Raw genomic sequence first — 109,411 nt, 5'->3', positions numbered from 1 at the left:
CCCGACCGGTAGGGAATGGCGCGACCCTGACGCGTTCGGGCTCGGACGTCCAGACCCGGGCGGCGCCCGCGCCCACCCCGGCTGCCGCAAGGCGCGGCCGGCCGAGGGCCGCCGGCGCCTTTGGTATATTCCGACTTTTCCGACATTTCTGAAATTGCTATATATGCCGGGTCGCACCCTGAGCCGGAGGCCCGACGTGCTCGCCAACCTCGATCCCCTGATCCTCGCCCGCATGCAGTTCGGGTTCACGGTGGCCTTCCACATCGTGTTCCCGGCCTTCTCGATCGGCCTCGCGAGCTTCCTAGCGGTGCTGGAGGGGCTCTGGCTGGCCACCGGCCGCCAGGTCTTCATGGACCTGTTCAAGTACTGGATTAAGATCTTCGCGATCGCCTTCGCGATGGGCGTCGTGTCCGGGCTGGTGATGTCCTACCAGTTCGGCACGAACTGGTCGGTCTTCTCGGACAAGACCGGCCCGGTGCTGGGGCCGATGATGGCCTACGAGGTGCTCTCGGCCTTCTTCCTGGAGGCCGGCTTCCTCGGCGTCATGCTCTTCGGCATGACGAAGGTCGGGCCGCGGCTGCATTTCGCGGCGACGCTGATGGTGGCGTTTGGGACCTTCTTCTCGGCGTTCTGGATCCTGGCGGTGAATTCCTGGATGCAGACGCCGGCGGGCTACGGCACGAACGCCGAGGGCCAGTTCGTGCCGCTGGACTGGTGGGCGATCGTGTTCAACCCGTCCTTCCCGTTCCGCCTCGTGCACATGGTGCTGGCTGCCTACCTCACCACCGCGCTGGTCGTGGGCGCGGTCGGCGCGTGGCACCTGCTGCGCGACCGGGCCAACCCGGCGGCCCGGACGATGTTCTCGATGGCGATGTGGATGGCCGCCCTGGTCGCGCCCGTCCAGATCCTCGCCGGCGACGCGCACGGCCTCAACACCCTGGAGCACCAGCCCGCCAAGGTCATGGCCATGGAGGGCCACTTCCAGAGCCACCCGGACGGCGCGCCGCTGGTGCTGTTCGGCCTGCCCGACCAGGAGGCCGGCACCGTGCGCTACGCGGTCGAGATCCCGAAGCTGTCCTCGCTGGTGCTGAAGCACGCCCTCGATGCGCCCCTGAAGGGGCTCGACAGCCTGCCGCGGGCGGAGTGGCCGCCGGTGCCGATCGTGTTCTGGTCGTTCCGCATCATGGTCGGCCTCGGGATGCTGATGCTGCTCCTGGGCGGCGTGAGCCTCGTGGCCCGCTGGCGCGGGGCGCTCTACGCGTGGCGCCCGCTGCACCGCTTCGCGGTGGCGATGGGCCCGGCGGGCTTCGTGGCGGTGCTAGCCGGCTGGATCACCACCGAGGTCGGGCGCCAGCCCTACACGGTCTACGGCCTGCTGCGCACAGCGCAATCAGCCTCGCCGCTGCACGCGCCGGCGGTGGCGGCCTCGCTCACCGCCTTCGTGGCGATCTACTTCGCGGTCTTCGCCATGGGCACGAGCTACATCCTGCGCTTGATGGGCAAGCCCCCGCATGCCGGCGAGAGCGGGATCGAGCCCGGCGCGCCCATCCGGACGGCGGGCATCACGCCCGCCCCGGCGATCGATCCCGACCGCCACCTCCAGCCGGCCGAGTGAGGGACCCATGGCCTACAGCTTCGATCTCACGGTGGTCTGGGCGCTCGTGATCGCCTTCGCGGTCTTCGCCTACATCGTCATGGACGGCTTCGATCTCGGCATCGGCCTCCTGTTCCCCGTCCTGAGGCCCGGCGCGGAGCGCGACACCGCCATGAACTCGGTCGCCCCGGTCTGGGACGGCAACGAGACCTGGCTGGTGCTCGGCGGCGGCGGCCTGTTCGCCGTCTTCCCCCTGGCCTACGCGGTGATCCTGCCGGCGCTCTACGCGCCGATCATCGCGATGCTGCTCGGGCTGATCTTCCGCGGCGTCGCCTTCGAGTTCCGCTGGCGCGACCCCCGCCACCGCGCCGCCTGGGACGTGGCCTTCGCGGGCGGCTCGCTGGTGGCGGCCCTCGCCCAGGGCATCACGCTGGGCGCGCTGCTGCAGGGCATCGCGGTCGAGGGGCGGGCCTATGCCGGTGGCTGGTGGGACTGGCTCACGCCCTTCAGCCTCCTCGTCGGCGCGAGCCTGGTCGTCGGCTACTCGCTCCTCGGCGCGACGTGGCTGGTGATGCGCACCGAGGGCCTGCTCCAACTGCGGGCCCGGCGCTACGCTCTGCGCCTCACCGCGGCGACGGTCGCGGCCATCGCCCTCGTCAGCGCGGTGACGCCGTTCCTCCAGGGCCGCTACTACGAGCGCTGGCTGGCGATGCCGAACGTGCTCGTGACCGCGCAGGTGCCGCTGCTCGTGGCGCTCGCGGCCTACGCCCTGTGGCGCACCCTGCGGGGCGGTGCCGAGCGGGCGCCCTTCCTGATCGCGCTGGGCCTGTTCGCCCTGACCTTCCTGGGACTGGGCATCAGCATCTTCCCCGACGTCGTGCCGGGCCGGATCACGATCTGGCAGGCGGCCGCCCCCGAGGCGAGCCAGATCTTCCTGCTTGCCGGCGCGTCGGTTTTGATCCCGATCATACTGTCCTACACCGCGTACTCGTACTGGGTCTTCCGCGGCAAGGTCGACGCGCACGGATATCACTGATGGCACCCGCAGCAGCACAGCCCCTCTGGAAGCGCCTCGCGTGGTTCGCGGGGCTCTGGGCCTCCAGCATCGTCGGCCTCGGCTTCGTCGCGACGGTCCTCCGGTATTGGCTCAGGAGCTGATAGACCGGGGGGCGCCCACCTGACACCTCCCAGCGTCGGATTCCTGCCGTGCAGCTGCCACCGCTTGTCCAGACCTTCGTGCTGCATTTCGGCGAGATGGGCTCGCGCTGGGGCATCAACCGGACCGTGGGGCAGATCTACGCCCTGCTGTTCGTGGCCGAGCGGCCGCTCAACGCCGACGAAATCGTCGAGCGGCTCGGGGTGTCGCGCTCCAACGTCAGCATGGGCCTGAAGGAGCTCCAGGCCTGGAACCTCGTCCGGCTCCAGCACAGGCCCGGCGACCGGCGCGACTACTTCACGACGCCCGAGGATATCTGGCAGATCGTCCGCACGCTGGTCGAGGAGCGCAAGAAGCGCGAGGTCGACCCGACGCTGACCCTCCTGCGCGAACTCCTGATGCAGGAGGCCGGGACCGAGGAGGAGCGGCACGCGCAGGCACGCCTCCGGGAGATGCACGACCTCTTCGAGCTGTTCGCCGGCTGGTACGCCGACGTGCGCCGCCTCGACACCGAGCGCCTCGTCCAGCTCCTCACCCTGGGCTCGAAGGTCCAGAAGGTCCTGGAGATGAAGGACCGCCTGACCCGGTTGCCGGGCCGGATCGGCGGCCGGCCGGCCAAGCCGGACTGACCCGGTCGCGCGGGGGGGGGCCTCCCCTCACGCCTCGACGAGCGCGCCCCGATAGAGGGCGATGAGCGAGGCGCCGATATGCTCGATATGGTGCCGCAGGCAGGCGGCCGCCTCGTCGGACTTGCCGGCCTCGCACAGGGCCAGGATCTGCGCGTGCTCCCTGACCGCGCGGGTCGCATCCTCGGAGGTCGAGATCTGCAGCCGCGTTGGCCGCTCGCAATCCTGCAGGAGGCCGGACACGATCGCCAGGGAGCGCGGCCGGCCGGCGTGCCGGATCAGGTCGAGGTGGAAGCGGCTGTTCAGGTCGCCCCAGCGGAGGACCTGGCCGGTCTCCAGCGCCGCGCCGTACTCCTTCGAGAGGGCGTCGAGATCGCGGATATCGTCGGGGGTCAGGTGCGGGGCCGACAGCAGGAGCAGTTGCGGCTCGAGCTGAAGGCGCAGCTGGAAGATGTCTTCGACCTCCTGGAGCGACAGGCCCGTCACGACCGCCCCGCGATGCGGCATGATCCGCACGAGCTTGCTGGCCTCCAGCTGCAGCAGGGCTTCGCGAACCGGGATGCGGCTGATCCCGAATTCCTCCGCCAGGGCGTCCTGGCGCAGCTGCACCCCCGGCGGCAGATCCCCGTTCAGGATCTGCTCGCGCAGCGAATCCGCGACGGCTGCCGCCACGGTCTTGTGCCGCAGCCGGTCGGGTGCGGGACGTCCAGGGCCCATGGGGGACATCAACGCCTCAGAAAAACGGTATACATGTATACACGGCATCGTCATGCCCGGAAAACGCGCGCCTGTCCAATGCCAGATTGTCCTGAACAAACTTGAGGTTAGTGCGCCCGACGAATTGCACGGGGGCCGCGAACCGCGGATGTCGGCCTGGACACCGAGCAGCAAGGACCACGCCGCGGTTCGGACTCGTGCGACTCGCCGATAGCGCAGGCGCACGGGTTCGACACTGATCCAGGTGAATGAAGCGCCCGGATCCGGGCCGGAAGCGGCGCAGGCGCCGGCGCGCGGCTTACTGGTCCGCCGGGTCGCGCCGCGGCTGCGGAGTGGCCCAGGGCGCTTGGCCGAGGGTCTGGCCGAGATGGGCGATCAGCGCCGTCACCCGCGCCGGCCTCGGGCCGCCCGGGGGCGTGACGAGGTGCAGGGCGATCGGCGGCGGCGACCAAGCCGGCAGCACCCGCTCGAGCCGCCCCGATTCGAGATCGTCCCAGATCATGAAATCGGGCTGCAGGGCGAGGCCGAGGCCGGCCCGCAGCGCCGGCGCCAGCGCCTCGGCGTTGTTCGCCCGGAGCTGGCCCGCCGGCACCACGACGGCCTCGGCACCGCTCCCGTCCACGAAGCGCCAGCGGTCGGGCGTCGGCAGGTAGGCGTAGCCGAGGCAGGTGTGGCGGACGAGGTCGTCCGGGTGCTCGGGCCGGCCGTGCCGGTCGAGATAGGCGGGGGTGGCGACCAGCGAGCGGCGGATCGCGCAGAGCCTCCGGGCGCGCAGGGAGGAATCGGGCAGGGCCGCGATGCGTAACCCGATGTCGAACCCGCCGCCGACGAGGTCGACGACCGCGTCCGACAGGTGGAGGTCCACCGAGACGAAGGGGTAGTCCCGGAGGAAGGCCGGCAGGAGCGGGGCGACGTGCATCACCCCGAAGGTCATCGGCGCGGCGAGCCGCACCAGCCCGCGCGGCTCGGCGGCGCACGCCGTGGCGAGGGCCTCGGCCGCCTCGCCCTCGGCCAGGATGCGTGCGGCGCCGTCCTTGGCGGCATGCCCGGCCTCCGTCAGGGCGAGCTTCCGGGACGTGCGATTGAAGAGGCGGGCGCCGATCCTGATTTCGAGCCGGCTCACCGCCTTCGAGACCGTCGCCTTCGACAGACCGAGTTCCGTTGCGGCCCGCCCGAAGGAGCCGGTCTCCACCACCTTGGCGAACACCGCCCAGGCCTCCAAATCAGGCAATCTCATCGGTCAAACTCGGAAACGATAGGTTTCCATCGTTTCTATTTTCGACAGGCATGGCAAGGGGCACATTCCCGTCATCGAAACGCGCCGCCCCTTGCAGCGGCCTGTCGGGAGACATCGCCATGGTTCAGACCGGCCTCCACCACGTCACGGCCTTTTCCGGCCCGGCCCTGCGCAACCTCGATTTCCACACCCGAATCCTCGGATTGCGGCTGGTGAAGAAGACCGTGAACTTTGACGATCCGGGCACCTATCACCTGTATTACGGCGATGCGGCCGGTCAGCCCGGCACGATCCTGACCTTCTTTCCCATCGAGCACGCCGCGCCGGGCCGCGCCGGGATCGGCGAGACCCAGGAGACGGCCTTCCGGGTGCCCCGTGCCTCCATCGGCTGGTGGACCCACCGGCTCATCGAGAAGGGCGTCGCCCACGAGCCGCTGGTCCAGGTCTTCGGCGCGCCGACGCTGCGCTTCCGCGACCCGGACGGTATGATGCTCGCATTGGTGGGCGTCGATATCGGCGACGCGGCGGGCTGGGCGTCGAGCGAGGTGCCCGCCGAGCATGCGATCCGCGGCCTGCACGGGGTGACGCTCCTCCTCGACAAGGCGGAGCCGACCGCCGCGATCCTCACGGAGGTGCTCGGGCTTCAGGAGGTCGGTCGCGAGGGCAGCCTGATCCGCTTCGCGGGCAGCGCCGAACTCGGCGGTCTCGTCACCCTGCGGGCTGTCGGCGGGTTCCTGCCTGGCCGCGCGGGGGCGGGCTCGGTCCACCACATCGCGTTCCGGGCGGCCGACGACGCCGCGCAGGCCGCGATGGGCCGGGCGCTCGAGGCGCGGGGGCTCCACGTCACCGAGCAGCGTGACCGGCAGTACTTCCGCTCGATCTACTTCCGCGAGCCCGGCGGCGTGCTGTTCGAGATCGCCACAGACGCGCCCGGCTTCGCGGTTGACGAGCCGGTCGAGGCCCTCGGCCAAGCCCTCAAGCTCCCGGCCGCCCTGGAACCGCACCGGGCCGAGATCGAGGCCGTCCTGCCGAAGGTCGCCTGAGCCACAACGCCGTCATGCCCGCCCCGCGCCAATGCGGGGCGGGACCCCTTCCCAACACCCTCGAGGCCATCATGACCCAGGATACCCTCGGCTTCATCCACCGCTTCGAGCCCGGTCCCGACACCACGCGTCCCCTGCTCCTCCTGCACGGGACCGGTGGCGACGAGCACGATCTCCTGCCCCTCGGCCGCATGGTTGCGCCGGAGGCCGCCCTGCTCGCGCCGCGCGGCGCCGTCAGCGAGAACGGCATGCCGCGCTTCTTCCGGCGCTTGGCGGAGGGCGTCTTCGACGAGGCGGATCTCCGGCGCCGCACCGTCGACCTCGCCGCCTTCGTGGCAGCCGCCCGGGCGCAGTACGGAATCGGGGCGCCCGTGGCCCTGGGCTTCTCGAACGGCGCCAACATTGCCGCGTCGTTGCTGCTGCTCCGGCCGGAATCCCTGGCGGGCGCGGTTCTGATCCGCCCGATGGTGCCGTTCGCCGAGCCCCCGGTGGCGGATCTCGCCGGCCGGCCGGTCCTGATCCTCTCCGGGGCGACGGACCCGATCGTGCCCGTGGAGAACGCCCGGCGCCTCGCGCAGCAGCTCACCGCGGCCGGAGGGCGTGTCGAGCACCGGATCCTGCCGGTGGGCCACGGTCTATCGCAAGCCGATATCGGCTTGGCGCTGAATTGGCTTCGCAGCCTCGCAATTCCCGAAGCGGCCTGAACCCGCCGCACACGACAGGACGGAGCGTTTGATGATGTCCCCGATCTCCTCCCCCGGTGCGATCGCCCTGCTGCCGGTGACCGGCCGGGTTCTGATGAGTGCCATCTTCCTCGTAAGCGGCGCCGGCAAGCTCGCCACCCCCGCGGCGACGCTCGCCACCATTGAGGCCGCCCATCTTCCGCTGCCGCCGGTCGCCTACGCCGCAGCGACTTTCGTGGAGCTCGTCGGCGGGCTGCTGCTCATCGTCGGCTACCGCACCCGACTGGTCGCCCTGGTTCTGGCGCTCTTCGCGGTGGCAACCGCGGTGACCTTCCACACGGCCCTCGGCGACCAGAACCAGATGTTCCACTTCCTGAAGAATCTCGCCATGGCCGGCGGCCTGCTCCAGATCGTTGCCTTCGGGGCCGGTCTGTTCAGCCTGGACGCGCGGCAGGGCCGGGCCTGACCGGTCCTTCAACCCTTGCGAGAGACCACCCTGCGCTCCGTCACCATGCAGGACGGCAGGGGCTTTCATGCAGAGGCTGGGGTGCCGAAGCTTGCGAGAGACGTTCGAGTGGTGCCGATCGGCGCGGGCCGCCCAACGCGTGCCGAAGGAAGATCCCGGCGCTCCGCATGGCCTGGTCGCGACGCACGCGCACGGGCTCGATGCCGATCTGCTCGCCTTCATCCAAGGTTGAACGGTTCGGTCTTTCCCGCGTCGGTCCGGACCCCTAAAGCCGCTGACGGGTCGCCAGCGTGGCCCGTCAGACGCGGACCTTCATAAGGACCCTTGCATGCCGACCTCCGACGCACCGCTCGCCCTCGGAATCATCGGCGCGGGCATCATGGGTGAGCGCCTGCTCGGCGCGATCCACGGGGCAGTGGATTCGCCCGTGCGAGCCGCGGCGATCTGGGACCCGGCCCCGGAGGCCCTGGACCGGATCGGCGCGGCCTTCCCGGCGGTGCCGCGAGTGGCCGATTCCGCCGCCGTCGTGGCGGCGAGCGACTGCGTCTACGTCGCCTCGCCGCCCGCCTCGCATCTCGGCTACGCCCGCGCCGCCCTGGCGGCCGGCCGGAGCGTCTTCTGCGAGAAGCCGCTGGCCATCGATCGCGGCGACGCCCGCGCCTTCGTGGCGGAGGCCGGGGGCGCGGGCGCGGTCAATTTCCCGTTCGCCTCGTCGCCGGGCGTGGCGGCGCTCGAGCGCTGGATCGCGGCCGGCGCGGTCGGCACGCCCCGGGCGCTCACCGTCGCGGTGGAATTCGCCCGCTGGCCCCGCCCGTGGCAGGCCGACGCCGCCCGCTGGCTCGACGCGCGCGGCGAGGGCGGCTTCACCCGCGAGGTGGTCTCGCACTTCCTGTTCCTGGCCCGCCGCCAGCTTGGCCCGCTCCAGGGGCTCGCCGGTCGGATCGCCTTCCCGGAGCCGGGCCGGTCAGAGCGCGCGATCGACGTGACGCTCACGGCGGGCGGAATCCCCGTCACCCTGACCGGCCGGGTCGGGGGCGTCGAGGCCGACGACCACAACACGTGGACTCTGGAGGGCGACGCGGGCGCCGTCCGGCTGCGCGACTGGGCCATCGCCGAGCGTCGGGGCGCCGACGGGCGCTTCGAGCCGGAGCCTGACGCGATCCCGAACGAGCGGCTGCGGCCGATCACCCTGCGGCGCCAGCTCGAGGGCGTCGTCCGCATGGCGCGCGGCGAGCCCCACCACCTCGCGACCTTCGCGGAGGCGCTCGACGTGCAAGAGGTCGTCGAGTCGATCCTGACCTTGTAAGAGCGGGCGCCCGCGCGTCCTGGGTGCGGGATGACGGCCGCGATGACGTCCCGGACCTGAGCGATCCGGGCCGGGACGGGGTCAGGCGTCCAGAAGGTCGATCAGGAACGGGATCAGCGGCGCGTCCGCGGGCGGCATCGCGAGATCACGCAGGGCCTTGGGGCGCACCCATCTGAGCGCCTGCCCCTCCATCGACCGCGGCGTCCCCGTCCACCGCCGGCAGATGTAGAGCGGCATCAGCAGATGGAAGTCCGGGTAGGCGTGGCTCGCGAAGGTCAGCGGTGCGAGGCAGGGCTCCTCGACCCGAATGCCGAGCTCCTCGGCTAGTTCGCGGATCAGCGTCTGCTCTGGGCGCTCGCCGGGCTCGACCTTGCCGCCGGGGAACTCCCACAGGCCGGCGAGCTGCTTGCCCGCCGGGCGCTCGCTCACCAGGACGCGGCCGTCGACGTCGACGAGGGCGACGGCGACCACGAGGAGCAGGCGCAAGGGCGCACTCTCGGGAGCGCCTCCGGACGCACTCATTGCGTCACCGCGAAGATGGCCGAGACCTCGGAAGATATTTGGATCGAGCCCGCCTCCAGGGGCACCCGTCGTCCCTTGGCGGCCATCGGTGCCGGGCGGGCTATCTCCAGCCCCGGGCGGTACGGCGTGCCGGCCGTGGTGCTCAGCGTGCAGAGCGGGCCGAGCTTGGCGCCGACCGCCTCGGCAAGGGCTTCGGCCCGGCTCCGGGCGTCCCGGGTCGCCGTTACCTGAAGGGCCGCCTCACTCTTGTCCGGGTCGCGCAGTCCGAAGCTCACGCCGTCGATGCGGTTGGCGCCGGACGCGAGTGCCTGCCGGAGCAGGTCGCCGAGGCGATCCATGTCGGCGAGCCGGACCGTGACGAGGTTGCTGGCGCGGTATCCGTCGGGCTCCTCGGTGACGGCGCCCCCTGGCCGGGCGACGGTGCGGGTCGCTGTCTGCAGGGTGACGGCGGCCGTGCCGAGATCGGCCGGCGGAACCCCCAGGACGCGGGCCTGCGCCGAGACCTCGGTCACCGCCTTTGAGGCCGCGTCGAGGGCGGCCGCCGCGGTCGCCCCGCGCGCCTCGATGCCGACGGTCACCTCGGCGAAGTCCGGCGCTCGCGTCTCGGACGCGTGCCCGACGACGCTGATGTGGCGCTTGCACCCCGCGTCGTCGGCCCGCGCCGACGTCTCCAGGCTCATGACGAGGAGGGCGCCTAACAGGACGGCCCTCACGAACGGTAGTCCCCGTTGATCTCGACGTAGGCCTTTGTCAGGTCGCAGGTCCAGACGCGGGCGGTGCCGTCGCCCAGGCCGAGATCGACCCGGACCGTGATCTCCGGCTCGCGCATCACGGCGCTCGCCGCCGCCTCGCTGTAATCGGGGTCCCGGGCGCCCTGGACGGCCACCCGCACGTCACCGAACCAGATCGCGAGCCTGTCGCGGTCGGCGGGCTCGCCGGCCTTGCCCACGGCCATCACCACGCGGCCCCAGTTGGCGTCCTCGCCGGCCACCGCAGTCTTCACCAGAGGCGAGTTGGCGATCGACATCGCGATGCGGTGCGCGGACGCGTCGCTCTCGGCGCCGGTGACCCGGACGGTGACGAACTTACGCGCGCCCTCACCGTCCTTTGCGACGAGCTGGGCCAACTCGACCAGCAGGCCGTCGAGCGCCTCCCGGAAGCCGGCGAGCCGCTTGTCGGCGGGATCGGTGATCGCCGGATTGCCGGCCTTGGCGGTGGCGAACAGCATGAGCGTGTCGGAGGTGGAGGTGTCGCCGTCCACGGTCACGCAGTTGAAGCTGGTCTTCGCGCCCGCGGACAGGAGCGCCTGCAGCACGTCCTGCGGGATGGCCGCGTCGGTGAAGACGAAGGACAGCATCGTCGCCATGTCGGGGGCGATCATGCCGGCGCCTTTGGCGATGCCGTTGATCGTCACGCGCGCCCCGTCGATCTCGGCCGTGCGGGTGGCGAGCTTCGGGAAGGTATCGGTGGTCATGATCGCGCGGGCCGCCGCGGTCCAGGCGTCCGGTCCATCCTCGGCCCGGGCCGCGCAATCCGCGAGCACGCCCGCGAATCGCTCCGCCGGGAGCGGCTCGCCGATCACGCCGGTGGAGGCGACGTAGACCTCGCGCGCGCCACATCCCGCCGCCGCCGCCGCGATCTCGACGGTGCGCGCCACCGCGTCACGTCCGAGCCGGCCCGTGAAGGCATTGGCGTTGCCGGAATTGACCACGAGCACCCGCGCCGATCCGTCCGCCAGTGCGTCCCGGCACCAGTCCACCGGCGCCGAGGGGCATTTCGACCGGGTGAACACCCCTGCCGCCCGGGTCCCCGTCTCGAGGGCGACATAGAGCACGTCGGTGCGGCCACTGTAGCGGATCCCCGCCTGCGCGGTGGCGATTCGCACGCCCGGCAGGGGCGGCAAGTCGGGCATCGCGGTGGGCGCCAGCGGTGAGACGGGAGGGGCTTTCGCGGACGACATCGGCTCGGGCTCCAGCAGCGCGCGGCTGAGGTTCCGCGGCGGCCCGGTGTTGCCCGCGCGACCCCGCCGGCGTCAACTCCGTGCCCAGCCTATGGTCAGGCTGCCGGGGTGCATCGGCTTTGTGCAACGGCGGCGCCGAATGCGGCGCCATCACGGCGTCGGGCTTGCGTGTGGATTGCATCCCAGCTTAGCATGCTGCATCGCAAAGCCAGCGCGAAGTCGAGTGCGGAATGCCCCCAGCCGACGTCGAGACTGCCTCCAGCACGCTCCCTCAGGGCGGATGCTACCGGATCCAGGTTCTCGTGGTCGGCCGGCATAAGCGCTGGCGCGACGAGGTCGCCGCACAGGTTCGCCTGCTGGGCTATCAGGTGACGACGTGCGACCGCGGAGTCGATGCCATGACGGTTCTGGCTCTCGGCCTGCCCGTTGATGTGATGGTGGTGGATTCAGCACTCCAGGGCAGCCTGTGCTGCGCGCGGCTTGCGGTGGAGGCGCGGGTTCTGCGACCGGCCCTCCGCATCATCCTTGCCAGTGATGCGGCCGGCGCCATGGAGCCGGAGGCTGCGGCCCACGTGCCTGATGCCCTGCTCGTGCCCCGCGACCAGCTCCAGAATGGGATGGTCGCAACGACGATGCGCGAGGCGCTGGCAAGCCGCGCCGCCTGAAGCGTGCGGCAAACATTGTCCTGAAGGCGCAGCTCCATTCCCAGCGGTTGTGCGGGGTCGCACGGATTTCGGTGCGTCTGCGTCCAAGAATCGGGAGGAATGCGCTTCGATGTGCGGCGCGCCGCCCCATCGGACGCGTCCTAGGCCGGAATTGGGGCAGGATCCATCCGTGCTCCGCGACCCGTTCCGGACGCATGATCGGACGAGTGTTCTCTGATCCCTCAGGATGCGGTTCAGAGGAGCGCTGTGGCCAATAACGGATGCCGCCGGACAGACCGACGGTCCGGGCACGTTGAGATTGCGACATCTTCTATCCGGTCGCTGCACACACGAACGATTTCATTCGTTGACTCAATATGCGCGGCCGGAGGTATTGGATATTGCGCTTAAACGAAGCTTTAGGCGCCGAAAAATTTAATATATCAACAATATAGCTCGATTAAAAACAATAAAACCTGAGGTATTAATGTCGTATTATACATATTTATGTCACCGATGTCATATTTTGTTCCATGGCGCATCGTTTCGGCGTGCGCTTTGGGAGTTACCGTTATGACTATCGGAATTCGATCGCGCTTGTACGCGGGATTTATTCTTCTTGTCTTGACTGCCGGAGTTATTGGCGCGTACGCGATTTATCAGCAGGATAGGCTGAACGAAGATTACGAGACCCGCAGCCGTCTTTATCAAAGTGCACAGGCGATTCTTGCAGCCGATGGTCTCGCCGCCCGTCTCAGGGGTTTCGCCGAGACGTACCAGCTAATGCCGGAGCCTGAGCGAATCGCGGACATGGAGACGGTGCGCCGCGCCATCGAGGCGAGTTGCGATACGGGGGCCGTGAGCGCCCTGACGGATGTTGGGCGCAAGCTCTTCACGCAGATGACTGAGGATGCCCGGGCACTGAAGCCGGAACTAGAGCGTCTCGCTGCGGCCGGTAAGGCTCTCATCGCTGCCAAGACAAGGATGTTCGAGGTCGGCAACAATCTTACCCAGGTCATGCAGCAGCTACTCGCGGACGTGCATGCGCGCGCCGACGACGACGCGGCGCTCGGCCGTGCGCGAGCCATCGAGAACGTCGTTCTTAAGGCTCGTCTGGCATCCGCGCGGTACGCGATCAAGCGCGATCCGCGGGACCTCGAAACCTATAAGAGGCGGATGGAAGAAGCGCGGTCTGCCGTTGAGGCGTTCACGGCGATCCCAGGAGGCGCGCCGTTCAGACCGCAGACCGGTGCGGTTCGTGAGGCACTCGAGAGCGCCTCCAGCAGCTCTCAAGCCCATGAGCAGGCGGTGAAGGCGGCAAAGGCGGTGTTTGAAACCGGGATCAAGCCGCATGTCGAGGCCATCGACCAAGTCGGTGGCGATCTGCGGGGCAGGATCCTGATCGGTGTCGCGCGGAGAACCGCCGAAGCCGCCGAGATCGTCGCCACCGTCAGGCGCGTTGAAATCGGCCTGATCGGCCTGGCGCTGGTTCTCGGCGGCCTGCTCGCCTTCGCACTCGCCCGCAGCGTGAGCCGACCGATCGCCACCATGACCGAGGCGATGACACGCCTGGCCGAGGGCGATAGCCGGATCCTGGTGCCGTTTCGTGACGCCACGGACGAGATGGGCGCCATGGCCCGGGCCGTCGACATCTTCCGTCAGAATGCCGTCGCTCGAGCCGAGCTTGAGGCGTCGCAGGCTGCCGAGCAGGCCACCCGCCTGCGCCGAGCCGAGCGGGTCGACAAACTCGTTGACGCCTTCCAGCGGAAGATCGCCGCCTCACTCGACATCGTTACGGCGGCAACCAGTGAACTCGACGCGACCGCGCGGGCGATGACCCGCGTGGCCGACGACACCAACGGCCAGGCTGTGACCTCGAGCACGGCCGCCGAGCAGACGTCCGCCAACGTCCAAACGGTGGCAGCGGCGGCCGAAGAGATGGTCTCCTCGCTTCAGGAGATCGAGCGGCAGGTCGTGCGCTCCAACGAGGTGGCCGGTCACGCTGCCCACGAGGCGGAGGCGACCAACGCCGCCATGGCGAGCCTGCGCGCCGCCGCCGAGCAAATCGGTGAGGCCGTGAGCATGATCTCCGGGATCGCGAACCAGACCAATCTGCTGGCGCTCAACGCCACGATCGAGGCGGCCCGGGCCGGTGAGGCGGGGCGGGGCTTCGCCGTCGTGGCGTCCGAGGTGAAGGAACTCGCCGCGCAGACGGCGCGGGCCACGGAGGCGATCGGCGGGCAGATTGCCGCGATCCAGGCGGCCTCTGGCCAGGCCGCGGAAGCGATGGCGCAGATCGCGCGCACGATCATGACCGTCAACGAGATCAGCGGTGCCATCGCGGCGACCGTGGTGCAGCAGACGGCAGCCACGGGAGAGATTTCGCGCAATGCCGGCGAGGCGGCGCGGGGCACGGAGGACGTCTCGGCCAACGTGGCGCGCGTGTTAAACGCAGCCCGCGAAACCGGCAGCGCCGCCGCGCAGGTTCAGAGTGCGGCGTCCGAGCTGGCGACGCAGTCCCTGACGGTCAAGCGCGAGGTCGACAGCTTCCTGAGCGACATTCAGGCGGCGTGAGACCACGGCCTAGATGGCGGCGGCGGGATCGCTCTCGTCGCCGTCCCGTCCCCGTCGATCGCGCGGACGCCGTTCCAGAAACGAGCGGCCGAGGGCGCGCAGCGGCGCCGTCAGCCGGCGGACATCCTCAGCCCGCTCCATGATGCGCTCGCCGTTGCGGATCTCCTTGTCGAGCCGCGCCATTGTCCGGGCCAGGGCCGGATCGTCGTCATCGAGCCAGACCTGGGTCACGCGGGCGAAGGCAATGACCACGCCCTGCAGCTTGAGCTGGCCGAGCGGGCCCTCGGTGTCGATCCCGGCCGCCGCCAGCATGTAGCGGTGCGAGTTCAGCATGACGCCGTTCATCGCCAGCATCGAGAGCGGCTCGCCGCGGAGCGCGTAGGCGATCCGGCGCAGGGCCGGCTTGTAGGGCTCCATGGCGTCGAGACGACGCATCAGCACGTCGAACAGCCGCTCGCGGGTCGGCTCCTCCTCAAGGCCCGCAAGGTCGCCCTCCAAGACCTTGCGGTCGATGATCCGTGTCAGGCCGCCCAGCACGGCGCCCTTCGAAGGGAACAGGTCGCGCAGCTCGGCGAGCGTCAGGCCCGCCTCACGGGCGATGTCGCTGACCTCGATGTCGTTCCAGGGCTGCTCGGCGGCGAGGCGCATCAGGGCCTCGACGGCGGCTTCCCGGGGCGACAGCTTCGGTTCGCCGTCCTTCGACGCCGCATCGATGCTCTGTACCGCCTCGTCGTGGGCAGAGGCCGCGGGCGCGACGCTCTCGTGGGCGCTGCTCGCCTTGGCGGGAGTTGCGCCCTTGCGGGGACGCTTGGAGGAGGCTCTGCTGTCGGTCATGGATCGGTCGCCCGGTCTGTCGGTCGTGTCACCTCATGTAGGCGGGTTGGCGGCGATGAGCAGGGCCGTCGCGCGGCCATGCCGCACGGACGCGGTCCGATGTCAGCCGGAGAGTTCCCCCGCCCGTTGACGGGCCGCGGCCACCGCCTCTCGCATCAGCGCGCCGAGGCCGTCCGGCCGCATCAGCACGTCGAGGGCCGCCGCCGTGGTGCCGCCGGGTGACGTGACGTTGCGGCGCAACTCCGCTGTCTCGGATGGGCTCGCATCGAGGAGCGCGCCGGCCCCCGCCACGGTCGCCCGCGCGAGGCGGCGGGCCACGTCGGGTTCCAGACCAGCCGCGATGCCGGCCTCCGCCAGGGTCTCGGCAAGCAGGAACACGTAGGCTGGCCCGGAGCCCGAGACCGCCGTCACCGCGTCGATCTGCGCCTCGTCGGTGAGCCATGCCATCGTGCCGCTCGCCGCGAACAGCGCCTCGGCGGCCGCCCGCTGCTCGGGCGAGACCTCGGAACTCGCGCAGGCGCCGGTGGCGCCCCGGCCGATGCTCGCCGGCAGGTTGGGCATCGCCCGAACGATCGCGCGCGCCCGCGGAAGGCGGGCGCGGAGATCCGCGATGGTCTTGCCCGCCAGGATCGAGACGAGGAGCGTGTCGCGCCCGATCAGCCGGTCGAGCCCGGAGGCGGCCGCCTCCAGACCTTGCGGCTTGATGCCGAGGACCAGGACGGCGCCGGGCTCCGGGGCCGGCGGGTTCAAGGCGATACTCCGATCGGCGCAGAGATCCACAATCGCGCGTGCAGGTACCGGGTCGATGATCGTCGTGCGGCGCGGGTCTAGGCCGGCTTCCAGCCAGCCCGCCAGCATCGCGCCGCCCATCTTGCCGGCCCCGGCCAGGACCAGCGAGGCCGGCATCCGCATCGGGAAGGTCACGCCTCGCCTTCGGTTTCGAACAGGACAGCGTCCAGCGCCTCGCGGGCGCTCTTGCCGGCCCAGAGCACGAACTGGAACGCCTGGAAGTAGCGCTCGCAAGTATCGACCGCGGTCTTCATCATGGTCGCGCATTGCGGGTGGGTCGGCACCGCGCCGCCCGTCAGCAGGAGCGCGTGCCGGAACATCACCACGCTGTCGGTGGTCCAGAGGTCGAAATGACCGACCCAGAGTTGTTCGTTGATCATCGCGATCAGGCGCATCACCTCGGTGCGCTGCCGCTCCGGCACCTTCAGGTCGAAGGCGCAGGCAACGTGCAGCGCCTCCACGTCCTCGATCCAGGTGAAGGCGACGTTGTAGTCGGTCCAGCGGCCGGGGCTCGTGACCGACATCTCGTCGGTCTCGGCCCGGTCGAAGATCCAGTCGCGCAGGGACGCAAGCCGCTCGACGACGTCGAGCGGATGCTCGTTCCGGTCCGGGTCGTGGAAGTCGACGTTGAGAAGCGGCATGACGATCCAAAAGGACGGCCCGGACGAGATCCGGCCCGACGTGGCGGTGACGCGAAACCGGAGCGTGAGAACACTCCGAGAACTGGAACGACCGGCAGATCTAGGCCGGCGGTGATGCGATCGACTGTCGAAGCTCTGCGGACATCGCCTCGCAGCCCCCGAATCACCCTATGCCCGACTATAGACCGGCCGTGACTCGCGACACAAAGTGCAGGTCACATTCAGTGAACAGGAAAGCGGATCGTCGACGCCGCTTCCTGTGTAAAAGCCCGCGCCGTTGCCGCGGAGACTCAGATCACCTCGCTCAGGCCCGCAGCGCCTGTTCCGGCGCCGCCGGATTTCGCCTCCAGGGCCGTAACCCGGGCCGACAAAGCCTCGTTCTGCGCCTGGAGCTGAGTCACGAGGTCGCGGAGCACGTCGAGTTCCTCGCGCGAGGCGATGTCGAGGTCGCGGACGACGCGTTCGAGCTGGGCGCGGACCACGGTCTCGGCCTCGCGGCGGACGCCCTGGGCGGCGCCGGCCGCGTCGGTCATCAGGCGGGCGAGGTCGTCGAACAGTCGGTTGGAGGGGGGCATCCTGGTCTCCCGGATCGGCCGGCTGCCGCGACGGCCGCCTGACTGCGCGATTCGAGTGGACGAGATAGGAATCTTCGGAGGTGGGAGCAACGCCCGGTCCGGCCGGCACGGCGGAGCGGGGCCCGACGACCCCGCTTCGCCGCACGATCACATTAAGATCACATACGGTGCATGCGGCGATGCATGCGGTGATGCATCATCCGGCGCTCCATCCGGCGGTGCATCATGCGATGCTCCATGCGCCGGTGCATCACCCGCCGCTCCATCGGGGTCATGCGGACATGGGTCACCGCGTCGGGAGCCGCGACAGCGCCGGGCATAGCAGGGGCCGCCGAGGCCGGCTGGACGAGGGCGGCGCCGCCGAGGGAGGCCAGCACGGCGAAGGCGAAGGTCAGTTTCCTCACGAGGAGACTCCAATTCTCTGATGGCCGGGTATGGCGCCCGGTTCATCCTCCCGGACGGGAGGTGCGGAGAGTCGTCTCGTGCCGGGGGACGGCACGGCGGGTCTGCGAGGACCCGCCGCCATCAACTTCTGGGTCAGAGATTCGTTTCCTCGAACGCCTTCACCCACTCGGCGCAGATCCCGGACCGGACGATGTCGTTGCGGGTGAACTCAACCACCGGGATCGGCATCATCCGGCTCTTGATCAGGTGCATCACGGTGCGCAGGCCCGAGGTCTCACGCAGGTCGGTCTGGGAGACGTCGCCGTTGATGATGACCTGACAATCGTCGCCGATCCGGGTCAGGAACATCTTGATCTCGTTGATCGTGGTGTTCTGGGCCTCGTCGAGGATCACGAGGCAGTTCTTGAAGGTCCGGCCGCGCATCACCTCGAAGGGGACGATCTCGATGTCGCCGGTCTTGAGGGCGATCTCGAAGGCGGCGGCGCCCATGCGCTCCTTCATGGCCTCGGTGAGCGGGGCGACCCAGGGGGCGATCTTCTCTTCCAAGGTTCCGGGGAAGAAGCCGAGCGACCGGCCCGAGGGCACGTTCGGGCGGGTGATGACCACCTTGGAGATCCGGCGCTGGCGGAGCTGGTCGGCGGCGCGGGTGCCGGCGATGAAGGTCTTGCCGGTGCCGGCGGGTCCCAGGACGATGACCTGCGGCGAGCGGGCGAGGGCCTCGAGATACTCGGCTTGCCGTTCGGTGAGCGGTTGGATGGGAGCGAGATTGCGTTCTTCGTCGAAGCGCGTGCGATGAATGCGGGACGTGCGGTCTTCAACCAGTTCAAGTCGTGCGCGGCGTCTCTTCATGGATGTACACTCCAACGGGACTAGCCAACCTGGATCTGTATCGGAACTGCCGTTTACCTGCTTGCTCCCGGTTCTACTCGCTTGCGGAACTAAATACCGGCCCCAGGCCGAAGGTTCCGCCCCGCGCTCGTCCGCCTGTGGAGAGCGTCACGACGTTCCGTGCGCGGCCGAATACACGATGCAACTGTCGCACCAGCGCGATTCGCGCCCGACGATTGCGCGAAGGGTGTGACCAAGGGGTGACGGTTGATGGAGGGGCTTCCAAAAAGCCGCGCGGCTGGCGCGGATGCATCAGGGTCGGGATGGGGGAGGCGCGGCAACGCGGCATCCGGCACGATCACGATCCTCCGCGCCCGCCGGGGCGAAGCCGGCCGATCCTACCGCCCTGAAACGTCGGGGCTTGATCGGCGGGACGCGCCTCACCCGGCCTGGATGAAGCTGTCGAGGACCATCTTCCGGCCGGCCTTGTCGAAGTCAACGGTCAGCTTGTTGCCGTCGACGCCCGCGACCGTCCCGGGGCCAAACTTGGTGTGGAAGACCCGCTGGCCGGCCTGGAACGCCGAGGGCGCGCCCGAAGACTTGGCGATCAGCTCGCCCTCGATCTGACGGGGGCCGCCCGCATAGCCGCCGGAGCGGCCACCCGGCGCCGACCCGAAGCCGCGGCCCCCCCGGTCGCCGGCCCGGCTGCCGTTCTGGGCGGTGTTGGCCTGCGCCCGCTGCCAGCCGGGCGTGCCGTAGCTCGATCCGAACGGCGTCGGGTTGCGGTCGAACCGCGAGGCGCCGGCCGAGAAATGCGCAGGGGCCTCGACCACGTCGACGGCCGTCTCCGGCAATTCGTCGATGAACCGGGACGGGATGGTCGAGGACCACAGGCCGTGGATGCGCCGGTTCACCGCGAAGGAGAGCTTGGCCCGCTTGCGCGCCCGGGTGAGGCCGACATGGGCGAGGCGCCGCTCCTCCTCGAGCCCGGCCCGGCCGCTCTCGTCCAGCGCCCGCTGGCTGGGGAACAGGCCGTCCTCCCAGCCGGGCAGGAACACGGTGTCGAATTCCAGCCCCTTGGCGGCGTGGAGCGTCATCAGCGAGACGCGCTCGGCGCCCTCGGTCTCGGAGGCCTCCATCACCAGGGAGACGTGCTCCAGGAAGGCCCCCATGTCGGGGAACTCCTCCATCGAGCGGACGAATTCCTTCAGGTTCTCCAGGCGCCCGGCCGCATCCGCCGAGCGGTCCTTCTGCCACATCTCGGTGTAGCCGGATTCCTCCAGGATGATCTGGGCGACCTCGCTGTGCGGCTGCGACTCCACGAGCCGCGCCCACCGCGAAAAACTCTGGGTGAGCGCCCGCAGGGTGGAGCGGACCCGGGGCTTCAGCTCGTCGGTCTCGCACAGGCGCTCGGCGGCGATCCGCAAGGGCAGGCGGTTCGCCCGGCCGTAGGTGTGGAGCTGCTGGAGCGTGGCGTCGCCCAGGCCGCGCTTCGGCGTGTTGACGATCCGCTCGAAGGCGAGGTCGTCGCTGACATTCATGGTGGCACGGAGATAGGCCAGGGCGTCGCGGATCTCGGCGCGCTCGTAGAAGCGTGGGCCGCCGATCACCCGATAGGGGAGCCCGAGCTGGACGAACCGGTCTTCGATCTCGCGCATCTGCGCCGAGATCCGCACCAGCACGGCGATCTCCGAGAGGGGGTGCTGCTTGGCCTGGAGGGATTCGATCGATTCGGCGAGCATCCGCGCCTCCTCCTCGGAATCCCAGGCGCCCGTCACGGTGACGCGCTCGCCCGGCTCGTCGTCGGTGCGCAGGGTCTTGCCGAGCCGGCTCTCGTTCTTGGCGATCAGCCCCGAAGCGGCGGCCAGGATGTGGCCGGTGGAGCGGTAGTTGCGCTCCAGCCGCACCACCACGGCGCCGGGGAAGTCGTGCTCGAAGCGCAGGATGTTGTCGACCTCGGCGCCGCGCCAGCCGTAGATCGACTGGTCGTCGTCGCCCACGCAGGCGATGTTCTTGCGGTTCTGCGCCAGCAGGCGCAGCCACAGGTACTGGGCGACGTTGGTGTCCTGGTACTCGTCCACCAGTATGTAGCGGAACCGGTCCTGGTAATTGGCCAGGACGTCCGGGTTCTCCCGCCAGAGCTTGAGGCAGAGCAGCAGGAGATCGCCGAAATCGACGGCGTTCAGCGTTGCGAGCCGGGCCTGATAGGCGGTGTAGAGGGCGCCGCCCTTGCCGAAGGCGAAGGAGGCGGCCTCGCCCGGGGGGACCTGCTCGGGACCGAGGCCGCGGTTCTTCCAGCCGTCGATGGCGTGGGACAGGGCCCGGGCCGGCCAGCGCTTCTCGTCGACGTTCTGGTCGGCGATCACCTGCTTCATCAGCCGGAGCTGGTCGTCGGTGCCGAGAATGGTGAAGTCGGATTTCAGGCCGACCAGCTCTGCGTGGCGGCGCAGGACCTTGGTGCCGATGGCGTGGAAGGTCCCGAGCCAGGGCATGCCCTCGCCGGCCGGGCCGATCAGCGCACCGATCCGGTGCTTCATCTCCCGGGCGGCCTTGTTGGTGAAGGTCACCGCCAGGATGTCGAAGGGGCGCGCCCGGTTGGTGGCGATCAGGTGGGCGATGCGGGTGGTGAGCACCCGTGTCTTGCCGGTGCCGGCGCCGGCCAGCACGAGGACGGGCCCCTCCGTGGTCTCGACGGCGCGGCGCTGCTCGGGGTTCAGCCCGTCGAGGTAGCCGGCGGCGTCGCGGCGGAGCGCGCCCATGGCGCGGGCGGCGATGGAAGAGGCGGGAGCGCCGTCCCCGGCGGGCTGCGCATGCGGGTTATTCTGCATCCCGCATCCCTGGACCAAATCGCGAACGGCGTCGAGGTGGTTCGCGCGCGAAGCGACCGGAGCGTGCGGGATGGGACGGCGGATCGGCCCTGTCCGCGGCCCCTGCGCGGCGCGGCATGTGAAGGGAGTCGCACGCGGCAGCGCCGCCGTTCGAACGGCCGCATCCGTGCCATGTCAGCCGTGCCGGCAGCCGTGGACGCTTCCCGAAAGCGTCCATGCGTCGGCCGTCCGGCAGGTTCGGCGCCGAGGCGAGCGGTCGCCCCCCTTCCTGCACCTGAGGCCGAGCTTAGCCTCTGCCCACATGCTTGCAGAAGTTGTCGAGAATGGCTGCCCATCCGCTACGCTGCTGCTCGATGGGGAACTGGTTCTCGGGATCGAAGGAGACCTTCACGATCGTTCGGTTGCCGGCCGGAGAAAACTCGATCACCGCATGACGGTCACCGAACGCATACTCGATCCGCTCGTTTGGGATGATTTTGGTGTAAGTGCCGTCAAAATCGAAGCCCATGCTGCCGTCCTTGGCCTCCATGCGCGAAGTGAACTTTCCGCCTTCTCGAAGGTCCACGCTTGCAGCCGGGCAATGCCAGTCGTCGGAGGCGAAGTTCCACTGCGTCACATGCTCGGGCGACGTATAGGCTTTCCAGACGACATCGAGAGGTGCGGGAGCCGTTGCTTCCACGATGATCCGTTCCTGCGCCATATCCGGTCCACATCCAGTCAAATGCCGGGCCTTCGAGGGAGCATCTCACATCAGGATGCGTCAGGCAGCAAGCTCTGACCTGGCGTGTGAGGCGAGCGCGGCGTGAGCGGGCGTGGCCACGACAATTGCTCTTGCGCATGGCCGCCTGGAAGAGGCCGGACAAACGCCTCAGGATCTCATCGGGATTTATCGTGCGTTCACTTATAAACTCAGATACGGCTTCGTTTTTGTGACGATCTTATCGACTGGTGATAAATTCTCGCGCCACAAAGCCGCGTCGCGTTGTGCCGTCGTCAGATCTGAAACCAGTTCTTTCATTCTATCGGTCGGAAAAGGCGGGTTTGGGCAAAAATACGGCGTCAGAGGCTTGTTCGCATAGTAGTTGAAAAACAACGCTCTCCGATTTCGCCCTGTGGCGGGCTTGCCTCTGTGGAAATATTTGGATGTATCGCAAAGTATCACACTCCCGAGGGGACCCGTAAAGGATGTGATTTCGAATTTGATCTTATCTTCATTCTGAAGGTCGATCAACTTTTGGTGCCTGAAACCTCGTAGCTTGTCAAAATCGGGGGAGGTGCGCTGTAAATGAAGGATTTCCAGCGGGCCGTCGTTTTCGCCGACATCATTGAGATAGACAGCAACCTTTATCATCGGGTGGTCTTCACTGTCTTTATGCCAAGTTCTTGCGCCTCGTTCCACGCCGTCGGCAACAGTGAAGAATATATCTACGCCTCCATAGCCAACGGGAAGCTGAAGATAATGTTCGATGATCCTCAGGAGTTTGATATCCAAACCGGCCCGAAAAACGGTTTCGAACTGACCCAGCAGGCGAGGTTCGGCGTCGAGAAGCTTTATGATGTTAATTGTTCTCCCAGTCTCAAGATAGGTCTTTTCCATAAAATCATAGATTTCGCCGGCGGCTATCCGAAATTTCTCCGATCTGAAGGCTTCGAAGAAATCGGAGTTGACTTTGCAAAATCCTCGCTCCTTCAAGGCGTGGGCGAGTGGAGTCTCTTCAGTCGTTAACGGCGTTAGATCTTGGCTGTGAGCGCGAATGGAATGAATTCGATTCTGCGTGATTTTCTTTCTGATCGGACCAATGGAATAGATTGCGTGGATAGTTTTAGACGGCCACTGTAAAATTCGATGGATAATTTTTTGTGTAATGACTATGATCTTGCGAATAACTTTCATGGAGCACCCAAGTTCCTGTATATCCGGGATCATGTATGAGTGCAGAGCCATCGCAAATTTCTTGCCACTGACAAATATCTATCATCTAGTCACGCCAAAATTCTATCTCGCTACGAATTGCTCATAGAATCTGAAGATATTTGAATTCGAACCCAAATTCAAGGCCGAACCAGTAGCTATGTATTAATTCTAGGTCTAGCCGGCGTGACCTCGGACATATCCCAAATGGATCAGAGCACGATCAATCTTCCGCGCTCTGGGGTAGGCTGCCCGAATAGTCAAACTCCATCTCCTGCGATCGGGCCGCCGCCCGAGCTGGTGAAGGGAACCGCGGTTCTTGGGCACGTCTTCCCGAGTACTGAGGGGCGTTCAGGGTCGAGAGCAGGCGGGACGGCGACGTCCGCTCGGATGCGTTCACCGCTCGGAAGCAGGCCGTCGAAGATTCACCCGACTGCGACGTCGGGGGCAAACGCATTCGCGTCGCCGGCCGCGGCCGGGAGCGGCCCGTCCGCATGTGAACAACGGTTGCTGTGATGCGGACAGGGCCGGTTCGTCCGACTCGCCCGTCGCGCGTTTCGATCCAGGCCTGTCAGCCACCCACCGGCTCAGGCGGAGAGCGAGGTTCCCCCGAGGGCGTAGCGGTTCGCCGGCCGCGGGAGGCCGAGATGGTCGCGCAGGGTCGCGCCCGCGTAGTCGCGCCTGAACAGGCCGCGCCGCTGCAGGAGCGGCACCACCGCGTCCACGAAGGTCTCAAGGCCGTCCGGCAACACGTCCGGCATCAGGTTGAAGCCGTCCGCGGCGCCGGCTCGGAACCACGCCTCGATGTCGTCGGCGATCGCCTCCGGGGTGCCCGCGACGATGCGGTGGCCGACGCCGCCGCCCAGCGCCCGCAGGAGCTGGCGCACCGTCAGCCCCTCGCGCCGGGCGAGCGCGACCGTGCCCAGGAACATCGTGTGGTTGGCATCCGGCGGCAGCGGCAGCGGGTCCGGCAGCGGCTTGTCGAGGTCCAGCTGCGCGGGATCGATCCGCAGCGTCCCGGCGAGCCGGGCGAGGCTGTACGACTCCGGCACGAGATCCCAGAGTTCGTCCTGGCGCCGCCGCGCCTCGGCCTCCGTGGAGCCGATCACGGTGGCGAGGCCGGGCAGGATGACCAGCGCGTCCGGCGCGCGCCCGTAGCGCGCCGCCCGTGCGCGCAGCTCCCGGGCGTAGGCCGCGCCGTCCTCGATGGTCTGAGCCAGGGAGAACACCGCCTCGGCGGTCGCGGCGGCGAGTTCGCGGCCATCCTCCGAGCCGCCGGCCTGGAAGGTCACCGGGTGTCCCTGCGGGCTGCGGGGCACCGTGAGCGGACCGGCAGCCGAGAAATGCGCGCCGCGGTGGTTCACCGCGTGAACCTTGCCGGTGTCGATGAAGCGGCCGCTCGCCTTGTCGCCGAGAACCGCGTCGTCCTCCCAGCTGTCCCAAAGGGCATGGACCAGCTCGGTGAATTCGCGCGCCCGGGCGTAGCGTGCGCCGTGCTCGGACGCGCCCGCGAAGCCGAAATTGCGGCCCGCGGCGGCGTCGGCCGTGGTCACCACGTTCCAGCCGGCCCGGCCGCGGCTCACGAGGTCGAGGCTCGCGAAGCGCCGGGCGAGGTTATAGGGCTCGTTGTAGGTCGTCGAGGCGGTGGCGACGAGGCCGACATGGCTGGTCGCCGCCGCGACGCTCGCCAGCACCACCGTGGGTTCGAGGGCATTGAACGGCCGGTCGTCGATCCGGTCGTTGATCGCCGGCGTGTCGGCCAGGAAGATCGCGTCGAGCTTGCCCCGCTCCGCGACGCGGGCGATGCGCACGAAGTGGTCGATGTCCATGAAGGCGTCCGGACGGCTGTCCGGCAGCCGCCACGCGGACGGGTAGACGCCGGAATGCAGCAGGTTGACGTTGAGGTGCAGCGTGCGGGCGCGCATCGAGGGTCTCCGGGTCAGCGGACGCGGGGCAGGACCTGCTCGGCGAAGCGGTGCATCTCCGCCTCGAATGGCTGGAACTGCAGCATGAACAGGTCGATTCCGGCCGCGTGGAACGCCCGGATCCGCTCCGCCACGGTGGCGTAGCTGCCCACCAGCCCGGCGGCGGTGCCGCCGTTGGTCCCGACCTGGCGGGAGGCGGCCGCGTCGGTCTTGGCGAACATCACGCTCGCCTCGTCGGTGCGGGCGCGGGTCTCGGCGCGCAAGCCCGCGTCGCGCCGGGCCAGGGCGAGGAGCCGCGCGTGCTCGTCTTCCGCCTCCGCGTCGGTCGCCCGGGCGATCACGAAGGCCGAGAGGCCGTAGCGCAGCGGGCCGTTGGCCGCGGGCCGCCGGGCGACGTCGGCGATCAGGGACGCGACGTCGGCCAGCGGCTGGCCGTTGATGAACCAGACATCCGCGTGGTCGGCGGCCAGCGCCCGGGCGGGCTCCGACTCGCCGCCGAGATAGATGGTCGGCCGCGGCCGGAAGGTGCCGGCGGGGCGCAGCTGATAGTCCTCCACCCGGAACTGCGCGCCCGCGAACGTGACGCGCTCGCCCCGCATCAGCCGGTCCACGAGGCCGATCCACTCGCGGCCGTAGGCGTAGCGGTCGTCATGCGCGGGGAATGGCAGGCCGGCCCGCTCGAACTCGGCCCGGTTCCAGGCATTCACGAGGTTCAGCGCGAAGCGGCCGCCGCTGATATGCTCGATCTGGAGCGCCATCTTGGCGAGCACCACGGGGTGGTAGAGACCCGGCTTGATCGCCGCGATGATCTCGATGCGCCGGGTGAGGGCCGCGAGCGCCGCCGCGGACGTCCAGGCCTCGAGCTGGTCGCGCTCCCCGTCGTAGGGGTTCATCGTGTGCTGGGCGACCAGCACGGAATCGAAGCCCAGGGCCTCCGCCTCCAGGACCAGGGCGCGGTTGCGGTCCCAACTGGCATCGTCCGGCTCGTCGGGGTCGTGGTGGGACGCCCGGGAGCCATGCACGGCCGCCCAGATGCCGAAGCGGGGCGTATCGGTCGATCCGGCCATCGCCTCAGCCCCGGCCCACGGGCGCCTGCCAGATCGGCACGTCCGTGGCGTCGATCCGGCGGGGGATGAGCTTGGCCTCGTAGAACACGTCGGCGATGGCCTGCTGCTCGCCGAGCTGAGCGCGGTCCACGGGCTCGACCGCGTAGGTGCGGCGGCTGTTGGCGGCGGCCACCACGGAAGTCGGGAGGTCGCCCCAGATCGGGGCCAGCAGCGCCACGGCCTCCTGCGGGTTCGCCCGCATCCAGGCGCCGGCCTCGACCAGCGCCCGGTAGATCGTGGCGACGACCTCGGGCTGCGCGGCGACGAAGCTGTCGTTGACGAGATAGTAGCGGTGATAGCTCGTCAGGCCGGTGGCGTCGGCGACGACCCGCACCGGCCGCTTGGCCTGCGCGAAGGCGAGGAACGGGTCCCAGATCGACCACGCATCGAGGCTGCCCTGCTCGAACGCCGCCGCGCCCTCCGGCGCCTGAAGGTATGCCGGCTTGATGTCGGCAAAGCTCAGGCCCGCCCGCTTCAGCGCGGCGGCCAGCACGTAGTGGCTGCCCGAACCCCGCGACACGCCCACCGTGCGGCCCTTGAGATCCGCCACCGTGCGGATCGGCGAGTCCGCGGGCACGATGATCGCCTCGGCGGACGGCGCGCCGCGCTCGCGGGCGTAGAAGGTCAGCGGCGCCTTGGCCGATTGCGTGAAGATCGGCACCGCGTCGGCGACGTCGGCGTGGATGTCGACGGCGCCCGCCGTCATCGGCTCGATCACGCTGGTGAACAGGTGCCAGCTCGGGGTGAAGCCGAGGGGCGCGAGGCGCTCGGCCAGCGTCCCCTTCACCTTCAGCACGGTGAACAGCACCGAGGAGCGCTGCATGCTGATCTTCACCTCGCGAGGCGCCGCGCGCACCGCCGGAGCCCCGAGCGCCAGGGCAGCCGCTCCGCCGAGCCCGCCGCGCAGCAGCGTGCGGCGGGAGGGGCCGAACCGGCCCGTCGTGTCGTCGGTCATCGAGCGCTCGCGGATCATGGATCTTTCGGGACGGGCGGTCGGAGGCGCGGCGACGGCACCGGGCCGGCGCAGCGCAACCGGCTTTATTGAAGACTTGCGTCGCGATCGGGATCAATGAAACAGTATTTTGATCTCGGTGCGTAATGTAGAAGTAGATCCTTCGTTCAGCCACAGCGGCAGCGATGCTGTTCCTGTGTCGGATGCGATGAATCCGAACGGGCGGCATCCTGGCGGCCTGACGGATGCCGGTTCCGGCTGATCGCCTCGGCAGCATCGTGCTTGCGCGCCGCGAAGCAATCCAGCTGCGCCACGCTTGTCGAGGTCGCGTCCCCGGTTCACCTCGCTTAGCTCGTGACGACCGAGCGATTCACGAAGGCTTCCGCCGGGATCCTTATGCGGTTCTTGACCGCTGCCGAAGCCTGGAACAGCCCCGCCGGCAGTACCGCACGCGGTAGAGGGATCTTTCCCGAACATCCGGCCGGTTAGAGAAATGTAATTCCGCTGCCGGTTCTGGGAAACGACCTTTCCAAAGCGTCGAAGGATCATCGCTCCTCTCTTGAGATCGAAGGCCAATTCCGCGATTTCTCGGGCGCCCATCCGGGTCGGGTTTGGAATCGGGAAATCGAAGCCATGTCGCAGACGGAAGCGGGCTGGGGCGCGGGTCCGAGCGCGCGTTACGAGACGCTGGCCGACCGGTTCCGACCGGTCTTCGCCGAGATCCGCGCCACCGCGGTGGACCGGGACCGCACCCGCGGCCTGCCCCATGCCGAGATCGGCTGGCTGCGGGAGGCGAAGTTCACCACCCTGCGGCTCGCACCCGAGGAGGGCGGCCACGGCGCCAGTCTGCCCGAGCTGTTCGCGCTCCTGATCGAGCTGTCCCAGGCGGATTCGAACGTCACCAATGCGCTGCGGGCGCATTTCGGCTTCACCGAGGACGCGCTCTGCGCCGCCTCCGCCGAGTGGCGTGCCGCCTGGATCGCCCGGATCGGCGCCGGTCAGACCATCGGCAGCGGGGTCTCGGAGACCGGCCCGGCCAAGGTCGGCGCGTTCGACACGGTGGTCCGGCGCCGGGATGACGGATTCGTGGTCGACGGCCGGAAGTTCTACACCACGGGCTCGCTGTTTGCGGATTACATCCACCTCTCGGCGGAGGACGAGACGGGCGGCGCCGTGACCGCGGCGGTGCCGGTCCGGGCGCCGGGGGTGACCATCGTCGACGATTGGGACGGGTTCGGGCAGGGGCTGACGGCCAGCGGCACCGCGACCTTCGAGGGGGTCGCGCTCGATCCGGACCTGATCAAGCCCGATCCGGCCCGCTTCCCCTACGCGATGGCGTTCTTCCAGCTGGTGCATCTGGCGACGCTCGCCGGCATCGGCCGGGCGGCGGCCGAGGACGTGGCGCGGCTCGTGGCCGAGCGCACCCGGGTCTACAGCCACGGCAATGCCGGGCGCACCGCGGAAGATCCGCAGATCCAGGCGGTGGTGGGCCGCGTCCGCGCCAACGCCTACGCGGCCGGGGCCGTGGTGCTGAAGAGCGCCGAGGCGCTAGAGCGCGCCTACGCGGCGCATCAGGCCGGGGACGGGCCCGCGGCGGACCAGGCGACCACGCTCGCCGATGTCGAGGTCAACCAGGCAGTGAGCGTGGTCACCGACCTCGTGCTGCAGGCGACGACGACGCTGTTCGACGCGCTCGGCGCCTCGGCGGTGAAGGCTGGCCTCGGCCTCGATCGCTACTGGCGCAACGCCCGCACCATTGCGTCCCACAACCCGCGGATCTACCGGGACCGCATCGTCGGGGCCTTCGCGATCACCGGCGCCACGCCCCCGCGGCAGTACCGCGTCGGATCGGCCTGAGGCGCCGGTGCCGCGCCGCCGCGACCGCCTGCGCCTCGGCATTGATGTGGCTTTTGCCGTTCTTTCGGCGTGGCGGTTTGCGTGATCGCTCGTCCAGCCGACGAGCCCCCGGAGCATTCGGTACCGGCCCAGCGTATCGTTGGCCGGTCGTGCTTTTGCTCATCCAAGGCGAAGAATCGTGACTGGTGGCGGCCGGGATCCGTGCGTTCATTCTCCTGCGACGATGAATCCCCGTTCGCATACGACCCATGCCGGCCGCGGGCCATCCTCGATCAAAGGGCCGTGAAGCTGGCGCTACAGGGGGCTCTGAAAGTTCGCATGCAGCCCCTCGCGGACCGGTGCCGAGCGTCAGCGTGCGGACACTCAACAATGGGCTCGATCCGCTTCTGAAAGCGTTGCATCCCCGGCACCAACCCTTGTCCGCCGCGGTCTGTGCGTACACGGCCCGCCGTCAGAGCTTCGCCGAGCTCTCGGGGGCGTGTGCCCTTCGCCTTTCGCTCAGCCAGGATGGAAGGTCCTCGGCCACCCCCCACGCCTGCGTCCTCGGCCGTCGCGAGCGGCTCACCGCGCTCGCCGCGTCCGTGTTGTTCCTATCCGGTGCCCTGCCTCAAGCCTGGGCACCGGGCTGATTTATCGATCAATCTCCACAATCCCGAGGCCAATAGCTACCTTCACGCTATATTAAGCCTCCGATTAACCATTTTCGTGCAGGTCTCGCTGCCGGCAGCCTCATGAATGTTCCGCTGAATGGCTGCCTTCGAGGTCCGTCGTGCAGCTTCACTCTCTGTCCATACGCAGCAAGCTGATTGCTGCCTTCGCAGTGCTCCTACTGTTTCTCGGCGGCCTGAGCATGATCGGGCTTCGAAGCGCATCAACGCTCAACGGCCTGCTGATCGATGTCGAGACGAATTGGCTTCCCAGCGTGCGCGCCGCGAGCCAAATCGATTCTCTGACAGGTCGCTACACAACCAGCCTGCTCCGCCATATCCTGACGGAAGAACCTCAGATGCTGGCGAGTGTCGATAACGATCTCGTCGACCGTGCGAAGAAAATTGAAGCGGCGTCCAAATTCTATGAGGGGCTGATCAGCTCTCCTGAAGAGCGCGCGCTCTACGAGTCGTTCAATCGGGAATGGCGCGCACTTGCGACTGCTGTCGAGCCGATCCTGGTGCTATCCCGCAAGGGTGAGAAGGCGCAGGCCCTCAGCCTCTACGAAGCCAAGGTGGTGACGCCGCGTCGAAGCGCTTCGGTCGCGCTCGACAAGATCATCAAGCTCAACCAGGACGGCGCCGAGAAGGCCGCGCGCGACAGTCAAGCGACATACGCTCAGACGCAGTCCGTGCTCATCGGCGCTGGTCTTGTCGCCGTATTACTTGCAATTGTGCTGGCCGCCTCGATTATCCTGAGCATCTCGCGCGGCATCAACTCTGTCGTGGAACCGATGCAGGCGCTGGCCAACGGCGACCTCGCCGTCACCATCCCCAATCAGGGCCAGAAGACGGAGATCGGAGCGATCGCGAACGCCGTGCAGGTGTTCAAGAACGGTCTGGTTCGCATGAAGGCGCTGGAAGACGAGACCGCACAAGCGCGACTGGCAGCCGAGGAGCAGCGGAAGGCCGGCATGCGGCAGATGGCCGACGGGTTCGAGGCCGCGGTCGGCGGCATCATCGGCATGGTTTCGTCGTCGGCGACCGAGCTGCAGGCCACCGCCCAGACCATGACGGCCACGGCGACTGAAACCGCCAGCCAGTCGACCACTGTGGCTGCTGCGGCCGAGGAGGCCGCGTCCAACGTGAACACCGTCGCGGCGGCAGCGGAGGAACTGGGCTCGTCGGTTCAAGAGATCGGCCGCCAAGTCGCGGGCTCGGCCGAACTGGCCCAGCGTGCCGTGCACGAGGCCGACCAGACCGGCACCTTGGTGCAGGAGCTGAGCGTGGCCGTGTCCCGGATCGGCGACGTCGTCGGGCTGATCTCGAACATTGCCGGCCAGACCAACCTGCTGGCGCTCAATGCCACCATCGAGGCGGCCCGGGCCGGTGCGGCCGGCAAGGGTTTCGCGGTCGTCGCCTCCGAGGTGAAGGCGCTGGCCGAGCAGACCGCGAAGGCGACGAATGAGATCTCTGCGCAGATTGCGCAGATCCAGGCCTCGACGGGCCAGGCAGTGACATCGATCAGCGGCATCACGGGCCGGATCCGCGAGATCAGCGGAGTCGCGACGTCGATCGCGGCTGCCGTCGAAGAGCAGGGCGCGGCCACCCAGGAGATCGTCCGCAACGTCGCTCAGGCAGCCATGGGCACCGGCGAGGTGACGAGCAACATCTCCGGTGTGGCTGGCGCGGCCGAGGAGACAGGCGCCGCGGCCAGCCAAGTGCTGGGCGCGGCCTCCGAGCTGTCGCGTCAGTCCGAGCATCTGACGGCTGAGGTCGGGCGCTTCTTGGCCACGGTGCGAGCTGCCTGACCTCGGGTCGGCGGCCCGCAGCACGCGCGACCGCGCTCGATTGCACGCGAACGTCCGCTTCCCGCTTGACCAGGCGCGGAAGCGGACGGGCAGACAACCATCCTCCGCGGCCCTCCGCAGTCCCGCGTGGGTTCGGAAACCCACCCGGGCTCGCCCACCGCCTTCGCGCATGCGCCCGAGCAGGTTCGCGCATGCGCCCGAGCAGGGAGGCCGGTGCAAACGCGATCCGTTCCGGGACCGGTGGAGCGGAGCGCAACGGATCCGAACCCGGCACGGAGCGCGCGGCAAAGCGCGGTCCTCAGGCCCGAGGTTCAACGCTGGCGCCCTCGGCACCGTATCGTGCTATGGCCCTGGCGACTGACTCGCGGGGGCACGCGGGGCACGGCGGCACGGTGATGGCGCGGCCTCGCGGAGAGATGGTGCGGAACAGGACCATTGCGTGATCTTCTGACCGCGCTGGCGTGCGCCGTCATCCTGGTTCTCGTGGCGGCGCTCGCCGTTCCGCCCTTCGTCGATTGGCAGGCCCATCGCGCGCTCGTCGACCGGGCGCTCGCCCGGTCCCTCGGCGTGCCCGTCCGGACCGACGGACGGATCGAGGTCCGCCTGCTGCCCTCGCCGCGGCTGCGCGTCGACCGTCTGCATCTCGGCAGCGATCCCGAGCGCCCGAGCCTGGACGCCCGGTTCGTCAAGGCTGAGATCGCCCTCGCGCCGCTCCTGAAGGGCGAGGTCCGCTTCACCGAGACCCGGATCGGCCGGGCCGAGATCAAGCTGCCCGTCGCCGGCCCCGACGCCCTCAAGCTGCCGCCCGATTTCGGCGGCGCCCTGCGCGACCGCGATCTCGCCATCGAGAACCTGCAGATCCAGCAGTTCCTCATCACCACGCAGGTCCCCGCCACCGGGCGGACCGACCAGCTCTACGTCCAGGACCTGCGCCTGCAGGCCCCGGCCCTGGTGGGGCCCTGGCGGATCGAGGGGACGAGCGGCGGTATCCCGTTCCGGGCGGTCAGCGGCACACCCGGACCGGACGGGCGGCTCGCCGCCAAGATCTCGGGCGGCGGCGACGCGTCGCCGCGCTTCGAGGCGGATGCCCGGTTCGGCTTCGTGCCGGCCGAATCCGGCGGCGGTTCCCTCGTCGAGGCCGAGGGCTCCGCGCGGCTCGTCGTCGGGCCGCCGACCCAGGCCGCCGGCGCCTACCTGCCGTTCTCGCTGGCCGGCACCTTCAAGGCCCGGGGCACACAGGTGCGGTTCGAGGGCGTCGACCTCGCCGTCGATCCGGGCGGCCGGGCCCTGCGGCTCGGCGGCACCGGCCGGCTCGACCTGCGCCAGTGGCGCGGCGGCCTGACCCTCGAGGCCCGCCGCCTCGACCTCGACGCCTTCCTGGCCTCGGCGGAGGGGCAGTCCCTGATCGCCCGCGGCCTGCCGCGCACGGCCGGCAGCCTGCCGGCGATGCTTGACCTCGACCTCACGGTTGGCAGCACCGTGCTCGGCGGCGAGGAATGGTCGAACCTCGCCCTCACCGGCACCCTGGAGCGGGCCGGCGGCCTGCTGCTGCGCCGCTTCGCGGTGGCCGGCCCGGCCGATTCGACCGTCACGGCGAGCGGGCAGGTCGAGACGGCGCCGTTGCGCTTCACCGGCCCTGTGGCGCTCGCCGCCCCGGATTCGGAGGCCCTCGGCCGCTACCTGCGCCGTCTCGGCGCCGAGGGGCCGCTCGTCGCGCTCCTCGACGGGCGGACGATCGAGGCCGCCGCCGACCTGTCGGCCGCCACCACCGGACTGTCCCTGCGCAACATGCGCCTCGGCCTCGGGCCGGCGCGGATCACCGGCAATGCCCGCTACACCGCCGCCGAGGGCAATGAGCGCGGCCGGTTCGAGGCCCAGATCCGCGCCGGCGGCCTCGACATTGCCGGCCTGCCGCCTCTCGGGACGGCGCTCGGCACCCTGCGCGACACCGACCTCGCCCTCACGCTGGAGGCGAAGGATGTCCGGTTCGGCGCCACGGGCTCCGGCTCCGGCACGATCGCGGCGCGGATCCAGTCGGACGGCGCCGGCCTCACGGTCGACAGCCTCGACGTCACCGACCTCGCCGGGGCCAGCGCCCGGCTGTCCGGCCAGATCGGCGCGGACGGGACCGGCCGCGTCTCCGGGCGCCTGAAGGCGCCGGCGGCGGCGCCGCTGCTCGGCCTGCTCGAACGGGTCTGGCTGGGCGAGATCCGCCTGCTGCCGCCCTTCCTGCGCGAAGCGCCCCTGGACCTCGCCGTCACCCTCGACCGGGAGGGCGGCGCGGCCGCGGCTTTGCGCACCCAGGCCCGGGGCGGCGCCGGCGGCGGTACCCTCGACCTGACCCTGGCGAGCCGCGGCACGCGGATCGAGGGCGGCACCGCCACGCTCGCCGCGCCCCGGGCGGGGACGTGGTTCGGCCGCACCGACATCGCCGGCCTGCAGCAGCCCGCCGACCTGCGCCTGACCGCCGAGCGGCCGGACGGCCAGGCCCTCGCGCTGACGGCCAACGGCACGGTCGCGGGCCTGCGGCTCGCCACGGTCCGCCCGATCCTGGTCGGTGCCGATTCCCTCCCCAGCGGCGGCGAGATCCGCGCCGACACGGCGGATCTGGCGCCGTTTCTGACGCTGGCCGGTGCCGCGACCCTGGCCCCCGGCGCATGGCCGGCCGAGCTGACCGTCACGCTGTCGCGCCAGCAGGGCGAGGCCGCCGCCGCGCTCGCCGGCACGGTCGCGGGCGCGGGGGTGAACGGGACGCTGCTGCGGGCGGCGGGCGGCGCGCTGCACGGCCGCCTCGCCCTCGACCGCCTGTCGATCCCGCAGCTCGCCGCCGCCCTGGTGATCCCGCCGGGCGCCAACGGCACGTTCGGGCCGCCGGTCGCCCATCCGGCCCTGTCCCTCGACGCGCGGGTCGCCAAGCTGGATCTCGGCCGCGGCCTCGTCGCCACCGACGCGACCGTGGCCCTCGGCCTCGCCGATGCGAGCCTGACCCTGCGCGACCTGACCGGCAAGCTCGCCGGGGGGCGGCTCGCGGCCTCGGTGACGATCGCACGGCTCGGGAGCGGCGCCTCGGTCTCCGGCTCGGGCAGCCTCGACGGCGCGGCGATCCCGGCCCTGGCCGGCGGCCCGATCGGCGGCCGCCTGAGCGCCGACCTGCGCTTCGCCGCCACGGCCGAGACCCTGCCGGGCCTCGCCGACAGCCTCTCGGGCAGCGGGTCGCTCACGCTCGCGGATCTGAGCCTGCCGGAGGCCGATCCGGCGGCTCTGGGCCACGCGCTCGCCCGCGCGATCGAGATGGACGACCCGCTGCGCGAGGGGCGGCTCCAGGCCCTGGTCACCGAGGAACTCGGCCGGGGCGGCGCGCAGGCGCGGGGATCCGCCCGGGCCGCCGCCACCATCGTGGGCGGCGTGCTGCGGGCCGGTCCGTTCGACCTCGATTTCGGTCCCGCCCGCTGGGCCGGCACCGTCGGCTATGATCTGCGCGCCGGCCGCCTCGACGCCCGCGGCGCGCTTGCCGGCGGCCCGGTGCCCCGGGGCTGGAATGCCGGGCCGCCGGCGATCCAGTTCGGCCTGACCGGGCCCCTCGGCGGGCCCGGGCGCGTGCTCGATGTCGGCGCCCTGTCGAACGGCCTCGCCGCCTTCGTGCTTCAGCGCGAGCTGGAGACGATCGAGCTGACCGAGGCCGATCAGGTGGAGCGGCAGCGCCGCCGCGCCCGGATCGAGATGGACCGGGCGCGCGCCGCGGCCCTCAAGGCGGCGGCCGAGAAGGCCGCCGCGGACAAGGCCGCCGCGGACAAGGCCGCCGAGGAGGCGGCGAAGCGGAGCCGCAATCCGGAGGAGGGTATCGCCCAACCGTCGGCGCCCGCCGAGGTCAGGCCGTGAGCCCAGCCCCATCCGGCTTGTGCTGACCGCGACCGCATCCTGACAACGCTGGTGGCGCTGCGATCCGCGCCAGAGGCCGTGGGGCTCCCATCACCGCCCTCATCCTGAGGGGCCGGTGCGGGGCGGAGGCCTCGCAGGACTCCTCCCGCCGGCCGTGCGATTCCCGGAGCCCTCCTGCGAGGCCCGCCGGCACGGGCACCTCAGGATCAGGAGGCGGAGTGGGACCTGCCCCGATGAGCGCTTCCGGCGCAGCGCCCCATCGCGGGCCCTGCGCTCGCATGGGTGGCCGCGCTCAGGCCTTTCCCACCGCCATGAGCGCGAAGGCGTAGATCAGCGCCACCTCCTCGAGCCGGTCGAACCGGCCGGCGGCGCCGCCATGGCCGGCCTCCATGTTGATCCGCAGCAGCACCGGCCCGCCGCCCGTCATGGTGGCGCGCAGCCGCGCGACCCACTTGGCCGGCTCCCAGTAGGTCACCCGCGGATCGGTGAGCCCGCCGAGCGCCAGAATCGCCGGGTACTCCTTGGCGGCGACGTTGTCGTAGGGCGAGTACGACAGGATCGTCCGGAAGGCGGCCTCGCTCTCGCCCGGGTTGCCCCATTCGGGCCATTCCGGCGGCGTCAGGGGCAGATCCGCGTCGAGCATGGTGTTGAGCACGTCGACGAAGGGCACGTCGGCGACGATGCCGGCGAACAGCTCCGGCGCGAGGTTGGCCACCGCCCCCATCAGCATCCCGCCCGCCGATCCGCCATGGGCGACGATGCGCTTCTCGGCGGTGTAGCGCGCTTCGATCAGAGCCCGGGCGCAGGCGATGAAGTCGGTGAAGGTGTTGGGCTTCTTCTCGCGCTTGCCGTCGAGGTACCAGCGCCAGCCCTTCTCGGTGCCGCCGCGGATATGCGCGATGGCGTAGACGAAGCCGCGGTCGACGAGGCTCAGCAGGTTCGTGCGGAACGCCGCCGGCATCAGCGTGCCGTAGGAGCCGTAGCCGTAGAGCAGCAGCGGCGCGCTGCCGTCGAGGGCCAGATCCCGCCGGTGCAGCAGCGAGATCGGCACCTGCTCGCCATCGGGCGCCGTGGCGAAGAGCCGCCGGGTGACGTAGGCGGCCGGATCGTGCCCGCTCGGCACCGCCTGCCGCTTGCGCAGGGTCCGTGTCCGGCTCCCGCACGCGTAGTCCCAGGTCTCCGACGGGGTCGTCATCGACGAGTAGACGAAGCGGATGGTCGCCGTCTCGAAGGCGAGGCCGGCCCGCAGGCCGAGGGAATAGGCCTCCTCGGCGAAGGCGACGCTGTGCTCGGTGCCGTCGGCGAGGTCGCGCACGACGATCCGCGGCTTGGCGTTCTCGATCTCAAGCCGGACCAGGTGGCCGGCGAGGAGGTGCAGGTGGCGGATCATCACCCCGGCCCGGTGCGGGACGAGGTCGGTCCAATTGGCGCGGCCCGGATCGTCCAGCGGCGCGGTGACGATCTTGAAGTCCTCGGCGCCGTCCGCGTTGGTGCGGATGAACAGCCGGTCGCCCCGATGCTCCACTCCGTAGATCAGCAGCGGCGTGCGCGGCTCGACGAGGCGCAAGGGGGCGGCCTCCGCGTGCCGGTCGAGCAGCCGGACCTCGGAGGTCTCGTGGTCGCTCACCGTCACGTCGAGGAACGCGCCGGACTGGGTCTTGCCGATATGGACGAAGTAGCCGGCATCGGCTTCCGTGAAGACGGTCTCGTCCTCGCTCTGCCCGGTGCCGACGCGATGACGCATCACCTTGGCGGGCCGGTGGTTGGCGTCCACCGCCACGTACCAGAAGCTCGCGCCGTCGGCGGCCCAGACCGCCTCGCCGGAGGTCGCCTCGACCCGGTCGTCGAGATCGAGGCCAGTGGCGACGTCGCGCACCCGGATCGTGTAGAGTTCCGAGCCCTTGGTGTCGACGCTCCAGGCGAGCCGGGCGTGGTCGTCGGAATGCACCGCCGCGGCGATCTCGAAGAACGGCAGGCCCTCGCCCTCGCGGTCGCCGTCGATGAGGATCGTCTCGTCCGGGTCCGGTCCCGAGTCGGGCACGCCGGGGGAGGTGGCCGGTCGCCGGCAGATCAGCGGGTGCTGTCCGCCCTCGCGGTGGCGCGTGTAGTAGGCGAAGGGCCCGTCCGGCTCGGGGACGCCGCTCTCGTCCTCCTGGATCCGCCCGCGCATCTCGGCGACGAGCTGCCGCCGCAGCGCCGCGCTCCCGGCGAGCGCCTGTTCGGCGAAGGCGTTCTCGGCCTTCAGATAGGTGGCGATGTCGTCGGGCAGCGCGGACGGGTCCTTCAGGACCGTCTGCCAGTTCTCGGCCTTCAGCCAGGCATAATCGTCGGTGATCTCCTGTCCGTGGACGCTGAAGCGTCGCGGCCGGGCCTCCGCGACCGGCGCGCCGGTCCGGTGAGCGAGCAAGCCGTGGCCGATCTCCGTCATGGTCTCTCCCGTCGGGTCCCGTCACGTTGGGGTGAGGGGGTGTGTCCCGCCCGGCGCCGGGATGCAAGGCGCCCGAGGCCCAGGGATGGGGCGAGAGCGGTGTGTCGCGGGACGGAATGGCGCTGCGTTTTCGGAAGAGGCGTCGTTCCGGGCATCGCGGGCGCGCCCGGAATGGTCGGGTTCCGGACGCGGTCAGCGCGATCGTGCGCGCTGCGACGAGGAAGTGGCGGACGGTCGCCCTGATCGTCGCCACGGTCATTCTGGATCGACGACATCAGAGCATAGACGTCAGCGCGCTCGCCGAGCGCGTGAACGTGCTCGTGGCTGCGGGCCGGCTGGACGCGCAGGGCGACTTGGATCGGATTCGCCATAGCGCGGTGCGATTGCCGGCGCAGTCGCGACCCGGGACGGACATGCAGGACGCCGTGCTGGCGCTCGACGAACATGAAAGAAGCGGGCTTGAGGCTGCGCCTTGATCGCTCAGTCGTGGACGGACCGAAATCCGACCTGGCCAGCCGATGTGTCCCCGATGCATGGCCGTCCGAACCTATGTCGTTGTCGGCTTTCGCCAGGCACGCCAGCCTGATCCCATCGCTGAAAATCTGATCCGGGCGTCAGCGACCGGAAGATGTGTTTGCGCCGTCGTCGAAAAGTGGAGTGCGGGATGCCTCGTTACTTCTTCGACATCTGTTATGGATCGACCTTCGCGCGCGATCCAACCGGGTCGGAGTGCGACGGGATGGTGGCGGTGCGTGACGAAGCCGTGCGTGCGCTCCCCGCGATCGCGCGTGACGAGATCCCGAGAGGCGGAGACCGGCAAGCCTTCACCGTGCTTGTCCGCGATGAGAACGACATCACCGTCTACACGGCGACACTGATGTTCACAGGGCTGTGGATCGGCGATAGTCCGCTGCCGGAACCTGAGGAAGAGCCTCTCGGCTGAGGGTCTCGCTGCCCACCCTGCGCGGGCATTCGGCTCGCGACCTCGGGGCACCTGTCCAGTTCCGGCTCGACCGCAACGGAGATTGCCGGCTCCGCCCGAATCGACAGCGCCAGACGCAGCGCAGCCAAGAGTGCTGGCCGATAAAATTGGGGCCCACCCATGATCGCGCGGCGGAATCCTTCGGGATAGCGTTCGTTCCCGATTGAATCGGTGATCTGCGGCTTCGTTAGACCGGACGCAATCCAAGCTCGCGCGAGCACGATGACACTTGCCGCCTTCATGCGTGTCCGGTGGATGATGCTCGTCTGTGCCTGTGCGGTCACGATTTACCGAAAATCTTGTGTTTTTTCATGTAATACGATCGTCTTTTAGTCCGGATTGGCGCGCAGCAATGACGATCCCGATTCGCTAGCCGCGTTTGGCCGCGATAATTTGACGAAACATCCGCTGCCGGACATTTCCCGGCCTGACGCCTTGGTTCTGTGAAAGGCCTCGTCCGCTTCGACGGAGGATGACGCCAAACCTGGCGGCGCCAGGCTGCGTTCGCGTTTCGCGGCCGGCTGGCCTGTTGCGTCTCGGTGAGACGAGGTTCGGCCGGGAGCCGGTTCCGACCTTGGGCGTTGAAAGGTGGGCCGTGGCGTCGAACACGGTCGCCGGTTCGACTCCGAGGTACCGACATGGTCGCGATCCCCAATCCGCAACCGGGTGCGCAGGACGATCACCCCGAGGCGGAGCTGGAGCAGGTGAACGACGTCCTCGCCGCCTGGGCGGCGCGCTCCGCCACCGAAAGCACCGCGCTGATCGATCGGTTCGAGGCGATGGGCTACGAGGTCCGGGGCAAGTCCGAGACCGAAATCGCCGACATCCTGCACAGGCCGCCGACACGCGGCGCGCGTAAGACAGCAACTTGATAGCTGTGGGTTGTAGGTAAAAAAGCCTTGACGTTCTAATTTTTCCTGAGACATTGGGGGTTCAACACTTCCGTCATAACGCATGCGGAACAAAACATGAACAAATCATTCGGAAGCGGGCGCCCTGCACCGTCCCGTCGGGACGCCGCGCCGGGCGACATGCCGGTGGAGGCGTCCCGCCTGCTGGTGCGGCTCGGCGAACCGGGAGCCTATGCGCGGCCCGACCCGCTGGTGGAGGATGCGCTGGTGACCCGGCGCGGCGGCGACGGGATCTCGGTCGGGAGTGGGCGCTTCGCGGCCGCGTCCGGCCGGGCCCTGGCAGCAGCCGATCTGGCGACCTGGAATGAAAACGGCACGCGGCTCACGATCAGCGAGGCCGGGCGGGCGCGCCTGCGCCGTCTGGCGATGCCGGGCGATCTGGCCTTCGCCGCCCAGCATCACGACCTCGCCGTCGTGGAAGGCGGCGCGGGGCCGACCTTCCGCAATGCCGCCGAGAATCCCCTGGCCTGGATGGTGCGCCGTCGCGACCGGCACGGCGCGCCGCTCATCGACGCGGCCTCGTTCGAGGCCGGGGAGCGGCTGCGGCGGGACATGACCACCGCCGCTCTGCTGCCGCGGATGGGCTCGGATTTCGGGGCGCCCCGGGTCGATGGCGGCGGCCCGCGCGATCCCGCCTGTGCGGCCGACCACGTGATCGCGGCCCGCCAGCGGGTGCGCGGCGCCCTCGAGGCGGTCGGAAGCGACCTGTCGGGCCTGCTGATCGACCTCTGCGGCTTCCTGAAAGGTCTGGAGCGGATCGAGGCCGAGCGGCGCTGGCCGGCCCGCTCCGCCAAGGTCGTGGCCCGGATCGCGCTGGGGCGGCTAGCCGAGCATTACGGTCTGGAGCGGGAGGCCACCGGCCCGGATCGGGGGCGCCTGCGGTTGTGGCGGGGCTGAGGCCGCTCAGGCCTGCGCGGCAAGCCGGACCGCATCGTGGTGGATGCGCTCGGCCATCGCCCGCACGCCGTTGGAGCGCTTCGAGGTCACGTGGGCGCCGAAGCGGAGCTGCCGGAACAGGTCGAGGCCGTCGGTGTCGGCGGCTTCCCGGGGCGTCTTGCCGGTGTAGAGCGCCACCATCAGTGCCACGAAACCGCGGACGATGAACGAATCGCTGAAGCCATGCAGGACGAGGCGCGGCGTTCCCTCCGAGAGCTCCGCCTTCGTATCGATCCAGACCTGGCTCTCGCAGCCATGGACCCGGTTCGCCTCGGTCCGCTCCGCTTCGGGCATCGGCGGCAGGGCGCGGCCGAGCTCGATGAGGTACTCGAGCCGCATGTCGTCGTCTTCGACGATCTCGAAATTCTCGATGATGGTGTCGATCGGAGGAAGCATGCTCGGCCGGGTCCGGAAGGGTCTGCGCCGCTATAGGCCCGCCGCGCCGTCGTGGCGACGGGCTTCGGCGACGCGGGCGTTCATTGCGCGGCCGGCCGGGCCGTCGGCAGGGTCAGCCGCAGGGGATCGCTCGGGCTGGCATCCCCCGTGACGGCGATCTCGGCCTGGGCCGCGTAGGCCGCGATGAGGCGCGGGCCGAGGTTCGGGACGTTCGGCCGGCCGGAGGCGGCCATCTCGCTCACGCCGGAGACGATCGACAGCCGCGACGGCAGGCCGGCCTCGATGTCGATGGCAATGGAGCAGGCGACGTGCTCGGCCGTGGCGTCGAGGCACTCCGCCACGATCTCCGCGACGATCATCCCCAGGGCGTTGGCGGTGCGCGGCTCCACGAGGCCGTTCCCGGTTCCGCCGACCTGGACGCTGATCCGCCCGGCACGCCGGAGCTGCCCGAGCCCGGAGGCGAGGCGATGCAGGTAATCCTTGAGGTCGATCGAGGCGATGTGCGGCGCCTCGTGCAGGTGCTGCTGCACCAGCGCGATCGCCCGCACCCGCTGGCCCAGGGCCTCGAAGCTGCCGCGGCAGGCATCGGGCGCCGCCCGGCCGTAGAGGCCGATCAGGCTGACCATCACCTGCAGGTTGTTGCGGACGCGGTGGTAGACCTCGGCCAGCAGCGCTTCCTTCTCGGCCAGCGCGTGCTCGATATGCTCCTCGGCGTGCTTGCGGTCGGTGATGTCGAAGCAGGAACCGAGATAGCCCTGGAACCGGCCGTCCTCCACGAGGGGGCGGGCCGTGTCGAGGAGCCAGCGGTACTCGCCGTCGTGGCGCCGCAGCCGGAACTCGACGGTGAACGGCGCCCGCGTCTCGAAGGCATCCGCGACGATCTTGGCGTGGCGGTCGAAATCCTCGGGATGCAGGCCGCTGCGCCAGCCCTGCCCGAGTTCCTCCTCCAGGGGGCGCCCGGTGAATTTCAGCCAGCACTCGTTGTGGTGGATCGCGTGGCCGGCCTCGTCCGAGCGCCACATCATGAGGGGCACGACGTCGGCGAAGCGCTTGAAGCTGTCGCTCAGGGCAGCGGCTTCCGCTGTTCCCTGGGCCGGACCCCGACCAGTTTCCCCCGCAAGGCCGTCGCCCAGCGGCTCTGCCGCACCGGACCCTGGTGGCTCACCGACCATTCTGTACCCGATTCACTCTGACGAACTGCGTGAAAGGCATTGCCTGCGTGCGGATGGCGCCGGTCAACGTGCCGACCGGACGGCCGTTCCGATCCCGGGCCGCCTTCAGAACTGCCATTCACCATGAGGATAGCGGCGATACCTTTCGAGCCCGTTCCGCTGCCCGCCGCGCTGGGGGCCCGCGGCGGGGATCCGCGGCCGCCGCGCCCGGTCCGGCGCCCCGGCCGGACGACCGGACCGCGACCCACCGTGACAACCTGAAACGTCTCCCGGGATAACCGCAGATTGTTCGTGACGCCTCGCCTTGGTTGTGTCTGATGGCATATGACACAACCTTGAGGGTACCGTGCTGCCTGTCCCGATCGCGACCGTTCCCACCCTCCGCAAAGGGGCTCTCGCGAATGCCAGCGCGCGGTGCCGCGGCGCGGCGGGCCCGTCGCCCTCGGTTCGGGGCCTTGGCCGATGGTTCGCGCTCGCCGGCCTGATCCTCCTCGGCCTGTCGGGCAGCGCGCTGGCCCGGCCCTTCGCAGAGCCCGACGACCGGAATCTCGACCGGCACGGCCATTACCGCAGCCGGGACGGGTCCGAGGTCCATCAGCCGGCCAAAAGCCGCGACGGCACGAAGCCCGGGAGCGCCACGGCCAAATGCCGGGACGGGACATGGAGCTTCAGCCACACGCATCGCGGCACCTGTTCCCGCCATCGCGGCGTGGCGCATTGGGAAGGCTAAGCCTCCCGTCTCTGCCTAAAATCCTAAAAGCGCTCCCAAATAGGAAAAGACGCTTGACACCGTCCCGCTGCTGGGGTATCAACCCTGCACGGTCGAGACGTGTGCGGAGAGCGGCGATGCCACGAGGCAGGGCCCACCCGGCCGAGCGGCGGGCGGAGGCGCTCCGGCTCCTCGCCGAGACCGACTTCCCGGTCGACGTGATCGGGGCCCGCCTGGACATCAACCCGCGCACGATCCTGTCCTGGAACGTCCGGGCCGGCTGGATCAGGCCGCCGCGGCGGCGGTGGCTCGCGACGAAGCTCTGGCCGGCGGAGCGCCGGGCGGCGCTGGTCCGGCTGCTCTGCGCGCCCGGGAACGATCCCGGCGACGTCACCGCAATTCTGGGCCTCGGGCGGCTCACGCCGGAGATGATGGTCGCGGCCTTCGGGACCGCCCTGCGGCTCCCGCCGACGGTGTTGGTGCGGCCGGATCGCGGGGCGGCGACCGACCCGACGACCCTGCGGACGCATCTGCGCGCCCACATCATCAGGCAGATCGCCGCCTTCGATGCCGCGCTGAGCGGGGCGGAGCCGGCAGCGCGCGACTCCGCCCGGGTCCTGCGCGATCTCGGCGGCCTGAAGCGGCTCCTCGACACGGTCGAGGCGGACGGCGCGCGGAGCGCCGCGGGGGAGGGCGGCGATGGCAGCGAATCCGACCAGCCCGACCTGCCCGCCCTGCGCGCGGAGATCGCGCGCCGCTATGCTGGCTTTGTCGACCGCCGGCCAACTGCCTGACTTCCTCGAGACCCTGCCGTCGGACCTTCTCGTGGCGCTTGCGGGCGACTGGCTGCACCAAGCGCGGCCCGACCAGCTGCCGCCGCCCGATCCGGAGCCCTGGACCACCTGGGCGGTGATCGGCGGCCGCGGCAGCGGCAAGACCCGAACCGGAGCCGAATGGGTCGACGCCCTCGCCCGGGGCGATCCCGCCTTCACGGCGGCACCGGTCGGGCGGATCGCCCTGGTGGGCGAGACGCATCTCGACGTGCGCGACGTGATGGTCGAGGGGCCCTCGGGTCTGCTCGGCCTGCCGGCGCGGGGGCGGGCCCGGCCCACCTGGTCGCCGAGCCGCCGCCGGGTCGAGTGGAGCAACGGCGCCGTCGCGCTCGCCTTCTCGGCGGAGGAGCCCGACGCGCTGCGCGGCCCGCAATTCGGCGCCGCGTGGTGCGACGAGGCCGCCAAGTGGCGCCGCCCGGACGCCACCTTCGACATGCTGCAATTCGGCCTGCGCCTCGGCGCCCGGCCGCGCAACCTCGTGACGACGACGCCCCGGCCGGTGCCGCTGATCCGGCGCCTGCTCGCCGATCCGCGCACGGTGGTCAGCCGCGCCCGGACCCACGACAACGCCGCGCATCTCGCGCCGGATTTCCTGGAGCAGGTGGTCGGGCGCTACGCCGGCACCCGGCTCGGACGCCAGGAACTCGACGGCGAACTGATCGCCGACCGGGACGACGCCCTGTGGGCCCGCGCCGCCCTGGAGGCGGGCCGGGTCGCGGGCGCGCCCGATCTCGGCCGGATCGTCGTGGCGGTGGATCCCCCGGCCGCCTCGGGCGCGCGCTCGGATGCCTGCGGGATCGTGGCGGCCGGGCGTGCGGGCGGCCACGCCTACGTGCTCGCCGATGCAAGCCTCGCCCGCGCCACCCCGCAGGCCTGGGCCGGCACGGCGCTGGCGCTCTACCACCGGCTCCAGGCCGATGCCCTCGTGGTCGAGGTCAACCAGGGCGGCGAGATGGCCGCCGCCGTGCTGGGCCAGTGCGATCCCGCCGTTCCGGTGACCCGGGTCCACGCCACGCGGGGCAAGTATCTGCGCGCCGAGCCGGTCTCGCTGCTCTACGCCCGCGGGCTGGTCCACCATGTCGGGACGTTCCCGGCGCTGGAAGACGAGCTGTGCGATTTCGGGCCGGACGGCCTGTCCGGCGGGGCCTCGCCCGACCGGCTCGACGCCCTGGTCTGGGCGCTCACGCACCTGATGCTGGAAACCCGGGCTGAGCCGCGGATCCGGCGGCTATGATCAGGGAGCCAAAACAATACGGCGCGCTTCTGCAAGAAGCGCGCCGGAGTCGGTTCGTGGTCTCTGGAACGAACTGCATCCTGTATACACAATGTCGTGCGCCAAATCTGTAGCGATCCGGACACGGCGTGCCGTCCTGTGATGGGAATCCCCGCCGCAATTCTACGTATTGCACGGCGGCGACGGGCGGATCGGGGCACATATCTGGAGCGCTGCAGGCGAGCCTGAGCCGAGAGGCACATGTCGGGGGCGGCCAACCCGGAACCGCTGGCCGTGCCGATTCTGGCGCGTCGGCGTGTCTGGATCCCCGGTTCCGCTGCGCGGCCCGGGAATGGCGGGGAAGCGGCTGCGCAGGCTCGCGGGAGCGCACGGCAGACGGAATCGGGCAGCGGAGGAAGGGGACGCCTGGGCTCGGTGCGGTGACGCATTCGGGCGCCCGCGTCCCGTCCGTCGGACCCTCAATCGGTTCTTCGGTCCGGACAATATAGAACAGGCGGTCACGGTGGCGCGGTCAGGCTCCGCAGGGCGGCCCGCACGTCGGCGAGGGCGCCGACCAGGGCGTAGCAGGCGAAATCATGCGAGCCGGCGGCGGCATTCGCCACCCGGAAGCGGCAGCTCAGGCGGCTCGCACCGGGCTCGGCTTCGACCGCGAAGCCGGGCCGCGGCCCGGCGGGCTCCTGTTCGGGCGGGCCCGGGGCCCAGACCGCCAGGGCGTGCGAGCCTTCGGGCGTCGCCAGGATGACGGGATCCGGCCGCGCGCCCGGTCCGGGATCGAGGGGCGCGATCGCGCCACTTGCCGGGTCGAAGCGCCAGGCCGTCGAGAATTCCGCCGGCACGGTGGCGGCGAGGGGTTCGAGCCGGAGCGCCGCCGCAGGCTCGGCCAGGTCGAAGCGGGTCTGCACCTCCACGGCGTTGCCGAGGCCCGGCAGGCCGAGGGCGATCCGCTTGTGCAGGATCACCGCCGGGACCGCGGTGGCCGCCGCGCCTGTCGGGCAATCCGAGGGGGGCTCGTCGGCCGGATCGGACGGCCCGTCCCAGGCCATGCGGGTCTCGGTCTCCGCCCAGCTCCGTCCGGCGCGCAGGGTGCGGAGCCGGCGGGCGGCGGGCTCGCCGGTGGCGTCCTGCGGAGTTCCGGCTTCGCTCGCCCGGCGGCAACCGGTCCCGGTGCCGACCTCCGCCCGCGCCTGCAGGGCGTCGCCCGGTTCCGTATCAGCCAGGAAGGTGACGCCGTCCCAGGTCAGGGTGTCCACCGCCCCGGCGACCCGCCGGGACAGGCGCAGGCTGATCTCCGACCGTCCGAAGGGGCGCGCCAGGATCAGGGTCCCGTCGGGTTCCGGCCAGACGGGGCCAGGTGCGGGCGCATCGCCTGCCCAGGCCGATGCGGCGAGGAACGCCGCGACGAGGCCGCCGAGACGGGCTGCGCGGGAGCGCGCCCGGAACCACGTCGGGGGCCGTCTGGGGAACCGGGGCTGCATCGCGTGACCATAGCTCAGGAACGGACCGGCATGTCGACCCTCCTCGAACGACTGGCACGGGTCGCGCGCCGCGCCACCCGCGGCCCGGTGCTCGCCACCAAGGCCGCCGCCCCGGCCTTCGCCCTCTATGCCGACGGCCGGGCGAGCTGGACGCCCCGCGACCCGGCGGCGCTCGCCCGGGCCGGCTATCAGGCCAACCCGGTGGTCCACCGGTCGGTGCGGCTCGTCGCAGAGAGCGCCGCGCGCCTGCCGCTGATCGCCACCGGCTCGGGGGCCGAGCGGGCGGGGGACCTGCTGGCCCTGCTGGCGCGGCCGAACCCCCGGGAGAGCGGCACGCATCTCTTGGAGACCGTCTATGCCGACCTCCTGCTCACCGGCACGGCCTATCTGGAGGCGGTGAGCCTCGACGGACGGCTCGCGGCGCTCCAGACCCTCCGGCCCGGCCGCATCCGGATGCTGCCGGGCCCGGACGGCTGGCCGGCCGCCTACCTGTACACGGCGGGCGGCCGCAGCCGCCGGTTCGATCTACCCGAACCCGGAGCCGCCGTGGCGCCGATCCTGGCGCTGGCGCTGTTCCACCCGGAGGACGAGGCCGGCGGTCTCGCCCCGATCACGGCGGCGGCCGCGGCCCTCGACATCCACAACGCCGCGAGTGCCTGGAACAAGGCGCTGCTCGACAATGCCGCACGGCCGTCCGGGGCCCTGGTCTTCGCCGGGGCGTCGCTCTCCGAACCGCAATTCGACCGGCTGAAGGCTGAGCTGGAGGCGAACTACCAGGGCGCCGCCAATGCCGGCCGGCCGCTGCTGCTGGAGGGCGGGCTCGACTGGAAGCCGCTGGCGCTCTCGCCGCGGGACATGGATTTCGTCGAGGCCAAGAACGCGGCCGCCCGGGAGATCGCGCTGGCCTTCGGCGTGCCGCCGCTGCTGCTGGGCCTGCCCGGCGACAACACCCACGCCAACTACGCCGAGGCGAACCGCGCCCTCTACCGCCAGACCCTGATCCCGCTCGCCGCCCGCACCGCGCAGGTGCTGGCCGGCTGGCTGGAACCCGCCTTCGGCGCGATCGACCTGGAGCCGGACCTCGACCGGATCGAGGCGCTGGCCGTCGAGCGGGAATCCCTCTGGCGCCGGGTCCAGGCCGCCGACTTCCTGTCGGTGGCCGAGAAGCGGGAGGCCGTGGGCTACCCGCCCGCGATGCCGCGGGCGCCGGATGCCTGAGCGGGCCCATCCTCCCAGCCCGTCTGCGCCTCGGGGAGAGACCTCGCTGCCTCGACGCCGGCCTCCCATGGATCCGCATCGTCATTCCGGGCGCCGCGAGCGAGCCCGAACCCGAAGGGGCACGCCGGAGGCGGGCAACCCAACGCACCGTCGCTGCGAGGCCTGCCGCCGCGGCGGGTCGGGATGACGATGCCCGCCAGCGGCCTTCGGCTCGTCCGCGGCGGGAAAGCCGCCGGTCCGTCCCGCACGACCCGTTCCGCATTCGAGGATCCCGCCATGGACGGCCATTTCACCGGCTATGCCAGCGTCTTCGGCGTGCCCGATCTCGGCCGCGACGTGGTGGTGCCCGGCGCCTTCGCGTCGAGCCTTGCCCGGCGCGGCGCGGCGGGCGTGCGGCTCCTGTTCCAGCACGATCCCGCCGAGCCGATCGGCCGCTGGCTGTCCCTCCGGGAGGATGCACGCGGCCTGTTCGCGCACGGACAGCTCAACCTCGCGGTGCAGCGCGCCCGGGAGGTGGACGCGCTGCTCCGCGGCGGCGGCCTCGACGGGCTGTCGATCGCCTTCCGCACGTTGCTGGCCCGGAAGGGCGCCGGCGGCGACCGCCGGCTCCACCAGGTCGACCTCTGGGAGATCTCGCTGGTGACCTTCCCGCTGCAGCCGGGGGCCAGGGCGAGCCCGAGCCCTGCGCCGGATCCCCAAGCCGACGCGATCCGCGGCCTCGCCGGCCTGATCGCTCCGCTCCGTCCCGCGACATCCGCCGTCCGGCCTCAGCCGGCCGCGCGGCCCTGACTTCCACCCCGCCGACGAGGCCCCGATGCACGCCCAGACCCCGTTTGCCGATCCCGCCTGCGCGACCACCCGCGGCCTGCCCGCGCTGGAGAACAAGGCCGCCCGGCCCGACGACGCCCCTGTCCGCTCGGCCCTCGACGAACTCGCCGCCGCCTTCGCGGCGTTCAAGGAGACGAACGACGCCCGGATCGACCAGATCGAGGGCCGCCTCGGCGTCGACGTGGTCACTGAGGAGAAGCTCGCCCGGATCGACGCGGCCCTCGACGCCGCCCGCACCCGCCTCGACCGGATCGCCCTGGAGCGGGCCCGGCCGCCCCTCGGGCAGCCGGACGCCCGGGAGACGGGGGCCGCGCACGAGCACAAGGCTGCCTTCGACCACTACGTCCGGGCCGGCGAGAGCGCCGGCCTCAAGCGGCTGGAGGCCAAGGCGCTGTCAGCTGGGTCCGGGCCGGATGGCGGCTATCTCGTCCCCGACACGATCGAGCGGACCGTGCTGACGCGCCTCGGCCAGGTCTCGCCGATCCGCGCGATCGCCAGCGTGCAGCAGATTTCGGGCTCCCAGTACAAGCGCGCGGTCTCGGTGGGCGCGCCGGTCACCGGCTGGGCCGCCGAGACCGCGCCGCGGCCCGAGACCGCCGCGCCGGCCCTGTCGGAGATCACGTTCCCCGCCATGGAACTCTACGCCATGCCGGCCGCCACCCAGACCCTCCTCGACGATTCCGTGGTGGATCTCGACGCGTGGCTCTCGGCCGAGGTGGAGACCGCCTTTTCCGAGCAGGAAGGCGTCGCCTTCGTGTCCGGCAACGGCGCCAGCCGCCCGCGGGGCTTCCTGAGCTACGACACGGTCGCCAGTGCCGCCTGGGTGCCAGGCAAGCTCGGCACGATCGCCACCGGGGCGGCCGGGGCCTTCCCCTCCGCCAGCCCGGGTGACGTGTTGTTCGACCTGATCTACGGGTTGCGGGCGGCCTACCGGCAGAATGCCGGCTTCGTCATGAACCGGCGCACCCAGAGCGCGATCCGCAAGTTCAAGGATTCGGAGGGCAACTATCTCTGGCAGCCGCCGCTCGCCGCCGGCCGCGCCGCGACGCTGGTCGGCTTCCCGGTCACCGAGGCCGAGGCGATGCCGGATCTCGCCAAGGACAGCCTGTCGGTGGCCTTCGGCGATTTCCGGCGGGGCTATCTGGTGGTCGACCGCACCGGCATGCGCGTGCTGCGGGACCCGTACTCGGCCAAGCCCTATGTGCTGTTCTACACCACCAAGCGCGTCGGCGGCGGGGTGCAGGATTTCGACGCGATCAAGCTGCTGAAATTCTCCTGAGCGGCCCCGGACACTGCCATGGCAGGCGGGTCAGGAGGGGCGGCCGCAGCCCGCGCACACGGAGAGGCCTAGCCCGGCCTCGCGGCCGGGCCTCTCCGTTCCTCGGGTGACGCCCCACCAACGGGCGGGGCGCCGCGGCCGTCAGCGGCCGGAATTGCCGTCGCGCAGCGTCCCGGTCGGCTCCTGCACGTGGGCCTCGAGGAACCAGAGGTGCTTGTCGACCGCCCGCGAGATCTCGGTGAACAGGTCGGCTGTGTCGGGATCGCCCGCCTCGTCGGTCTCGTCGATGTTCTGCCGCACGGCGTTGGCGTAGGCGGCGTAGCTGTCGATCAGCGCGGCGATATGGTCGGCGATCGCGTAGATTCCGGTCGGGTAGGCCGGAAGCTTGGTGCGCTCGGCGACCGCCTGGGTCGAACCGAAGGCCGTGGCGCCGAGCTGGACGGCGCGCTCGGCGACGCTGTCGTTCAACTCGTCGAGCTGGGTGCGGAACCCGTCGAGCATCTCGTGGACGCCGATGAATTGCGGGCCCTTGAGGTTCCAGTGGGCCTGCTTGATCGCGAGCGCCAGGTCGATGCCGTCGGCCAGCCGCGCGTTGAGAGCCTCGATCGAGACCTTCTTGGCGTTCGAATCGGTATTGTTCCGGGTCTTGTGGGTCCGGGGGGTGTTGCTGGTGCCGGTGTCGGCCATGCTCTCGCTCCGTGAGGCGGAAAGGTTCGGATTCGAAAGTGTCGATGCGGCCCCGGGTTCCCGTCGGCGCGCAGGATCCAGGGATGCGGACAGGTTCTGACTGGGACGGCCCTAACGGCGGCCCGGGCGGGCCATCCAGTCGGACCGGCCGCCGCGGGGCAGGGCCTCGCCGACCTGGATCCGCGACAGCTCCGCCGAGCGAGCGGCGATCCAGCCGGCATGCTCGGCCACCGGGGTCACGGCGGTGAAGCCGCCGCAGGCGGTCCGGCGCGCGCCCTGCTGCAGGGCGCCGCTCGACCAGCTCACGACGCCGACGATCCGGTAACCGCCCGGGCCGCCGGTCAGGATCGGACCGCCGGAATCGCCGAGACAGGCTCCGGCCCCCGAGGTCTCGGCCATCCGCCGCCGGTCGGTCACGACGGTGACCCGGTTGGCCACCTGCAGCGAGCCGATCGACACGAGGTGGGCGAGCCGCAGGATCCGCGCCGAGTTCCGCCTGTTCTCGGCCACCACACCGAAGCCCGCGATGTCGACGGGTTGGCCGTCGCTGATCGAGGCGGCGCCCCGTGGATCGAGGGGGACGTAGTCGTTGCCCAGGGGCCGTTCGAGCTTGAGCAGCGCCAGATCGACGCCGGGCTGGTCCTCGGGGGTCGTCCCGGGCACGAAATCCGGGTGCATGGTGGCGGCGATCACCGAGGTCCGCTGCTGGCGGAAGCCGCGATCGACGCTGATCACCGTGTAGCCGGCGGGCCGCATCACGCAATGGGCCGCGCTGAGCACGAGATCCGGGGCGATCAGCGTCCCCGAGCAGATCTCACCCTCGGTGCTCTCGATCCGCACCACGAAGCTGCGCGCGCCGTTCGGGTCGCGCGTCGTCGTGCCGTTGATGACCGCCGCCGCGGGCGCGGGGAGAAGGCCCGACAGGGCGCCGAGCAACGCCGCGCCCAGCAATCCGGCCCCCAGTCCGCCGCGTAGGCTGTGCTCGCGGAAACCGGCCTTTCGGATCGGGCGAGGGGACATCGGGAACTCCGGGCGCGCGGCCTGCGCGGATGTGGGGCGCCGGACGCGGATGCGGCGCGGGTTGAGCCTAGAGCAAGGCAAGTGCCCGGCCAAGCTGAGGTTCCCTGCCGGCGCTACTCCGACCAGCGCGCGGACCGGCCCCAGCCGCCGAGCACGCGGTCGATCCAACCCCGCTGCGGGCCGACCAGGACGCCCTGGGTGAGCCCGCCGCAGGCGCCGCCGATCCAGGCCGACAGGGCCAGCACGGCCCCGTCCGGTCCTGCGATCGGGCCGCCGGAATCCCCCTGGCAGGCGCCGCCGCCCGCGCCCTTCAGCCAGACCAGGATGCGGCTCGGCCCGTAAGGCTCGATCACCGGCAGGCCGAGGCTGCGATAGGTGCCGGTGGAGCGCGGGTCGCCGGGCTTGGCCGCGCCGTAGCCCGACAGGGTCAGGATCTCGCCCGCCCGTGCCGGGGCGGCGCTCAGGGTCACGGGCGCGAAGCGCGCCGGCAGCGGCGTCGCGGTGCGCAGCAGCGCGAGATCGATCGAGCGCCGCCGGGCCGCCGCCGCGCCGGCATCGAAGCCCGGATGGAGCGCCTGGGCGGCGACGTCGACCAGCACCGGCGCGCCGGCGGCGTCGCGGAAATGGACGCGGTGCTCCCGCGCGTCGGCCAGGCAATGGCCGGCGGTGAGCACCGTGTCGGGGGCGAGCACCACGCCGGTGCAGACGCCGCCCTTCGACGACAGGACCATCACGGCCCCGCCGGCCGGCGCCTCGGTGCCGCCGACGATCGCCCGCGCCGGGACGGCGGAAAGCCCCAGGCTCGCCGCAAAGACCGCCGCCAGCGCGGCGCGGCGCGCCGTTCGGCGCTTCGAGATCGGCATCGGACCACCTGCAGAGAGACGCGCGATGATCCCGTTACGCATCGAGGCCGCCGCCGTCGAGCCGGTGAGCGTGGCCGAGCTGCGCGCCTACCTGCGCTTCGACTCCGACGCGGGCGCCGACGAGGACGGGCTGCTCCAGGCGCTGATCAGTGCGGCCCGCGCGAGCCTGGAGATCGAGACCCGCCGGACCCTGATCCCGGGCCGCTACCGGATCGCCCTCTCCGCCTGGCCGCCCGACGGGCAGGTGCCGCTGCCGCTGAGCCCGCTGGTCGGGCTCCTTCGCGCCGGCTTCGCCGAGTCTCCAGGGGACGTCACCGACCTCGCCGCAGGACTGGTGCGTCTCGGCCCCGATCCGGGCGAGGCACCGTCCCTGCTGGTCGACCCCGCGGCGCCGGATCCCGCCGGCCGCACGATCCTGATCGAGGTCGCCGCGGGCTACGGCGGCGACGGGCCGCCGCTCCCCGAGCCCCTGCGCCTCGCGATCCTGCGTCTCGCCGCCGCCCGCTACGAGCGTCGCGGCGACGAGCCCGACGCCGCGCGCACCGACGCCGCCGGCCTCGCCGCGCCGTTCCGGCGGCTGCGGCTGTGATGCCCGTTCCCGGAGCCGTTCCGATGGCGTTCTCGTCGAGCCACGCCCCCCTCGGCGCACGCCGCCGCCGCTTCGTGCTCGAACGGCCCCTGGAGGAGCCGGACGGGTTCGGGGGCGTGCTGCGCCGCTACGTGGCCGGCCCGGTCCTGTGGGGCGCCATCGCCCCGGCGGGCTTGGTCGACCGGCCGGCCGGCGGCCGCACCGACACGCTGCCGGCCTACCGCATCACCCTGCGGAGCCGGGCCGACCTCGACCCGACCATGCGCCTCGCCACCGGGCCCCGCCGCTTCGCGATCCGCGCCGTCACCGAGCCGGATGGCCGGGGCCGCGACCTGATCTGCCACGTCGAGGAATTGCCCCGGGAGGGCCGGTCATGAGCGATCCGAGCCCGCTCCTGGCGCTGCGCGCCGGTCTGATCGCCCGCTTCGCCGCCGACGCCGCCCTGGCCTCCCTGCTGGGCGGGCGCGTCCGGCTCTACGACGAGCCGCCCCGGGGCTCGCTCCCGGTCTACGCGCTGTTCGGCGACGCCGAGATCACGGACGAATCCGTCGACGGCGCCGAGCGCCACCGACACAGCCACGCGCTCGTGGTGATCGCTCAGGCAGGCTCGGTGCGCACGGCCCTCGACGCCGCGGCGCGGATGGCGGCGCTGCTCGCGGACGCCCCGACGCCCCTCGTCCTGCCCCTCGCCGGGTGCCGGCTCGTCACCCTGCGGGTGCGGGCCGTCCGCGCCCACCGCGACGCCCGGACCGGCGAGGCCCGGGCGAGTCTGACAGTCGAGGCCGTCACCGAGAACCTGTGAGGAGGGTGCGATGGGCGCGCAGAAGGGGAAGGACCTGCTGATCCGGGCCGGCGACGGCGCGGGTGGCTTCGTGGCGGTGGCGGGCCTGCGCAGCCGCCAGATCACCCTCAACGCCGAGACCGTCGACGTCACCAACGCCGATTCCGCCGGGCGCTGGCGCGAATTGCTGGCCGGGGCCGGGGTGCGGCGGGCCGCGATCGCCGGCTCGGGCGTGTTCCGCGACCAGGGTTCGGACGCGCGCCTGCGGCTGCTGTTCTTCGAGGGCGCCGTCGAGGCGTTCCAGATCGTGATCCCGGCCTTCGGGATCCTGGAAGGGCCGTTCCAGATCGCGAGCCTCGAATACCGGGGCGACCATGCCGGCGAGGTGACCTTCGACATGAGCCTCGAATCCGGCGGCGCCGTCGCCTTCACGGCGGCCTGAGCCCCATGGCCAACCGCATCCGCGGCGAGGTGCTGCTCGCCCTCGGTGGGCAGCGCTACACCCTCTGCCTCACCCTCGGCGCGCTCGCCGAGCTGGAGGCAGCGCTCCAGGCCAGCGATCTCGCGGGCCTTGCCGCACGTTTCGCGGGCGGGCGCGTCTCGGCCCGCGACCTGATCGCCCTACTCGGCGTCGCCCTGCGGGGCGGGGGCCACGACCTCGACGACGCAGCGGTGGCGCGGCTGCCGCTCGCGGGCGGGCTCGACGCCGTCTCGACCGCCCTGGGCGACGTCCTGGCGGCGGCCTTCGGGGAGGCGCCGGGCCCGGCAAACCCTCCCTAGAGCCGGACGCGGGGGCCCCGTCCCCGCATCCGGCTGCGGGCACCTTCCCATGGGACGACGCCCTCGCCCTCGGCCTCGGCATGCTGGGCTGGCGGCCCCGCGACTTCTGGTCGGCGACGCCGCGCGAATTCGCCGCCGCGCTGGGCCGGCGCGCCGGGCCGGAGCCCCTGACCCGCGCCGCCTTCGCGCGGCTGCTGGCCGCCTATCCCGATCCGACATGAGGCATCGTCATGGCCGAGAGCGAGACCGACCCGCAGGCCGACGACCGGATCCGGCAGCTCGAGACCCTGGACCGGCTGGCGCAGAGTTTCGGCCGCAGCCTCGACACCGCGCTGACCCGCGGGGCCGCGTCCGGACGCAGCCTCGACGGCGTGCTCGGCACGATCGGGGCGCGCCTCGCCGGCGTGGCGACGCGGGCGGCGGCCGGGCCGATCCAGTCGGGGGTCGCGGGCCTCATCGGCGCGATACTGGGCTCGGGCTCGGAGACCGGCTTCGCCCGGGGCGGCGTGTTCCGAGGCGGCCGCGTCCAGCCCTTCGCCGCCGGCGGAGTCGTGGCCGCGCCGACCTACTTTCCCATGGCGGGCGGCACCGGCCTCATGGGCGAGGCCGGGCCGGAGGCGATCCTGCCCCTCGGCCGCGGGCCGGACGGCCGCCTCGGCGTCGCCGCGGGCGGCGCCTCGGCCCGGCCGGTCTCCGTGACCGTCAACATCGCGACCCCGGATCCGGGGGCTTTCCGCCGCTCCGAGGCACAGGTGACCGCGAGCCTCGCTCGGGCGGTGGCGCGCGGCCAGCGGGCGACGTGAGCCTGTCCGCTGCCGCCTCGATCCAACCACCGAGTGTGCCATGGCCGATGACTTCCACGAGGTGCTGTTCCCCCTCGACGTGTCCCTGCGTGCCGGCGGCGGTCCGCAGCGGCTCACCGAGATCGTGACCCTGGCCTCGGGTCGGGAGCACCGGAACGGCCGCTGGGCCGATTCCCGCCGCCGCTACGACGCCGGGTTCGGGATGCGCGGCCTCGACGCCCTGCACGCGGTGCTGGCCTTCTTCGAGGAGCGGCGCGGGCGGCTCTACGGCTTCCGGTTCCGTGACCGGGTCGACGGCCGCTCCGGGCCGCCCGGCCGGCCGATCGGGCCCCTCGATCAGCCCCTCGGCACCGGCGACGGCACCACGACCGCCTTCCCGTTGATGAAGACCTATGGCGCCGGCTTCGCCCCTTATCGCCGCCGGATCGCCAAGCCGGTGGCGGGCAGCGTCCGGGTGGCCGTTGCTGGCCGGGAGATCGAACCCGGCGCCTTTGCGTGCGACCCGACCACCGGCCTCGTCATCTTCGCATCCGGCCAGGCGCCGCCCCGGGGCGCCGCCGTGACAGCGGGCTTCGCCTTCGACGTGCCGGTCCGCTTCGACACCGACGCGCTGACCATCGATCTCGCCGCCTTCACGGCCGGAGAGATCCCGAAGGTGCCCCTGGTCGAGATCGTGCCCTGAGGAGGCGGAATGCCATGCGCGACATCCCCGAGGCCTTCGCGGCCCATCTCGCGGGCGGCGTGACCACGCTGTGTCGCTGCTGGTCCCTGCGGCGGCCGGACGGGCTCGCCCTCGGCTTCACCGACCACGACCGCGACCTGACCGTCGCGGGCCTCGTCCACGCCGCCCGCACCGGGCTCGAGGCGGCCGAGGCCAGCGCCGAGCTGGGCTTCGCGGTCTCCGGCGGCGACGTAGCCGGGGCGCTGAGCAGCCTCGGCCTCACCGAGGCGGACATCGCCGGCGGCCTCTACGACGGCGCCGCGGTGGAGACCTGGCTGGTCGACTGGACCGCGCCCGAGACCCGGCTGCTCCTCGACGTCGCCACGATCGGCGAGGTGCGCCGGGACGGGGACGCCTTCGTGGCGGAGCTGCGCGGCCTCGCGCACCGGCTCGGGGCCGAGCGGGGGCGCACCTACCGGGCAACCTGCGGCGCCGATCTCGGGGACGGGCGCTGCCGGGTGGACCGCGCCGCGTGGGCGATCACCGGCCGGGTGACCGGCGTGCCGGAGCCGGCCACGCCCGCGGCGACGCTCGCCGGTTCCTTCGCGGACGGCCTGTTCACCGGCGGGCGGCTCACCTGGATGGCGGGCGCCAATGCCGGGCTCGCGGCCGATGTGCGCCTCCAGCTCGGGCCGCTGATCGAGCTCTGGACCGTGCCGCCCCGGCCGGTCGCCGCCGGCGACCGGTTCAGCCTCACGGCCGGGTGCGACAAGCGCCTCGCCACCTGTCGCGATCGCTTCGCCAATGCGGCCAATTTCCAGGGCTTCCCGCACATGCCCGGCAACGACGCGGTGATGCGGGCGGTGCCGGGGTCCGACCACGTCCTCGACGGCGGGAGCCTGTTCCGATGAGCGCGATGCGGCGGGCTATCGGCGCGGCGGCGCTCGGCGAGGCGCGGCTGTGGCTGGGCACGCCCTACCGGCATCAGGCCTCACTCCGCGGCGTCGGCTGCGACTGCCTCGGGCTCTTGCGCGGGGTCTGGCGCGGGCTCTACGGCGCCGAGCCCGAGGCCGCGCCGCCCTACAGCGCCACCTGGGCGGAATCGGCCGCCCCCGGCACGGACCCGCTCACCGCGGCGGCGGCGCGCCATCTCGTGCCGGCGCCCGATGCGCCCGCGGCCTGCGCGCCGCGCGCGGGCGACGTGCTGCTCTTCGCCTTCCGCCGCCACCTGCCGGCCCGGCACTGCGCCATCGCCACCGGCGACGGCGCGATGATTCATGCCCACGACGGCGCGGTGGTCGCCGAGGTGGCGCTGACCGCGTGGTGGCGGCGGCACCTGGCGGGGGTGTTCCGGTTTCCGGAGGTGGCCGGATTTGCGGAGGGTCCGGAGCAGGATTCGTCGGTCGTCGCCAATCGACGGCACCACGCGCCGCCGGGCTTCGCGGACGAGACAGGTTCCGACTTCACGTCTAGCTTGGGGCGGCCGCGTCAGCAGGCCTGGGAGGAGGGCGCCCAGGCTGCGAGAAGGCGCGGCCGATGGATGGTGCCCTGATCCCGTGGGTCGATATGCGGATCTGCCTCAAGCCAATCCTGCTCTGGCTCATCCCTGCGCTGTCTTCGATCGCGGCGCATGCCCGGCCGGTGGATCCCGCAATTCGATGCGGCTCTTCGGACGCTCGGATCGCCCGAAAGCAGGCCGAGCTTCCCGCCGGAATAGCGAGGGCGTTGCCAGGGCGCATGGCGGATCCCGGCGAGCCGTTCCTCAGAACGGATGTCATTGGTCCCGGGCAGGAGCGCCTGCCATGGATGCGTCTGATCTGCGGCTATCCGACGTCGGACGGTTATGTCGTCCGGTGGGAGCGGGGCGGCCGCGGCTACGGGGTCGGTGACACCCGCTTCCGGAAAACTCCGACCGGGTTCGTTCCTGATTGAGGGACGGGCTCTGGACGGTTGATGCCTCCAGGACGTCGCGGCGTTCGATCCTTGACCCCGCGCTGCCCGCGTTGCGGTCGCCGCGACGGGCGGGTCGATGCCGAACAGATGGATCGCGCCGCGCCCCGGATCCGACACGCGGGCTCGCGGAGGTCCCAGGGTCCGCGCGGCTTCAGCTTCTCCGAGCCCCCAGCGGTCGCGGCGATCCTGAACAGGGATGGCGCAGCGCCACCGAGAGCCCGATGCGTCGGCTCGCCCGATGAAGCCCACCCGAGATCCGCATCGGACTGCCCCGGAGCCCCGCCATGGCGACGCTGATCCTGTCCTCGGCCGGCGCGGCCCTGGGCACCGCGCTGGGCGGCCCGATCGGGGGCATGCTCGGGCGGGCGCTCGGATCCGTGGCGGGCGCGGCGCTCGGCGGCGCGCTGTTCGGCTCCGGGCGGCACACCCGCTTCGTCGAGGGGCCGCGGCTCGCCGACGTCAGCGGGCTCACTTCTACCGAGGGCGACCCGGTCCCCCGCGTCTACGGCCGCGCCCGGATCGGCGGCACCCTGATCTGGGCGACGCGCCCGCTGGAGGTTGCCAACACTGCGGTGGCGCGCGCCGCCGCTCCGGCCAAGAGCCTGGGCGGCCAGAAGACCGTGACCACCCGCTACGCCTATTTCGCCAATCTCGCGGTCGGCCTGTGCGAGGGCGAGATCGCCTGCGTCCGCCGGATCTGGGCGGACGGCAAGGAGATCGACCAGGCCCGATTGAACCTGCGGGTCCATACCGGCGGCCCGGACCAGGCGCCCGACCCGCTGATCGTCGCCAAGGAGGGGCCTGAGAACGCCCCGGCCTATCGCGGCCTCGCCTACGTGGTGTTCGAGTCCCTGCCGCTCGCCGATTTCGGCAACCGCGTCCCGCAATTCGCCTTCGAGGTGATCCGCCCGGTCAACGGCTTGTGCGGCCGGGTCCGCGCCGTCGACCTGATCCCCGGGGCGAGCGAATTCGGCCTCGATCCGGACCGGGTCACCGTCGATCTCGGCCTCGGCCGGACCGAGGCCGCCAACCGCCACCAGCTCCAGCGCGCCACCGATGTGATCGCGTCGCTGGACGCGCTCCAGGCGCTCTGCCCGAACCTGCGGCGGGTCGCCGTGGTGGCGACGTGGTTCGGGTCGGATCTGCGGGCCGGGTCGTGCCGAGTGGTCCCAAAGGTGGAGGGCCGCAGCAAGCGCGCCCTGCCGGCAGACTGGCGCGTCGCCGGGATCGGCCGCGCCGAGGCCGAGATCGTCTCGCTCCTGCAGGACGGCAGCCCGTCCTACGGCGGGACGCCGTCGGATGACGGGCTGACCCGGCTCGTGGTGGAGCTGGTCCGCCGCGGCCTGGAGGTGGTGCTCTACCCGTTCGTGATGATGGACGTGCCGGCCGGCAACGCGCTGCCCGACCCGCACGCGCCCGGCGCCGCGCAGCCCGCCTATCCCTGGCGCGGCCGCATCACCTGCGATCCCGCCCCCGGCCACCCGGGAAGTCCGGACGGGACCGCCGCGGCCGACGCGCAGGTCGCGGCCTTCTTCGCGGGCGGGTACCGCGACGCCGTCCTGCACTACGCCGACCTCGCGGCCGGCTGGGCCGCCTCGGGCGCGCCACTCGCGGCCTTCGTGATTGGCAGCGAGCTCGTCGGCCTCACCCGGGTGCGCGGCGAGGCCGGCTACCCGGCGGTGCGGGCCCTGCGTGACCTCGCCGCCGCACTCCGCGAGCGCCTCGGCCCGGCGGTCACCCTGGTCTACGGGGCGGACTGGACCGAGTACGGAGCCCAAGTCGGCGAAGGCGGCGCGACGGTGCGCTTCCCCCTCGACGACCTGTTCGCCGATCCCAATATCGGCGCCGTCGGGATCGACTGGTACCCGCCGGTCTCGGACTGGCGCGACGAGCCGGACCACGCCGACCTCGCGGTCACGGGCGACATCGCCGAGCGCGCCTACCTCAAGGCGCGCGGCACCTCTGGCGAGGGGTTCGACTGGTACTACGCCGACGCGGCCGGGCGCGCCGTCCAGGACCGCAGGCCGATCGAAGATGGGGCCTACGGCAAGCCCTGGCTCTACCGGCCGAAGGACCTCGTCGCGTGGTGGTCGAACCCGCACGTGGAGCGCGACGGCGGCGTCGAGACCCGCACCACCGCCTGGGTACCGGCCGGAAAGCCGATCTGGCTCACCGAGATCGGCGTTCCGGCGGTGGACAAGGGCACGAACGGCCCCAACGTCTTCCCGGACCCGAAATCGTCCGAGAGCGCCTTCCCACCGGAATCCCGTGCCCTGCGGGACGAGCTGATCCAGCTCCGCGGGCTGGAGGCGGTGATCGCCCGGTTCGACCCGGCCGCGCCGGGCTTCCGGGAGGCCGACAACCCGGTCTCGCCGGTCTATGGCGGCCGCATGGTCGATCCCGACGGGATCTTCGTCTGGGCCTGGGACGCGCGGCCCTTCCCGGCCTTCCCGACGGTCCGGGGCGTCTGGGCCGACAACGCCAACTGGCGGGTCGGCCATTGGATCACCGGGCGGATCGAGGGCTGCGACCTCGACCTGCTGGTCCTGAGGATCCTCGCGGATTTCGGATTCGACGCGCCGGTCTCCGTGGAGGCCGCCGCCTATCTCGACGGCTACGTGATCGACCGGCCGCTCACGGCGCGCGGCGCGCTCGAGACCCTGGCGCAGGTCTACGGCCTCGACGTCTCGGCGGTGGCCGGGACTTTGCGCCTGCGCGGCCCGCGCCGGGATCGGCCCGTGATGCTGGCCGAGGCCGACCTCGTCCGGCTGTCCGAGGACCGGCCGGTCCTGCATCAGGTCCGGGCCGAGGAGAGCGCCCTGCCGCGCTCCGTGGAACTCGGGATCACCGAGGCCGAGAGCCCGGATTACCGCCGCGCCACGGCGTCGGCCGTGCGGCCCGCCGGCCTGCGGCGACGGGAGGCCCGGATCGAGGCGGCGATCGTCACCCGCCGCGAGACCGGCGACGGGCTGGCCGAGGCGCTGCTCGACCGGCTGATCGCGGCCCGCGACAGCGCGGTGTTCACTCTGAGCCCGCGCCGGGTCGAGCTGGAGCCCGGCGACCTCCTGGCGGTGCCCGCGGACGTGCCCGGCGGCACGGTCCTGCGTCGGATCGACCGGATCGACGACGCGCCCACGGGCCGCCGGATCGAGGCGAGCGGCGTGCCGCCCCGGGGAGGGCCCGGGCGCGGGCTGCCCCGCCAGATGGCCCAGGCGGCGGTGGCGCCGCCCACGTTTCCGGGACCGCCGCTCGCCCTCGCCCTCGACCTGCCGGTCGACCGCGGCGACCCGACGATCCTCCAGTATTGCGCGGTGGCGGCCGAGCCCTGGCCCGGCGCGGTCGCGATCTGGCGCGCCGCGGGCGACGGGCCGCTCGCCCTGCACCGCATCGTCGACTATCCGGCCTGCCTCGGGCGCACCCTGTCGGCGCTGCCGGCCGGCCCGCTCTGGCGGATCCAGCGCGATGTGCATCTCGACGTCATCCTGCGGCGCGGCGCGGCCCTCGCGTCGATCGGGGAGGGGGCGATGCTGGCCGGGGGCAACCTGTTCGCCCTGCTCGGCGCCGACGGGGCCGTGGAGCTGCTCTGCGCCGCGCGCGCGGTCCTGACCGGCCCCGACACCTACCGGCTGTCCGGTTTCCTGCGCGGCCTCGCGGGCAGCGAGGCGGCGGCGGGGCGCGTCAGCCCGGCGGGGAGCCTGATCGTGCGCCTCGACGACGGCGCCGTGACGCCCCTCGTCGAGCGGCTCGACGAGGTCGGCCGCGCGTTCCGCTACCGGATCGGGCCGGCGGACAGCGATCCGGCCGATCCGGCCTTTACCGAGATCACCGCCACGGCCGGCCTCGCGGCGCTGACGCCGCTGCGGCCGGTCCACCTGCGGGCGCGGCGCGCGGCGGACGGGGTGCGGGTGCGGCTCTCCTGGATCCGCCGGGCCCGCCGCGACGGCGACGCCTGGGAACCGGCCGAGATCCCGCTCGACGAGCCAGAGGCCTACGCCGTGACGGTGTTGTCGGCGGCCGGCACGGCCCTGCGCGTCCTCCGATCCGCCGCGCAGCACTGTCTCTACGCGGACGAGGCGGCCGATTTCGGCGAGGCCCAGACGCATCTCGACGTCGCGGTGGCGCAGATCGGTCTGGTCGCCGGCCCCGTCTGCCGTGCCCGAATCCCCGTCCGCTCGGCCTGACCGCTCGACCGGACCGCCCAGGAGCTGCTCCATGTCCGACGCCACGCCCCATCTCGGCCTGCCGCTGATCGCCGCCAGCCAGGCGCAGAAGCACGTCACCCACAACGAGGCGCTCTCCCTCCTCGACGCGCTCGTTCACCTCGCCTGCCTGGACAAGGACCTCGCCGCGCCGCCCCCGAGCCCCGCGGAGGGCGACCGCTACCTCGTGGCCGCCGCCGAGCCCGGCGGGGCCTGGGCGGGGCTCGCGGGCCAGGTGGTGCGCTACGCCGACGGGGTCTGGACCGGCGCCGCGCCGCGGGCCGGCTGGCTCGCCTGGCTGATCGACGAGGCCGACCTCTACGTCTTCGACGGCGCGGCCTGGACGAGCCTCCGCCGAACGCTGACGGCGCTCCAGAGCGTCGGCCGCCTCGGGATCAATACGGCGGCCGACGCCACCAACCGTCTCGCGGTGAAGTCCGATTCCGCGCTCCTGACCTGGGACGACGCCACGCCGGGCACCGGCGACATGCGGGTCTTCGTCAACCGGAAATCCGCCGCCCGCGACGCCGCGCTGGTCTTCGAGACCGGCTACGCGGCGCGGGCGCTGCTGGGCACCCTCGGCAGCGACGACTTCACCCTGAAGGTCTCGCCCGACGGGGCCGCCTTCACCACGGCGCTCACGGCGTCGGCGCGGACCGGCGGGATCGACTTCGCCTCGGCCGAGACCGCGCTCGCGGCCGCTCCCACCACCGACGTCGGCGCGGCCGGCACGCGGCGGGTCCTCGTCACCGGCGCGGCGCGGATCGCGAGCTTCGGCCCCGCGGCCGACCGGGAGCGGTTCGTGCGCTTCTCCGGCGCCGCGACCCTGGTCCACGATCCCGAGGCGCTGGCGCTGCCGACCCGGGCCGATCTCGTCACGGCCCCCGACGACACCTGCATCGCCACCTCGGACGGGGCGGGCCGCTGGCGCGTGCGCCACTACCAGCGCGCCGACGGGACACCGCTCGCGATCGGCGCGCAGGTGCTCGGCGCGAACGGGTCGGTCCGACTCCCCGGCGGCCTGATCGCGCAATGGGGGCTCGTCACCGCCGCCGACGCGGATGTCGCGGTGGCGTTCGGCACCGCCTTCCCGGGGAGCTGCCTCGGCGTCTGGGCGCAGCCGGTCGCCGGCGCCGGCGACGCGCTCCACGGGGCGCAGGTCAGCGACGTGGCGGCGACCGGGTTCACGCTCCGCACCCGCCGCGCGACGGCCGGTGCCGTGGCGGGCGCCGGGTCGGTGCCGACCTACTGGCTGGCGCTGGGCGCGTGAGTGCCCGACCCCGCGGCCGCTGTCATTCCGGGACGGCCCCGAGGGCCCGCAGCATCGCCGGCTCCACGGCCGCGTAGCCCGCCCGGTTGAGGTGGATGCCGTCGTCGGTGAATTCCCGCCGGAGCGCTCCCTCGTCGGTCGCGAGCGGCGGACCGTAATCGACCAGGCGGGCCGGGCCTGCCGCGCAGTAGGCGCGCAGCCACCGGTTCAGGGCGCGGATCCGCGCCACCGGCCGCAGCTCGGGGCGCCAGCCCCGGAAATCGCTCGGCATCACGGCGCCGATCGTGAGCGGCAGCCCGGCCGCGAAGGCCATCCGCCCCATGGCCATGATGTTCCCGGCGATCGCCCGGTCCGTTACCGGGCCGCCGATCTCCGCGATGTCGTTGATCCCGCACATCAGATGCACGCCGCGGGCGCCGGCCGCATCCCGCAGGAAGCGCGCCCGGATCTGCCCGCTCGTCTCCCCCGGCACGCCCCGGGCCACGAAGCCGTGGCGCGCGAAGGTCTCGGCCCGCACCGCGCCCCAGGCGGCGGTGATCGAGTCGCCGATGAACACGAGCGGCCGGTTCTGTCCGCGTCCCACGCTTCCCCCTCGGCACCGCCCCCGGCGCGGGCCGCCTTAGCCCGGCGCGGTCGGGGAGGCCAGTTTTCGGAGCACGCCCATGCCCAGGCCCATGCCGCCTCTCGCCCCGGCCACCCAGGAGCCCTTCGCAGCCGCCTGCCGTCGCCTCGGCCCGCGGCTGATGCGCGACCTCGGCCTGAGCGACGTTCAGGCCGCCGGGCTCCTGGGCAATCTCGGCCACGAGACCGGCGGGTTCCGCCGGCTCCAAGAGATCGCCCCCGCGGTGCCGGACTCTCGCGGCGGGTGGGGGCTCGCTCAGTGGACCGGGCCGCGACGCGTCGCCATGGAGGCGTGGTGCCGGGCGCGCGGGCTCGATCCCGCCGACCCCGAGGCCGGCTACGGCTATCTCTGCGCTGAGCTGCGCACCACCGAGGCGCCGGCCCTCGCCGCCCTGCGGGCGGCGGCCACCCTCGCTTCCGCCACCGAGACGGTCTGGCGGCGCTACGAGCGGCCCGGGATCGTCGCGGCCGCGCGCCGCCTCGCCTGGGCCCGCCGGGCCCTCGAAGCCCTTCGGTCCGTCCCCTCCGAGACGGCACCGGCCCTTCGACCGGGGCGGTCCTGACCCGCCCCGGTCCACGCCTTCCCGAGCCGGCCGGGTTCGCCGCGCGCACAGCCACGGAGATCCACGATGATGCACCGTATCCGGGCGGGCCTCGCCCTGGCCTGCACGAGCCTGCCGCTCGCCGCCTTCGCCGATCCGGCCTGCGCCGCCGATTCGGCTCCGGGCCTCGCGATCCCGTGGGGCGACTGGCTGGTCGGCCTGCTCCAGCCGGTCACGGCCATCCTCGTGCCGCTTGCCGCCGCCGCCGTCACCGCCGGCGTCGCCCGGGTCGCGCCCTGGGCCGCCTCGGTCCTCACCCGCGACCGGGTCGAGGCCGCGATCCGCGCCGGGGCCGAGTTCGGCCAGAACGCCGTCGCCGGCGCCGCCCGCGGTCGGACCGTCAGCGCCGATCTCGGCGCCGCGGTGGTGGCGGCCGGCGCCCGGCACGTGCTCGCCACGGCCCCGGCGCATGTCGTGCGGACGGCGGGCGGTCCCGAGGGCGTGGCCGCGCGGATCTTCCGGGCGCTGCCCCTCGATCCGCAGGCGAGCGCCGCCAACGTCCTCGCCCCGGCGCTGACGCAGCTGCGGGAGCCCGACAAGCGCCGGGCCTGACGCCGGACCGCCCCGGCGGTGCAGGGGGGAAGGACGACAGGGATCGACGCCATGAAGCCCCTTCGCACCGCAACCCGCAGGTCCACGCCCGGCGCGGTCGTGCCCCCCGAGGGGGAGGCCGGTCCCGGGGTCGTCCTCGGGGGGCGGCCCCGGACGAACCGCTTTCCGCCGGTCTGGCACGCGTGGTTCGCCCGCCAGACCGAGCCGCGCCTCGCCGCCCTCGACGAGCTGGTCGACGAGCATCTCGAGCGCCGGGCGCTGCGCCGCTACCTGCGCCGGCTCAAGCACGCGACGGTGTTCGCCTTCGTGGGCGCGGCGGCGGCCGCACACTGGTTCTCGGACCAGATCGCGTGGCTCGCCGCGCATATGCCCGCTCTGCGGGCCCTCTGGACGCTGGTTACGGGAGCGTGAGATGCGCCTGCGCTGGAACAGGGTTCTCGACCGGGCGTGGCTGGCCCTGACGGCGGCCGCGGCGATGACGGTCGCCGTCCACGAGGGCGGTGCGTTCGGGCGGTGGGCCTGGACCCTCGGGTCCGGCGGCGCCGCATTGGCCGCGCCGGCGGGCCCCGGCGGGGCCATCCCGCCGGCCCGCGCCGCCGCGGCCTGCGGGTCCGTGCCGTCGCCGTGAGCGCGGCCGACACGCCTGTGCGAAGCGGCTCGCGGCGTGGAACCGGGCGCCACCTCGGCCGTCATGTCGGCACGATGCCGTGCGCCACCGAGTCAACCGCGAAAGGAACGTCCGGCCCGCCGCCAGCAACCGAGAGCGGCGACCCACGGCTACGTATTCAGGACGCATTCAGTGCACTGGGCGCACATCGTCGGCCAATGCGCTACGCCATCGCCCTCGTCGCCATCAGCCTGACCGCCGCGGCGCTCGCCGCAGGCGGCCTCGGCTCCATGGCCGATGACGGGCCGGCCCCCCAGACGGGTGCGGTGTCCGGCCAGGCGCCGCTGCGGATCGAGAGCTGCCTGTCCCCCGCCGACCTGCGCGAGGAGGTCGGCGAGCGGCGGGTGATCCCGCCGGTGGCGGCGATCCGCGCGGCCCGCACGGTGATCCCCCGGGCCGAGATCCAGCGGGCGAGCCTCTGCCGTCACGAGGACGGCCTCGTCTACATGCTCACCGCCTTGCGCCGGGACGGGCATTTCGTGCACGTGATCGTCGATGCGCGCACCGGCAGCGTGGCAGGACAATATTGAGCGGGCGCCGAGACCGTTTCGGAGGGGAGTGAGCCGTGCGTCTGCTGGTCGTGGAGGATGACAAGGACATCAACCGCCAGGTCGTGGCCGCGCTGGAGGAGGCGGGCTACGTCGCCGACAAGGCCTATGATGGCGAGGAGGGCGGCTATCTCGGCGAGAGCGAGCCCTACGACGCCATCATCCTCGACATGGGCCTGCCCAAGGCCGACGGCGTCACGGTGCTGCAGAAGTGGCGCCGGGCCGGCGTGAAGACGCCGGTGATCATCCTCACCGCCCGCGACCGCTGGTCCGACAAGGTCGACGGCTTCGATGCCGGCGCCGACGATTACGTCACCAAGCCCTTCCACATGGAGGAGTTGATGGCCCGGGTGCGTGCGCTGCTGCGCCGGGCCGCCGGCCACGCCACCAGCCAGATTGCCTGCGGGCCCGTGACCCTCGACACCCGCTCCGGCAAGGTCTTCGTCGACGGCGCGCAGGTGAAGCTGACGAGCCACGAATACCGGCTGCTCTCCTACCTGATGCACCATACCGGCCGGGTCGTGTCCCGCGCCGAACTCACCGAGCACCTCTACGACCAGGATTTCGACCGGGATTCGAACACGATCGAGGTCTTCGTCGGGCGCCTGCGCAAGAAGCTCGCGGTGGACCTGATCCAGACCGTGCGTGGCCTCGGCTATCTGGTGGATCCCAACCAGCCGCCGGCTCGGATGTGAGGACGGCCGCCCGCCCCACCGACGCGGCCCTGCGGGTCGGCCTGCCGTCGGGCATCCTCACCGCCGACGCCGCCGTGACCCGCGACAGGGACGGCTGCCGGGCCGAGCGCGGCGCCTTCTTCCGCACGGCGCGCCCGCTGTTGCGCGGCGCGGTGGTCTACGATGCGGCGGCGCCCGTCTGAGCGACCGACGCATCCATGATCGATCTCATCGGCCTCTTCTCCCTGCGCCGCCGCTCCATCGCGGTGCGGCTCGCCGTGTCGGCGTTCCTGTCGAGTTCCGCGATCCTGCTGATCGCGGCCTGGATCCTCACGACACTCTACCGCGAGAACACCGAGCGGGCCTTCGACAGCCGGCTCCTCGTCTTCGCCAACAACCTCGCCACCGACCTCGTCTCGCCCAACGATCCCGAGAGCCGGACCTTCTCGCTCGGAGATCCGCGCTTCGACCTGCCCCTGTCGGGCTGGTACTGGCAGGTCAGCAAGCCGGACGCGAAGCCGCGCGACGTGCGGACCTCCCGCTCCCTTGTCGGCGTGCCGCTCCCGCCCGCGACCGATTCGGACGGCAAAGTCGGGGTCGGGCAGATCCGCCAGGGCTACGGCAAGGGCCAGGACGGCCGGCTCCTGCGGATCATGGAGCGCGATGTCGATCTCGGTGAGGAGGGCCGCTACACGGTCCGGGTCGCGGGTCCCGCCGACGAGATCGTCAACGACGTCGACCGGTTCCGGAACTCGCTGACCATCACCTTCGGCCTGCTCGGCCTGTCGCTGGCGATCACCACCCTGCTGCAGATCCGGTTCGGCCTCGCGCCGCTGAAGAAGATGCGTGCGGCTCTGGGCGCCGTGCGCCGGGGCGAGGCCGACCGCATCACCGGCACCTATCCCCGCGACATCGCCCCGCTCACCGGCGAGGTGAACCTCCTGATCGAGACCAACCGCGAGATCCTGGAGCGTGCCCGGACCCAGGTCGGCAACCTCGCCCATGCCCTGAAGACGCCGCTGTCGATCATCGTCAACGAGGTCGGCGCCTCCGATGCCCCGGAGGAGCTCGCGCAGAAGATCCGCGAGCAGGCCGCGGTCATGCGCGACCAGGTCAATTACCACCTCGACCGGGCCCGCGCCGCGGCGCTCGCAGGCACGCTGGGCACCTCGACCGAGGTCGAGCCGGCTTTGGCCGGCCTCGTGCGCACCTTCGGCAAGATCTACCGGGACAAGGACATCGCCTACGACGTCCACGTTCCCCCCGGCCTGCGCTTCCGCGGCGAGCGTCAGGATTTCGAGGAGATGGTCGGAAACCTTGTCGACAACGCCTCGAAATGGGCCCACGGCCGCGTGGCGATCCGCGCCGAGGCGGTCAACAAGAACGATTATCCCCACCTCGTCGTCGCCATCGAGGATGACGGTCCCGGCCTGCCGCCGGAGGCCCGCCAGGCCGTGCTCGGCCGCGGGCGGCGCCTCGACGAATCGAAGCCCGGCTCCGGCCTCGGCCTGTCGATCGTGGCCGATCTCGCCGCCCTGTACCGGGGGCGCTTCACCCTGGAGCAGGCGGCGCTGGGCGGATTGCGGGCGGTCCTCGAGGTGCCGGGCGACCTGCCGGTCGGCACTGCGACCCACTGAGCCTCGGCGCTGCGGCCGCGCCAGGGCCGGGAAGCCGGGCGCGGCCTCATGGCTGAGCCCAGGCCCTTGTCTTCGCAACAGAGTTGCGTGACACCGTGCCGCCGTCGGGAGGCGTCGTGGCGTCACGCTGCCGGCTCCCCGGCGCGGGGAGGGGCGGGCCGGTCCGGCTCGTTGGCGATAGGGTCCATGACGGCGATCTGGTTCATCCTGGCGGCCATGACCGCGGCGGCCGTCCTCGGCCTGCTCTGGCCGATGTCGCGGCGCGCCGCCGTGCCGACCGGCGAGGTCGGCGGCAGCGGGCTCGCCACCGAGACGGCGTTCTACGAGGATCAGGTCGCCGAGATCGACCGCGACCTGGAGCGCGGCCTGATCGCCCCGGACGAGGCCGAGACCGCCAAGGCCGAGGCGGCGCGCCGCCTGCTCCGGGCGAGCCGCGAGGCGCAGCGCGAGGCCGAGGATGCCGGCCTCGCCGACGCCGCGCGCCCGGCCGAGCCGCGCCTGCGCCGGCGGCGTGCTGCCTCGGCCTTCGCGCTCTCCACCATCCCGCTCGTGGCGCTGATCGCCTACGGCCTCTACGGCTCGCCAGAGGTGCCGGCGCAGACCGAGGCCGACCGGCAGGCCGCCCGCGGGGGCGCCGACGAGCTGATGAAGGCGGTCGGGCAGATCGAGGCGCGTCTCGCCCGCGATCCGAACGATGCTCGCGGCTGGGCGGTGCTGGCGCCGGTCTACATGCGCACCGGCCGCTTCGATGATGCCGCGCGCGCCTACGCGAACATCGCGCGGATCAAGGGCGAGACCCCCGACCTCCTCGCCGACCAGGCCGAGGCCCTCACGGCGGCCGGCAACGGCACTGTCTCGCCCGAGGCCAAGGCGCTGTTCGAGAAGGCCCAGGCCAAGGATCCGAACGCGCCCAAGCCCCGCTTCTATCTGGCCCGGGCGGCCGAGCAGGCCGGCGATACCGGTGAGGCGATCCGCCAGCTCACCGAACTCGACGCCGCCAGCCCGCCGAACGCGCCCTGGCTCGGCATGGTCAAGCAGAGCCTCGCCCGCCTCAAGGGCGAGCCGCCGCCGCCCGCGACGCCCCAGGCCGCGCCCAAGCTCCCCGCCGAGCAGCAGGCGGCGATCCGCGGCATGGTCGACGGGCTCGATGCCCGGCTCAAGGCCGGCGGCGGCACCCCCGACGAGTGGCTGCGCCTGGTCCGGTCCCGGGTCGTGCTCGGCGAGCACGATCAGGCCGCTTCCGCCCTGGCCCGTGCCCGCATCGCCCTCGCGGGTGATCCGCAGGGGCTCGCCCAGGTGGAGCAGGGCGCCCGCGCCGTCGGTCTCGGCGGCGAGGGCGAAACGCCCGGGTCGACCGAATCGGGACAGGCCGGACCGGCCGCGCCGGCCGAGAAGGACACCGCGATGGCGGCCATGCGCGCCATGCCGCAGGCGGAGCAGCAGGCGGCGATCCGCGGCATGGTCGACGGGCTCGACCGGCGCCTCGCCGCGCGGGGCGGCACGCCGGACGATTGGCTGCGCCTCGTGCGCTCCTACAGCGCTCTGGGCGAGCGCGATCAGGCGGTCAAAGCCCTCGACCGCGCCCGGATGGCCCTGGCCGCCAACGGCGAGGCGGTGGCGCGGCTCGACGGCTTGGCCCGCGAGCTGGATCTGCCCGGCAAGGCCAATCCCTGACGCCACATGGTCGCCGCCGCTGGACCGCCCGTACGACAATCGGTCCCGACGCCTGCCCTTGACCCGCGGGCGCCTGGAGCCGACACCCTGAAGGCTGGAATGAGAACGGTTCGGGTCAGGGCAGGTCTGCGCTCGCCGGACCGTGGGGTGGAAGTATCGTGACGCGTAAGAGCCGCCGCCTGATCCTGATCGCCGCCTGCGGCAGCGTACTCGCGCTGGCCGTGGGGCTGATCCTGTTCGCCATGAGCGGCTCGATCGTGTTCTTCCGTTCGCCGACCGACATCGCTCAGCAGGCCATCGCCCCGGGCACGCGCCTGCGGCTCGGCGGCCTCGTGAAGGACGGCTCGCTCAAGCGCGGCCCGGACCAGACGGTCGATTTCGCCGTCACCGACACGAACGCGACCGTCGCGGTCCATTACAAGGGGCTGCTGCCGGATCTGTTCCGCGAGGGGCAGGGCGTGGTCGCCGAGGGCGTGCTGGAGCCGGGCGGGCAATTCCGCGCGGACACGGTGCTGGCCAAGCACGACGAATCCTACATGCCCCGCGAGGTGGCCGACGCGCTGAAGGCGCAGGGACGCTGGCAGGAGGGCGGCCCGAACAAGGCTGGCCCGGCCCCGAAGCCCGCCACCGCGGCGGCGGACAGCACCCTCGGCCCCCGCAGCGAGCGGTGAGGGAACCCGCATGATCGTCGAGACCGGTCACTTCGCCCTCGCGCTCGCGCTGGCGATCTCCCTCGTCCAGGTGGTGATGCCGATCTGGGCCGCCCGCTCGGGTGATCCGGCGCTCCGCCAGATCGCCTCGCAGGCGGCTTTGGGCGCCTTCGCCTGCGTGCTGTTCGCCTTCGCGGCGCTCACCTGGGCGCACGTCACCTCGGACTTCTCGGTCCAGAACGTCGTCGAGAACTCGCACACGCAGAAGCCGCTGATCTACAAGCTCTCCGGCGTCTGGGGGAACCACGAGGGCTCTATGCTCCTCTGGGTGCTGATCCTCACGCTGTTCGGCGCCTGCGTGGCGGCCGCCAAGAACTCGGTGCCGCCGCGGCTGCGGGCCAGCACGCTGGGCGTGCAGGGGCTGATCACCTTCGTGTTCGTGCTGTTCATCATCACGACCTCGAACCCGTTCACCCGCGTGATCCCGGCCCCGCTCGAGGGCAACGACCTCAATCCGCTGCTGCAGGATCCGGGTCTCGCGATCCACCCGCCGCTCCTCTACATCGGCTATGTCGGCTTCTCGATCAGCTTCGCCTTCGCGGTGGCCGCGCTGATCGACGGGCGGATCGACGCCGTCTGGGCCCGCGCGGTGCGGCCCTGGACTCTAACGGCGTGGTGCTTCCTGACGCTCGGAATCGCGATGGGCTCCTACTGGGCCTATTACGAACTCGGCTGGGGCGGCTGGTGGTTCTGGGACCCGGTGGAGAACGCCTCCCTGATGCCGTGGATCGCCGGCACGGCGCTCCTGCACTCCACCGTGGTGATGGAGAAGCGCGACGCCCTGAAGGTCTGGACGGTGCTGCTCGCCATCCTGACCTTCTCGCTCTCGCTGATCGGCACCTTCCTGGTGCGCTCGGGCGTGATCACCTCGGTCCATTCCTTCGCCACCGACCCGACCCGCGGCGTCTTCATCCTGGCGATCCTGGTCCTGTTCATCGGCGGCTCGCTGACGCTGTTCGCGTGGCGGGCGCCACTGCTGCGGCAGGGCGGCCTGTTCGCGCCGATCTCCCGCGAGGGGTCCCTCGTCCTCAACAACCTGTTCCTGGTGGCCGCCTGCGCCACCGTGCTGGTCGGCACGCTCTATCCGCTGGTGCTGGAGATGCTGACCGGCGAGAAGATCACGGTGGGGCCGCCCTTCTTCAATTCCACCTTCGTGCCGCTCGCGATCCCGCTCCTGCTGATCGTGCCCATGGGCCAGGCGCTGGCCTGGAAGCGCGGCGACGTGCTCGCCGCCGCCCAGCGCCTGTTCGCCGCCCTGGCGGTCGCGCTGATCGTCGGCTTCGCGGTGCTGGCCATGACGTGGGGCGGTCCGGTCCTGGCGCCCATCGGGATCGGCCTCGGCGCCTATCTGTTGATCGGCTCCGCGTTGGAGATCGTCACGCGCGCCCGGGGCTACGGAGCGAGCCGCGCCCGCTCCCTCAGTCAGATCGGGCGCCGCGCCGTCGGGCTGCCGCGCTCGGCCTGGGGAACGGCCATCGCCCATGCGGGAGTCGGCGTGGTGGTGCTGGGCATCGCCGCGCAGGGCTGGGCCACCGAGGGTCTGGCGACTCTCAAGCCCGGCCAGAGCCTCGCGACAGGGCCCTACGTGGCCACCCTGGACCGGGTCGCGCCGCGCAAGGGGCCGAACTACGAGGAGGCCGCCGCCTACCTGACGATCCGGACCCGCGCCGGCGACGAGGTCGGCCAGGTCGAGACCGGCAAGCGCTTCTACCCGAGTCGCAAGATGGCGGTGACGGAATCCGGGCTGCTGACCAACGGCGCAAGCCAGGTCTATGCGAGTCTCGGGGAGATCGGGCAGGACGGCGGCGTCGGCCTGCGCCTGTACTACAAGCCGCTGGTCCTGCTGATCTGGCTCGGGGCGGTGGTGATGGCTGTGGGCGGCGGCCTGTCGCTCACGGACCGGCGGATGCGCGTGGGCGTCCCCGCCAGGGCGAAGGCGCGACCGCTACCGGTCGCGGTGCCAGCCGAGTGATGGCGCGCCGTTCGCTCCGGCCGGCGCTGGCGGCACTCGCCCTGCTGGCGTCGCTCCCCGCCCAGGCAGTCCAGCCCGACGAGGTGCTGAAGGATCCCGTCCTGGAACACCGTGCCCGGGAGATCTCGGCCGAGCTGCGCTGCCTCGTCTGCCAGAACCAGTCGATCGACGATTCCGATGCGCCGCTCGCCAAGGACCTGCGCCTGATCGTGCGCGAGCGGCTGGAGAAGGGCGACAGCGACAAGGCGGTGCTCGACTACGTCGTGGACCGCTACGGCGAGTTCGTGCTGCTGCGCCCGGTCTTCGCGCTGCACACCCTGCTGCTGTGGCTGACGCCGGTGCTGGCGGTGCTGCTCGGCGCCTTCGGCATCTGGCGTCTCGCCCGCCGTCGTCCGGCCGCGCCCGTCCGGACCCTGTCGGCCGCCGAGGAGGCGGAGGTCGCGAAGCTGCTGCGACGGGAGTAGAATCGGGGGCGGTAGCGATTCGCCCGCCCCGTTCGGCACGAGTCTTGGATCGGGCCTCGCAGACCGCATGATCGGCGACGCGCCCGGGGCAGGACGATGACGGCCGCTACCCTCACCATCTCGAGCCGCAATTACTCCTCGTGGTCGCTGCGGGGCTGGCTGATCTGCCGGATGGCCGGACTCGACTTCCAGACCGAGGTCCTATCCGGCACCGATGCCACCAGCCGGGCGGAATTGCTGCACCTCTCGCCCTCCTTCCTGGTGCCGCGCCTGCGCCACGGCGATGTGGTGGTCTGGGACACCCTGGCCATCGCCGAATATCTCGCCGAGACCTTCCCGGATGCCGGTTTCCTGCCCGGCACCGTGGCGGAGCGGGCCCATTGCCGCTCCATCTCCGGCGAGATGCATTCCGGCTTCGTCAATCTTCGCTCGGCCCTGCCGATGAACCTGCGCGCCTTCCACCCCGACTTCCGGGTGTTCAACGGCGCGAAGGCCGATATCGACCGCATCGTCACGATCTTCGACGATTGCCTGGACCGCTACGAGGGGCCCTACCTGTTCGGCGCCCGGCCGTGCCTGGCCGATGCCATGTTCGCCCCGGTCTGCACCCGCTTCCGCACCTACGACGTCGCGCTGCCACCCCGCGCCGCCGCCTATCGCGACACGATCCTGCACTGGCCGCTGATGGTCGAGTGGGCGGAGGCCTCCGCCGACGAGCCGGACGAGATCGAGGAACTGGAGATGGAGTTCTGACAGGCTGCCCAGGCGGCCCCAGTACCCTAAGCGACTGACGCGGACGGACATCCCGACAGCGCAAAAATGCAATTTCTTGCAGGGCACAAATTCATGTTGCGGCGCACGCAAGAAAAACCGACCTCCGCAGTTTCCTGAAAAGAGAAGCTCTGCCAATAAATTAACGGGTCTCGTCCGGCGTGCTGCGCGGCGAGTTACAGCTCGACAAACGTCCTTTGTCGAGCGACCGGACTGCGCGATTGAAGGCAACCGGCATTTCTGTTCCTCTTCGCATTAGAACAGGAACAGACTGGGCTGGAAACCATGGCGCGTCACGAGCCCTGGAGCGCGGAGCGCGCATCCGGGATCATCGCCGAGCACACCCATCTCGAAGGGGCCACGCTGCCGATCCTGCACGCGCTGCAGGAGACGTTCGGCTACGTGGACACCGGCGCTGTGCCGCTGATCGCCGACGCGCTGAACCTGTCGCGCGCCGAGGTTCACGGCTGCATCACCTTCTACCACGATTTCCGCGCTCACCCCGCCGGCCGCCACGAGGTGAAGCTGTGCCGGGCCGAGGCCTGCCAGGCCATGGGCTCCGACAAGCTCCACCGCGAGATCCTCGGCCGTCTCGGCTGCGGCTGGCACGAGACCACCGCCGATGGCAGCGCCACGGTGGAGCCGGTCTACTGCCTCGGCCTCTGCGCCAACGGTCCCGCCGCGCTGGTCGACGGTGAGCCCGTCGCGCACCTGACCGCCGACGCCCTCGAAGCTGCCCTGACGGAGGTGCGCCAGTGAGCGTCACCCTGTACGTTCCCCGCGACGCCGTCGCCCTTGGCCTCGGCGCCAACAAGGTGGCCCGCGCGCTCTTCGCCGGCGCCGAGCGCCGCGGCCTCGACGTCACCATCGTGCGCACCGGCTCCCGCGGCCTGTTCTGGCTGGAGCCGATGGTCGAGGTCGGCACGCCCGAGGGGCGCGTCGCCTACGGTCCGGTGACGGTCAAGGACGTCGACGCCCTGCTGGACGCCGGCCTGACCACGGGCGGCGACCACGCCCTGCGCCTCGGCGACCCGGAGACGATCCCCTACCTCGCCCGGCAGCAGCGCCTGACCTTCCACCGCTGCGGCGTGATCGACCCGGTCTCCGTCGAGGATTACCGGGCCCATGGCGGCTATCGCGGCCTCGAGGCCGCGCTGAGGCTCGATGCCGAGGGGATCGTCGCGGCGGTGCGCGATTCCGGGCTCCGCGGCCGGGGCGGTGCCGGCTTCCCGGCCGGCATCAAGTGGAACACCGTGATGCTCGCCAGGGCGGACCAGAAATACGTGGTCTGCAACGCCGACGAGGGCGATTCCGGCACCTTCGCCGACCGGATGATGATGGAGGGCGACCCCTTCAACCTCATCGAGGGCATGACCATCGCGGGCGTCGCGACCGGCGCCACCCGCGGCTACATCTACCTGCGCTCCGAGTATCCGCAGGCCTTCGCCACCCTCAAGGAGGCGATTGCCAATGGCGTCACCGCGGGCGTGCTCGGCGACAACATCCTGGGCTCGGGCAAGAGCTTCCACTTGGAAGTGCGTCTCGGCGCCGGCGCCTATATCTGCGGTGAGGAGACCTCGCTGCTGGAGAGCCTCGAGGGCAAGCGCGGCATCGTGCGGGCCAAGCCCCCGATCCCGGCGCTCAAGGGCTTCCTGGGCAAGCCGACGCTGGTCAACAACGTCATGACCTTCACGGCCGTGCCGTGGATCCTGGAGAACGGCGCCAAGGCCTACGCCGAATACGGCATGGGCCGGTCGCTCGGCACCCTGCCGATCCAGCTCGCCGGCAACATCAAGCATGGCGGCCTGATCGAGATGGCCTTCGGCATCACCCTCCGTCAGGTGATCGAGGATTTCGGCGGCGGCACGCGTTCGGGCCGGCCGGTCCGGGCCGTGCAGGTCGGCGGGCCGCTCGGGGCCTACTTCCCCGACCATCTCCTCGACACGCCCCTCGATTACGAGGCGATGGCGGCCAAGAAGGGCCTCGTCGGCCATGGCGGCATCGTGGTGTTCGACGACACCGTCGACATGGCGAGCCAAGCCCGCTTCGCCTTCGAGTTCTGCGCCACCGAGTCGTGCGGCAAGTGCACGCCCTGCCGGATCGGCGCGACCCGCGGCGTCGAGACCATGGACAAGGTGATCGCCGGCATCCGGCCGGACGCCAACCTGAAGCTGGTCGAGGACCTCTGCGAGGTCATGACCGACGGGTCGCTTTGCGCCATGGGCGGGCTCACGCCCATGCCCGTCATGAGCGCGATCACCCATTTCCCCGAGGATTTCAGGCGCGCCGGCGATCTGCCGGCCGCGGCCGAGTGAGGAGACGTCGATGGGCCTGATCAAGGAGATCGACTACGGCACGCCGATCCGGGTTGCGGAGCAGACCGTCACCCTGACGATCGACGGCATGTTGGTGACGGTACCGGCCGGCACCTCGGTGATGGCGGCGGCGATGCATGCCGGGACGCAGATCCCGAAGCTCTGCGCCACCGACTCGCTGGAGCCCTTCGGCTCCTGCCGCCTCTGCCTCGTGGAGATCGAGGGTCGGCGCGGCACCCCGGCCTCCTGCACGACCCCGGCCGAGAACGGCATGGTGGTGCACACGCAGAACGAGAAGCTCGCCAAGCTCCGCAAGGGCGTGATGGAGCTCTACATCTCCGATCACCCCCTCGACTGCCTGACCTGCGCGGCCAACGGCGATTGCGAGCTGCAGACCCAGGCGGGCGTGGTCGGCTTGCGCGACGTGCGATACGGCTACGAGGGCGACAACCACGTCCGGCCGAGCTCCGAGAAGTACCTGCCGAAGGACGAGTCGAACCCGTACTTCACCTACGACCCGTCGAAGTGCATCGTCTGCAACCGCTGCGTCCGCGCCTGCGAGGAGGTGCAGGGCACCTTCGCGCTGACCATCGCGGGCCGCGGCTTCGACAGCCGCGTGGCGGCCGGCCCGACCAATTTCTTCGAGTCCGAGTGCGTGTCCTGCGGCGCCTGCGTCCAGGCGTGTCCGACGGCCACGTTGCAGGAAAAATCGATCCACGAGTTCGGCCAGCCCGAGCACGCGGAGGTGACGACCTGCGCGTATTGCGGCGTCGGCTGCTCGTTCAAGGCCGAGATGCAGGGCGAGCGCGTCGTCCGCATGGTCCCCTACAAAGGCGGCAAGGCCAACGAGGGCCATTCCTGCGTGAAGGGCCGCTTCGCCTACGGCTACGCCACCCACAAGGACCGCATCACCAAGCCGATGATCCGCGAGAAGATCACGGATCCGTGGCGCGAGGTCTCGTGGGAGGAGGCGATCGACCGCGCCGCCTCCGAGTTCAAGCGGATCCAGGCGAAATACGGCAAGGACTCGGTCGGCGGCATCACCTCGTCGCGCTGCACCAACGAGGAGGCCTACCTCGTCCAGAAGCTGGTGCGCGCCGCCTTCGGCAACAACAACGTCGATACCTGCGCCCGCGTCTGCCACTCGCCGACCGGCTACGGCCTGATGTCGACGCTCGGCACCTCGGCCGGCACCCAGGACTTCAAGTCGGTCGAGCATTCCGACGTGATCCTGGTGATCGGCGCCAACCCGACCGACGGCCACCCGGTCTTCGGCTCGCGGATGAAGAAGCGCCTGCGCCAGGGCGCCAAGCTGATCGTCGCCGATCCCCGCAAGATCGACCTGGTGAAGTCGGCCCACATCAAGGCCGACTATCACCTGCCGCTGAAGCCCGGCTCCAACGTCGCCTTCATCAACTCGCTGGCGCACGTGATCGTCACCGAGGGGCTGATCGACGAGGCCTATGTCCGCGAGCGCTGCGATCTGGCGGAGTTCGAGTCCTGGGCCCGGTTCATCGCCGAGGAGCGCCACTCCCCGGAGAACCAGGCGCAGTTCACCGGTCTCGACCCGGCGGAGGTCCGCGGCGCGGCTCGGCTCTACGCCAAGGGCGGCGCGGCCGGCATCTACTACGGGCTGGGCGTCACCGAGCACAGCCAGGGCTCGACCATGGTCATGGGCATGGCCAACATCGCCATGGCCACCGGCAATATCGGCAAGCTCGGCGCCGGCGTGAACCCGCTGCGCGGCCAGAACAACGTCCAGGGCTCCTGCGACATGGGCTCGTTCCCGCACGAGCTCACCGGCTACCGCCACGTCTCGGACGACGCCACCCGCGAGAGCTTCGAGGCGATCTGGGGGGCCAAGCTCGACAACGCCCCGGGCCTGCGCATCACCAACATGCTCGACGAGGCCGTCGAGGGCACGTTCAAGGGCATGTACATCCAGGGCGAGGACATCGCGCAGTCCGACCCCGACACGCACCACGTGACCTCGGGCCTGATGGCGATGGAGTGCATCGTCGTCCAGGACCTGTTCCTGAACGAGACCGCGAAGTACGCCCACGTCTTCCTGCCGGGCGCCTCGTTCCTGGAGAAGGACGGGACCTTCACCAACGCCGAGCGCCGCATCTCGCGGGTCCGCAAGGTCATGGCCCCGATGGGCGGCTACGGCGACTGGGAGGGCACGGTGCTGCTCTCCAACGCGCTGGGCTACAAGATGGAGTACAACCACCCGTCCGAGATCATGGACGAGATCGCCCGGCTCACCCCGAGCTTCACCGGCGTGTCCTACGCCAAGCTCGACGAGCTCGGCTCGGTGCAGTGGCCCTGCAACGAGAAGGCGCCGCTCGGCACGCCGATGATGCACGTGGACCGCTTCGTCCGCGGCAAGGGCCGCTTCATGATCACCGAGTTTGTGGCCACCGAGGAGCGGACGGGGGCGAAGTTCCCGCTGATCCTCACCACGGGCCGGATCCTGTCCCAGTACAATGTCGGCGCGCAGACACGGCGCACCGAGAACTCGCGCTGGCACGAGGAGGACGTGCTGGAGATCCACCCCTTCGACGCGGAGCTGCGCGGCATCGTCGACGGCGACCTCGTCGCCCTGGAGAGCCGCTCGGGCGACATCGCCCTGAAGGCCAAGATCTCGGAACGGATGCAGCCGGGCGTGGTCTACACCACGTTCCACCACGCCAAGACCGGCGCCAACGTCATCACGACGGACTACTCGGACTGGGCGACCAACTGCCCCGAGTACAAGGTGACGGCGGTGCAGGTCCGGCGGACCAACCGGCCCTCGGACTGGCAGGCGAAGTTCTACGAGGAGGACTTCTCCCTGACCCGGATCGCCCAGACCCTGGACGCGGCAGAGTAAGAGTACCCGATGAGTGCCGTGACACAGGCGGACAAGCTCGTCCGCATGGCGAACCAGATCGCCACCTTCTTCCGGTCCTACCCGGAGGAGGAGGCGGTTGCCGGAATCCAGAAGCACATCAAGGCGTTCTGGACGCCGAAGATGATCGCGCATCTCGAAGCCGCCCTGCCGGAGCAGGGCGACCGGGTCGACAGCTTCGTGCGGCGGGCGCTGAACGGCGAGGAGCCTGCGGCCGACAGCCCGGTGCGGCCCGCGACCCGGGATCCGCAGCTCGCGGGTGCGGGCGCCAGCGACGCGGGCTGATCGGGTTGCCGCGAGGACGGCTTCCGGTTCGGAACCGGCCTGAGCAGACCGGCAGAGAACGACGAAGCACCCTCTCTCCCGGCGGGGAGAGAGGGTGCTTCGCGTTTAGGCCCTGCCACCGGGTGAATGGCGCCGTCGGGCGTTCGGATGCGGGGAGCGTCCCGGCTCGAGCGCGCTGAAACGGGGGCCGGACGCCTGTAGCCGTGAGGCCCGGCGATGTCGGCCGCCGGGCCTTCCGGACTCAGTTCTTCAGAGCGACCGTGAAGTCGGCCTCGGTCTTGCCCCGGATCTCGTCCTCGGTGACGCCGTCGGCCAGCTCGATGAGCTTCATGCCGCCGTCGCCCTTCTTGTCGATCTCGAACACGCCGAGATCGGTGATCACCAAGTCGACCACGCGGGTGCCGGTGAGCGGCAGGTCGCAGGCCTTGAGCAGCTTCGGGCTCTCGGTGCCGTCCTTGTTCTTGGCGACGTGCTCCATCACCACGACCACGCGCTTCACGCCGGCCACGAGGTCCATGGCGCCGCCCATCCCCTTCACCATCTTGCCGGGGATCATCCAGTTGGCGAGGTCGCCGTTGCCGGCCACCTGCATGGCGCCGAGGATCGACAGGTTGATGTGCCCGCCGCGGATCATCCCGAAGGAATCCGCCGAGGAGAAGTAGCTCGTGGTCGGCAGCGCGGTGATCGTCTGCTTGCCGGCATTGATCAGGTCCGGATCCTCCTCACCCTCGTAGGGGAAGGGGCCCATGCCGAGCATGCCGTTCTCCGACTGGAGCTGCACCGACATGCCCTCGGGGATGTAGTTCGACACCAGCGTCGGGATGCCGATGCCGAGGTTCACGTAGAAGCCGTCTTCCAGCTCCTTGGCGGCGCGCGCCGCCATCTGCTCGCGGGTCCAGGCCATCGTTCTCGCTCCCTTCCCGTCCGATCAGTGCGTGCCGCCGCCGGCCGCCGCGGCCGGGGTGCTGTCACCGCGCTTGCGCGTGGTGCGCTGCTCGATGCGCTTGTCGCGCACGCCCACGTCGATGATCCGCTTCACGAAGATGCCGGGCGTGTGGATCGTGTCCGGATCGATCTCGCCGGGCTTCACGAGGTGCTCGACCTGCGCAACCGTCATCTTGGCGGCGGTGGCCATCATCGGGTTGAAATTGCGCGCGGTCATCCGGTAGCGGAGATTGCCCTCGGTATCCCCCGTATGGGCGTGGACCAGGGCGAGGTCGGCGAACAGGCCGCGCTCCATGACGTAGGACTCGCCGTCGAACTCCCGGATCTCCTTGCCGTCGGCAACCTTGGTGCCAACACCGGTCTTGGTGAAGAAGGCTGGGATACCGGCGCCGCCGGCGCGGATCCGCTCGGCCAGCGTGCCCTGCGGGTTGAACTCGATCTCCAGCTCGCCGCCGAGATACTGGCGGGCGAACTCCTTGTTCTCGCCCACGTAGGACGAGATCATCTTCCGGACCTGGCGGGTGTCCAGGAGCTTGCCGAGGCCGACCCCGTCGATGCCGGCATTGTTCGAGACGACGGTGAGGCCCTTGACGCCCGAGAGGCGCACCGCCTCGATCAGCTCGTCGGGGATGCCGCAGAGGCCGAAACCGCCGCACATCACCATCATGTCGTCGTGCAGGAGGCCGGCCAGGGCGGCGGCGGCATCCGTGTAGACCTTCTTCATCGAACCGTCCTTTTCCCGCCGGACCCGACCGGCCGAAACCTTGGGAAGCGCGTGTCCTCGCGCCTGCTCTCCCCGATTCCGCGCGCGAAATCCAGTGGTGCGCCGCACCGGCCCGTGCGGTCTCGGGCGATCCGTAACCGGCACTGCGTTGGGGAGGGCAGGGCGGCCCTGCGCGGGTGCGGCAGACAAATCCGGCCGAGGACGCTAGATTGCCCATTCGACGTGCAGACCCTGCCGGGCCGTGGCAGCCAGAGGGGCCAGCGCGGCGCCCGGCTTCCGGCCACTGCCGCCGCCCCTTCGGAGCATGATGTCGCTGCGCCGCCCGATCTTCGTCCTCGCTCTCGGGAGCCTGATCGCGGCCGGTCTCGGCCTGCGCGATTGGCCCCTGGACGACGGCCGGGTGACGGCCTTCGCCCGCCGCGCCTTCGAGGCTTACGGCCTCGGCCTGACGCTGCAGGGGCCAGCGAGCCTCGCGCTCCTCCCCTGGCCGCGTCTGACCCTCGACCGCGTCCGGCTCGCCGCAGGATCCGCCGGTCCGGTGCTGGCGGAAGAAGGCCGCCTGACCATCGACCTCGATCCGCTGAGCCTCCTCGGCGGGCAGGCGGCCGTGAGCGGCCTGCGCCTGGAGGGCTCGCGCCTGTCGGAGGACGCGGCCGGCTGGGACGAGCCCTTGGCGCGGCTTGTCGAGAAGGCCCGGTCGGGCGACACGGCCCGGCCGCGCCGGATCGTCCTGCGCGATGCGCGCCTCGGCGCAGGCGACACGGCCCGGGACATCGATCTTGACCTTGCCTGGCCGCTCTGGGGCACGGCGGCGGAGGGCCGTGCCAGCCTGACCTGGCGGGGCGTGCCGACCCGGATCACCGTGACCCACCTGCGGCCATCCGAGATTGCCCTGGGTCGCCGCACCCCGTTCACGGCCGAGATTGTGTGGCCGGACGGCAGTCTCACGGCAGACGGAACGGTGGCGCCGGCAGCGGAGGGCGGCGCGCTGCCCGCGCTCGCCGGACAGGTGCGGTTCGAGACGCGCTCCCTGCCGGGCAGCCTCGCCTGGATCGGCCGAGCCGTTCCGCTGGCGCCGCTGGCCGGGGCGTTCTCGATCGACGGCCGGTTCGAGACGGCCGAGCGATCCGTCTCCTGGCCGAGCCTGCGCATCGGCCTCGGCCAGAACGTCCTGGAGGGAGCCGGCGCCGTCGCCTTCGGACCGGGCAAGGCGCCGCGCCTCTCGGTGCAGGCAACCCTGGCGGCCGAGACGCTCGACCTCACGCCCCTCGTCGCGGATCTCTCGCGGATCCTCGACCCTGCGCCCGCGTCGATCGCTCTGGCGCCGGTCACACAGGGCGACCTCGACCTGCGCCTGTCCGCCTCCGAGGGGCGCGTCGGCGCGGTTCGGGTTCAGGATCTCGCGGCGAGTGTCCTGGTGCGCGAAGCCGCGCTGGAGGTCGCCGTGAACCGGGCCCGGATCCAGGACGGCACGTTCAAGGGACGGGTGAACCTGACGAGCGGGGCGGATCCGGCCGCAACCGACCTGCGCATGCAGGGGAGCCTCGATCGCATCGATCTCGGCGCGCTTCTCGGTGAGATCGGCGCCGTGCGCTGGGTGGTCGGACCCGTGCAGGGACAATTTTCCGTCGAATCCAAGGCCCGCGACACAACCGGGCTCCTGGCGCATCTCGGCGGTCGGGCTACCCTCGCCATGGATGGCGGCGCCATCGCGGGCCTCGATCTCGCCGACGTCATCCATCGCAACGGTGTGGTGGCGCCCGGCGCCCTGGCGCGCCGGAACGGCCGGACCGCCTTCGAGCGGGCGGTGGTGACGCTGCGCTTCATCGACGGCGTGGGCGAGATCGCCGAGTCGGGGCTGCTGGGGCCCGGCGTCGGCGCCACCCTGCACGGGCAGGTTTCGCTGCCGGATCGGCGGCTCGATGTCCGGGGCGATCTCGTCCTGCGCCCCCAGGCCGATCCTGCCCGCGGGATCCAGTTCGCGGTAACGGGACCCTGGAGCGCCCTGACGGCACAGACGGTCACCCCCGTCGAGGTATCCGATCCGGCCAGCCGGATTGGGGAAGCGATGCTGCCCGATCCCCTCAAGTTGCCCGCCACGCTCGGTCTGCCTGGCAACGCCCGCGCGTATGCGCCGTGATCGTCGCGCGATGGCGCCTGTCCCGGCCAAGCTCTAAGATCAGGCCTCGAACGCCTTCATGATCCCCATGCGCCGCCTGCTCATCGAGGAACCCGTCACCCGCGCGGGGCCACTGGCCCGGCGGCTTGCCGTGTTCTCCGTCATCGCCACCGGGATCGCCCTGATCCTGGTGCGGGATCCGCGTGCCGATACCGACGCGGCGCTCGCGGCCCTCGTGGCCGGGCTCTGTGTCGCGGTGCTGGCCGCGGCGGCCGCGATCTTCGCCTTCGTGCGGGTCTGGCGCGAGGGTGCCCGCGGTCTCGGCGCCGCCCTCGCCGGGCTGATCCTCGCCCTTGCGGTTCTCGGCTATCCCGCCTTCCTGGGCTTGCGCGGTCTGCGGCTGCCAGCCCTGTCCGACATCACCACCGACATCGACAACCCGCCCGCCTTCTCGCGCTCGCGGGCCGCCTTCGCGGCCCGCGGCGGCCGCTACCCGGCGGATCCCGAACCGGGGATGCGCGAGCGCCAGCGCGGCGCCTATCCGCAGATCGCGCCGCTGACCCTCGATATCGGCGCCGACGAGGCCTTCGAACTCGCCCGGCAGGCGGCCCTGAAGCGGCATTGGCAGATCGTCGAGGCGATCCGGCCGGGCGGCCGGACCGGGAGCGGGCGGATCGAGGCCGTGGCCCGCGGCCTGATCCTCAACCTGCCCGACGACGTCACCGTGCGCATTCGTCCGCGCGCGGACGGGGCGCGGATCGACGTGCGTTCGGCCTCGCGACTCGGCGGCCGCGATTTCGGCAGCAACGCCGACCGGATCCGGGCCTATCTTGACGACGTCGCCAACCTCGCCCTTGCGGTGAAGTGAACCGTCGCGCCCCTCAGGCGGGCGCGTAGCTGCCGTCCAGCCGGGGGGCGCCGTCGCAGGTTGCGAGCCCGCGCCCGACCAAGTCCTCCAGATGGGCGAAGACCGAGAGTGCCGCCGCCCCGCGGAGCCGGGGATCGAGCCCCTGGTAGATCGCCGCGACGATATCGGCGATCCGCCCGTCCCCGGCGGCCAGCCGCGTACGGATCGCCGCCTCGCGCTGACGCCGGTGCCCGGCAAGCCCGCGGAGGAACCGGGCGGGCTCGTGCACCGGTCCGCCATGGCCCGGCCAGTAGACCGTCTCGTCGCGCCCGCGCAGCTTGTCGAGGGACGCCATGTAGGCCCGCATCGCGCCGTCCGGCGGCGCCACGATCGTCGTCGACCACGCCATGACGTGGTCACCCGAGAACAGCACCTGCGCCTCCGGCAACGCGAAGGCGACATGGTTCATCGTGTGACCGGGGGTCTCCACCGCCACGAGGGTCCAGCCCGGGCCGGCGACGGTGTCGCCTTCCGCCATCGCCCGATCGGGCGCGTGGGCCCGGTCGGCGCTGGCATCGAGCATCGGGGTCTCGGCCTCCGCCAGGGCGCGCGCGGGCCTGTGCGGCCCGCACCCGACGATCGGTGCGCCGGTGCGCGCGGCCAGGAGCCGGGCCCCCGGCGAATGATCGCGATGGGTGTGGGTGACCACGATGGCTTCCACACGCTCCGCACCGAGGTCCTGAAGCAGCGCCTCGATATGCGCCGGATCGTCTGGGCCCGGATCGAGCACCGCGACCCGGCCCCGGCCGACCACGTAGGTGCAGGTGCCGCTCGCCGTAAACGGCCCGCCATTCGGCGCAACCCGGCGCCGGATCAGCGGCGCGACCTCGTCCAGCCGGCCGGCCGGGGGCATCGAAGGATTGAAGGTCAGGCTGTTCTCGTCTGCGTCGGCCATCGCGATCCCGAGCGATCGAAGCGGCCGTTCATTGGACGCTTCGCGGCGGCGTGGCAATCGCTCCGGAGCCTGGGCGGCACTCCGTCCCACCCCAGCCTACGCGACTGTCCACCTGCGAGAACGTCGCCACCGTTTGCTGCGGGTCGCGTAACCCGGGAGGATGTCTTCGCCCCGGCGGCCCGATGAGCGCGTTGCCTGCTATGCTCGGCGGATTGCCTGGAGAGACGCAGGCTGTCAGGCTTGGCGTCGCGTCTGCCGGGCTCGCACACGGACCGGAACGGGGGCTGGTACCGGCGAAAGACCGAGTACCGCGGCGCGCAGGGCATCGCCGGCCCTGTCGACAACGGCGGCGAGGCGTGCCGCCATCGCGGCGGCCTTCGATCGAACGGCACTCTTGGCAGATTGCAGCATCGCAAATCCTGGATCGAGCCTGGAGACCTCTCTTCGAACGCTAGCGCCCCTGTCTCGTTCCGTCACCCTATGTCGCGGGCGGTGCTCGCGCCCCTGCGTGCCCACAGGACTTCGCATTATGGGCGGAACCGGAGCGAAACCTTGGCGTTTTCGTGTTCAGAACGACGCGGCCCGCCCGCGTTGATACTTTCCAAGGATACGAACCATGCTCGGTTGGGCCGTAACTTTTCTCGTCGTCGCCCTCGTGGCCGCTCTGCTTGGCTTCGGCGGCATTGCCGGCACGGCAATGGAAGCTGCCAAGCTGGTGTTCTTCGTGGCGATCGTTCTGTTCGCGATCTCGGCGGTCGTGGGTCTGATGCGGGGGCGCTCGCCAACCCTCTGAGGGTCCACCGGAGCCGCCGGTCCTGGTCGGGGCCGGCATCCGGGCCCTCGAGAAAGCCGCCGCCCCCTGCGGCGGCTTTCCGTTTTGAGCCGATGCATGGGACAGACCCGGAGGGCCGCCGTCTGGCCGGGGGATCTCTGCAAGAAGAGAGGCCCCGCCTGCCGAAGCGGCGGATGCATCAGGCTCAGGCTTTCCGGTCGGCGCTGTCGAGCTGCGCGATCAGATCGGCGAAACGGTCCGGCACAGGTTGCTGCGTGACCGTGTCGTACATCGCCCGCAACTGCACGGCGATACGATTGCGGGTCTGGTCGCTCAGGCCCGATCGCAGCCGGGGGCGGTCGCTCGGCGTGAGACTGTCGGAATGGACCTCGTCGATGGAGCCGTCTCGGGGCTCTGATGTCGGATCCGAGGCGGTCTCGGCCTGCGAGTCGCGCACGCGAAATCCTGCCTCCTTCCTCTGGTCCGCCATCAACACGCCCCTTGTTGCCGAAGTCGGCTCGGCCGCATTGTGCTGCGGCTCGACATACGCCATGGCTGCGGCGGCAACGCCTGCCCGCCGGGATCGGTTCCGCCGGGGGGTGGAACGGAGTGCGGGCATCCGCGTTGGGCGGTAGGCTGCGCAGGACACAAGCCGGCCCCGGCAGGCCCTCGGTCAAGCACCGTGGCGTTCGCGGCCGGGCAACACGGCGAGGCACAGGGGATCGAATGTCGACATCGCAACTCGTGGTACAGCACCTGCCGTACCTGCGCCGCTACGCGCGTGCGCTCACGGGTAGCCAAGTGGCGGGTGACGCGTACGTCGCCGCTACCCTGGAGACCCTCGTCAACGAGCCGGACACGTTGGGCCGGAGCGCCAACATCAAGGCCGACCTGTTCCGCGTGTTCACGCGGATCTGGAATTCCCTGTCGGTGAACGGGCGCAGCGAGCAGGTCCAGCACGATCTGCCGGCGGAAGTCCGCCTCGGCCAGATCACGCCGCTGCCGCGGCAGGCCTTCCTGCTCTCCTGCCTCGAAGGCTTCTCCGAGGAGGACGCGGCGATCATCCTGGGAGTCGACGTCTCCGAGGTCCGCGATCTCGTGGACGAGGCCGGCCGAGAACTGGCTGCCGACATGGCGACCGAGATCCTCATCATCGAGGACGAGCCGCTGATCGCGATGGATCTCGAAGCGCTGGTCGAGGGGCTCGGCCACAATGTCATCGGTGTCGCCCGTACGCGCAGCGAGGCGGTCAAGATCGCCGGCGAGGGCAAGCGCCCCGGCCTCATCCTCGCCGACATCCAGCTCGCCGACGGCTCCTCCGGCCTCGACGCGGTGAACGATCTCCTCAAATCCTTCGAGGTGCCGGTGATCTTCATCACCGCCTATCCCGAGCGCTTCCTCACCGGTGAGCGGCCAGAGCCGGCCTTCCTCATCGCCAAGCCGTTCCAGCCCGCGAATGTCTCGGCGGTGATCAGCCAGGCGCTGTTCTTCCAGCAGACGGCGCGTCGTCGGGAAGCCAAGTCCGCCTGACACTGAGTTTGCAAGGTCGCTCCGGGGCTCGCCCCGGCCGCCCGCGACCTAGAGCGGCGACACCAAAAAAGCCCCGGCGCGAGCCGGGGTTTTTTGTTGTCCGTCCTGACGCTCCGGTCTCCGACGAACCGCGCGCAAAAAAACGGGCCGGAGAAGGCTCCAGCCCGTCTGAAGAGGTTCCGGCCGATGCACAAGGGGAATGCGGGGAGGACCAGGTGGCCGGGTTCACAGAGAACGGGTGCCGGACCGGGAGGTTCCAGCAAATGCGCTTTTTCATCGGTGGTGGTTTTTGCGCAACATCCGGAGGCTGTGGATAGCGTGGGTGCGCCGCCGCACCAACGGCCGAGCTGCGTTCGAATACTCAGGATGCGTCGACGCGAGACAGTCTAGGAACCTGCGATTGCAGGGCGCGTTGTACGAACATCCTGTCAAGCTCTCGTGATGAGGTTGGGGCGATGCTGCGGTCTGGTTTCATTCTGGGCGTCAGTGCTCCTGCCGCTCTTCTCACCGTCCTGGTTCAGCCGGTCGTGCGGGATACAGCCGATCGCTGGACGATGCCGGTGCCCACAGCGCAGACCGTCCAGGCCCCACTGCCGGGGATGCGCCCCGTCTCCCTGGCGATCAGCCCGACGCGAATTGCAGGTGTTCAGCGGCTCGACGGTCGGAATGCGCCCGTCGCGGGTGAGGCCCAGGACCCTGAGATGAAGCCGATCCTGCAGCAGCTGCCGCGTCGGATGCGCGAGGGCTGCGAAGCGGCGCTGAGTTCTCTGGTCGGCCCCGAGGCGCGTCGGATGACTCCCGGTCGCTGTATCTCCTGATTACCGATTCTACGGGATCGCACAGCGAAAGGCCCCGTCGTCCCGGCGGGGTCTTTCGCTGTGCGCGACGCCCTGCACGGGCGTAGCCTGAAACGAAAACGGCGCCGGTCCCGGGGGACGCGGCGCCGCTACGCGGTACGGTTCGGTGGAGCCCTCACTCGGCTCGGCCGGTCCCCGTGGATTGACCGCCCTTGCGGCCGGCGGACGAGGCGAGCTCACGATCCTGAGAGAAGGAGCGCTTCTCGGCAGGCACGCTGCGGCCGCCCTTGCTGGCGATCTCGCGCTGCCGCTCCAGATCCATCGAGGCAAAGCCCCGCTTCGAGGTCGAATTTCCGGATGCCATCAGTTCCTCCTCAGGCTTCGCTTCACCCCGCAACAACCTTCAGCAATAACCAAGGTTCCTATCCCGAGACGTGCTCAAGCTTCCGCCAGCTAAGCTTGGCAGCAACCGAGCACTTATGTGCGACGTTGATCGAGATACGACCCTGGTCGATATCCGCGTCCACCCCGGCATGCCCGGAAGCCCGGCACCGTGCTCCGGGCAGACCACGCCACCGTGCGGCATCAGAGAAGGCTTATCGCGTATGACGAACCGCAACATGGTCAAGGATGCTGCCCCGGACCTGGCGGTGCGGCCGAACACACCGCCGCTGCCGCCGATGCCCGCACCCGAGGATTCCGCCACGCCAACCACTCGGGAGGAGCCGACGGATTCACCCCATCTCAATGCCAGCCTCAAGCGTGAGGCCCCGGCCCCCGGGACTCAGGGCCTCTCGACCAAGCGCTGAGCCGGGACAAAGCCGGCGTCAGGCCGCCGACCTGCGCGCGAGGCGGCTCAGGCCGGCGATGAGGAGGGCGATCGCCAGGATGGTGACGATCCCGGCGCCCGTCAGGATCCGCTGGATGAGCGGCGTGTAGACGCCGCGCGCGGCATCGTAGCCGTAGCAGAGCAGGGTCAACCGGTCGGCGAGGTTGCCGACCCGGCCTTCGCCGGCCTCGGTCAGGGCGAGACGGAGATCCCGCCCGGTCAGCGCCAGGGGCGACAGCACCTGGGCCACCCGACCGTCGGCGGAGAGAAGAATGGCCGCCGCCGGATGAGCGAAGCTGTCGGTGCCGGCATCGTAGACCGCCGTATAGCCCAGGGCGCCGCCGAGGCGCGCGAGGGCGCTGTCCGAAGCGATCAGTGCCCGGGGCCGGAGCGACGCATCCCGGTCTCCCAGCGTCCCCGCGAGCATGCGGCGCGCAGCCGCGGAATCGTCGCGTGGATCGATCCCCACCAGCACGAGCGCGTAATCCTCGGCCGGAAGGCCCGTCGCGCCCAAGGCTTCGGCCGACATCGCCACCATCGGGTCGCAGACATTGCCGCAGGTGTAATCCACCGGCAGCAGCAGGGCAGCCCGGCCACCCAGCGCCTGCCCGAGCGTGGTCGGCTGCCCGGTGCGCGCGTCGGTGACGGCGAGATCCAGCGGGACGCGGGCTCCGGGTGGCGGCGCGAGCGCGACACGGGCGAGATCGGCCTGAACCAAGCGGGCGGTGGCCGGCTCCGACCCCAGGATGAGGCCCAGCGCCAATAGGGCGCCGAGACCACACCGGCAGGTTGCTTCAGGTGCGGGGCTGGACAAGTGCCTGACGAACCGCATGGATATGCGGGCCCGTCCGGCCCCGCCGTCCTGGGCGTGAGACCCGTCGCGGAGCCCCCGAATGACCCTCGACACCGAGGTTTCCTCCCTGAAGCAGGTGCCGCTGTTCCGCGAGGTGGAGCCGGCGCGTCTGAAACTCCTGGCCTTCACCAGCGAGCGGGTGCATTTCGAGCCGGGGCAACGGTTCTTCGCCCGCGGCGACGTGGCGGATGCGGCCTACGTGATCCTCTCGGGCACCGCAGAGGTCAGCATCGACGGTCCCGCCGGCCCGGTGCGGCTGGCGTTGCTCGGCCAGGATGCCCTTGTCGGCGAGATGGGCATCCTGGCCGAGCAGCCCCGGTCCGCCACCGTGACGGCGCAATCCGCCGTGACCGCCCTGCGCATCGACCGCGGCGTGTTCCTGGAATTGCTGGCACAGTTTCCACAGATCAGCATCGCCCTGATGCGCGTGCTGGCACTGCGGCTGGAGCAGACCAACCAGGCCCTCGCCGAGAGCCGGGGCTGATTATACAGGGTAAGTGATGAATTCCAGGAGCGAGCCGTCCGGATCCCGGAAGTAGACGCTGATCCCCGTACCTGCGGCGCCGTGCCGCTCCACCGGGCCGAGTTCCACAGGAATTCCGGCCGTCTCGAGATGCGCGATCGCGGTCTCGATCGGGCCCGACCAGCGGAAGCACAGGTCGCTGTTGCCCGGTTCGACGGGTTTCGCCGCCACAGGCTCCGCCTTGACGCCGGGACCGTGGCAATTGAGCTGGACGCCGCCGAACCGATAGGCGAAGCCCGGACCGCGCGCGATAATCTCGGCGCCCACCACGTCCCGGTAGAAAGCGTTGGATCGTTCCCAATCGCTGACGTGGATCACGCAGTGATCGAGATGGATCGCCGGGCTCAGCGGGACACCGGCCACGATCGTCGCATCGGCCGAAAGAGTCTCGGTCTCGGGCATTCTTCACCTCCGCGCCGGCCGCACTAGAGCCCTGCTGCGATTCAGAATTAGGGCGCAACCGTGGCCGCGGGAGCGGGCCGCGCGCGGCTGGCTGCGGCGGAAAAGCTACATCGTCACCGGCCACGAGACGGTAGGCATGGCGCGACGACCGTATCCCGCAAGACAGGACCTATGATCGCCACGCTTCCTTCGGCCTGGAGCCGCCTGCGCCGGATCGTGCCCTCGCGGATCCTGCTCGCCGTCGTGGCGATCGCTCCCCTGGCGGCCTGTCAGACCCGTCCGGTGCAGCTCGCACAGGATGACGAGTCGGCCTGGTACATCGGCAGCAAGCCCGACAAGCCCTTCGACATCCCGCTGGTCGATACCCAGCGGCTCGATCCCAAATATCGCCGCCAGCAGGTCAGTTACAACGGCCCCGAGCAGCCCGGCACCATCGTGGTCGACATCGACAAGCGCCAGCTCGTCCTCGTCCAGGCCGACGGGTCGGCGATGCAATACGGCGTCGGCGTCGGCAAGGCCGGCTTCTCCTGGAAGGGTGAGGCGCGGGTCGGTCGCAAGGGCGTCTGGCCGGACTGGAGCCCGACCGTCACGATGGTCTCGCTCCATCCCGACCTGCCGCGGACCCGCAAGGGCGGACTGGACAACCCGCTCGGTGCCAGGGCGCTCTATCTCTACCAGGGCAATCGCGACATCCTGTTCCGCATCCACGGCACGAACGAGCCCTGGAGCATTGGCGAGCAGATGTCCTCGGGCTGCGTCCGGATGCTGAACGAGGATATCGCCGACCTCTACGAGCGCGTGCCCGTCGGCAGCCGCGTCCTCATCAAGCGCAACGGCAAGTACCGGACCTGATCGGCCCGATTGGCGGCCGACGCGCCGGTCAGCCGGCCGGTATTCCCGCGGCGGCCGTGCTGCGCGTCTCGCCGACCAAGCGTACGGCGGGATGGCCGAGAGCCGCATGGTCCAGGGTGGTCCCGCCCGGGTGTCCGCCGGGCGCCATGCCGCCGCTCGCCGGAACCATGGCGGCGTTCAGGCCCGGGCTGGTCCTGTCGATCGGCCCGTCCGGACCGATCGCGAGGCCGTCCCAGACGAGGAGCGCCGCCTACACGGCCATGCTGACCAGCAGTGTCTTGAGAAGGGTCATGCGGCATGACGGTCGCCCGAGGACGGCCGTTCCGGGGCTCAGCTTCGCGCAGGTCGGAGCGCTTTCGCGACCACCGCGGCAGAGAATCGGCCTCCGGCAGGCCGTACCGGACCGGCGGCTTGGCAAATTCGCCACATTGGTCGTGTACCGTCACGGTCTCGGCCAACCCTGAACCAGTCACTTCGCCTCCCTCGTGGACAATTCCGTCATGATCAGACCGATGCTTGCCCTGCTCCTCCTCTGCGGCCCCGCGGCCGCAGCCGGGACGGTCAGCGGCCCGGCGACCGTGATCGACGGCGACACGATCGAGGTGCAGGGCACGCGCATCAACCTCTACGGGATCGACGCCCCCGAAACCGCGCAGAGCTGCGAGACGGCCAAGGGCCTCGAGTATCGCTGCGGCCGCGAGGCCGCGCAGGCGCTGCGCGTGCGGATCGGCGGCGGCATCGTTACCTGCGAGCGACGCGAGGGGGGCGTGGCCGGCCGTGTCACCGGGATCTGCCATGTTCACGGCGAGGATCTGTCCGCCTGGATGGTTGGGCAGGGCCTTGCGCTGGCCAGCCGCCAAGTGACCGCGCCCTACAGCCGCCAGGAGGGTCACGCCTGGGCGACCCGCCGCGGCATCTGGGCCGGCACCTTCGAGAAGCCAGCCGATTGGCGCCAGGATCGGCGCCGGGTCGAGGCCGCAGCCGGGGCGAACGTGGACGACTAGCGGATCCGGCGGCTCAGGCCGTCGCGTCCGGTCCCTCGGTGAACTCCCGCCACAGCAGGACCAGTGCGGCCATCACCGCCGGCCCGACGAACAGCCCGAGGAGCCCGAAGGTCTCGACGCCGCCGAGGATGCCGAGGAGCACCCACAGGAACGGCAGCTTCGTCGTGCCGCCGATCAGCGCCGGGCGGATGAAGTGGTCGGCCACGAAGGTCACGACGAGGCCCGCGCCCGCGACAACCAGCGCCGCCGTCACCGAGCCCGCCGCCACCAGCAGAAGCGCCGCGATGGCGATGGCCACAGCGGCCCCGAACGGGATCATCGCCGCCACCGCCGTGAAGGCGCCAAGCAGCACGGGGTGGGGTACGCCCGCGAAGTGGTAGACGATCCCGAGCAGGAAGCCCTCGCCGAGACCCACCAGCACCAGCCCGTCGACGGTGCCATGCACCGATGCCACCATCTGGCGGGCAACGCGCTCGCCCCGCGGGCCGAACAGCCGGTGGCAGGCGGTGAGCGACTGGTTCCGCACCGTCCGCCAGTCGCGGAACAGGAAGAACAGGGCCACGAGGCTGAAGCCGAACAGGACGATCCGGTGGACCACCTCGCGCCCGACATTCTTCGAGGCCCCGAGCACCGAATGGTTCTCGAACCGGCGCAGCAGGTCCGAGCCCGCCTGTGCGTGGCCGAGATTGTCGTTCCACCACGTGGTCGCCTGCGCGGCGCCGTAGGGCAGGTGCTGCAGGAATTCCGGCGCGGGAACGCCGTTCGCTTCGGCGCTGCGGACGAACTCGGCCACGTCGTGGGCCTCACGGGCAGCCTGGATGCCGAGGATCACCAGCGGCACCAAAAAGACCAGCGCCACCGCCGCCGTCATCAGCGTGGGCAGCAGGATGTTGTGCTTGCCCGGCGGGAAACGATGCTCAAGGCGCGTGTAGACCGGCCACAGCGCAATCGCCAGCACCAACGCCCAGGCCAGAGCCGGCAAGAATTCGTGCAGGATCCAGAGCCCGAGGGCGGAGAGGGTCAGAACCAGCAGGACACGGGCCGCCCCCTGAGAGCGCGCATGCTCCTGCGGCGGCAGGGGTGGCGTCTCGCTCCGCGCCAGCGGCGCGGCGGGCTTGGTGATCGGTGGCATCCGTCTGATCTCCTGAGGACGCGCGATCGCCTCGCCGTCAAGCTAGGGCCGGTGCGTCCGGGGCATAGCGCGACCGCGCACGCGATGGCGCACGCCTGTGGACAGGCGCTGAAACGCCGGGGGAAGCGCTGCGGTTGCCGCCTCTGACACCCTCGTGTAGAGGTCGCCGCCATTCGACGGGACCGCGTATGAGGGTCCGACTATGCGTAGGGTGGCCGCGTGGGGCGTATGCGCCGGGCCGCCCGGGCGGCGAGGGGGCTCCCGCACGACCGATCCGGAATTCGAACAGCCCGCGAGAAGACATGTCCGACGAGCCCGCCCACGGCAGCGCCACCTTCGAGCGCGTGGCCGACATTATAGCCGAGACCGCCGACATCCCGCGGGACAAGATCACGCCCGAGAGCCACGCCATCGACGACCTCGGCATCGACAGCCTCGCCTTCCTCGATATCGCCTTCGCGGTGGACAAGGCCTTCGGGATCAAGCTGCCGCTCGAGCGCTGGACCCAGGAGGTCAACGAGGGCAAGGTTGCTGCCGAGGAGTACTTCGTCCTCAAGAACCTGTGCGCGCGCATCGACGGCCTCGTGGCCGAGAAGGCCGCCAAGGTCTGAACGAAGGCCGATCCGAACCGTCATGCGCCTCGAATATTTCGAGATGATCGACTCCGTGCGGCTCCTCGACCGGGCGGCTGGCCGCATCGAGGCGTACGCCCGGGTGCCCATGGCGAGCCCGGTCTTCGAGGGGCACTTCCCCGGCCATCCCCTGGTGCCCGGCGTCCTTCTCACGGAGACGATGGCGCAGGCCTCCGGATACCTCGTGCTCGCCCATCTCGACTTCGCCCGGATGCCGTTCCTCACCGGGGTCGACAAGGCGCGTTTCCGATCCTTCGTGGGCCCGGGAGCGGACCTCCTCGTCACGGCGCATCTCGAGCATGACGGCTCGGGCTACGCGGTGACCAAGGCGGCGATCAGCCACGCCGGCAAGGCGCTCTGCGACGCGGAGCTGCGCTTCCGCACCATGCCGTTCCCGGACGGCCTCGACGCGCCGATGCGCGAAAGGGCGCGGACGATCGGCCTGTTTCCCGATTCGGCGCAGGCCGAACGCGAGCCCTGAGTCTGCCATGAGCCGCCCCGTCGTCGTCACCGGCCTCGGCCTCGTCTCCTGTGCGGGTGAAGGCGTCGACGCCCATCTGATCGCCCTCGCCGGAGCGGAAGCCCCGCGCACGGACAGCGAGGCCTTCGCGCCCTATCCGGTGCACCCGGCGCCGGCGATCGCGTGGGACGGCCAGATCCCCAAGCGCAGCGATCAGCGCCAGATGGAGGCGTGGCAGCGGCTCGGCGTCTACGCGGCCGGCCTTGCCCTCGACGCCGCGGGCGTGAAGGACGATGCCGCCTTCAAGCAGGCGCTCCATCTCGTCGTGGCGGCGGGGGGCGGCGAGCGCGACTATGCGGTGGACGGGGCAATCCTGACCGGCTTGCGTGACGCCGCCGATCCGGGCGCCTACTTGAACGAGCGGCTGCAGAACGACCTTCGCCCGACGCTGTTCCTCGCCCAGCTCTCCAACCTGCTCGCCGGCAACATCGCGATCGTGCACGGCGTGACGGGCGCCTCGCGCACCTTCATGGGCGAGGAATCCGCCGGGGTCGACGCCCTGCGGATCGCGCAGGCGCGGGTGGCCTCGAGCCAGATCGACGCGATCTTGGTCGGCGGCTCCTACAGCGCCGAGCGGCCGGACGTTCTGGTGATCCACGAGATGGGCGACTACCTCGCCCGCGACGCTTACCGACCGATCTTCGCGCGCGGCGACAGAGGCGGCGAGGCGGGCTTCATCCTCGGCAGCTGCGCGGCCTTCCTGATGCTGGAATCCGCTGCGCATGCTGCCGCCCGCGGCGCCCGTGCCCTGGCCCGGCTGGAACCGGTGGCGAGCGACCGGACGCGGCGCGCACCGGGCAGCGTCGCCGTCAGCCTTGAGACCCTCTGGGGACAGGCCGGCCTCTCGGCTCCCGATCACGTCCTGTCCGGGGCCACCGGGGTCGCGCCGATCACTGCGGAAGAGCACGCGGTGCTGACGAAGCTCGCACCGCGCGCGCGCCTGCGCGCCCTCGGGGACGTGATCGGGCACGGGCTCGAAGTGGCGGCACCTTTCGGAGCGGCTCTCGCCGCCGCCCTCGTGGACGGCGGCGGTGCACGCGAGGTCGCCGTGACCGCAGTCGGTCACCGGCGTGGCGAGGGCGTGCTGCGCCTCGTGCCGGCTTGAGCAGGCCAGCCCAGCGCGGGTGGCCCGGCAGCGTTCGTTGGCGTTGCGGAAATCACAGATCTCCCATGACCGCGTTGCATTGAAAACGCCTATCCCGTTGTTCAAGCGGCCGTTCTGGCTTCGCTCAATCAGAATGTCCGAAAGGAATTTCCCGCATCGGTGCGGCGGTTGCCGCCAGATCTATTTCCCTGCGCTTGCAAAATCACCGCCGGCGGTCTACTTCTGCCGCATCGGCACGTGTCCGGATATCTTGGACCGTTACGCCTTCGCAGGGCGGTTCTGACTTTCCTATCGCTATCGGTCGATGCCGGCGCCCGCTTCGTTCGAGTGGGTGCCATCTCTCACTATGCCTGCGAAGATCAAGGACTTCCATGAGCACCGGAACCGTGAAGTGGTTCAACGAGACCAAGGGCTACGGCTTCATCCAGCCGGATGACGGCGGCAAGGACGTGTTCGTCCACATTTCGGCTGTCGAGCGCGCCGGCCTGCGTGGCCTGAACGAGGGCCAGAAGGTCTCCTACGAGCTGGAGACCGATCGTCGCAGCGGCAAGCAGTCCGCCGGTCAGCTCCAGACGGCCTGATCGCCGTCCAAAACGTTCCTTCCGAAGCCGCTCCCCTCGGAGCGGCTTCTTCTGTATCTGCAATCCCGTCTCTGCCTTCCCCTCTATGGGCTATGGCCTGTGCCCCGCCCGATCCAGGAGTGTCTGTGAGCTTTTTGAACAAGCAAGGTGTCGTCGATCGCCTCGAGACCGCTGCCAAGGCGCGATCCGAGATGCTGGCCCGGTTCCGGGCGCGCCCATCCGCCGATGACCCGGCCGTCCTTGCCCGCCAGTCGGCCCGCCGCGCCGTGGTCGATGCCCGCGAGGCCCGTGCAGCCGAGCGCGCCGCCCAGCGTCAGGCCGAGATCGAGCGCGCCGCCGCCCTCGCCGAGGCCGAGCGTCTGGCGGAGATCGAGCGCAAGCACGCCGAGCAGCTGGCGGCCCAGGAGCGCGCCAAGGCCCTGCAGGCCGAGCAGAAGGCCCAGCGCGATGCGCGCTATCTCGCCCGCAAGGCGAAGGCTCAGAAGAAGCGCTGAGCCGCGACGGCAGCAACACCTCTCCAGGAGTCCGGCATGTCCCACAAGTTCAAGATCGGCCAGCGTGTCTGCCGGCCGCAACTCGGGATCCCCGGCGAAACGGGCGAGGTTGAGGTGTTCGAGGTTCTGCGGCTCATGCCGGAGGACCAGACCGGCGAGCCGAGCTACCGGATCCGGACGAAGACCGGCGAGCGGGCGATCCGCGAGGGCGACCTCGTCGCGGTCTCGCAGCCCTGATCCGGGCGCGCCTCAGAGCGTCCGGAACATCACGAGTGCATCGACCGTCCCGAGTTCCGGGGGCCGAAAGGCGCCGGGCAGACGGCCGACCACATCGAATCCGAAGCTGTCCCACAGCCGGACGGCCCGGACGTTGGTGCTCACCACGAAGTTGAATTGCATCGCGGCGAAGCCGCGCGCCCGCGCCCGATCGAGGGCGTCGGCGCACATGGCGCGGGCGACCCCGCGGCCCAGAGCGGCCTCTCCGGTCATGAATCCGCAATTGGAGACATGGGCGCCCCCGCCCGTCTGATTGGCGCGCAGATAGTACGTGCCGAGCACCATCCCCTCGTCCTCCGCCACGAAGGTCTCGCGATCAGGACCTATCCAATAGGCGAGGGCCTCGGCCTCGCTGAGGTCGCGGTCCAGGGCGTATGTCTCTCCCGCCCGGATGGTCGGCACGATGATGCGGGTGATCGCCGCGTGGTCGGTCACCTGCGCGGCCCTGATGTGCAGGCTCACCCGAATTGCTCCCGCAGGATGCGCTCGTCGAGGCTGTGGCCGGGATCGTGCAGCAGCACGAGCTCGGTGGCGCGGTCGAGGGAGGTCTCCACCGTGCAGACCCGGCGGAACTCGGTGTGGTCGGCTACCGCCGCCACCGGGCGGTGGGGGGCGTCGAGCACGTCGATCCGGATCCGGGCGTAATCCGGCAGGAGCGCGCCGCGCCAGCGCCGGGGGCGGAAGGCCGAGATCGGCGTCAGCGCCAGCAGCTTGGCGTCCAGAGGCAGGATCGGGCCGCCGACCGACAGGTTGTAGGCGGTCGAACCCGCCGCGGTGGCGACGAGCACGCCGTCGGCGATCAGCAAGTCGAGCCGGACGTTGCCGTCGACGGCGATCTTCAGCTTGGCGGTCTGGTGTGTCTGTCGGAGCAGATAGACCTCGTTGATCGCCCGCGCCCTGTGGGAGCGGCCCTCTGTGTCGAGCACGTCCATCACCAGCGGGTGGATCACGCTGCGCTGCGCCGCCTCCAGGTGCTCCAGCAGGTCGTCGTCGCGGAACTCGTTCATCAGGAAGCCGACCGTGCCGCGGTTCATGCCGTAGATCGGTTTCGGACTGTCCATGAAGCGGTGCAGCACCTGCAGCATCAGGCCGTCGCCACCGAGCGCCACGACGACGTCCGCCTCCTCCGGCGGGACATGATCGTAGCGCCGCATCAGGGCGGCGGCGGCCTCGCGGGCATGGCCGGTCGGGCTCGCCACGAAGGCGATCTTATGGAAGCGCGGCATGGATCAGGCGCAGCCGCGCAGGCGCGTCGGGATCGCCTCGAAATTCACGTCACGGCTCCAATCTGACGCGCGAGGCGCCCGGTTGACGTCCAACCCGGCATGCGCCTCACTCCGCGAGAACACGCCAACCGGAGGCATAGCATGGAGCGTCCGCTCCTCGTCTACACCACCTTTCCCGACCTCGCCTCGGCGCTCAACATCGGCGAGGCCCTGGTCCGCGAGCACCTGATCGCCTGCATCAACGTGCTGCCGGGCATGCAATCCGTCTACAGCTGGAAGGGCGCGGTTGAGCGGGGCGTGGAGGTTGCGGCCATCCTCAAGAGCCGCGAGGGCTTGGCGGACGCGCTGGCGGCGGCCCTGAAGGCCCGTCATCCCTACGAGACGCCGATCATCCTGCATCTGCCGGTCGTCGATGCGGATAGCGATACCGCCGCCTGGATCCTGGCGGAAACGCAGCCGGGCGAAGCGACCGGGACGGGGGCTCAGACTGCCTGATGCACGAGCCTGAGCCGCGGCATGGCAGTCCGCGCCGCGATCACCGTATCCGGGGCGAAGATCCGGCTGGCACAGAACGCGCCCGCGCCGTTCCGACCATTTGCCGCTGCATCGCCTGCGCGGCCGAGCGCTGCGCCGCATGAGGCGGAAGGCCTACTTGCGCATCCCGCCGGGCCGCGCGGATCAGCTGCCGCGCACCGGATAGCTGCGCCCCTTCCAGGTGGCCGCGCCGGCGCGTTCGCGGCGCAGGAGCACGTTCCACTGGATCGCCAGAGCCACCGCGACCGCCGCCGGATGAAGCGGGATCGTCGCCCAGGGCGCCCGGACCGCCACCGTGATGGCCGTCCGGGTCGCCAGCGATAGGACCAAGGCCAGGGCGGCCGGGACGAGAGCGGCGGCGGGCATCAGCCCGATGAGCCCGGCCAGGACGAGGAGGGACGGCAGGACCTGGCCGAAGCCGAGCAGGAGAGTCCAGACTGGGAGCGCGCGGGGCGTGGCCATGCCCTCATGGGCGTTCTTGGAAAAGCCGGCCCAGGCCTGCGCGAAGCCGTCATACATCCGGCAGGTGGCCAGCGCGGCGGCGGCGACGAGATCCGTCCGGTAGCCCGCGGCGCGGAACAGCCGGGGCAGGCGGACACCGTCGTGCAGCGAGGTGCGGATGGCGGTGTGGCCTCCGGTGGCCGCGTAGGCTGCGCGCTCGATCAGGATCAGCTGACCGCAGGCCGCGCCGAGCGACGGGTCCGGCAGGCGGCGCATCAGCGGTACCGGCAGGAAGCCGAGGAGGAGGAAGTCGATCATCGGCACGGTCAGCATTTCGCCGAGCGTGTCTGTCCGCTGCCGGGGCACGCCGCTGACGAGTGCCGCGCCGGTGCGCCGGGCCTGGGCCGCGAGGGCGGCGGCGGCTTCGGGCTCGAGGCGCACGTCGGCGTCGATGAACAGCAGGTGGTCGCCGCGCGCGAGCCCGGCCATGTGGCTGCAGGCGTGGTTCTTCCCGGTCCAGCCTTCGGGCAGCGCCGGCACTGAGGCGAGGCGCAGGCGCGGGTCACCGACGGCGCGCACAATCTCCGGGGTCGCGTCGGTGGAGTGATCGTCGCCGACGATCACCTCCACCGGCACCGCCGTGCTGGCGAGCGCCGCCCGCACGGTCGCGTCGATGTTGCCTGCCTCGTTGCGTGCCGGGATCAGGATGGACACCAGGCCTGTCCCGGCCTCCGGTGCGGGCCGGCGCAGGACCAGGAGGTTCACCGCCGCCAGCAAGGCCGGCAGGAGGGCGGCGATCAGGCACGTCAGCGCCAGGGTCGTGAGGATCGAATCGGTCATCGTCCGCGCCGCGCAGGTTTTGCACCACGACACGGGATCGCACGGGGCCGGGCGCGAGCGGAAGGTCTCACCCGGCGCGATCCTGTCCGCCGGCGGCGCGGTGGGCGGGATCGAAGCGTCGCCCGGTGAGCCGGGCCGCTAGGCGCCGCCACAGATCGTAGAGGCCGCCGACGCCCTTCCGGCCGGAGACCAGGGTGCGGAAGCGGCCGGGCTCCCGGCTGATCACGTCGGCGCTCAGGCGATCCAGGGTCGCGGTCAGGTCGGATTCCAGACGCGCGAGCCGCTGGTCTCGCGGAAGCGCGGCGAGTTCGGATCCGGCGATCCCGGATCCGAAGGCCGCAAAGGCCCCCGCGCCGCGCTCGTCCCAGAAGGCGTATTCCACGGCGAGCGGGACGAACAGGGCATCGGGGGCGATCTCGGCGAGCCGCGCCACCCCGGCTCTCAGGGCGAGCGGCCGGGCGCGGGCATCGGCGAAGCGGCCCTGCGCGGTGATCCAGAGCATGCCGTCCCGCGCCGCCAGGATCGACCGGGCTGCGGCCAGGAACTGCGCCGCCCCGCGCGGGCTGTCGAGATCGACGCCGAAGGCGCCGATCCGCTCGAAGATCCGGTAGCGCGCCAGCATCGCGGCGTCGAACGGGGCACGGCTTGCGCGGTCCGGATAGAGGCGGCCGGCCAGCACGATGATCAGGGCGGCGTCCCACCACGCCGGATGGTTGCAGTAGACCACGATGGCGCCGGGATGGCTCGTGGCGGGCGGCGTGCTCCAGAGGGGCAGTCGCAGGGCATCGAGGTGGCGGTGCAGGTAGCGCTCGAACCACGCCACCATGAAGGCGCGGATCCGGGGCGAAACCGGAGGCAGGGGGGCGCTGCGCGTGTCTCCCCCACCCCCCGCGACGGAGGGCGGAGATGGCGGCGTCGGCGTCACGCCGAGGCGCGCAGGGCGCCGCGGGCGTCCTGGTCATGCGCGTCGGCGGCGATCCAGCCCGACATCATCACCATCGGCATGCCGGGCCCCGGATGGGCCGCGCCCCCCGCGAGGTAGAGACCGCGCACCTGCCGCGAGCGGTTGCCGGGCTTGAACGCGCCCATCACGCGCCCGTGCGAGGCGAGCCCGTAGATCGCGCCGTTCAGGACCTTGTAGCGCTCGTGGATGTCCTGGGGCGTCAGGTGGCGCTCGACGACGATGCGCTCTTCGAGGTCCGGCATGCCGCCCGTCCGCTTGAGCTTGTCGAGGATCGTCCGGCGGTAGTTCTGGAACAGCGGACCGTCCGGACGCCAATCGTGATGCGGGCGCAGATACGGCGTGTGCACGAGGACGTAGAGCGCCTCGCCCCCCTCCGGCGCCACGCTCGGATCGGTCGAGGAGGGGGCCGCCAGATAGGCGGTCGGGTCCGGAGCCGGTTCGCCCTTGTTGTAGATGTAGTCGAACTCCTCCTCGGGGTCCCGGGAGAAGACGAAATCGTGGTGGTTCAGGTGCTCGTAGCGCCTGTTCAGGCCGAGATAGAGCACAACGCCCGAGCAGGCCGGCTCGGGATTCTTCTTGGCGTAGGCCCTGGCCGCATCGCCGCCGACGAGCTCGCGGTAGGTGCGGACCGAATCCATGTTGGAGATCACCGCGTCGAAGGGCGTGACGCCCCCGGCGGTGCGCACGCCGCGAACCGCGCCGTTGGCGGTCTCGATTCCGGTCACCTCGGTGTCGGTCCTGCAGGTGGCGCCGAGTTCCTGGGCGAGCTTCGCCAGCCCCTCCGCCACCGCGCGGGTGCCGCCCATCGGGTACCAGACGCCGTCGGCCGTCTGCATGTGGGCGATGGCGCAGAGCACCGCCGGCGCACCGTAGGGCGAGGAGCCGACATATTGCACGAAATGGTCGAGCATCTGCGCGAGCCGGGCGTCCTTGACCTTGCCGCGGATCGTCGAGGCCACGGAGGCGTGCATGCGCAGGGACAGCACGTCGCGCAGCGTGCCGGGATTCATGTTGGCGCGAATGTTGATCGTGTCGAACAGGTCCTCGACCGGCTTCCAGAAGAAGAACTTTTCCGAGACGCCGTGCAGGTGCTCCGAGATCGAGATGAACTTCTTGTAGCCCTCGCCGGTGCCGGGGGCGAAGCGCTCCATGTCGCCGGCCATCCGCGCGACGTCCTGCAACAGGTCGATATGGGTGCCGTCGTCGAAGAAGCAGCGCCATTGCGGGTCGAGGCGACGCAGGTCCATGTAGTCGTGGACCGAACGGCCCGCCTCCGCGAAGATCCGCTCCAGCACCCGGGGCACGGTCAGGATGGTCGGGCCCATGTCGAAGCGGAAGCCGCCCTCGTGGAGCACCGCCGCCTTGCCGCCGAGCCAGCCATTCTTGTCGTAGACCGTCACGCGGTGCCCCCGCGCGGCGGCGACACACGCGGCCGCGAGTCCGCCGAGTCCGCTGCCGATGACGGCGACCGTAGAATCCTGGCTCATCCTGCTGGCTGGCTCCCCGGGCCGAAGACGGCATGGCCCGCAAGGGCGAAGCTAGACCTGGGGCGTGGCGGGTCAACGCGCCACCCGGTCGCGGCACCCGACCGGTGGCGCTCGCCTGTGCATAGGCGCGCCAGGGAGTGGCCGATCTCCCGGCGGCGGAATCCCGCCTCCCGCACCCTCAGTCCCAGGTCGTGGCGGCACGCGAGACGGCCCGGACCCGGGATCGCTGCCCTGCGGCGCCGGGATCTCGCCGGCTTCGGCCGCCACGGTCCGCGGGATCTCGGCGAGCCCCGCCTCGACGCGGGCGATGTCGTCGAGGAGCACCACCGCAGCTTCGGATCCGGCCAAGATTCCGCCTCTGGCCGCGATCCGGCGGTCGCGGGCGGCGCGATCGTTGCCGTCGGCGATATGCAGGCGGGATGCCGGGAGCGCGGCCTTCGCGGAGTGTGTCTCTATCGCGGTGCGCCCCGCGTCGCAGGAACGGCGCAGAGGACGGGATCCGAAGAGAGGCCGGGTCACCCAAACGGGTGATGCGCCGCGCCGACGTTCACTCTCCTTTATCAGATTTCGAGGAACAGACATCCAGAGGATAAGATGCCAGATCTTTCCGAGATGGAGCTTTATTGCGCGGAAGCCCGGAATATCCTCTCTCATGCGGAGGAAATCGTCCGTTCCTTAGGCAGGAAGGGCGCCTGCGAGGGGCACCGCATGATGGCGAGCCAGGGCATCGCTGCGCTGAGGCACCTCGACCGCATCATCGAGCGGCACCGAAGTCGTCTGGCGTTCGAGGCCCTGCCGAATGCGGTGGGCCCGCCTCCTCAGAAGCGGAGTTGGCTGGTCTACCTTCGGCAGCGTGGCGGGCAAGTGGGCCATGGCATCGAGGCGCACTCCTAGGCCTCCGTCCGCGGGGACTCTCCCGCTATCCGGCTGAGCGATGGGGCGACGGCATGTCGAGAGCCCTGCTGATCTGGGCCGTGCTGCTCGTCATGGGCGCGGTCATCTCGGGCACGGCCCCGGGCAGGGCCCGGCGGGCGCCACCGCCGCTCCACCAAGCGGCCGAGATCGAAGCCCTCGTCAACAAGGCGGCCGACATCCTGGAGTCCGAGGGCCCGCGGGCGTTCGATGCGTTCCGGCGCAAGGGGAGCATCTGGCGGTACGGAGACGTCTACCTGTTCGTCGTCGACCTGCGGGGGATCGTCCTGTTCAACGCCGCCCACCCGAACCGCGAGGGACGCGACCTGCTCCACGAGCGCGACGCCGATGGGAAGCCGTTCCACCAGGACTTCATCGATACCGTCACCCTCTTCGGGTCCGGCTGGGTCGACTACATGTTCCCGAAGCCCGGCCAGTCGGTCCCGAGCGTGAAGTGGAGCTATGTCTGCGCGACCCGCGTCGCGGGCGCAGAGGCGCTCGTCGGAGCCGGTGTCTACGTGGAATAGCCCCGTTCAGGCCGGGTTGATCTGTGCCCTAGGCCGTCCGCCGAGCTGACAGGGCGAGGGCGAAGCCGAGGCCGCCCAGCGTCAGCACCGCCAGCACGCCCAGCGCCGGGGCGGCGGCGGAGAAGCCCTCGCCCAGCGCGCTCTGATACGCCTCGATCGCCCAGGCATTGGGGGTGAGCCAGCCGGCCTCCTGCAGCCAGGGCGGCATCAGGAATCGCGGGACCATGGAGCCTCCCACCGCCGAAAGCAGCAGCACTCCGAAGGTCGAGGCGAGGTGGGCCTGCTGGCGGGAGGCCGCGAGCGCGCAGGCCGCGAGCGCGAGGCCCGCGGCCATCGCCGAGACGAGCAGGCAGGCGGCCAGGAAGGCCGGCCAGTGCGGCCCGATCTCGACCCCGTAGAGCAAAGCGGCGGCCAGGAAGATCAGCCCGGCCTGGACGAGCCCCTGCAGCGTCAGGAAGGCGAACTTGCCGAGCACCACCACCGGCAGGCCACCTGGCCCCGCCATCAACCGCTCGGCGAGGCCCGTCTCGCGCTCCTCGACCAGGGACATCGCCCCCTGCATGGCGGCGAAGAGCAGGAACACGGCGGTGATCGCGCCGGCATAGTAGCTCACCCGCGCATTGGCGGTCCCGGCCGCCGTGCTGCGCCGCTCCACCAGGGCGGCGAAGCTGAAAGGCTCCTTCTTGGCCCGCTGCTCCGCGAAGGCCTCGTCGAGGAAGCGGCGCTCGTCGGGTCCGATCTTGCCCGTGCGCTCGACGTCGGCGACGATCCGCGACAGGACCACGTCGGGGAGCGCCTCGTTCAGGACCCGCTGGAGCTGGCCGAGGGCGATCGGCGTCGCCAGCGCCTTGGCGGGGTTCTCGATCAGCACCACAGGCTGAGCGGCGGTGTCGGGTGCGGCGTCCGACGGCGCGGCGATCAGGTCGCCGCGCAGGACAAGCGCGACGTCGACCTCGCCCGCACGCACCGCCTGGGCCACGGCGGCGATGTCGGTCGCGGGCAGCCGCGTGACGCGCAGCGAGGGATCGGCCGCGAGCGCATCGGCGAGGCGCGTGGTGGCCGCGGTGTGGGCCAGATCGGCGAGGCCGAGATGAATGCGGATACGGTCGCCGATCGCCCCGGAGAAGATCGCCGCGAAGATCGAGAAGATCACGGTCGGCAGCACGAAGGCCATCACCAGCGCGGCGCGGTCGCGCAGGAGGGTGAGGAGCATGACGCGGAAGGCGGCGGCGATCATCCGGCCGCTCCGGCCCGGAGCGGGGCGCCCGCGGGATCCGTCAGCTCCCGCGGGCGAAGGGCGTCGAGATAGAGGGTTTCCAGCCGCGGCGCCCGCACCCGGATCTCGGCCACTGGAACGCCCTGGGCGCGCAGGGCGCCGAGCAGGGCTGCGCCGTCGAGCCCGGACCGCTCGATGGACCGCCAGATGAGGCCGCCCGCCTCGGCCGGCACGAAGCCGGCCCGGCGCAGCACGGCCTCGGCCGATCCCGTCGCCGGGACGGCGAGGCTCAGCTCCCGCTCGGGTGCGCCGGTGCGCAGCTGCGCGAGCAGATCGGCGAGTCGCCCGGCGCGCACGACCCGGCCCTGGGCCAGGAACGCAACTCTGGAAGCGAGGCGCTCCGCCTCGGCGAAATCGTGGGTGGCGATCAGGATTGCGGTACCGGCGGCCTTCAGCCGGTCGAGCACCGCGTGGATCGCCGCCCGGGCGGCGAGGTCGACGCCGCTGGTCGGCTCGTCGAGGAGCACCAGCCGGGGCCGGTTCATCAGGCTCGCCGCGATGTTGACCCGCCGTCGGTAACCCCCCGACAGGACGCCGACCGGGCGTCGGGCCACGTCGGCGATGTCGGCCATGGCCAGGGCAGCCTCCACGGCCGCCTTCCGGTCACGCCAGACAACCCCCGCGAGCTGCCCGAAGACCCCGAGATTCTCCGCGACGGTCAGGCGCGGGTAGAGGGCGATCTCCTGCGGCACCCACCCGATGGCACGGCGGGCTCGTCCCGCGCGGTATGGGTCCGCCCCGGCGACGCGCACCGATCCCGCGGACGGGCACAGCCGCCCCGCCACGAGACGCATCAGCGAGGACTTGCCGGCTCCGTTCGGCCCGAGCAGCGCCAGGGTCTCGCCGGCTTCGAGGTCGAGATCGACTTGGTCCAGCACCCGCCGTCCGCGGAGGTCGAGGCCGACATCCGCGAGCCGGACGAGGGGATCCTCCATCGTCTCACCGTCGCGGGAGGGCACGGCCGAGGCGGACCCGCAATGCGGCGCCCGGCTCGCGCAGGGCGAAAGCCGCCGCGGCGAAATCGGGCCGGGCCCGGCGTCCGACCGCGCCCGAGAAGCCGTAGGGCTCCAGCGGCAGGCCGAGGCCCGTGCGGTCGAGGCGTCCGTTGCCGTTGCCATCCTGGTAGGCCGCCACCGCGTAGGTCCCCGGCGGCACGTCCCGGAAGGTGAACAGCGCCCGGTCACCGCTGGCCGGAGCGTCGTCGCCCCGCAGGCACGACGCTTCCGAGAGACCGCCTTGGCAGAGGGCGACGCGCACAGGCCCACCGCCGGGCTCGATTCCGTCGATCTCGACCTGCACGGCGGCGGCCGCGGCGGGCAGGGCGGCGGCGCAGAGCCAAGCCGCCAGGGCGGTCGTCGCGCGGCCGTGTTTCCGGTCCGATACCCCGCTCACGAGGCCTCGCCGGAGGTTGCCAGCGGAGCGGTATCGGGAATCCCCGCCGTGGCGGCGGCGCGGGCCCCGGCCATCTCCTCGATCAGCAGCCGGGCCGAGATCCGGGCGCCCTCGTAGATCACCGGCAGGCCGGAGCCCGGATGGGTGCCGCCGCCGACGATGTAGAGCCCCGGCCCGAAGCGGTTGTGCGGCCGGAAATACAGCATCTGCATGAGATCGTGTGCGAGGTTGAAGGTGGCGCCCTCATGGACGGCGAAATCCTCCTCCCACTGGGTCGGATCGATGATCCGTTCGTAGCGGATGCGGGATTCGAGATCGTCGATGCCGAGGAGCTTCAGACGCTCCAGGATCAGCGCCCGGTAGGTCGCGCGCAGCGTCGTCCAGTCGATCCCCGCCTTCAGGTTCGGCACCGGCACCAGCACGTAGAGGGCCGTGTGTCCGGGGGGCGCCATGCCGCCATCCGTGTAGCCCGCGTGCTGCACGTACAGGGAGGGCTGCATCGGCAGCGTGCCCTCGGTGATCTCGCGGATGTTCTTCTCGTAGCCGTCGGCCAGGAGGATCGTGTGGTGCCCGAGGCTGGCGGGCATCTTACCCTCGATGCCGAGATACAGCATGAAGGTCGAGCAGGAGAGCCGGGCCTTCTGGATCTTGGCATCGCGCCAGCGCGGCCGGTGCCGCTCCGGTACCAGCGCGCGGACCACCTTGGCGAAGTCGCCGTTGATCATCACCGCGTCGGCGTTGAAGGTCTCGCCGTCCGCCACGAGGCCGCTCGCGCGCTTGCCGTCGAACAACACGCGCTCGACGGTGCTGTTGAGCCGGAGGTCGACGCCCATACGGCCGGCCAAGCCCGCCATGGCATCCGAGACGGCGCCGCAGCCGCCGACCGGATGGTAGACCCCGTGCTCGTATTCGAGGAACGACAGGATGGTGAACAGGCTCGGGCAGCGGAACGGCGACATGCCGAGGTATTTGGTCTGGAACGAGAAGGCGAGGCGCACCCGCGGATCGGCAAAGTGGCGCTTGAGGTCGCGGTCGACGCTCCGGCCCGGATGCAGGTAGGGCAGGGCGGCCAGCATCGCCGGGCTCGCCATGCTGCGCAGCGTGTGGAAGGCCTGTTCCAGGACCGGCTTGAAGTAGTTCAGCTTGGTCCGGTTCTCGGCGAAGAAGGCTTTGACGTTCTTGGCGTCGTCCGGCGCGAGGCCGGCGACCTCGCGTTCCAGGCGCTCGACATCGCCCGTGGCGCGGATCGTTCCTGAGATTCCATCGGGGCCCTCGAAGACCAGATGGTACTGCGGGTCCAGCCGCTCGAGCTTGACGTGGTCCTCCAGCCGCTCCCCGCAATTCGCGAAAATGTCCGCAAGAATCTGTGGATAGAGAAAGAAGGTCGGGCCGATGTCGAACCGGTAACCGCCGGGGGCCTCGACGGTCTTGGTGCGACCGCCGACCTGCGCATCCTTCTCGAAGATGGTGACGTGAATCCCGGCCCGCGCGAGCAGCAGCGCGGCAGCGAGTCCGCCTGGCCCGGCCCCAACCACGGCCACCCGGCGTCCGGTCAGCGCCCGCAACCCATCCCCAGACTGAAGCAACGTCCCCGACTCCTCACAGAATCTCAGCTCCCCAAGCGGCCAAGCTAGCTTGGCATCCGCGCACGGCAATTGCAGCCGTTTGTCGCGCGCAGCTCACCGTATACGATCATACGGTGGACAGGCATTCGCAAGGTGTCCGAGGGCGCCCCGGTGCGTACGTCTCGTGCGAGCCCGGCCCCTCGGACCATGCGCGGGCCCTGTTTCGCGGCGTATTGCGGGGACATACCGGCTTCATGGGGCCACCGGCCTTCGTCCGGCCGGTGCGTGGCGTCCGCGGGATTGTCCGTCGCGCCGTCCTCAGGTCTGACCGAGGCGCCCCTGGCCGCGGGCGATCGTGTACAGGGCGATGCCCGCCGCCGTGGCGACGTTGAGCGAGTCGAAGCCTGCGGCCATGGGGATGCGGATGGGGCGGGCTCGGGCGAGGGTCG

Annotated in this window: 113 protein-coding genes and 2 pseudogenes (1 of these 115 only partly in view); 71 read left to right on the top strand and 44 right to left on the bottom strand. The window is 71.0% G+C overall.

The window, feature by feature from the left end:
- Positions 1-196 precede the first annotated feature (196 nt).
- From CIW48_RS03215 to CIW48_RS03200, 4 genes are read left to right on the top strand one after another with little or no spacing between them, the layout of a single operon-like run.
- A complete protein-coding gene (locus CIW48_RS03215) occupies positions 197-1,615 on the top strand; it encodes a cytochrome ubiquinol oxidase subunit I (RefSeq protein ID WP_149309307.1) in 1,419 nt (472 codons plus the stop codon).
- Positions 1,616-1,622: 7 nt separating this feature from the next.
- Positions 1,623-2,630 carry a cytochrome d ubiquinol oxidase subunit II gene (gene cydB, locus CIW48_RS03210; protein ID WP_149308989.1) on the top strand — a complete coding sequence of 336 codons (1,008 nt, stop codon included), beginning with the start codon at positions 1,623-1,625 and terminating at the stop codon, positions 2,628-2,630.
- On the top strand, positions 2,630-2,752 hold the full coding sequence (locus tag CIW48_RS03205; protein WP_149308987.1) for a DUF2474 family protein: 123 nt from the start codon (positions 2,630-2,632) through the stop codon (positions 2,750-2,752). The genes cydB and CIW48_RS03205 overlap by 1 nt, the downstream gene beginning before the upstream one ends.
- A 48-nt stretch (positions 2,753-2,800) precedes the next feature.
- Positions 2,801-3,379, top strand: coding sequence for a GbsR/MarR family transcriptional regulator (locus CIW48_RS03200; protein ID WP_149308984.1), 579 nt, complete (start codon positions 2,801-2,803; stop codon positions 3,377-3,379).
- A 27-nt stretch (positions 3,380-3,406) separates the two neighbouring features.
- Here the strand turns inward: CIW48_RS03200 and CIW48_RS03195 are convergent, their stop codons facing one another.
- A complete protein-coding gene (locus CIW48_RS03195) occupies positions 3,407-4,102 on the bottom strand; it encodes a GntR family transcriptional regulator (RefSeq protein WP_149308982.1) in 696 nt (231 codons plus the stop codon).
- Between the two features lie 289 nt (positions 4,103-4,391).
- A complete protein-coding gene (locus CIW48_RS03190) occupies positions 4,392-5,330 on the bottom strand; it encodes a LysR family transcriptional regulator (protein WP_149308980.1) in 939 nt (312 codons plus the stop codon).
- Positions 5,331-5,449: 119 nt separating this feature from the next.
- On the opposite strand from CIW48_RS03190, the gene CIW48_RS03185 reads away from it, so the two are divergent.
- From CIW48_RS03185 to CIW48_RS03165, 4 genes are all read left to right on the top strand, one after another.
- Entirely contained in the window at positions 5,450-6,373 is a 924-nt protein-coding gene (locus CIW48_RS03185) for a ring-cleaving dioxygenase (RefSeq protein WP_149308978.1), read from the top strand.
- Between the two features lie 71 nt (positions 6,374-6,444).
- On the top strand, positions 6,445-7,077 hold the full coding sequence (locus CIW48_RS03180) for an alpha/beta hydrolase (RefSeq protein WP_149308976.1): 633 nt from the start codon (positions 6,445-6,447) through the stop codon (positions 7,075-7,077).
- Between the two features lie 34 nt (positions 7,078-7,111).
- The gene (locus CIW48_RS03175; protein ID WP_149309305.1) at positions 7,112-7,522 is read left to right on the top strand and encodes a DoxX family protein; all 411 of its coding nucleotides are present in this window, start codon (positions 7,112-7,114) and stop codon (positions 7,520-7,522) included.
- A gap of 328 nt (positions 7,523-7,850) precedes the next feature.
- Entirely contained in the window at positions 7,851-8,828 is a 978-nt protein-coding gene (locus tag CIW48_RS03165) for a Gfo/Idh/MocA family oxidoreductase (protein WP_149308974.1), read from the top strand.
- An 81-nt stretch (positions 8,829-8,909) separates the two neighbouring features.
- Here the strand turns inward: CIW48_RS03165 and CIW48_RS03160 are convergent, their stop codons facing one another.
- Genes CIW48_RS03160 through argJ form a run of 3 tightly spaced genes read right to left on the bottom strand, consistent with a single transcriptional unit; the run spans position 8,910 to position 11,310 of the window.
- Complete coding sequence (locus CIW48_RS03160; protein WP_149308972.1) at positions 8,910-9,350, bottom strand: (deoxy)nucleoside triphosphate pyrophosphohydrolase; 441 nt, start codon at positions 9,348-9,350, stop codon at positions 8,910-8,912.
- Positions 9,347-10,063 (bottom strand): SIMPL domain-containing protein, encoded by a 717-nt coding sequence (locus CIW48_RS03155; RefSeq protein WP_149308970.1) that lies wholly within the window; start codon positions 10,061-10,063, stop codon positions 9,347-9,349. Before CIW48_RS03155 ends, CIW48_RS03160 begins: the two co-directional genes overlap by 4 nt.
- Positions 10,060-11,310, bottom strand: a complete 1,251-nt coding sequence (gene argJ / locus CIW48_RS03150) for a bifunctional glutamate N-acetyltransferase/amino-acid acetyltransferase ArgJ (RefSeq protein WP_149308968.1) — start codon at positions 11,308-11,310, stop codon at positions 10,060-10,062. Before argJ ends, CIW48_RS03155 begins: the two co-directional genes overlap by 4 nt.
- 230 nt (positions 11,311-11,540) lie before the next feature.
- Between argJ and CIW48_RS03145 the strand changes: the two genes are divergently transcribed.
- A complete protein-coding gene (locus CIW48_RS03145) occupies positions 11,541-11,975 on the top strand; it encodes a histidine kinase (protein ID WP_149308965.1) in 435 nt (144 codons plus the stop codon).
- A gap of 552 nt (positions 11,976-12,527) precedes the next feature.
- Positions 12,528-14,528 carry a HAMP domain-containing methyl-accepting chemotaxis protein gene (locus CIW48_RS03140; RefSeq protein ID WP_149308963.1) on the top strand — a complete coding sequence of 667 codons (2,001 nt, stop codon included), beginning with the start codon at positions 12,528-12,530 and terminating at the stop codon, positions 14,526-14,528.
- 9 nt (positions 14,529-14,537) lie between these two features.
- Here the strand turns inward: CIW48_RS03140 and CIW48_RS03135 are convergent, their stop codons facing one another.
- The 13 genes from CIW48_RS03135 to CIW48_RS03075 form a co-directional block, all read right to left on the bottom strand.
- On the bottom strand, positions 14,538-15,362 hold the full coding sequence (locus CIW48_RS03135; protein WP_173009164.1) for a TetR/AcrR family transcriptional regulator: 825 nt from the start codon (positions 15,360-15,362) through the stop codon (positions 14,538-14,540).
- A gap of 102 nt (positions 15,363-15,464) precedes the next feature.
- On the bottom strand, positions 15,465-16,268 hold the full coding sequence (proC, locus tag CIW48_RS03130; protein WP_173009172.1) for a pyrroline-5-carboxylate reductase: 804 nt from the start codon (positions 16,266-16,268) through the stop codon (positions 15,465-15,467).
- A gap of 14 nt (positions 16,269-16,282) precedes the next feature.
- Positions 16,283-16,792: a YbjN domain-containing protein gene (locus CIW48_RS03125; RefSeq protein WP_091775224.1), complete on the bottom strand. Its 510-nt coding sequence runs from the start codon at positions 16,790-16,792 to the stop codon at positions 16,283-16,285.
- A 290-nt stretch (positions 16,793-17,082) separates the two neighbouring features.
- Positions 17,083-17,367, bottom strand: a complete 285-nt coding sequence (locus tag CIW48_RS03120; protein ID WP_149308961.1) for an accessory factor UbiK family protein — start codon at positions 17,365-17,367, stop codon at positions 17,083-17,085.
- Between the two features lie 158 nt (positions 17,368-17,525).
- Entirely contained in the window at positions 17,526-17,771 is a 246-nt protein-coding gene (locus CIW48_RS03115; protein ID WP_091775219.1) for a hypothetical protein, read from the bottom strand.
- A gap of 133 nt (positions 17,772-17,904) precedes the next feature.
- Positions 17,905-18,621, bottom strand: a complete 717-nt coding sequence (locus CIW48_RS03110; protein ID WP_149308959.1) for a PhoH family protein — start codon at positions 18,619-18,621, stop codon at positions 17,905-17,907.
- A 419-nt stretch (positions 18,622-19,040) separates the two neighbouring features.
- On the bottom strand, positions 19,041-21,428 hold the full coding sequence (locus CIW48_RS03105; RefSeq protein ID WP_149308957.1) for a UvrD-helicase domain-containing protein: 2,388 nt from the start codon (positions 21,426-21,428) through the stop codon (positions 19,041-19,043).
- 286 nt (positions 21,429-21,714) lie between these two features.
- The gene (locus tag CIW48_RS03100) at positions 21,715-22,128 is read right to left on the bottom strand and encodes an SRPBCC family protein (protein WP_149308955.1); all 414 of its coding nucleotides are present in this window, start codon (positions 22,126-22,128) and stop codon (positions 21,715-21,717) included.
- A 201-nt stretch (positions 22,129-22,329) separates the two neighbouring features.
- Positions 22,330-23,322 carry a hypothetical protein gene (locus CIW48_RS03095; RefSeq protein WP_149308953.1) on the bottom strand — a complete coding sequence of 331 codons (993 nt, stop codon included), beginning with the start codon at positions 23,320-23,322 and terminating at the stop codon, positions 22,330-22,332.
- A 605-nt stretch (positions 23,323-23,927) separates the two neighbouring features.
- Positions 23,928-25,265: an LLM class flavin-dependent oxidoreductase gene (locus CIW48_RS03090; protein ID WP_149308951.1), complete on the bottom strand. Its 1,338-nt coding sequence runs from the start codon at positions 25,263-25,265 to the stop codon at positions 23,928-23,930.
- A gap of 14 nt (positions 25,266-25,279) precedes the next feature.
- Positions 25,280-26,332, bottom strand: a complete 1,053-nt coding sequence (locus CIW48_RS03085) for an LLM class flavin-dependent oxidoreductase (protein ID WP_149308949.1) — start codon at positions 26,330-26,332, stop codon at positions 25,280-25,282.
- A 4-nt stretch (positions 26,333-26,336) separates the two neighbouring features.
- Positions 26,337-27,326, bottom strand: coding sequence for an ABC transporter substrate-binding protein (locus tag CIW48_RS03080; protein WP_149308946.1), 990 nt, complete (start codon positions 27,324-27,326; stop codon positions 26,337-26,339).
- Positions 27,327-27,437: 111 nt separating this feature from the next.
- Positions 27,438-27,899: a hypothetical protein gene (locus CIW48_RS03075; RefSeq protein WP_149308944.1), complete on the bottom strand. Its 462-nt coding sequence runs from the start codon at positions 27,897-27,899 to the stop codon at positions 27,438-27,440.
- A 57-nt stretch (positions 27,900-27,956) separates the two neighbouring features.
- On the opposite strand from CIW48_RS03075, the gene CIW48_RS03070 reads away from it, so the two are divergent.
- From CIW48_RS03070 to CIW48_RS03055, 3 genes are all read left to right on the top strand, one after another.
- On the top strand, positions 27,957-29,180 hold the full coding sequence (locus CIW48_RS03070; RefSeq protein WP_149308942.1) for a monooxygenase: 1,224 nt from the start codon (positions 27,957-27,959) through the stop codon (positions 29,178-29,180).
- 769 nt (positions 29,181-29,949) lie between these two features.
- Positions 29,950-31,638: an MCP four helix bundle domain-containing protein gene (locus CIW48_RS03060; protein ID WP_149308938.1), complete on the top strand. Its 1,689-nt coding sequence runs from the start codon at positions 29,950-29,952 to the stop codon at positions 31,636-31,638.
- Between the two features lie 435 nt (positions 31,639-32,073).
- The gene (locus CIW48_RS03055) at positions 32,074-35,517 is read left to right on the top strand and encodes an AsmA family protein (protein ID WP_149308936.1); all 3,444 of its coding nucleotides are present in this window, start codon (positions 32,074-32,076) and stop codon (positions 35,515-35,517) included.
- A 292-nt stretch (positions 35,518-35,809) separates the two neighbouring features.
- On the opposite strand, the gene CIW48_RS03050 is transcribed toward CIW48_RS03055, so the two are convergent.
- Positions 35,810-37,945, bottom strand: coding sequence for a S9 family peptidase (locus CIW48_RS03050; protein WP_149308933.1), 2,136 nt, complete (start codon positions 37,943-37,945; stop codon positions 35,810-35,812).
- 116 nt (positions 37,946-38,061) lie between these two features.
- Here CIW48_RS03050 and CIW48_RS03045 point away from each other — a divergent pair, with 116 nt between their 5' ends.
- From CIW48_RS03045 to CIW48_RS03030, 4 genes are all read left to right on the top strand, one after another.
- Positions 38,062-38,421 carry a DUF3658 domain-containing protein gene (locus tag CIW48_RS03045; RefSeq protein ID WP_149308931.1) on the top strand — a complete coding sequence of 120 codons (360 nt, stop codon included), beginning with the start codon at positions 38,062-38,064 and terminating at the stop codon, positions 38,419-38,421.
- 188 nt (positions 38,422-38,609) lie between these two features.
- On the top strand, positions 38,610-38,888 hold the full coding sequence (locus CIW48_RS03040; RefSeq protein ID WP_149308929.1) for a hypothetical protein: 279 nt from the start codon (positions 38,610-38,612) through the stop codon (positions 38,886-38,888).
- 677 nt (positions 38,889-39,565) lie between these two features.
- Positions 39,566-39,799 carry a hypothetical protein gene (locus tag CIW48_RS03035; protein ID WP_149308928.1) on the top strand — a complete coding sequence of 78 codons (234 nt, stop codon included), beginning with the start codon at positions 39,566-39,568 and terminating at the stop codon, positions 39,797-39,799.
- A 96-nt stretch (positions 39,800-39,895) separates the two neighbouring features.
- Positions 39,896-40,735 carry a DUF6456 domain-containing protein gene (locus CIW48_RS03030; RefSeq protein WP_173009163.1) on the top strand — a complete coding sequence of 280 codons (840 nt, stop codon included), beginning with the start codon at positions 39,896-39,898 and terminating at the stop codon, positions 40,733-40,735.
- A 6-nt stretch (positions 40,736-40,741) separates the two neighbouring features.
- Here the strand turns inward: CIW48_RS03030 and CIW48_RS03025 are convergent, their stop codons facing one another.
- On the bottom strand, positions 40,742-41,170 hold the full coding sequence (locus CIW48_RS03025) for a SufE family protein (protein WP_091775199.1): 429 nt from the start codon (positions 41,168-41,170) through the stop codon (positions 40,742-40,744).
- A gap of 80 nt (positions 41,171-41,250) precedes the next feature.
- Positions 41,251-42,342 carry a PAS domain S-box protein gene (locus CIW48_RS03020; RefSeq protein ID WP_173009162.1) on the bottom strand — a complete coding sequence of 364 codons (1,092 nt, stop codon included), beginning with the start codon at positions 42,340-42,342 and terminating at the stop codon, positions 41,251-41,253.
- A gap of 346 nt (positions 42,343-42,688) precedes the next feature.
- Here CIW48_RS03020 and CIW48_RS33785 point away from each other — a divergent pair, with 346 nt between their 5' ends.
- The 3 genes from CIW48_RS33785 (at position 42,689) to CIW48_RS03005 (ending at position 45,118) form a co-directional block, all read left to right on the top strand.
- On the top strand, positions 42,689-43,072 hold the full coding sequence (locus tag CIW48_RS33785; protein WP_246695105.1) for a DUF3761 domain-containing protein: 384 nt from the start codon (positions 42,689-42,691) through the stop codon (positions 43,070-43,072).
- Between the two features lie 116 nt (positions 43,073-43,188).
- A complete protein-coding gene (locus tag CIW48_RS03010) occupies positions 43,189-43,845 on the top strand; it encodes a hypothetical protein (protein ID WP_149308925.1) in 657 nt (218 codons plus the stop codon).
- Positions 43,811-45,118, top strand: a complete 1,308-nt coding sequence (locus CIW48_RS03005; protein WP_173009161.1) for a terminase family protein — start codon at positions 43,811-43,813, stop codon at positions 45,116-45,118. The genes CIW48_RS03010 and CIW48_RS03005 overlap by 35 nt, the downstream gene beginning before the upstream one ends.
- A gap of 497 nt (positions 45,119-45,615) precedes the next feature.
- On the opposite strand, the gene CIW48_RS03000 is transcribed toward CIW48_RS03005, so the two are convergent.
- Positions 45,616-46,593 carry a hypothetical protein gene (locus CIW48_RS03000; protein WP_149308923.1) on the bottom strand — a complete coding sequence of 326 codons (978 nt, stop codon included), beginning with the start codon at positions 46,591-46,593 and terminating at the stop codon, positions 45,616-45,618.
- Between the two features lie 30 nt (positions 46,594-46,623).
- Here CIW48_RS03000 and CIW48_RS02995 point away from each other — a divergent pair, with 30 nt between their 5' ends.
- The 3 genes from CIW48_RS02995 to CIW48_RS02985 all read left to right on the top strand — a co-directional run bounded on the left by CIW48_RS02995 (position 46,624) and on the right by CIW48_RS02985 (position 49,918).
- A complete protein-coding gene (locus CIW48_RS02995) occupies positions 46,624-47,811 on the top strand; it encodes a phage portal protein (protein ID WP_149308920.1) in 1,188 nt (395 codons plus the stop codon).
- A 276-nt stretch (positions 47,812-48,087) separates the two neighbouring features.
- The gene (locus tag CIW48_RS02990) at positions 48,088-48,600 is read left to right on the top strand and encodes an HK97 family phage prohead protease (RefSeq protein ID WP_149308918.1); all 513 of its coding nucleotides are present in this window, start codon (positions 48,088-48,090) and stop codon (positions 48,598-48,600) included.
- 25 nt (positions 48,601-48,625) lie between these two features.
- Entirely contained in the window at positions 48,626-49,918 is a 1,293-nt protein-coding gene (locus tag CIW48_RS02985; RefSeq protein WP_149308916.1) for a phage major capsid protein, read from the top strand.
- A gap of 141 nt (positions 49,919-50,059) precedes the next feature.
- On the opposite strand, the gene dps is transcribed toward CIW48_RS02985, so the two are convergent.
- The 3 genes from dps to CIW48_RS02970 all read right to left on the bottom strand — a co-directional run bounded on the left by dps (position 50,060) and on the right by CIW48_RS02970 (position 52,488).
- Entirely contained in the window at positions 50,060-50,605 is a 546-nt protein-coding gene (dps, locus tag CIW48_RS02980; RefSeq protein WP_091775184.1) for a DNA starvation/stationary phase protection protein Dps, read from the bottom strand.
- A 111-nt stretch (positions 50,606-50,716) separates the two neighbouring features.
- The gene (locus tag CIW48_RS02975) at positions 50,717-51,625 is read right to left on the bottom strand and encodes a trypsin-like serine protease (RefSeq protein WP_149308914.1); all 909 of its coding nucleotides are present in this window, start codon (positions 51,623-51,625) and stop codon (positions 50,717-50,719) included.
- 113 nt (positions 51,626-51,738) lie between these two features.
- Complete coding sequence (locus tag CIW48_RS02970) at positions 51,739-52,488, bottom strand: trypsin-like serine protease (protein ID WP_149308912.1); 750 nt, start codon at positions 52,486-52,488, stop codon at positions 51,739-51,741.
- A 25-nt stretch (positions 52,489-52,513) separates the two neighbouring features.
- On the opposite strand from CIW48_RS02970, the gene CIW48_RS02965 reads away from it, so the two are divergent.
- The 13 genes and pseudogenes from CIW48_RS02965 (at position 52,514) to CIW48_RS02905 (ending at position 63,524) form a co-directional block, all read left to right on the top strand.
- The gene (locus CIW48_RS02965) at positions 52,514-53,077 is read left to right on the top strand and encodes a phage head-tail connector protein (protein WP_149308910.1); all 564 of its coding nucleotides are present in this window, start codon (positions 52,514-52,516) and stop codon (positions 53,075-53,077) included.
- Positions 53,078-53,100: 23 nt separating this feature from the next.
- Positions 53,101-53,454, top strand: a complete 354-nt coding sequence (locus CIW48_RS02960; RefSeq protein WP_149308908.1) for a head-tail adaptor protein — start codon at positions 53,101-53,103, stop codon at positions 53,452-53,454.
- Positions 53,451-53,879 carry a DUF3168 domain-containing protein gene (locus CIW48_RS02955; protein WP_149308906.1) on the top strand — a complete coding sequence of 143 codons (429 nt, stop codon included), beginning with the start codon at positions 53,451-53,453 and terminating at the stop codon, positions 53,877-53,879. The genes CIW48_RS02960 and CIW48_RS02955 overlap by 4 nt, the downstream gene beginning before the upstream one ends.
- A 10-nt stretch (positions 53,880-53,889) precedes the next feature.
- The gene (locus CIW48_RS02950) at positions 53,890-54,300 is read left to right on the top strand and encodes a phage major tail protein, TP901-1 family (RefSeq protein ID WP_149308904.1); all 411 of its coding nucleotides are present in this window, start codon (positions 53,890-53,892) and stop codon (positions 54,298-54,300) included.
- 5 nt (positions 54,301-54,305) lie between these two features.
- Positions 54,306-54,638: a gene transfer agent family protein gene (locus CIW48_RS02945; RefSeq protein WP_149308902.1), complete on the top strand. Its 333-nt coding sequence runs from the start codon at positions 54,306-54,308 to the stop codon at positions 54,636-54,638.
- 56 nt (positions 54,639-54,694) lie between these two features.
- Positions 54,695-54,859: pseudogene (locus CIW48_RS02940) on the top strand (phage tail assembly chaperone); the annotation flags it as partial.
- A 9-nt stretch (positions 54,860-54,868) separates the two neighbouring features.
- Positions 54,869-55,441, top strand: coding sequence for a phage tail tape measure protein (locus tag CIW48_RS02935; RefSeq protein WP_149308898.1), 573 nt, complete (start codon positions 54,869-54,871; stop codon positions 55,439-55,441).
- A gap of 40 nt (positions 55,442-55,481) precedes the next feature.
- Positions 55,482-56,123: a DUF2460 domain-containing protein gene (locus CIW48_RS02930; protein ID WP_149308896.1), complete on the top strand. Its 642-nt coding sequence runs from the start codon at positions 55,482-55,484 to the stop codon at positions 56,121-56,123.
- Positions 56,124-56,137: 14 nt separating this feature from the next.
- Positions 56,138-57,013 (top strand): DUF2163 domain-containing protein, encoded by an 876-nt coding sequence (locus CIW48_RS02925; RefSeq protein WP_149308894.1) that lies wholly within the window; start codon positions 56,138-56,140, stop codon positions 57,011-57,013.
- Positions 57,010-57,465: pseudogene (locus CIW48_RS02920) on the top strand (NlpC/P60 family protein); the annotation flags it as partial. The gene CIW48_RS02925 and the pseudogene CIW48_RS02920, both read left to right, overlap by 4 nt.
- Positions 57,466-57,638: 173 nt before the next feature.
- Positions 57,639-58,034, top strand: coding sequence for a hypothetical protein (locus CIW48_RS02915; RefSeq protein WP_149308892.1), 396 nt, complete (start codon positions 57,639-57,641; stop codon positions 58,032-58,034).
- Positions 58,035-58,339: 305 nt separating this feature from the next.
- On the top strand, positions 58,340-62,236 hold the full coding sequence (locus CIW48_RS02910) for a glycoside hydrolase/phage tail family protein (RefSeq protein ID WP_149308890.1): 3,897 nt from the start codon (positions 58,340-58,342) through the stop codon (positions 62,234-62,236).
- 31 nt (positions 62,237-62,267) lie between these two features.
- The gene (locus CIW48_RS02905; protein ID WP_149308888.1) at positions 62,268-63,524 is read left to right on the top strand and encodes a DUF2793 domain-containing protein; all 1,257 of its coding nucleotides are present in this window, start codon (positions 62,268-62,270) and stop codon (positions 63,522-63,524) included.
- Positions 63,525-63,546: 22 nt separating this feature from the next.
- Here CIW48_RS02905 and CIW48_RS02900 read toward each other — a convergent pair whose 3' ends face one another.
- On the bottom strand, positions 63,547-64,107 hold the full coding sequence (locus CIW48_RS02900; protein ID WP_246695104.1) for a GDSL-type esterase/lipase family protein: 561 nt from the start codon (positions 64,105-64,107) through the stop codon (positions 63,547-63,549).
- Positions 64,108-64,186: 79 nt separating this feature from the next.
- Here CIW48_RS02900 and CIW48_RS02895 point away from each other — a divergent pair, with 79 nt between their 5' ends.
- From CIW48_RS02895 to CIW48_RS02815, 17 genes are all read left to right on the top strand, one after another.
- Positions 64,187-64,708, top strand: coding sequence for a phage tail tip lysozyme (locus CIW48_RS02895; protein ID WP_246695103.1), 522 nt, complete (start codon positions 64,187-64,189; stop codon positions 64,706-64,708).
- 66 nt (positions 64,709-64,774) lie between these two features.
- Positions 64,775-65,299: a hypothetical protein gene (locus CIW48_RS02890; RefSeq protein WP_149308886.1), complete on the top strand. Its 525-nt coding sequence runs from the start codon at positions 64,775-64,777 to the stop codon at positions 65,297-65,299.
- A 51-nt stretch (positions 65,300-65,350) separates the two neighbouring features.
- Entirely contained in the window at positions 65,351-65,710 is a 360-nt protein-coding gene (locus CIW48_RS02885) for a hypothetical protein (protein WP_149308884.1), read from the top strand.
- A 1-nt stretch (position 65,711) separates the two neighbouring features.
- The gene (locus CIW48_RS02880) at positions 65,712-65,927 is read left to right on the top strand and encodes a hypothetical protein (RefSeq protein ID WP_149308882.1); all 216 of its coding nucleotides are present in this window, start codon (positions 65,712-65,714) and stop codon (positions 65,925-65,927) included.
- Between the two features lie 197 nt (positions 65,928-66,124).
- Positions 66,125-66,496: a PepSY domain-containing protein gene (locus CIW48_RS02875; RefSeq protein ID WP_149308880.1), complete on the top strand. Its 372-nt coding sequence runs from the start codon at positions 66,125-66,127 to the stop codon at positions 66,494-66,496.
- A gap of 35 nt (positions 66,497-66,531) precedes the next feature.
- On the top strand, positions 66,532-67,209 hold the full coding sequence (locus tag CIW48_RS02870) for a response regulator transcription factor (RefSeq protein WP_012321897.1): 678 nt from the start codon (positions 66,532-66,534) through the stop codon (positions 67,207-67,209).
- Positions 67,206-67,391: a hypothetical protein gene (locus CIW48_RS02865; RefSeq protein WP_246695102.1), complete on the top strand. Its 186-nt coding sequence runs from the start codon at positions 67,206-67,208 to the stop codon at positions 67,389-67,391. The genes CIW48_RS02870 and CIW48_RS02865 overlap by 4 nt, the downstream gene beginning before the upstream one ends.
- A 15-nt stretch (positions 67,392-67,406) precedes the next feature.
- Entirely contained in the window at positions 67,407-68,825 is a 1,419-nt protein-coding gene (locus CIW48_RS02860) for a sensor histidine kinase (protein WP_149308878.1), read from the top strand.
- Between the two features lie 186 nt (positions 68,826-69,011).
- Complete coding sequence (gene ccmI / locus CIW48_RS02855; protein WP_149308876.1) at positions 69,012-70,499, top strand: c-type cytochrome biogenesis protein CcmI; 1,488 nt, start codon at positions 69,012-69,014, stop codon at positions 70,497-70,499.
- 158 nt (positions 70,500-70,657) lie between these two features.
- Positions 70,658-71,170: a cytochrome c maturation protein CcmE gene (gene ccmE / locus CIW48_RS02850; protein WP_149308874.1), complete on the top strand. Its 513-nt coding sequence runs from the start codon at positions 70,658-70,660 to the stop codon at positions 71,168-71,170.
- Positions 71,171-71,180: 10 nt separating this feature from the next.
- Positions 71,181-73,181, top strand: a complete 2,001-nt coding sequence (locus CIW48_RS02845; protein ID WP_149308872.1) for a heme lyase CcmF/NrfE family subunit — start codon at positions 71,181-71,183, stop codon at positions 73,179-73,181.
- Complete coding sequence (locus tag CIW48_RS02840) at positions 73,181-73,645, top strand: cytochrome c-type biogenesis protein (RefSeq protein WP_149308870.1); 465 nt, start codon at positions 73,181-73,183, stop codon at positions 73,643-73,645. The genes CIW48_RS02845 and CIW48_RS02840 overlap by 1 nt, the downstream gene beginning before the upstream one ends.
- A gap of 96 nt (positions 73,646-73,741) precedes the next feature.
- Positions 73,742-74,398 carry a glutathione S-transferase family protein gene (locus CIW48_RS02835; RefSeq protein WP_149308867.1) on the top strand — a complete coding sequence of 219 codons (657 nt, stop codon included), beginning with the start codon at positions 73,742-73,744 and terminating at the stop codon, positions 74,396-74,398.
- 303 nt (positions 74,399-74,701) lie between these two features.
- Positions 74,702-75,175 carry a formate dehydrogenase subunit gamma gene (locus tag CIW48_RS02830; RefSeq protein ID WP_149308865.1) on the top strand — a complete coding sequence of 158 codons (474 nt, stop codon included), beginning with the start codon at positions 74,702-74,704 and terminating at the stop codon, positions 75,173-75,175.
- Positions 75,172-76,731, top strand: coding sequence for a formate dehydrogenase beta subunit (locus CIW48_RS02825; RefSeq protein WP_149308863.1), 1,560 nt, complete (start codon positions 75,172-75,174; stop codon positions 76,729-76,731). The genes CIW48_RS02830 and CIW48_RS02825 overlap by 4 nt, the downstream gene beginning before the upstream one ends.
- Positions 76,732-76,741: 10 nt before the next feature.
- On the top strand, positions 76,742-79,603 hold the full coding sequence (gene fdhF / locus CIW48_RS02820) for a formate dehydrogenase subunit alpha (RefSeq protein WP_149308861.1): 2,862 nt from the start codon (positions 76,742-76,744) through the stop codon (positions 79,601-79,603).
- Between the two features lie 9 nt (positions 79,604-79,612).
- On the top strand, positions 79,613-79,906 hold the full coding sequence (locus CIW48_RS02815) for a formate dehydrogenase subunit delta (protein ID WP_091775099.1): 294 nt from the start codon (positions 79,613-79,615) through the stop codon (positions 79,904-79,906).
- 241 nt (positions 79,907-80,147) lie between these two features.
- Here CIW48_RS02815 and CIW48_RS02810 read toward each other — a convergent pair whose 3' ends face one another.
- Both CIW48_RS02810 and CIW48_RS02805 read right to left on the bottom strand, forming a co-directional pair.
- Entirely contained in the window at positions 80,148-80,810 is a 663-nt protein-coding gene (locus CIW48_RS02810) for a 3-oxoacid CoA-transferase subunit B (protein WP_149308859.1), read from the bottom strand.
- Between the two features lie 24 nt (positions 80,811-80,834).
- Entirely contained in the window at positions 80,835-81,575 is a 741-nt protein-coding gene (locus CIW48_RS02805; RefSeq protein ID WP_091775092.1) for a CoA transferase subunit A, read from the bottom strand.
- Positions 81,576-81,882: 307 nt separating this feature from the next.
- Here CIW48_RS02805 and CIW48_RS02800 point away from each other — a divergent pair, with 307 nt between their 5' ends.
- Positions 81,883-83,715, top strand: a complete 1,833-nt coding sequence (locus CIW48_RS02800) for an AsmA family protein (RefSeq protein WP_149308857.1) — start codon at positions 81,883-81,885, stop codon at positions 83,713-83,715.
- Between the two features lie 67 nt (positions 83,716-83,782).
- Positions 83,783-84,562 (top strand): DUF1499 domain-containing protein, encoded by a 780-nt coding sequence (locus CIW48_RS02795; RefSeq protein ID WP_149309285.1) that lies wholly within the window; start codon positions 83,783-83,785, stop codon positions 84,560-84,562.
- 13 nt (positions 84,563-84,575) lie between these two features.
- Here the strand turns inward: CIW48_RS02795 and CIW48_RS02790 are convergent, their stop codons facing one another.
- Positions 84,576-85,496 carry an MBL fold metallo-hydrolase gene (locus CIW48_RS02790; protein WP_149308855.1) on the bottom strand — a complete coding sequence of 307 codons (921 nt, stop codon included), beginning with the start codon at positions 85,494-85,496 and terminating at the stop codon, positions 84,576-84,578.
- A 616-nt stretch (positions 85,497-86,112) separates the two neighbouring features.
- On the opposite strand from CIW48_RS02790, the gene CIW48_RS02785 reads away from it, so the two are divergent.
- Positions 86,113-86,289 (top strand): DUF1328 domain-containing protein, encoded by a 177-nt coding sequence (locus tag CIW48_RS02785; protein WP_007568853.1) that lies wholly within the window; start codon positions 86,113-86,115, stop codon positions 86,287-86,289.
- Positions 86,290-86,473: 184 nt separating this feature from the next.
- Here CIW48_RS02785 and CIW48_RS02780 read toward each other — a convergent pair whose 3' ends face one another.
- Positions 86,474-86,725 carry a NepR family anti-sigma factor gene (locus CIW48_RS02780; protein ID WP_246695101.1) on the bottom strand — a complete coding sequence of 84 codons (252 nt, stop codon included), beginning with the start codon at positions 86,723-86,725 and terminating at the stop codon, positions 86,474-86,476.
- A gap of 269 nt (positions 86,726-86,994) precedes the next feature.
- On the opposite strand from CIW48_RS02780, the gene CIW48_RS02775 reads away from it, so the two are divergent.
- Both CIW48_RS02775 and CIW48_RS02770 read left to right on the top strand, forming a co-directional pair.
- Positions 86,995-87,798, top strand: a complete 804-nt coding sequence (locus CIW48_RS02775) for a response regulator (RefSeq protein ID WP_091775085.1) — start codon at positions 86,995-86,997, stop codon at positions 87,796-87,798.
- A 554-nt stretch (positions 87,799-88,352) separates the two neighbouring features.
- A complete protein-coding gene (locus CIW48_RS02770) occupies positions 88,353-88,616 on the top strand; it encodes a hypothetical protein (protein WP_246695100.1) in 264 nt (87 codons plus the stop codon).
- Between the two features lie 154 nt (positions 88,617-88,770).
- On the opposite strand, the gene CIW48_RS02765 is transcribed toward CIW48_RS02770, so the two are convergent.
- Positions 88,771-88,959, bottom strand: a complete 189-nt coding sequence (locus CIW48_RS02765; RefSeq protein ID WP_010683678.1) for a KGG domain-containing protein — start codon at positions 88,957-88,959, stop codon at positions 88,771-88,773.
- Positions 88,960-89,200: 241 nt separating this feature from the next.
- Between CIW48_RS02765 and CIW48_RS02760 the strand changes: the two genes are divergently transcribed.
- On the top strand, positions 89,201-89,404 hold the full coding sequence (locus CIW48_RS02760) for a hypothetical protein (RefSeq protein WP_091775079.1): 204 nt from the start codon (positions 89,201-89,203) through the stop codon (positions 89,402-89,404).
- Between the two features lie 18 nt (positions 89,405-89,422).
- Here CIW48_RS02760 and CIW48_RS02755 read toward each other — a convergent pair whose 3' ends face one another.
- Positions 89,423-90,187, bottom strand: coding sequence for an electron transporter (locus tag CIW48_RS02755; protein WP_246695099.1), 765 nt, complete (start codon positions 90,185-90,187; stop codon positions 89,423-89,425).
- A gap of 130 nt (positions 90,188-90,317) precedes the next feature.
- Here CIW48_RS02755 and CIW48_RS02750 point away from each other — a divergent pair, with 130 nt between their 5' ends.
- Positions 90,318-90,761 carry a Crp/Fnr family transcriptional regulator gene (locus CIW48_RS02750; RefSeq protein ID WP_012321919.1) on the top strand — a complete coding sequence of 148 codons (444 nt, stop codon included), beginning with the start codon at positions 90,318-90,320 and terminating at the stop codon, positions 90,759-90,761.
- Here CIW48_RS02750 and CIW48_RS02745 read toward each other — a convergent pair whose 3' ends face one another.
- Positions 90,762-91,202 (bottom strand): VOC family protein, encoded by a 441-nt coding sequence (locus tag CIW48_RS02745; RefSeq protein WP_149308849.1) that lies wholly within the window; start codon positions 91,200-91,202, stop codon positions 90,762-90,764.
- A gap of 171 nt (positions 91,203-91,373) precedes the next feature.
- Here CIW48_RS02745 and CIW48_RS02740 point away from each other — a divergent pair, with 171 nt between their 5' ends.
- Together CIW48_RS02740 and CIW48_RS02730 are read left to right on the top strand one after the other, a co-directional pair.
- Positions 91,374-92,054, top strand: coding sequence for a L,D-transpeptidase (locus CIW48_RS02740; RefSeq protein WP_149308847.1), 681 nt, complete (start codon positions 91,374-91,376; stop codon positions 92,052-92,054).
- Positions 92,055-92,554: 500 nt separating this feature from the next.
- Positions 92,555-93,058: a thermonuclease family protein gene (locus CIW48_RS02730; RefSeq protein WP_149308845.1), complete on the top strand. Its 504-nt coding sequence runs from the start codon at positions 92,555-92,557 to the stop codon at positions 93,056-93,058.
- Positions 93,059-93,071: 13 nt separating this feature from the next.
- On the opposite strand, the gene CIW48_RS02725 is transcribed toward CIW48_RS02730, so the two are convergent.
- Complete coding sequence (locus CIW48_RS02725; protein WP_149308843.1) at positions 93,072-94,190, bottom strand: AI-2E family transporter; 1,119 nt, start codon at positions 94,188-94,190, stop codon at positions 93,072-93,074.
- Between the two features lie 302 nt (positions 94,191-94,492).
- Between CIW48_RS02725 and CIW48_RS02720 the strand changes: the two genes are divergently transcribed.
- The 6 genes from CIW48_RS02720 to CIW48_RS02695 all read left to right on the top strand — a co-directional run bounded on the left by CIW48_RS02720 (position 94,493) and on the right by CIW48_RS02695 (position 97,759).
- Positions 94,493-94,801, top strand: a complete 309-nt coding sequence (locus CIW48_RS02720; RefSeq protein ID WP_149308841.1) for an acyl carrier protein — start codon at positions 94,493-94,495, stop codon at positions 94,799-94,801.
- Positions 94,802-94,823: 22 nt separating this feature from the next.
- Positions 94,824-95,303 (top strand): 3-hydroxyacyl-ACP dehydratase FabZ family protein, encoded by a 480-nt coding sequence (locus CIW48_RS02715; protein WP_149308839.1) that lies wholly within the window; start codon positions 94,824-94,826, stop codon positions 95,301-95,303.
- Positions 95,304-95,310: 7 nt separating this feature from the next.
- Complete coding sequence (locus CIW48_RS02710) at positions 95,311-96,447, top strand: beta-ketoacyl-ACP synthase (RefSeq protein WP_149308837.1); 1,137 nt, start codon at positions 95,311-95,313, stop codon at positions 96,445-96,447.
- A 371-nt stretch (positions 96,448-96,818) separates the two neighbouring features.
- Positions 96,819-97,028, top strand: a complete 210-nt coding sequence (locus CIW48_RS02705) for a cold-shock protein (RefSeq protein WP_012321928.1) — start codon at positions 96,819-96,821, stop codon at positions 97,026-97,028.
- Between the two features lie 125 nt (positions 97,029-97,153).
- Positions 97,154-97,522 carry a DUF6481 family protein gene (locus tag CIW48_RS02700; protein ID WP_091775060.1) on the top strand — a complete coding sequence of 123 codons (369 nt, stop codon included), beginning with the start codon at positions 97,154-97,156 and terminating at the stop codon, positions 97,520-97,522.
- 36 nt (positions 97,523-97,558) lie between these two features.
- Positions 97,559-97,759, top strand: a complete 201-nt coding sequence (locus CIW48_RS02695; protein WP_091775057.1) for a hypothetical protein — start codon at positions 97,559-97,561, stop codon at positions 97,757-97,759.
- 12 nt (positions 97,760-97,771) lie between these two features.
- Here the strand turns inward: CIW48_RS02695 and CIW48_RS02690 are convergent, their stop codons facing one another.
- Both CIW48_RS02690 and CIW48_RS02685 read right to left on the bottom strand, forming a co-directional pair.
- Entirely contained in the window at positions 97,772-98,260 is a 489-nt protein-coding gene (locus CIW48_RS02690) for a GNAT family N-acetyltransferase (protein ID WP_149308835.1), read from the bottom strand.
- Positions 98,257-99,024 (bottom strand): NAD kinase, encoded by a 768-nt coding sequence (locus CIW48_RS02685; RefSeq protein WP_149308833.1) that lies wholly within the window; start codon positions 99,022-99,024, stop codon positions 98,257-98,259. Before CIW48_RS02685 ends, CIW48_RS02690 begins: the two co-directional genes overlap by 4 nt.
- 141 nt (positions 99,025-99,165) lie before the next feature.
- On the opposite strand from CIW48_RS02685, the gene cutA reads away from it, so the two are divergent.
- Positions 99,166-99,519 (top strand): divalent-cation tolerance protein CutA, encoded by a 354-nt coding sequence (gene cutA, locus CIW48_RS02680; RefSeq protein WP_149308831.1) that lies wholly within the window; start codon positions 99,166-99,168, stop codon positions 99,517-99,519.
- 183 nt (positions 99,520-99,702) lie between these two features.
- Here the strand turns inward: cutA and CIW48_RS02675 are convergent, their stop codons facing one another.
- From CIW48_RS02675 to crtI (CIW48_RS02665), 3 genes are all read right to left on the bottom strand, one after another.
- A complete protein-coding gene (locus CIW48_RS02675; RefSeq protein WP_149308829.1) occupies positions 99,703-100,839 on the bottom strand; it encodes a glycosyltransferase family A protein in 1,137 nt (378 codons plus the stop codon).
- Positions 100,840-100,906: 67 nt separating this feature from the next.
- Positions 100,907-101,665, bottom strand: coding sequence for a lysophospholipid acyltransferase family protein (locus tag CIW48_RS02670; protein WP_149308827.1), 759 nt, complete (start codon positions 101,663-101,665; stop codon positions 100,907-100,909).
- Positions 101,666-101,760: 95 nt separating this feature from the next.
- A complete protein-coding gene (crtI, locus tag CIW48_RS02665; RefSeq protein WP_149308825.1) occupies positions 101,761-103,290 on the bottom strand; it encodes a phytoene desaturase family protein in 1,530 nt (509 codons plus the stop codon).
- A 594-nt stretch (positions 103,291-103,884) separates the two neighbouring features.
- Here crtI (CIW48_RS02665) and CIW48_RS02660 point away from each other — a divergent pair.
- A complete protein-coding gene (locus tag CIW48_RS02660; protein ID WP_149308823.1) occupies positions 103,885-104,184 on the top strand; it encodes a hypothetical protein in 300 nt (99 codons plus the stop codon).
- A 53-nt stretch (positions 104,185-104,237) separates the two neighbouring features.
- Positions 104,238-104,729 (top strand): cache domain-containing protein, encoded by a 492-nt coding sequence (locus tag CIW48_RS02655; RefSeq protein WP_149308821.1) that lies wholly within the window; start codon positions 104,238-104,240, stop codon positions 104,727-104,729.
- A 28-nt stretch (positions 104,730-104,757) separates the two neighbouring features.
- On the opposite strand, the gene CIW48_RS02650 is transcribed toward CIW48_RS02655, so the two are convergent.
- The 5 genes from CIW48_RS02650 to CIW48_RS02630 all read right to left on the bottom strand — a co-directional run.
- Positions 104,758-105,966, bottom strand: coding sequence for an ABC transporter permease (locus CIW48_RS02650; RefSeq protein ID WP_149308819.1), 1,209 nt, complete (start codon positions 105,964-105,966; stop codon positions 104,758-104,760).
- Positions 105,963-106,940, bottom strand: a complete 978-nt coding sequence (locus CIW48_RS02645) for an ABC transporter ATP-binding protein (protein WP_149308817.1) — start codon at positions 106,938-106,940, stop codon at positions 105,963-105,965. Before CIW48_RS02645 ends, CIW48_RS02650 begins: the two co-directional genes overlap by 4 nt.
- A gap of 4 nt (positions 106,941-106,944) precedes the next feature.
- Positions 106,945-107,325, bottom strand: a complete 381-nt coding sequence (locus tag CIW48_RS02640; RefSeq protein ID WP_149309283.1) for a DUF2141 domain-containing protein — start codon at positions 107,323-107,325, stop codon at positions 106,945-106,947.
- Between the two features lie 68 nt (positions 107,326-107,393).
- The gene (crtI, locus tag CIW48_RS02635; protein ID WP_149308815.1) at positions 107,394-108,983 is read right to left on the bottom strand and encodes a phytoene desaturase family protein; all 1,590 of its coding nucleotides are present in this window, start codon (positions 108,981-108,983) and stop codon (positions 107,394-107,396) included.
- Between the two features lie 297 nt (positions 108,984-109,280).
- Positions 109,281-109,411, bottom strand: the 3' portion of a protein-coding gene (locus tag CIW48_RS02630) for an RNA methyltransferase (RefSeq protein WP_149309281.1). It continues 694 nt past the right edge of the window; only the last 131 of its 825 coding nucleotides appear in the window; the start codon falls outside the window, past its right edge; it ends in the stop codon at positions 109,281-109,283.

The organism is Methylobacterium sp. P1-11 (assembly GCF_008329595.1).
In the GTDB taxonomy this organism is placed as follows: Bacteria; Pseudomonadota; Alphaproteobacteria; order Rhizobiales; family Beijerinckiaceae; genus Methylobacterium.
This window is presented reverse-complemented; position numbering and strand designations above follow the sequence as displayed.

Coding starts and splice junctions, on each gene's coding strand:
- cydB (WP_149308989.1), top strand. CDS start 1,623: ATGGCCTACAGCTTCGATCTCACGGTGGTCTGGGCGCTCGTGATCGCC.
- CIW48_RS03205 (WP_149308987.1), top strand. CDS start 2,630: ATGGCACCCGCAGCAGCACAGCCCCTCTGGAAGCGCCTCGCGTGGTTC.
- CIW48_RS03195 (WP_149308982.1), bottom strand. CDS start 4,102: ATGTCCCCCATGGGCCCTGGACGTCCCGCACCCGACCGGCTGCGGCAC.
- CIW48_RS03190 (WP_149308980.1), bottom strand. CDS start 5,330: ATGAGATTGCCTGATTTGGAGGCCTGGGCGGTGTTCGCCAAGGTGGTG.
- CIW48_RS03185 (WP_149308978.1), top strand. CDS start 5,450: ATGGTTCAGACCGGCCTCCACCACGTCACGGCCTTTTCCGGCCCGGCC.
- CIW48_RS03180 (WP_149308976.1), top strand. CDS start 6,445: ATGACCCAGGATACCCTCGGCTTCATCCACCGCTTCGAGCCCGGTCCC.
- CIW48_RS03175 (WP_149309305.1), top strand. CDS start 7,112: ATGTCCCCGATCTCCTCCCCCGGTGCGATCGCCCTGCTGCCGGTGACC.
- CIW48_RS03165 (WP_149308974.1), top strand. CDS start 7,851: ATGCCGACCTCCGACGCACCGCTCGCCCTCGGAATCATCGGCGCGGGC.
- CIW48_RS03160 (WP_149308972.1), bottom strand. CDS start 9,350: ATGAGTGCGTCCGGAGGCGCTCCCGAGAGTGCGCCCTTGCGCCTGCTC.
- argJ (WP_149308968.1), bottom strand. CDS start 11,310: ATGTCGTCCGCGAAAGCCCCTCCCGTCTCACCGCTGGCGCCCACCGCG.
- CIW48_RS03145 (WP_149308965.1), top strand. CDS start 11,541: ATGCCCCCAGCCGACGTCGAGACTGCCTCCAGCACGCTCCCTCAGGGC.
- CIW48_RS03140 (WP_149308963.1), top strand. CDS start 12,528: ATGACTATCGGAATTCGATCGCGCTTGTACGCGGGATTTATTCTTCTT.
- CIW48_RS03135 (WP_173009164.1), bottom strand. CDS start 15,362: ATGACCGACAGCAGAGCCTCCTCCAAGCGTCCCCGCAAGGGCGCAACT.
- proC (WP_173009172.1), bottom strand. CDS start 16,268: ATGCCGGCCTCGCTGGTCCTGGCCGGGGCCGGCAAGATGGGCGGCGCG.
- CIW48_RS03125 (WP_091775224.1), bottom strand. CDS start 16,792: ATGCCGCTTCTCAACGTCGACTTCCACGACCCGGACCGGAACGAGCAT.
- CIW48_RS03120 (WP_149308961.1), bottom strand. CDS start 17,367: ATGCCCCCCTCCAACCGACTGTTCGACGACCTCGCCCGCCTGATGACC.
- CIW48_RS03110 (WP_149308959.1), bottom strand. CDS start 18,621: ATGAAGAGACGCCGCGCACGACTTGAACTGGTTGAAGACCGCACGTCC.
- CIW48_RS03105 (WP_149308957.1), bottom strand. CDS start 21,428: ATGCAGAATAACCCGCATGCGCAGCCCGCCGGGGACGGCGCTCCCGCC.
- CIW48_RS03100 (WP_149308955.1), bottom strand. CDS start 22,128: ATGGCGCAGGAACGGATCATCGTGGAAGCAACGGCTCCCGCACCTCTC.
- CIW48_RS03095 (WP_149308953.1), bottom strand. CDS start 23,322: ATGAAAGTTATTCGCAAGATCATAGTCATTACACAAAAAATTATCCAT.
- CIW48_RS03090 (WP_149308951.1), bottom strand. CDS start 25,265: ATGCGCGCCCGCACGCTGCACCTCAACGTCAACCTGCTGCATTCCGGC.
- CIW48_RS03085 (WP_149308949.1), bottom strand. CDS start 26,332: ATGGCCGGATCGACCGATACGCCCCGCTTCGGCATCTGGGCGGCCGTG.
- CIW48_RS03080 (WP_149308946.1), bottom strand. CDS start 27,326: ATGACCGACGACACGACGGGCCGGTTCGGCCCCTCCCGCCGCACGCTG.
- CIW48_RS03070 (WP_149308942.1), top strand. CDS start 27,957: ATGTCGCAGACGGAAGCGGGCTGGGGCGCGGGTCCGAGCGCGCGTTAC.
- CIW48_RS03050 (WP_149308933.1), bottom strand. CDS start 37,945: ATGACGGAGATCGGCCACGGCTTGCTCGCTCACCGGACCGGCGCGCCG.
- CIW48_RS03045 (WP_149308931.1), top strand. CDS start 38,062: ATGGCGCTGCGTTTTCGGAAGAGGCGTCGTTCCGGGCATCGCGGGCGC.
- CIW48_RS03040 (WP_149308929.1), top strand. CDS start 38,610: ATGCCTCGTTACTTCTTCGACATCTGTTATGGATCGACCTTCGCGCGC.
- CIW48_RS03035 (WP_149308928.1), top strand. CDS start 39,566: ATGGTCGCGATCCCCAATCCGCAACCGGGTGCGCAGGACGATCACCCC.
- CIW48_RS03030 (WP_173009163.1), top strand. CDS start 39,896: ATGAACAAATCATTCGGAAGCGGGCGCCCTGCACCGTCCCGTCGGGAC.
- CIW48_RS03025 (WP_091775199.1), bottom strand. CDS start 41,170: ATGCTTCCTCCGATCGACACCATCATCGAGAATTTCGAGATCGTCGAA.
- CIW48_RS03020 (WP_173009162.1), bottom strand. CDS start 42,342: ATGGTCGGTGAGCCACCAGGGTCCGGTGCGGCAGAGCCGCTGGGCGAC.
- CIW48_RS03010 (WP_149308925.1), top strand. CDS start 43,189: ATGCCACGAGGCAGGGCCCACCCGGCCGAGCGGCGGGCGGAGGCGCTC.
- CIW48_RS03005 (WP_173009161.1), top strand. CDS start 43,811: ATGCTGGCTTTGTCGACCGCCGGCCAACTGCCTGACTTCCTCGAGACC.
- CIW48_RS03000 (WP_149308923.1), bottom strand. CDS start 46,593: ATGCAGCCCCGGTTCCCCAGACGGCCCCCGACGTGGTTCCGGGCGCGC.
- CIW48_RS02995 (WP_149308920.1), top strand. CDS start 46,624: ATGTCGACCCTCCTCGAACGACTGGCACGGGTCGCGCGCCGCGCCACC.
- CIW48_RS02990 (WP_149308918.1), top strand. CDS start 48,088: ATGGACGGCCATTTCACCGGCTATGCCAGCGTCTTCGGCGTGCCCGAT.
- CIW48_RS02985 (WP_149308916.1), top strand. CDS start 48,626: ATGCACGCCCAGACCCCGTTTGCCGATCCCGCCTGCGCGACCACCCGC.
- dps (WP_091775184.1), bottom strand. CDS start 50,605: ATGGCCGACACCGGCACCAGCAACACCCCCCGGACCCACAAGACCCGG.
- CIW48_RS02975 (WP_149308914.1), bottom strand. CDS start 51,625: ATGTCCCCTCGCCCGATCCGAAAGGCCGGTTTCCGCGAGCACAGCCTA.
- CIW48_RS02970 (WP_149308912.1), bottom strand. CDS start 52,488: ATGCCGATCTCGAAGCGCCGAACGGCGCGCCGCGCCGCGCTGGCGGCG.
- CIW48_RS02965 (WP_149308910.1), top strand. CDS start 52,514: ATGATCCCGTTACGCATCGAGGCCGCCGCCGTCGAGCCGGTGAGCGTG.
- CIW48_RS02960 (WP_149308908.1), top strand. CDS start 53,101: ATGGCGTTCTCGTCGAGCCACGCCCCCCTCGGCGCACGCCGCCGCCGC.
- CIW48_RS02955 (WP_149308906.1), top strand. CDS start 53,451: ATGAGCGATCCGAGCCCGCTCCTGGCGCTGCGCGCCGGTCTGATCGCC.
- CIW48_RS02950 (WP_149308904.1), top strand. CDS start 53,890: ATGGGCGCGCAGAAGGGGAAGGACCTGCTGATCCGGGCCGGCGACGGC.
- CIW48_RS02945 (WP_149308902.1), top strand. CDS start 54,306: ATGGCCAACCGCATCCGCGGCGAGGTGCTGCTCGCCCTCGGTGGGCAG.
- CIW48_RS02935 (WP_149308898.1), top strand. CDS start 54,869: ATGGCCGAGAGCGAGACCGACCCGCAGGCCGACGACCGGATCCGGCAG.
- CIW48_RS02930 (WP_149308896.1), top strand. CDS start 55,482: ATGGCCGATGACTTCCACGAGGTGCTGTTCCCCCTCGACGTGTCCCTG.
- CIW48_RS02925 (WP_149308894.1), top strand. CDS start 56,138: ATGCGCGACATCCCCGAGGCCTTCGCGGCCCATCTCGCGGGCGGCGTG.
- CIW48_RS02915 (WP_149308892.1), top strand. CDS start 57,639: ATGGATGGTGCCCTGATCCCGTGGGTCGATATGCGGATCTGCCTCAAG.
- CIW48_RS02910 (WP_149308890.1), top strand. CDS start 58,340: ATGGCGACGCTGATCCTGTCCTCGGCCGGCGCGGCCCTGGGCACCGCG.
- CIW48_RS02905 (WP_149308888.1), top strand. CDS start 62,268: ATGTCCGACGCCACGCCCCATCTCGGCCTGCCGCTGATCGCCGCCAGC.
- CIW48_RS02895 (WP_246695103.1), top strand. CDS start 64,187: ATGCCCAGGCCCATGCCGCCTCTCGCCCCGGCCACCCAGGAGCCCTTC.
- CIW48_RS02890 (WP_149308886.1), top strand. CDS start 64,775: ATGATGCACCGTATCCGGGCGGGCCTCGCCCTGGCCTGCACGAGCCTG.
- CIW48_RS02885 (WP_149308884.1), top strand. CDS start 65,351: ATGAAGCCCCTTCGCACCGCAACCCGCAGGTCCACGCCCGGCGCGGTC.
- CIW48_RS02880 (WP_149308882.1), top strand. CDS start 65,712: ATGCGCCTGCGCTGGAACAGGGTTCTCGACCGGGCGTGGCTGGCCCTG.
- CIW48_RS02875 (WP_149308880.1), top strand. CDS start 66,125: ATGCGCTACGCCATCGCCCTCGTCGCCATCAGCCTGACCGCCGCGGCG.
- CIW48_RS02860 (WP_149308878.1), top strand. CDS start 67,407: ATGATCGATCTCATCGGCCTCTTCTCCCTGCGCCGCCGCTCCATCGCG.
- ccmI (WP_149308876.1), top strand. CDS start 69,012: ATGACGGCGATCTGGTTCATCCTGGCGGCCATGACCGCGGCGGCCGTC.
- CIW48_RS02845 (WP_149308872.1), top strand. CDS start 71,181: ATGATCGTCGAGACCGGTCACTTCGCCCTCGCGCTCGCGCTGGCGATC.
- CIW48_RS02840 (WP_149308870.1), top strand. CDS start 73,181: ATGGCGCGCCGTTCGCTCCGGCCGGCGCTGGCGGCACTCGCCCTGCTG.
- CIW48_RS02835 (WP_149308867.1), top strand. CDS start 73,742: ATGACGGCCGCTACCCTCACCATCTCGAGCCGCAATTACTCCTCGTGG.
- CIW48_RS02830 (WP_149308865.1), top strand. CDS start 74,702: ATGGCGCGTCACGAGCCCTGGAGCGCGGAGCGCGCATCCGGGATCATC.
- fdhF (WP_149308861.1), top strand. CDS start 76,742: ATGGGCCTGATCAAGGAGATCGACTACGGCACGCCGATCCGGGTTGCG.
- CIW48_RS02815 (WP_091775099.1), top strand. CDS start 79,613: ATGAGTGCCGTGACACAGGCGGACAAGCTCGTCCGCATGGCGAACCAG.
- CIW48_RS02810 (WP_149308859.1), bottom strand. CDS start 80,810: ATGGCCTGGACCCGCGAGCAGATGGCGGCGCGCGCCGCCAAGGAGCTG.
- CIW48_RS02805 (WP_091775092.1), bottom strand. CDS start 81,575: ATGAAGAAGGTCTACACGGATGCCGCCGCCGCCCTGGCCGGCCTCCTG.
- CIW48_RS02800 (WP_149308857.1), top strand. CDS start 81,883: ATGTCGCTGCGCCGCCCGATCTTCGTCCTCGCTCTCGGGAGCCTGATC.
- CIW48_RS02795 (WP_149309285.1), top strand. CDS start 83,783: ATGCGCCGCCTGCTCATCGAGGAACCCGTCACCCGCGCGGGGCCACTG.
- CIW48_RS02790 (WP_149308855.1), bottom strand. CDS start 85,496: ATGGCCGACGCAGACGAGAACAGCCTGACCTTCAATCCTTCGATGCCC.
- CIW48_RS02785 (WP_007568853.1), top strand. CDS start 86,113: ATGCTCGGTTGGGCCGTAACTTTTCTCGTCGTCGCCCTCGTGGCCGCT.
- CIW48_RS02775 (WP_091775085.1), top strand. CDS start 86,995: ATGTCGACATCGCAACTCGTGGTACAGCACCTGCCGTACCTGCGCCGC.
- CIW48_RS02770 (WP_246695100.1), top strand. CDS start 88,353: ATGCCGGTGCCCACAGCGCAGACCGTCCAGGCCCCACTGCCGGGGATG.
- CIW48_RS02765 (WP_010683678.1), bottom strand. CDS start 88,959: ATGGCATCCGGAAATTCGACCTCGAAGCGGGGCTTTGCCTCGATGGAT.
- CIW48_RS02760 (WP_091775079.1), top strand. CDS start 89,201: ATGACGAACCGCAACATGGTCAAGGATGCTGCCCCGGACCTGGCGGTG.
- CIW48_RS02750 (WP_012321919.1), top strand. CDS start 90,318: ATGACCCTCGACACCGAGGTTTCCTCCCTGAAGCAGGTGCCGCTGTTC.
- CIW48_RS02745 (WP_149308849.1), bottom strand. CDS start 91,202: ATGCCCGAGACCGAGACTCTTTCGGCCGATGCGACGATCGTGGCCGGT.
- CIW48_RS02740 (WP_149308847.1), top strand. CDS start 91,374: ATGATCGCCACGCTTCCTTCGGCCTGGAGCCGCCTGCGCCGGATCGTG.
- CIW48_RS02730 (WP_149308845.1), top strand. CDS start 92,555: ATGATCAGACCGATGCTTGCCCTGCTCCTCCTCTGCGGCCCCGCGGCC.
- CIW48_RS02725 (WP_149308843.1), bottom strand. CDS start 94,190: ATGCCACCGATCACCAAGCCCGCCGCGCCGCTGGCGCGGAGCGAGACG.
- CIW48_RS02720 (WP_149308841.1), top strand. CDS start 94,493: ATGTCCGACGAGCCCGCCCACGGCAGCGCCACCTTCGAGCGCGTGGCC.
- CIW48_RS02715 (WP_149308839.1), top strand. CDS start 94,824: ATGCGCCTCGAATATTTCGAGATGATCGACTCCGTGCGGCTCCTCGAC.
- CIW48_RS02710 (WP_149308837.1), top strand. CDS start 95,311: ATGAGCCGCCCCGTCGTCGTCACCGGCCTCGGCCTCGTCTCCTGTGCG.
- CIW48_RS02705 (WP_012321928.1), top strand. CDS start 96,819: ATGAGCACCGGAACCGTGAAGTGGTTCAACGAGACCAAGGGCTACGGC.
- CIW48_RS02695 (WP_091775057.1), top strand. CDS start 97,559: ATGTCCCACAAGTTCAAGATCGGCCAGCGTGTCTGCCGGCCGCAACTC.
- CIW48_RS02685 (WP_149308833.1), bottom strand. CDS start 99,024: ATGCCGCGCTTCCATAAGATCGCCTTCGTGGCGAGCCCGACCGGCCAT.
- cutA (WP_149308831.1), top strand. CDS start 99,166: ATGGAGCGTCCGCTCCTCGTCTACACCACCTTTCCCGACCTCGCCTCG.
- CIW48_RS02675 (WP_149308829.1), bottom strand. CDS start 100,839: ATGACCGATTCGATCCTCACGACCCTGGCGCTGACGTGCCTGATCGCC.
- CIW48_RS02670 (WP_149308827.1), bottom strand. CDS start 101,665: ATGGTGGCGTGGTTCGAGCGCTACCTGCACCGCCACCTCGATGCCCTG.
- crtI (WP_149308825.1), bottom strand. CDS start 103,290: ATGAGCCAGGATTCTACGGTCGCCGTCATCGGCAGCGGACTCGGCGGA.
- CIW48_RS02660 (WP_149308823.1), top strand. CDS start 103,885: ATGCCAGATCTTTCCGAGATGGAGCTTTATTGCGCGGAAGCCCGGAAT.
- CIW48_RS02655 (WP_149308821.1), top strand. CDS start 104,238: ATGTCGAGAGCCCTGCTGATCTGGGCCGTGCTGCTCGTCATGGGCGCG.
- CIW48_RS02650 (WP_149308819.1), bottom strand. CDS start 105,966: ATGATCGCCGCCGCCTTCCGCGTCATGCTCCTCACCCTCCTGCGCGAC.
- CIW48_RS02645 (WP_149308817.1), bottom strand. CDS start 106,940: ATGGAGGATCCCCTCGTCCGGCTCGCGGATGTCGGCCTCGACCTCCGC.